The sequence below is a fragment of the Chitinophaga pinensis genome (genome assembly GCF_007896845.1).
GTDB lineage: Bacteria > Bacteroidota > Bacteroidia > Chitinophagales > Chitinophagaceae > Chitinophaga > Chitinophaga pinensis_C.
Window position 1 is genome coordinate 173,014 of record NZ_VOHS01000003.1, and the last position, 115,343, is coordinate 288,356.

Genomic DNA, 115,343 nt, shown 5'->3' on the forward strand with positions numbered 1-115,343 from the left:
TCGCAGAGGTTACAGCAGAAAAACTGGCTAACACACCTCTGGTTGACATCAATCAGGCCCTGCAGGGACAAGCCGCCGGTGTATTTGTTGGGGGCGCTTCGGGGCAGCCGGGTGCCATACAAAACGTACGCATCCGCGGTGTTGGCTCCATCAGTGCCAGTGCTGCTCCCCTGTACGTAATCGACGGAATCATTGTAGATGGCCGTGATGTGAATAATAGCGGTAACCTTGCTCTGCAATCCAATGACCTCCTCGCTAACCTGAACCCTAACGATGTTGAAAGCATCAACATCCTGAAAGATGCAGCAGCAACAGCCATGTATGGTTCAAGAGGCGCCAACGGTGTGATCGTTATTAACACCAAAAAAGGAAAAGCCGGTGTGACCACCTTCGGCGCCCGTGCACAATACGGCTCATCAAAACCTAGTTTCGGTAAATCCTCATTGCTGACGCCTGAACAGAGCTACGCATACAATCGCGACGTACTGGCATTAAATGATTTTACACCGGCTGAAATTGATGCAGAGTTTCCAGCATCATTACTGGCAACAGGTTTTAACTGGCGTGACGCAGGCTTCCGTACCGCTAAAATGCAGGACTATGGTATCTCTGCCTCCGGTGGTAACGAGAAAACGAAATTGTACATTTCTGCTGGTTATAATGATCAGGAAGGAACATTGATTAACTCTGGTCTGAAACGATATACTGTCATTTCAAATGTATCGCAGAAAGTAAACGACAGACTGGATATTGCCATGAACCTCAATCTTTCTCAGGGTGATGCCAGCAGCGCCATGGGTGGTAACTATTATGCAAGCCCCCTGCTGGGCGCATACTTTGTATCTCCCTTCCAGCGTCCCTATAAAGAAGATGGCTCCCTGTATACCGGCCTCGAATCTGATTTCAATGCCGCCAGCGGTGATAACTTTCTTTACTCCGTTTACAGAAATGATAAAAAGCTGTCCAACTTCCGCGGCCTCGGCGGCGCCACTGTCTCCTATCGCATATTCGATTGGCTGAAAATACAGGAACGGGTGAACCTCGATATGGTCAATACAGAAGCTAATCTGTTCTATGATCCCACTACCGGTGATGGCTATAACGCCGCTGATCCTTTGAAAAGCGGCAGCGTATACAACCAGAATGTAAAGGTTTCTACAGTGACCAATCAGTTTTCATTGAGTGGTAATTTCAATATCGGAGAAGAACATCAGCTGGATTATCTCGCATTGACAGAATACAACCGCTTTAAATCAAGATCCTTCAGTGCAGAAGGTATTGGTATCATCGGTAGTCAATTAAAAGTACTTGATATTACTGCTACACCTCAATCAGTAGGTGGTAACGCTACAGAATATACGTTCCTTTCTTATATGGGACAGTTGAATTATTCCTTCAGACAAAAATATAACCTGAGCCTTGGTTTCAGAACAGATGGTTCTTCTCGTTTTGGTGTCAATACCCGCTACGGCACATTCTTCTCAGTAGGTGCCTCATGGCGCCTGATCGAAGAAGAATTCCTGAAATCACAGGACGTGTTTTCTGATATGAAATTACGCTTCAGTTACGGCCAGACAGGGAATGCTGATTTCGGTACAATTGACAACTTCGTAGCCCGTGCATTGTATGATTATGGAACAGCCTACAACGGTGCACCGGGTAATGCACCGAATACAATCGGTAATGTCGATCTTACATGGGAGAAAAATAAATCCTTCAATATCGGTCTGGATCTGGCATTGCTGAAAGGCGCCATCACAGCAACGATAGATGTATATAAACGTAAAACAGATGGTTTGCTGCTCAACACACCGGTATCATCTACCAGTGGTTTACCTCTCAGATGACTAACATCGGCTCATTGGAAAATAAAGGTATTGAAGCATTAATCTCTTCTAAAAATATTGATGATAAAGGTGGTTTCAGCTGGAGTACAGAACTCAATATCGGTATGAACAGAAATAAAATCACATCCCTGTTCATGGGCCGTGATGTAGCCGGATCAAACAGTACACAGTTACATAGAGTCGGACAACCTGTACAAAGCTGGTACCTGAATGAATGGGCAGGTGTAGATCCTGAAAATGGAGATCCGTTATGGTATACCGCCGACGGAAAAACAACTAATAATATCAACCTCGCAGAAAGAAGAATTGTAGGCAATAGTCAGCCTAAATTTACAGGTGGACTTACCAATACTTTTCAATATAAAGGCATAGGCTTGTCTGTATTCTTCTATGCAGTAACAGGTAATAAGATCCTTAACAGAACAAGGATACTGGGAGATGCTGACGGCGCCTATTTCGGATATGGATATGATAAACTGACAGCAGAGAATTACTGGCGCAAACCGGGTGATATTGCAGACAGACCAAAGCCTGTTCCGGGTGGAAATAAAAATGCCAACTCTGCCTTGTCAACACGCTATCTGGAAAATGGATCTTTCCTTCGTCTCAGAAATATCAACCTGAGTTATAGTCTGCCGGCAAAATGGGTCAGAGCAGCAAAATTCACCAGTGTAAAACTCTATGCACAGGCAGCCAATCTTGCTACATGGACCAGCTACACAGGATGGGATCCTGAGCAGGATATCAATGCAATGGAATTCTTCAGATATCCGCCTTCAAAGAGTATCACATTTGGAGCAAACATTAACTTCTAATTCTGCTAACTGATAAGCTATGAAACAATTATTCTTCCCGATATTAATGGCAGTGCTGCTTGTTATCAATCAGGGCTGTAAAAAGGAACTGGACCTTTATCCTGCAGATAAATTACCAACCGGAGATGCACTGAAAACAATGCAAGGTGTCAATGCTGCTGTAAATGGTATGTATGAAGGATTAAAAGTAACAGAATACTATGGCAGAAACTATCTGGTAATACCAGAAATCGCTGCTGATAACGTATACCTCTCCTTCAATAACAGTAACCGTTTTCTCTCAAGCTGGCGTTTAAGCTGGCTGGTGGCCGATGTTGATGTAACGGGTGTCTGGAATAGAGTATATGCCGTTATTCTGCGTGCAAATAATATCATCAACAGTGTGCCTCTGTTGGAAGATGGAACAGCAGCAGAAAAAAACAACGCACTTGGTCAGGCGTTATTTGTAAGAGCACTTGGACATTTTGATCTGTTGCGGGTATTTTCAACGCCCTATGCTGTCGGAGGAGGTGCTACATTAGGTGTACCATTGATCACAAAATTTGAAGTGGGTTCACCGAAAAGAAATACCGTTGATGAAGTCTATAAACAGATCATTGCTGACCTTACTGCTGCAAAAGATTTGCTCCCCAAAAACAGGAGTACAGTTTATAACGCGAACGCCTACGCCGCTGCTGCTTTGCTTGCAAGAGTACAACTGTATAAAGGAGATGATGCAGCTGCTATCACTGCTGCTACTGAAGTGATCAATGCAGGCTATAGTATTACTCCTGCAAGTACTCTGGCCAACTTTTACAATACACCGGGTACTTCCGAAGATATCTTTACGGTAAGAGTGCTCAGCACCGAAACTTTAGGCTCCGATAACCTTGGCCGTATTTATCTGAAGCCCGGTTATGGAGATATAAGAGTATCTCCCGACCTGAAAAATGTATTGGAAGCAAACGATGCCAGAAATGTATTTGTATCTGAATTCAGTGGCAGCCCTTCTGAATTCCAGAATAATAAGTTCACCGGTCAGGATGGGATATCTGGTCTGTATAGTATCAAAGTGCTGCGCATTTCCGAGCTATACCTGATCCGTGCAGAAGCATATGCTAAGTCAGGTAATTATGCCTTAGCACTGGCAGATGTCAATGAAATCCGTGCACACCGTAATTTGCCGGCATTGGAAAATGTGCCTGATGCGAACGTACTGCCCGCCGTTTTGAAAGAGAAACGCGTGGAGTTTATGTTTGAAGGTCACCGTTACTTTGACCTCCTGCGTAATAAGCTGAGCATTGTTCGCACTACCTGTAACAATCCGGCGCAACTGAATACACCAAGATGTACCATTGAAGCAAATTCACCTACCGCGATATTCCCGATACCACAACGTGAGATTGATGTGAATTTGAATATCGAACAGAATCCCGGTTATAAAAAGTAGTCGTGGTCAACCAGTAAATAAAAAAAGCGTCTGCCGTATGGCGGACGCTTTTTATTGATCAGGAGTTGATATTACTGTAATACTTCCTGCAGTTTTGACTCCAGCTCAGGGCCTCTGAGGCCGATTGCGAGGACTTTACCCTGCGGGTCGAGCAACATGTTGGAAGGGATGGAATTAATGCCGTATAAAGGTACTACCTGCGAATCCCAGAACTTCAGATCGCTTACATGTGTCCATGTCAGACCGTCTGCCTGAATCGCTTCTTCCCATTTACCCTTTGTTTTGTCGAGTGATACACCCAACACGGTGAAGTTTTTACCTTTAAATTTATTGTAAGCCAATACAACGTTAGGGTTTTCCATACGGCATGGTTTACACCAGCTGGCCCAGAAATCAACAAGTACGTATTTGCCTTTGAAAGAACTGAGACTAACAGGTTTTCCTGACGGATCAGGAAGTGTGAAATCCGGCGCTGCCTGCCCTACTTTTACAGTAGACATGTTTGCTTCTTCTCCGGTTTCTTCTGCCTGTTGTGTGCCTTGTTTCAGTTTATTGGCAAAGCTTACGATCAGTGTATTCTCAGGAAAATGCTTTTTAATCTCTTCAACTGTTTTAGGATCTTCCAGCAGTACCTGCGGACCAGCAATGCTCATCGCAAATGCGGCAACAGCCGGAGACTTTGTTTCGGTAGCTGATTTAATGAGGAACTTTTTGAAGTCTTCCTGTTTAGCCTGAAAAGCAGCCACTCTTGGTTGCAATAAGCTATCCGGTGTTTTCAGCTGATGCAGACTGTCAAGTGCATTCACTTCAGCAGAAAGTGCCTGATCTTTTGAACTGGCTTCGTTCAGCAGTTGCTGAATTTCTACAGTTGCTTCAGAGTTTTCGATCTTCAGCTGATCCAGATGATTGAAGTCACCGGTGATACTCATTGTACCGGCATCCAGACCTAATGGAATCAGACGGTTTGTTTCTCCAAAACGGATACGGTATAATGCCTGCTCAGGCAACATGCCTTTCAGCGTGAATTTTCCGCTGGCGTCTTTGATAACCGCAGTATCCACCACTTTTACTTCTTCCGTAGTCAGCTCTTCCAGATAAATGGTACCTAAAGGAGCATTGTCTATATGTGCGTTGATTGTAAAATCGCCTTTCTCTGTTTGTTGTGAACAGCTGGCCAGAAATAACCCGGTTGCTGCCCATAAAGCAAGTTTCTTCATATTCTTCAGTTATAATTATTTCAGTTTTTCAGCAAGTAATTGGTTGGTCAGTTTAGGATCTGCCTTGCCTTTGGAGAGTTTCATCACTTCTCCGACAAAGAGCGCCATCAGACCTTTTTTTCCTTTACGGAATTCCGCCACTTTATCCGGATATTTTGCCAGTACTTCATCAATGATCGGCGCTATGCTGCCGGCATTGTTATCCTGTAAGAGGTTCAGTCTTGTCGCTATATCCAGTGGTTTTTCTGCGGTATTTTGCAGCAGCTCAGGGAAGATGCGGGAAGAAGCAATAGAAAAGCTCACCTTTCCGTCTTCCACCAGTTGTATCAGACCTGCCAATGCCTCTGGTGACAGCGCGAAATCGCTGATAGCTGCATTTTGCTCGTTGAGGGTAGATTTTACCGGACCTAAAAGCCAGTTGGCTACTGCTTTGTGCTTTGGAATAACAGCCACTACCTGCTCATAATAATCAGCCGTCGCTTTATCGTCACACAATACACGTGCGTCATAATCAGGCAGCCCATACTGGCTGACATAACGCTCCACCATTGCCTCCGGCAATTCAGGTAAGGCCTTTAACAACTGATCCAGATAGTCGTCAGTCAGATGGAATGGCGCAAGGTCTGGTTCAGGGAAGTAGCGATAATCATTCGCTTCTTCTTTTGAACGCAGAGAGAAGGAAGTACCGTTACCGGCATCAAAGCTTCTGGTTTCCTGCAGAATGGTGCCGCCTTCTTCCACGATGGAGATCTGGCGTTTTATTTCACCCTCTACCGCACGTTTTACGTTACGGATAGAGTTCAGGTTTTTTACTTCGACTTTTGTACCCAGTTTGGTGGCTCCTTTCAGACGGATGGAGATGTTGGCATCGCAGCGCATACTGCCTTCTTCCATGTTGCCATCACAAACGTCCAGCCAGCGTACAAGTCTGCGCAGGGTCGTCAGGAAGGAATATACTTCATCACTGCTATGCAGCGCCGGTTCGGTCACGATCTCTACCAGCGGAACCCCTGCACGGTTATAATCCACCATGGTAAAGGATGGATCCTGATCGTGCATAGACTTGCCGGCATCTTCTTCGAGGTGAATACGGTTCAGCTGAATATCCCGCTGACCACCGGCCACGGGAATAGCAACAATACCGCCATCACAGATGGGAGCCGTGTGCTGAGATATCTGGTAACCTTTCGGAAGGTCCGGATAGAAATAGTTCTTACGGGCAAAGTAATTTTCCCTTTCAATCCTGCTGCCGCAGGCCAGACCAAGGCGAATGGCATATTCCACCGCTTTACGGTTCAATTTTGGAAGGGTACCCGGATGGCCCAGTGTGATCGGGCTGATATGGGTATTGGGAGCGCCCCCGAAAGCTGCACTGTCTCCACAAAATAATTTACTTTCTGTCAGTAGCTGGGCATGTACTTCAAGGCCGATAACTACTTCATATTTGTCTGAATCGATGGCTGCGCTCATGATAATCTTCTGCTAGTAGCACAAATATATACAATGAAGGGTAGAAAGGTAGTACAGATTGATCTGTAGCCCGCAGCCGGAAGGGAGAAATATGACTAAAGCTTTGCCGGACAAGGCTTCGGTGAGATTTTTTCTGAACGGACTACTCATCAGGATCAAAAGGATGACCGGTCGGACGAGGGAATTCTGTTAATCTTCTTGGAATTTAACAAAATTTTAGTATTCTTGTACCACAGAACCATTCAACCTATATTCTGTCTTATCTGATACTCATTTCACAGTCATATTTTCATTTTTTACTATTACAAATTATTCTGTACTCCTCCATTGACCTATATACTGTCGCCGCACTAGCTGTTTAAATTGCCATATCTGGACTTAATACATTATCCGCATACACCAGCATTTAACCTGTATTCTGCCGTAGCTGTACGGATGTGACGTGTCAGCCATGGCAGCTGAGGCATTTTCAGTACCTTTCAGGGTATATGAATACCCAGGAGATCTATAACGTACAACAGGCCTTTTTTGAATCAGGTAAAACTCTGTCATATAAATTCCGCAGACAGCAGCTCCGTTTGCTGAAAACCGCTGTTAAAAAGCGGGAAAAGGATATTCTGGCGGCTTTACAGGCCGATCTGCATAAACATCCGGTAGAAGCATATAGCAGCGAAATAGGCACCTTATATGTCGAAATACGCCATATGCTCAGCAACCTGAAGGAATGGATGCGCCCTGAAAGGGTCAGCAGCCCTTTTACCATGTATCCCAGCAAAAGCCGGATCCATCGGGCACCATTGGGACTCGTTTTCATCATCGCTCCCTGGAACTATCCTTTTCAGCTGATAATAGCTCCGCTGATAGGCGCTATTGCCGGCGGGAACTGCGCTATTGTCAAACCCTCCGAACTGACACCCCACACCTCAGCTGTTATCGCAGCATTGATAAAAGAAACCTTTGATCCGGCCTATATCACCACTCTGGAAGGAGACGGCAGTACCGTTATTCCTGACATGATGCGACATCGGTTTGATCATGTGTTTTTTACAGGAGGGTCGGGCATCGGACGTAGAATCATGGAAATGGCAACGCCACACCTGACACCGGTTACACTGGAACTGGGTGGTAAATCCCCCTGTATAGTGGATGAAAAAGCCAATATACAGGTAGCCGCAAAGCGGATTGTATGGGGGAAATTCTGGAATGCCGGACAAACCTGTATCGCTCCGGATTATATCCTCGTTCACACAAAGGTGAAAGATGAACTGATCGCCGCCATGAAAAAGGCGATTGTCCGTTTTTTTGGTGAACAACCGGCAGACAGTCCCGATTACGCAAGGATCATCAGTCAAAAACGTCTCAACACATTACAGACATATCTCACACAGGGAACTGTCATCCACGGTGGAGCGACAGATGAAAGTAAGCGCTTCATGGCTCCTACCCTGCTGGATAATGTATCGTGGGATAGTCCGGTCATGCAGGAGGAAATATTTGGTCCGATTCTGCCGGTCATCAGCTATACCACATTGGAGGAAGCCATACGCTTAGTCAGACAACAACCTTACCCACTTTCACTTTATCTGTTCACCCGCAGCGCAGCAACGGAGAAACTGATCACAGAACAGTTGCGTTTCGGTGGAGCCTGCATCAACAATACACTGGGCCATTTTACCAACCCGGAACTGCCTTTCGGGGGTGTGGGCAATAGCGGTATGGGACAGTATCACGGAAAATACAGCTTCGATACCTTTACCCATCCGAAGAGCATCATGAAAACGGGCACCTGGATTGATATTGCCATGAAATATCCCCCTTTCAGAAATAAGCTATGGTTGGTAAAGAGATTACTGAAGTGATGTTATTTTGATATGGGATAATTAGGGTATATGAGTGTTGTTTGACTGTTAAGTGTCTGAAAGATAATGCCTTGAGTTTTTCAGTTATCTCAAACCCCACTCGAACAAGCGACGAACTAGCGGCGAATCTGCGACGAATAAGCGACGGTATGGCGACATATATGCGTCAAAATAGTACCAGATCTTCTATTTGACCGCATAAAAAAGAGCTTCAAAACTGAAGCTCTTTCGTTTTTTACACAGACAGATCATTACAGATCTACTTTATTTAATTTCTTTGGCACTTTTACTTCCAATGTCTTTGACTGACCGTTTCTCTTCACTTTCGCAGAGAAAGATCCCTTCTCTTTATTTGTACGATAAGCATTTGCCACATCGCGGGTAGAGCTGATCTCACTGCCGGCAACATCGGTAACAATATCATTGACTTTGAAACCGGCCTTTTCTGCTGCGGAGCCGGGAGCTACGCTCAATACCACTGCTCCTTTGCCATCTTCTGTATCCTGTACAGAAAGACCCAGTTTTACGTCATTGTTATCGTGGAAACCACGGAAATCACGATTGAAACCCGGACCCGGGAAACCTTGACCGGGGCCGCCATCTCCGAAATTAAAACTGCCACGTGGCATACTACGGAAGTTCCTGTTATTACGAGGGAACAGCTCCAGTGTACCTTCTCCTTTTCTTTCATCCAACGTAACAGTCGCGGTATTTTCTTTTTATCGCGTAAATAAGTGATGGTTACTTTATCGCCGGGATCATGTGCACCGATCTTCTCAAACAGCTCTTTAGGCTCATTGATCTTGTCAGCATCCACTTTGGTGATTACATCACCAGCCAGTAAACCCGCTTTCTCCGCAGGTGTACCCTTGGCTACTTCTCTCACAGTTACACCAACGGCTTCTTTCTTTTCTGTAAATACGCCTAATACAGCTTTACCCGGTTTGATAGCCATGGCATCATCATCACCATCGTCATCCTCATTGAATAACTGAATGCCGCCACCACCCGGAGGCATGGCGAAATTGAAAGTGTTCCCATCTACAGGACGGATGCGACGTCTGTATACAGATATATCGCCGTCTTTATAAGCATCCATTTTCTCCCCGTCAACCAAAACATTGCCATCCTTGATTTCAATGGTTACTTTCCCATCCTTATTGGTGTTTCGTTTAATAACGATCTCATCATACTCTCCCAGCTTATCGCCGCTTTTATCCTGCGCGATAGTAGCAGAGCTGAAAGCAAAGCAGGTAATGCTTGCCAAAGTAAGGGTCTGCAATAGCTTGCTCATAATCTGTTTATTTTTTATTGTAAGTGTGGTATTAACAGGGACAAATTTAGGGGGGCAGTATATAAACAAAAAGTTAAAATAGACGAACCCGGGCGCTGCAATACGCATGTGCCTGTAATTAACATTACATTTGGAAAAACCCATGCCTCCCCATGAAAAAAAAGCCCGCTTTCAAGTTAGACATTGCATCACCCTGCAGCGAATCATGGAATGAAATGATACCTGTGGAAGGAGGCCGTTTTTGTGATAACTGTACAAAAACGATTGTGGATTTCAGCACGTGGACCGATAAGGAAATCGTACAATATGTACGTAATAATCAATCGACCTGCGGACGTTTTCACAACAGTCAGCTGAACAGGGATCTGTTACATCTTGAAAAAGAAAGGGCTAATTCTTTTATACCTGCATTGCTGGTAAGTACCGCACTGGCAACAGGTATTGCGTCGAATGCAGCTGCAGGTACAAAGACGGAATTGTCCACACCACTATCAGAACAGGTGGATACAATACCTGCACGTACACTTATTGATACACCGCTTGTAGCAGAGGATTCTATGCCTGCGGCGATAGCTGAGAAAGTAACTCTGAATACTAAATTGTTTCCCCGGGGATGGTCATATGCCCGAAAGCCAATATTGACTGAGTTATTAGAGATGGAACGGGAAAGAGATAAGTCAGCACGGACTGACTACAACACCCGATTGGGCAAAAAGCGTATGCTCGAATTGGGAATTATGGTAGACCCGGTTCCACAGAGAAAAGAGCAGCATATAGCATCGATGCGAATGGGCGTATTCACTACTGCATCTATTGACACTGAAAAGTATCCGCAGGAAGATATATATGATATAATGGGAACAAATGTCTCCGGTCGGAAAGACGCGCCTTCGTTATTTAATAGCGTGAAATATGATGGAAAAATATGGCCGCCAAAGAATGAAATAGATGAACAAATTAAAGTTGAATTGAAACCCTTGGATATGCCGGCATTTAAGCCATTACCCAGTTCTTCGGATAAGCAAGATCATTAAGTATACATTTGTCTGATTCTCTTTCAGCAGAATAAAGTTTCCTGAGAAAAAGACGATAATAATATAAACTAAAAGGGTCTGTTCACAGTGTAGTGAACAGACCCTTTTATATAAGTAGAAAAATAATTACAGCATTGACTTCACCTGTGTAATCACCTGCTCCAGCTGACCAGCTTCCTGTCCGCCGGCAGTTGCGAAGGACTTCTGTCCGCCGCCGCCACCTTTGATAATGGGAGCGATCTTTTCCTTAATGATCTTTGGTGCTTCCAGTCCTTTTTCAGCAACCAGATTGTCAGAGATCATCAGTGCCACATTCGCTTTACCGCCAATATTTGCAGCCAGCACGAATACATGGTTATCGATCTGTGTCTTCAGGGTAAAGCACAGTTGTTTCAGCGCTTCAGCATTGTTTACATCTACGATCTTACCAAGGAAGTTGATACCATGTACATTTTCAACTTCAGCCTGCAGACCTGCAGACAGCTGACGCACTTTTTCCAGTTCCAGTGCTTCCACACGTTTTTCCAGACCTGCTTTCTCGGTGATCAGATTATCTACAACAGCTACGATATCTTTTGGATGCTTTAAAGCTGTTTTGATGTCTTTTAGTTGTTGCAGTTGTGCATTGACAAATGCCAGTGCATTACTGCCGGTAACTGCTTCAATACGACGTACACCTGCTGCTACCGCACCTTCAGAAGTGAATTTGAAGATACCCAGTTCCCCGGTAGCGCCTACGTGTGTACCACCACACAGCTCTACAGAATAGCCCGGATCCATCACCACAACGCGTACCACATCACCATATTTCTCGCCAAACAGTGCCATCGCACCCAGTTTCAGGGCTTCATCCTTTGGCAGTTCTTTGATTACTACAGGGATGTTAGCACGGATCTTTTCGTTGACAATCTCTTCGATCTGTGCCAGTTCTTCGTCTGTTACCTTGGCAAAGTGGGAGAAGTCAAAACGCAGATACTCGGGATTTACGAGGGAACCTTTCTGTGCTACGTGTGTACCCAGTACCTGACGCAGTGCTGCGTGCAGCAGGTGCGTAGCAGAGTGGTTCATGGTAGTACTGAGCCTGTTGCTGCGGTTAATGACTGCTTTAGCAGTAGTGGTGATATTAGCAGGCAGTTTATCTACAAAGTGAACGATCAGGTTGTTTTCCTTTTTGGTATCAGTTACCTGAACGGTTTCGCTGCCGAAGGTCAGTGTACCTGTATCGCCTACCTGTCCGCCACTTTCTGCATAGAAAGGCGTCTGTGACAATACCAGCTGGTATTGCTCCTTACCTTTTGCCTTAATCTTACGGTATTTGGCAACAGAAGTTGCTGTTTCAGACAGTTCGTAACCTACAAATACGGATTCTGCATTTTCATTCAGCACGGTCCAGTCACCCATATCCAGTTCAGTAGCTGCACGGGAACGGTCTTTTTGTTCTTTCATGGCTGCCTCAAAACCTTTCTCATCTACGCTGAAATTGTTTTCTGCTGCGATAAGGCTGGTCAGGTCGTATGGGAAACCGTAAGTGTCATATAATTCGAAGGCAGTTCTGCCGTCCACAGATTTCTCTTTGGCAGAGCCCATAAAATCTTCAATCCTGCGGATACCGCTATCCAAAGTACGGAGGAAGTTGTTTTCTTCTTCGAATACTACCTTCTGTACGAAATCAACCTGTTGGAGGAGTTCCGGGAATACGTTGGCAAACTGTTGTGCCAGTACAGGTACCAGATCCTGCAACAATGGTTTTTTCCAGTTCAGGAAGGAGAAATAATACCTTACTGCACGACGCAGGATACGGCGGATCACATAACCAGCCCCTGTGTTGGACGGCAGCTGACCGTCTGCAATCGCAAAGGAGATGGCACGGATGTGGTCGGCAATTACGCGGAAAGCCACATCCTGTTTGCTGTCAGTACAGCCATATTTAAGTCCGGTCAGTTTTTCGGTATGTTCGATCGTACCGGAGAATACATCTGTATCGTAGTTGGAGGTCTTACCCTGAATTACCCTTACCAGCCGTTCGAAGCCCATACCGGTATCCACGTGTTTAGCGGGGAGCGATTCCAGACTACGGTCTTTCAGGCGGTTGAACTGCATGAATACGTTGTTCCAGATCTCGATCACCTGCGGATCGTCTGCATTAACGAGGGTTTTACCGTCTACCAGCGCTCTTTCGCTATCAGGACGACAGTCTACATGTATCTCAGAACAAGGACCACAAGGACCGGTATCACCCATTTCCCAGAAGTTATCTTTCTTGTTGCCCATGAGGATGCGGTCTTCTGGAACATGCTTTTTCCAGAATTCGAATGCTTCAAGGTCTTTTTCCAGATTTTCTTTTGCATCTCCCTCAAAAACAGTCACATAAAGACGGTCTTTTGGCAACTTATATACTTCTGTAAGTAGTTCCCAGCTCCAGTCGATGGCTTCTTTTTGAAGTAATCGCCAAAGCTCCAGTTACCCAGCATTTCGAACATGGTATGGTGGTAGGTGTCGATACCCACTTCCTCCAGGTCATTGTGTTTACCGCTTACGCGCAGACATTTCTGGGTATCCGCCACCCTTTTCCAGGCCGGCGCCCTATTGCCCAGAAAGTAGTCCTTAAACTGGTTCATACCCGCGTTTGTGAACAACAGGGTAGGATCGTTTTTTACTACAATAGGAGCAGAAGGCACGATATGGTGGCCTTTGGACGCAAAAAAGTCCAGGAATTGCTGACGAATCTCGGGAGCTGTCATAAGTATTTGAAATAATTGGTATGTATATTAATTTTGTGTCACCTAAATGGCTTTAATTTGTATTTTAAGCCAACTAGCGGTATTTAGAAAATTGACATTCAAAAGATTGCCCTTTTAGTCTAATTCCCTTAGGTTTGCACACCTTGCCGTATTTGCGGAAAGGATTGCAAAAATATTGAAAAAGTCTATATCCCCTCTCATCCATATCTGTATAACCCTATTAAAAGTAATCCAGGGACTTCCATTGGGAATGTAGGTTCTGCTTAAATGCTTAAGGCCGGTACATGAAGAAGGTTAAATACTTTTATAATACACAAACGCTCAAATATGAGAAACTCGTAGTATCCCTGCGGGTGAAACTGTTGAGGATACTGGGATTTGTTTCTGCTGCCATCGTCACTGGCTTCATCTTCCTGTCCGTATCCTACCGTGTACTGGATTCTCCGAAGGAGAAACGGTTACGCCGTGAGCTGGAGGTAATGAATGAAAAGTATGAGGCCATGGAAGATCGTATGAACGAGGTTAAATCCCAGTTGGGAGAACTGGAACATCGTGACAACGAGATCTATCGCGTTATTTTCGAAGCCTCTCCTATTCCGGATAGTACCCGTGCAGGCAGTGCGGAGAAGGAAGAAGAGCTGACCCAGTTACAATCGTTCTCCAGCAGTGAGATCATTGCCAGTACAGGCGCATTGCTGCAGGAACTGTTACATCGTATTTCGATTCAGGCTAAATCTTACGAAAAGATTGACGACCTGGTAAAGAATAAACAGAAAATGCTGGCCTCCATCCCTGCTATTCAGCCGGTGGCCAACAAAGACCTTAAACGTATCGCATCCGGGTTTGGTTATCGTATCGACCCTATTTACAAAACAGTAAAATATCACTCCGGACTCGACTTTGCAGCTCCTGCAGGTACACCTATCTATGCTACAGGTGATGGTGTTGTAGAAGATGCCAGCCTCAGTGACGTAGGTTATGGTAACCACGTTACCATCAATCACGGTTATGGTTATAAGACCCTGTACGGGCACATGCTGAAGATGAAAGTGAGCACCGGGATGACCGTAAAACGTGGAGATGTCGTAGGATGGGTAGGTAGTACAGGTAAATCGACCGGTCCGCACTGCCATTATGAGGTAGTGAAGAACGGAGAGAAAGTTGACCCGGTATACTTCTTCTTTAATGATCTGTCTCCCGAAGAGTTTGACCGAATGCTGAAGATCGCCCGTTCAGGCAACCAGTCATTCGACTAACTTGTTAATGCTGAACTCTCAAAGGGGAGAATTTTGTAATTTGGTACCATGATGCAACAACTGGACCTTTTTTCTTCACCAGATCCAAAGCCACAAGTGCAAGTGCCAGAACAGGTACAGGAACCCGTCGTTGTCATAAAGCCGGCCCCCGCGCCGCCACCACCGCCAAGACCTTTGCCGGAGGTGGAGATTCCCGTGAAGATACAGGTACAGATGCCATCAGACAATTTGCCACCCGTGCCATTTATTGGCAAAGGGGCGTCTGTTACGGCCACACAGCCTCCACAGAAAAAACGTGGCAGGAAATCATTGAAAGAAGTGGCAGATGACCCGGACCTGATGAGAGCACTGGATGCTATCCCTCTGGATAAGCAATATTACTCAATCAGTGAAGTGGCCACCATGTTCCGCGTAAATACCTCATTGATCCGCTACTGGGAGAATGAGTTTGATATCTTACAGCCTAAAAAGAATAGAAAAGGCGACCGCTTATTCCGCCAGGAAGACATTCAGCACCTGAAACTTATCTATCATTTACTAAGAGAACGAAAGTATACTATCGAAGGTGCTAAACAAAAATTGAAAGAAGACCGTAAACTGGCAGCCCGCAGTTTCGAAATGGTACAAGCTTTGCTAAAGGTAAGAGGTTTTCTGACCGAACTGAAGGAACAATTATAAAAATACATTATGCGATTGAAATCATTATTACTGGTTGGCAGTATGTTACTGTCAACTTTGACATTTGCACAAACCACAGCAAGCAGAGCATCCAACGGTAAAAAGGTGTTAAAAGGTAAAATAGACATGCAAACCCTGATGAATGACAGCGCATTTGCCTGGTTTTATACAGGTGTAAATGGTTATCAGCCAAATGATAACATGCTGAACTACATTAAGGACAATCGCGGTAAATTTAATATAGTAGCGGTTGTCGGTACCTGGGAAGACCAGAGCCGTCAGCTGTTGCCAGCATTATATAAGATCATGATATTGGGTGGTAGCCCTGATGAACAGGTACTGACCTACGGTGCCGATGAAAAAATGCAGACCAGCGCACCACAGGACTATAAAATAAAGAAACTTCCTACTTTTATCCTGTTCCGTGAAGGTAAAGAGATCGGACGCCTGAATGGAGAAGTAGGCGAATCACTGGAAAGCGATATGGCAAGAATACTGCTGAAAGCTAACAGAAAAGATAAAGACTGATACTATAGTCATTAATAGTGAATCCCCGGTTAGACTATACTCATCCTTCGTTAATGCTACGTTTTGAACGTAACATTAACGAAGGATGAGTATAGTCTAACCGGGGATTATTCTATTGTATAAAGCTTGTTTACTTCTCGTGTATCTCCACTTTTGTACTGCTCAGTTTCACATTTCTTCTCTCCATAATACCAATAATAGCAAGGTTGATTTCGTTACGCAGGCCGTTATAAGGTACACCTTCAATTACCTGTGTCAGATAGATCAGCTGAATAACATAAGTATCTTTCGTAAACTCATTCAGGTTCAGTACAAACCCCTCCTGTACCCGCTCATTTGAAATCAATAACTGTCTGATATCATTCAATACCTGCAGAATGCTGTCAGCCGGGGTGTCTCCCGCTATCTCAAGCCGCATAACTGCACGCTGGTGCGTACGCAGTGAAAGGTTATCCAGTACACTATCCACCATTTTCTTATTAGGCACCGTTACATACGTCTTTTCCAGTGTGCGTATACGTGTACTACGTAAACCGATCTTTTCTACATTACCCTGAAAAGAATCCACTTTTACAGCGTCTCCCACCCGGAAAGGTTTATCAAAGAAGATGATGAAGGAACAGATCAGGTTTTCAATACTCTCTTTCGCAGCGAGGGCAAGGGCCGCAGCACCGATACCAAGACCGGCAATGATCTTGTTCACCAGTAAGGCGCCAAAGAGGATACGAATGAAAGCGATAGCGCCAAAGATGAAAACGATCGCTTTAAAGAAGTCCCGGAAGAATACTATGAACTGATTGTCAGTGATATCATGAGAAAGATCGGCGCTTTTGCTGATCATGAGTGATATGAAGTCAATCACACGCAGGATGATCCATATGATAGACACGGTCAGCGCCAGTTCCATCAGCGTATTGAGCACCATTTTCACCGTGAAGCCGTTGTATACAGTTACGTTCAGTTCCGGCGGGAAGTTCAGGTGATCTATCGTCAGCATGAAGGTAACCAGCAAAAGGAAATATTCCAGTGGTACCAGCAGCAGATGAGAAAATTCGTGTTGCCCGATCTCCGGTGCCCAGCGTCTTACCTCCCGGTATAGCAGGGTCGCTACTCCTCTGGAGAGATAGCGCTTGATCATGGAAACAAACAGCAATATAATTGCCAGTACAAAATAATTCTGGATAGGGTTGCCAAGTATTACCTGGTCTAAGAGACTGTTCATAGTTTACGTTTGCATTCTTCTAATGCCGCGAAATTATAGAATCCTGCGGCTTTCCTGATCATCTATTAGTATTACGCCCGGCTGCCGGCCTTTCTCAAAGCTGCCATATTTCCCGTCTATACCCAATGCCATTGCGCCATTCAGGGTAGCCCATTGTAATATTTCTTCCAATGCAATGTTTGAGTAATACTTACGGATGGTCTGAATCTCCTGCCAGATGGATAACTGATGATTGGAGGCCAGACTGTCTGTGCCAAGGGTGATGGTACAACCCTGACTACGCAGGAGGGGGATATCAGGCATCCGTTTTTCTATGTAAAGATTTGCCTGCGGACAAAGACACCAGTACGCATTGGGCGCCTGTTCTCTGGTGAAAGCGATGTCTTTTTCGGTAGTATAGGTATTGTGTACCAGAATGACTGGCAGGTGTTTAAACCATGGGAGCCATGCCGGCAGACTATTCGTTCCAGTGGCCCTGAATGCGGAAGCATCCATATTGAAGTGCTGGTAAAAGTCAAGAAAAGCCCCTGATTTATCCTGATACAGGGTGTTTTCGGCTTCACATTCCTGATTATGAATGCTGACAGGCGTATTATCCGGCGTAGCCGCAAGCAGAGAAAACAAGGTTTCGCTCACTGAATAAGGTGCATGCGGAACGATAGAACAGGAATGGTTTGGACCGTTTATTTCCTTGAACTGCTCCAGTATGCCCAGACTATAGTCATAGCGTTGCTGTGCAAATCCGGGTACAAACCCCATACTTTCTATAAAGGAATGATAATATACAGGACTGTTTTTCTTCAGTGCCAGTGAGGCGGTTCCATTACAGATGTCGCCAACAGCCGAGACCCCACTTTCCCACATGGCTTCTGCTGCTTTTTCCATGGCAGATGTCTGGGCGGAGTTGTCCTGTTGCCCTCTTTTTTCCATTACGCTGGTCAGAAAGGCCGGCAAACCGGTTCCTTCCGGAATAATTCCCCCCATATGGGATAATTCCAGATGGCAGTGAGTATTCACAAAACCCGGGCTCAGAATGCCGTTGAGTTCCCTGACGCCCTCCCCTGCTTCGCGCTCGTGCACGATGTCTTGCACGATTCCTCCGTCTGTCAATATCAATACCATATTCCCGGGCAATAACTGCCGCCCGTTAAATAATGCCGTTCCCTTAAATTTCAGCTGTTCAGACATGTAGTAATTATATTAATTTTGCGGCCAGTCAGAGGAAATGGCAACCGCAAGGTCACCCATACCCTCTCCAACAAAGATAATTATGATAGATAAACTTTATGCGATAAAAGGCCGTTTCGAGCAGGTATCGCTGGCATTAACGAATCCTGAAATTGTTAGTGACAATAAGCAGTTCAGCAAGCTGAGTAAAGAGTACCGTCAGCTGGAAAAGATCGTAAAGGTATATGATGCCTATATGAAGACGCTGGACAATATCGCCTTTAATAAAGAAGTCCTTGACAGTGGAGATGAGGAAATGAGGGAGCTGGCCAAGGAGGAAACAGAAGCACTGCAACAGTTGAAAGACGAGCAGGAAGCTGATATCCGCAATCTGCTGATCCCGAAAGATCCGCAGGATGAGAAAAACGCTATGCTGGAGATCCGTGGTGGTACCGGTGGTGATGAGGCGAGCCTCTTTGCCGGCGATCTGCTGCGTATGTACCTGCGTTATTGTGAAACCAAAGGCTGGAGCACTTCAATTATGAATGAAACGCCCGGTGCTGCAGGTGGATATAAAGAGGTGGTAGTAGAAGTAACCGGTGATGATGTATATGGTACCCTGAAGTTTGAATCGGGTGTACATCGTGTACAGCGCGTACCGGCAACAGAAACGCAGGGGCGTGTACATACTTCTGCAGCAACAGTAGCTATCCTGCCGGAAGCAGAAGAAGTAGACGTAGAAATCAGAGATGCAGACATCAAAATGGATACCTTCCGTTCATCTGGTGCGGGTGGTCAGCACGTAAACAAGACTGAGTCTGCCGTACGTCTGACGCATATTCCAACCGGTGTGGTGGTAGAGTGTCAGGAAGGACGTAGTCAGCACTCCAACAGAGACATTGCGATGAAGATGCTGCGTAGCCGTATCTATGAAGCGGCAGTGCGTAAGCATGAAGAGGCGATTGCATCACAACGTAAGAGCCTTGTATCTACCGGTGACCGTTCTGCCAAGATCAGAACGTACAACTATCCACAGGGTCGTGTAACTGATCACCGTATAGGTATGACTATGTACAATCTGGATGCATTTATGAACGGTGATATTCAGGAAATGGTGCAGGCATTGCAGTTTGCAGAGAACGCAGAGAAAATGAAGATGGGTAGTTAAATAAGCAGTAGCGGAGCGGATATATATCTTATTTCATAATAAATATATGTCTTACATTTGCGCCGCTCATAATATCTAGTTCACTGGTATGCTGCCTGTTTCAAAATCTGGCAGCATATTTGTCTGAGGTATTTCGCTTGAGAACTAAAAGCAAATTAAAAGAACGTTTAAACTAATTAAGATGAAAAGGATAAATCCTATTGTAGCTATTCTCCTGTCTGCTATCACATTATTCGCTTGTAACACAGTGAAACAAATGGATAATACCCAAAAAGGCGCTGCTATCGGTGTAGCTGGTGGTGCTGCGACTGGTGCAATTATCGGTAAAGCTGCCGGTAATACTGCATTAGGTGCAATTATCGGTGCTGCCGTAGGTGGTGGTGCTGGTGTACTGATCGGTAAAAAGATGGATAAACAGGCACAGGAAATCAAAACTGAAGTTCCAAATGCAACTGTTGAGCGTGTAGGTGAAGGTATCAATGTAACTTTTAACTCAGGTGTACTGTTTGGTTTCGATAAATCAGACCTGACTTCACAGGCACAGCAGAACATCAAAGATCTGGCTACCATTCTGAATAAATATCCTGATACTTACGTACGTGTGGAAGGTCACACAGATACTACAGGTACAGATGCTTATAACATGGGTCTTTCTGAAAGACGTGCAAATGCGGTAGCTACTTACCTGAAATCTCAGGGTGTTGCTGCAAGCCGTGTACAGACTTACTGGTATGGTGCAAGACAGCCGGTTGTTCCTAACAACTCTGATGCAAACAAGGCTAAAAACCGTCGTGTGGAATTCTCCATCTTCGCGAATGAGAAGATGAAATCTGACGCACAGAAAGAATCAGGAAAATAATAGTATTCCACTGATCAACTGATACAACTGGTGCCTCCGTGATAACGGGGGCACTTTTTTTTGTGGCTATTGGCACGATTTTCCCGTCGGTATGCATGTATATGGCCGCAAATAATAAAACCATCTTTACCGCGCTGGCAGCCAATCTGCTGATTGCTGTCATCAAATTTATTTCCGGTGCGGCAACCAGTAGTTCCGCCATGATATCAGAAGGTGTACATTCTGTGGTGGATACTACCAATCAGCTGTTATTGCTGTTCGGCATCCGGCGTAGTAAACGTTCTCCTGATGAAAGACGTCCTTTCGGTTATGGAAAGGAGATCTACTTCTGGTCGTTTATTGTATCTATACTCATCTTTGGTATTGGAGGCTGTATTTCCTTCTATCAGGGAGTGATCCACATCCAGCATCCTCCTCCCCTTGAAGATCCGACATGGAACTATATTGTACTGGCATTTTCATTCGTATTTGAAGGTACTTCTTTGGTGGTGGCTATCAGGGAATTTGATAAGGTAAGAGGTGATTTGTCGTGGTGGACAGCGATCCACCGTAGTAAAGACCCGGCGAGTTTTATTGTGTTATTTGAAGATGGAGCTGCTGTAATCGGACTTTCAGTCGTAGCGCTGATGGTATATCTGGGGCATCATTACAACAATCCGTACCTCGATGGTGTAGCGTCATTGATTGTGGGGATTATTCTTAGTATTGTATCAGTACTGCTGGCAAGAGAAAGTCGTAGTTTGCTGATGGGTGAAGGCATTGCGCCTGCCACGCAACAGCATATAAAAAGTCTGGTAGAAAGCGATCCGGCAATTGTTAAGGTGCAGCATATCTTTTCTACTTATCAGTCGCCGGAGGATGTGATGTTATTATTGATGGTCACTTTCAAAGCGGAGCTGGAAACGGAAGATATCAATGAGGCCATCATACGTATCAGGAAAGAGATCATGTCGGCTTATCCGCCTATACACTTCATCATTGTACAGCCGGAGCCGCAGAAAGCAGCTACTTAAGCCACCATTTCCTGACCAGGTTAAATGCAATAATACCTGCAATAGCGCCTACTATATCAGCAGCGACATCACTCATATCAAAGCTGCGGTGAACCGCAAAGTATTTCTGGATGTATTCAATTGCGAGACCATAGAAAGCCGCAGAGATCGCGATGATCGTCAGTGTGAATTTTGATATGATCCTCTTTTGGAGGTATACGCCAATACACAGAAAGAATACAGTTCCTCCAAATAACCCGATGTGTACGATCTTGTCCAGATGAATCTTCTCAAAGAAGGGATTGGACGGAAGATCGTCTCCCGGAAGCGTACACAGATATAGTACCAGTAATATCCAGACTGTTGCTGGCAGGTAATATCGGAAAAGTCTCATTGCTGGCACCATGACAAAGTTTAGTCTGTAAAGTTATAAGGTTATAAAGTTGTTACCAACCTTATAACCTTAAACTTTGCAGGGTTATACCCTTTTTAACCTTTTATTAAAATATCGTGTGGAGAGCGAATGAATTATTCCGCAACCAGTGATGCATAAGCGTCTGCAGTAAGCAGTTTTTCTACATCAGCCGGATTATTAACGGTCATTTTTACCATCCAGCCATCAGTGTATGGATCGGTGTTTACCAGTTCTGGAGAACCTTCCAGCTCTTCATTGACTTCATTGATGGTGCCAGCAACCGGCAGGAACAGGTCAGAAACGGTTTTCACAGCTTCTACTGTACCGAATACGTCTTCGGCTTCGAGGGCTTTACCTACGGTTGGAATGTCTACAAATACGATATCACCTAATTCACGTTGTGCGAATTCAGTAATACCGATAGTTGCTGTATTACCTTCCAATAATACCCATTCATGGTCTTTGGTGTAACGCAGGTTTGATGGAAAATTCATGGCAAGTTTGATTTTAAGCGGTAAAATTAATGAAATTCCGATTGAATATTTACCCTAGAAGAAAAGGAACTTATGTATCAGTCTTATCTTCATAGGAACATCTGTTAGCGGACGATTATTCGCGTCCGTTTTGAGTGCGGCGATCTTATCGATCACATCGAGTCCTTTCACTACCTGTCCGAAAACAGTATAGCTCTGGTCCAGTTGAGGTGTGCCGCCATATTGCTTATAGTATTCCCTTTGATCGACAGGTATTTTACGACCACCAAGGCGGGTCTTTTCGAGATTATCGAGTTGTTCGTCTGTCCATTTTTTTCCCTGCACAATATAGAACTGACAGCCGGAACTGGCTTTGGCCGGGTTATCATCACGTGCTGCAGCAAGGGCGCCTTTTGCATGAAAGAGGTCCAGCTGAAACTCTGCCGGAACGGTATAGTTAACATCTCCGTTGCCCAGCTGTGCACCCGGTTGTGCATGTCTGGAATCAGGGTCTCCACCTTGTATCATGAAGGTACTGATCACCCGGTGGAAAAGTGTGCTATCATAAAAGTGAGCCTTTACCAGTTTGATGAAATTGTCTCTGTGTAATGGTGTCTGATCATATAGTTTGATGATCATGGTACCATAGGGTGTAATAACTTTTACTTTCCGGTGTTTAGCCATGGCTGTGCCAAATGATAATAACAATAAAAGCAGTAGTAAATGTTTTTTCATGCAGGTGTTTTATGGATTTTTTCATGAACCAGCCGGTACGTTGCTACCGGTTAACGCAAAAGTTATCTTGTCCGGATGGCAGAAAGTCCTTTCGCTCATAAAAACGTTTTATGTTATGATTATGTTCCCCAATGCCGGGCCGTATATTGACGATCGGCAGGAAAAGGTTGTCTGATGGGGTAATGTGCTGTAATGGCCGGGTCCCTTTAAAGGAGGAGCGCTGTTTAGCGCCCCTCAAGATCGTCAAAGTATGCAATAATATGCTCCTGTAAAAACCTTTCCTGTTCAAGCATATTCATTTTAGGAACAGGCTGTACTTCCTTGAAATGAGGCCAGCCGTCTTTATCGCGGCCTTCTACTTCAAAATAGCCACTCTGGCTCAACAGTGTACAGGTAGCCACGTGCATAAGATCCTGTTTCTGTTCCTTGGTGAATTTCTTTTTTACATTATTCAGCTCCTGGATACCTATTAAAAAGAGGATCGCCTCCATATTGGGTTTCTTTCCGAAACGTTCTGTAAGCATATCCTCCACCCGTTTCCATTGCTGCGCGAATTCTTCCTGCATCTTTCTAAATATTTAATTATGAGCTCCGTATGGAGAAGTTACATCAGCAAATGTACGTTATAAAAAAAGATGATATAAATATGCTCAGGCTTTATTAATTTGGTCGCATGAGTTAGTGAGACTTATGAATGACCATTTTCTGATATAGGCACACCCGGAAAAACCTGAGTATCCTGATAATCATAGACGTAATTCGTAATTTGTCATTTATAATGTTATTATTAACAGCATTTTAACGGGCAAAAACTGCGCGTGGCGCGGGCTTTTACCCGCGGAATGTTTACTTTAGCAAACTTGTAAATCATATATAAGCATGGAGAATACATCGTATGATATCCGTCAATTGAACGAAAAGATCCATCAGGCCAGCGCATTCGTGGACCTGCTGAACCTGGAGCTGAGTAAGGTGATCGTTGGTCAGCGTTACATGGTAGAAAGATTGCTTATCGGCTTGCTGGCAGGTGGTCACGTATTGCTGGAAGGTGTGCCCGGTCTGGCGAAAACATTATCCATCAAATCCCTGTCCTCTGCTATCAACGCAAAATTCAGCCGTATTCAGTTCACACCGGACCTCCTGCCGGCTGACGTGATAGGTACTATGTTATTTAATCAGCAGAAGAATGAGTTCGTGGTACGCCGTGGTCCTATCTTCGCCAACTTTATTCTGGCGGATGAGATTAACCGTGCCCCGGCAAAGGTGCAGAGTGCTCTGCTGGAAGCGATGCAGGAAAGACAGATCACCATCGGTGACACCACTTTCAAACTGGATGATCCGTTTCTGGTACTGGCTACACAGAACCCGATCGAACAGGAAGGTACCTATATGCTGCCGGAAGCACAGGTAGACCGTTTCATGCTGAAAGTGACCATCGGTTATCCGACAAAAGAAGAAGAACGTCATATCATCCGTCAGAACCTGAATCCACAGGCTTCCGTACAGATCAATCCGGTAGTACAGCCTGCCGATATTCTGGCTGCCCGTAAACTGGTGCGTGAAGTGTACATGGATGAAAAGATAGAACGTTATATCATCGATATCGTTTTTGCTACCCGTAACCCGGAAGAATATAAACTGCAGAAGCTGAAACCACTGATCTCTTATGGTGGTTCTCCAAGGGCAAGTATCAACCTGGCACTGGCTGCTAAAGCATATGCATTTACCAAACGCAGAGGATATGTAATTCCTGAAGACGTTCGCAGCATCTGTTTTGATGTAATGCGTCACCGTGTCGGTCTTACCTATGAAGCAGAAGCAGAGAATGTAACAAGTGAAAATATCCTCAGTGAAATTCTGAATGCGGTAGAAGTACCTTGATCTTTATAGCTAAAGTCGGGAGTAGTAATCATTATTCATTTTAATCATTACCGGTGGATACTGCAGAAATATTAAAAAGGGTAAGGAGGCTGGAAATAAAGACCAGAGGCCTTTCCAATCACATCTTCTCAGGTGAATACCATAGTGCCTTCAAAGGTCGTGGTATGTCGTTCAGTGAAGTAAGGGAATACCAGTTCGGAGATGATATCCGGTCTATCGACTGGAATGTGACTGCGCGTTTCAATCACCCGTTCGTAAAGGTATTTGAAGAAGAACGTGAACTGACATTGATGCTGATGGTGGATGTGAGCGAAAGCTCCATCTTTGGAACCTCCAAACAGAACAAACGGAACATGATCACTGAATTATGTGCCGTACTGGCGTTTTCTGCTATCAACAACAACGATAAGGTAGGTGTGATCTTTTTTAGCGACGGTGTAGAAAAATACATTCCACCTAAAAAAGGAAAGTCGCATATTCTGTTTATCATCCGTGAACTGATCTCTTTCGAACCTAAACGTAAAGGCACGAATATTAAAGAAACATTGCGCTTCTTTAACAACGCGACCAAAAAGAGAAGCATCGTATTCCTCATGAGTGACTTCCTGACCGGTAGTTATCAGGATGCGCTGAACATTGCTTCAAAGAGACATGACATGGTGGGTATACATGTATACGACCAACGTGATAAGGAACTGCCTTCCGTAGGACTGATCCAGATGAATGACCTCGAAACAGGGGAACGTCAGTGGGTCGATTCTTCAGATAAACAGGTACAGCAGTATTACACCCATCAGTTCAACCAGCATGTGCAATATTGCCGTAACTCTTTCAAGAAGAGCGGCGCAGATCTTATCAGTATCCGTACCGATGAAGATTATGTAAAAGCCCTGCAGAACTTTTTCGTAAACAGGTGATAGTCTAAAGCTGAGCAAGTATTAACATGGCTAAACTGATTATAGTTAAACGTCTTATTTTATTTTTTCTGCTTGGGTTTATCCTGGCGCCATTTGCTTCTTTCGCACAGCAGGGTGAAGTAAAAGCGACAGTCGATACAGAGAGCATCCGTCTGGGAGAACAGGTGCAACTGCGTCTTTCGGCAACCATGCCTCCACAGGGCATGGATATCGTGTTTCCGCAGATACCTGATTCATTCGGACATTTTGAAGTAGTACGCCGCTCCCCGCTGGATACTACAGCACAGGGCAACACAAAGTTGCTGGGACAAACCATCGTACTGACCAGTTTTGATTCAGGCAGATGGGATATTCCGGCACTGCGTTTTGATATTGTCAATGGTGGTAACATCACTGATTCTGCATTTACAGGTCCGCTGTTTATTGATGTCAATACAGTGAGCGTTGATACAACAAAAGCCTTCAAACCTATTAAAGGACTGCGTTCAGTAGCCTGGAGTTTCTGGGATTACTGGTTATATTTTGCCATTGGCATATCCGCAGCACTGATAGGTATCGGCTTATTTGTATACTTCCGTAACCGACCTAAGAAAGCAGTACCTGTACCGACAGCTCCTGTCGTTCCGCCTTATGAAATAGCACTGCAACAACTGCAGCAGCTGAAGGCAGAAAAGGTATGGCAACAGGGAGATATCAAACAATATTATACCCGTCTTACAGATATTCTGCGAGCTTATTTTGAGCAACAGTTTAACATTCCTGCACTTGAGCAAACAACAGAAGAACTGTTACAGCATATCAAACCTGTTACTATTCTGAATCAGCAACGTGATAAATTACGTAGTCTGCTGAGTGTGGCTGACCTTGCGAAATTTGCAAAACTGATGCCTTCTCCGGAAGAGCATGAAAGTGCAATGCAGCAGGCACAGGAGATTGTTGAGTGGACGAAACCGGCAGTAGAGAAAGCCGCAATTGCAGAAAACAGGAAAGAAGAAATAAAGCAGCCTGCGAAGTAGGTCGCTCCTTGAAAAGAGAAATTATTATCAGTAAATGGATTTTTCGATCTGGAAAAATATTGAATTCGCCCATCCCGCCTTCTTCGGATTGCTGGTGTTGATACCGGTAATGATCTACTGGTATATTGCCCGGCAGCAACGCAGACAGGTTGCGATGGAGATGTCTTCCCTGCAGGGATTGAAAGGCTTGCCCGTATCCTGGAAGGTGAAATTGCGCCCCTTATTGCTGGTATTGCGTCTGGTAGCTTTTACCGCACTGGTGACAGCGCTGGCCAGACCGCAGACAAGCAATACTTCTGAAAGCATCGATAGTGAAGGTATCGATATCGTACTGGCGATAGATATTTCTGGTAGTATGCTGGCGCAGGACTTACAACCTGACAGACTGGAAGCCGCCAAAAGAGTGGCGATGAACTTTGTAGACAGCCGTATCAGTGACCGTATTGGTCTGGTGATCTTCTCTGGTGAGAGCTTTACACAATGCCCTATTACGACTGACCACGGTGTACTGAAAAATCAGATCGCACAGGTGAAAAGTGGTATGTTGCAGGACGGTACAGCGATTGGTATGGGACTGGCTACATCTGTTGACCGTTTACGTACCAGCAAAGCGAAAAGTAAAGTGATCATCCTCCTCACGGATGGTGTGAACAATATTGGTCTGATAGACCCGCTTACAGCACTGGAAATTGCGAAGGCATTTAAGATCCGCGTATATACTATCGGTGTAGGTACTGTTGGTAAAGCACCATTTCCGATGACCATGCCGGATGGTTCTATTCAGATGCAGATGCAGGATGTACAGTTGGATGAGCCTTTAATGAAAAAGATCTCTGTGGAAACAGGTGGTAAATATTTCAGGGCTACGAGCAACAAAGAACTGGAAAACATTTATGGCGAGATCGACAAACTGGAGAAAACAAAGGTAGAGATCACCTCTTACAAACGTTTTGCAGAACATTTCTTCGCATTGGCAATGCTGGCGCTGGCATGTATGCTGCTGGAAGTGGTGTTGAGATATACCGTCTTCAGAAGTCTGCCATAAGACAATCAGGAGCCAGAGAATCAGGGCTCAGGCATTGAAATGCAGCGGAGATCGGAAAAAATCGGTCAATAATATTTTGTTTTAAAAATAGAGAAGGGTGTCTCAGTTTCTTACTGAGACACCCTTCTCTATTTTTAAAATCTGATCATGATCATTAAACAGGCAATAAGCAGGAGGCCGGGCAATTTGCCAATAATTGCTAATTCTTAATTCGTAATTCCTAATTAAACTACCTTTATACCCTAAATAATTACGAGAAGCATTGCAGGCAACTATTTACAGATCGACCGGTAGCTGGTATACAGCGAAAACAACCGAAGGAGAAGTGTTCCAGGCACGTATCAAAGGGGTATTGAAAATCGATGAAGATATTACCTCCACCAACCCTATCGCTGTAGGCGATGTGGTAGAGATCGTACGGGAAGACGGGGACGCTACTGCGAATAACGCAATGATCACAGACATTAACAAGCGACATAATTATATCGTGCGGAGCTCTCCGCATAAGAAAAACCAGAAGCATATTGTGGCGGCCAATATGGATCAGGCAATGCTGATCTGTACGGTAAAGGAGCCACGTACTTCAAATGGGTTTATGGACAGGTTTCTCGTAACAGCGGCAGCTTATCATATTCCCGTGATTCTGGTCTTCAACAAGAGGGATATCTATAAAGAAAAAGATCTGGACAAGTTCGCCGAACTACAGGCTTTATATGAAGATATCGGTTATAAGGTATTGCTGGTATCTGCTGAAACAACCGACGGTATTGATCTCCTGAAAGCGGAGATGAAAGACAAGACAACCCTGATGTCTGGTCATTCAGGGGTAGGTAAATCATCTTTGATCAACCGTTTGTTGCCCGGACTGGATCTTCGCACAAAAGCGGTGAGTGGATGGAGTGGTAAAGGGTTGCATACAACTACTTATGCTGAAATGTATGATCTGCCGGATGGAGGCAAACTGATCGATACACCGGGTGTACGTGAATTTGGTATAGTGGATATCACCAAACCCGAATTATCGCATTATTTTCTGGAAATGCAGCCTTATCTGCAGGAATGCCAGTTTAATAACTGTCTGCATATCAATGAACCCGGATGTGCCGTAAAAGCTGCCGTAAATGAGGGAGAAATCGATGTGGAGCGTTATGTCAGCTATGCCAGCATTCTGGAAAGCATACAGGAAGACCAATACTGATCTGCAAATGGCTGCAGACCGGTATTAGCCTTTTCCAAACAGGCTTTCGTTCCGAATGCCTGCCTATGTCAAATTATATATTTCAGTTATTTGTATAAGTGCTTGCTGCTGTCAACGACGTTTCTTTTTCTTTGGAGCGCTCATTTCGTCCAGCAGTTTTTCTGCACCCCAGTTCTTGCGGGGCGTAGGGCAACCTGTCTTACGGGTACGACAGGCGGACAGTCCGATGAGGGACAGCACCAGTACAAAGAGTACTAATCTTTTCATAGGGTAGCTTATTTATCAGAATACTCTTCCGTTCATCTGTTTGATAGATGATCTGTTCTGTTTTCCGTTTTTGGCAGAATAGTAGTTGTTGTTGGGGCAACCGGTACGCTCAGTTTTGCAGCCGATGGCAAAAATGCCGCATACCGCCATCAGGAATAATAGCTTTTTCATAGGGTAAGGTGTTAATAAATGCAAGATAATTAAAATATGTCACTTGCTGCCGGCATCCTCTTTGAACCAGCCGGAGTACATGAGATAATTGTTGGCAATGCGGTCTATTTCACCACTGATCAGGGACTGGCTGATATCTTTCACCTTTTTGGCAGGTACGCCGGCATAAATGGATCCCGGCTCTACTTTAGTACCTTCCAGTACTACTGCTCCTGCCGCAATGATGGTATTACTGCCAATGTGCGCATTATCCATCACGATAGCACCCATGCCTATCAATACATTATCTTCAACAGTGCAGCCATGCACGATAGCATTATGTCCGATAGAGACATTATTGCCGATAATTGCTTTTGTTTTTTCATAGGTGCAATGTATCACAGCGCCATCCTGCACATTTACTTTATTACCCATCCTGATGCTGTTAACATCTCCACGGAGTACTGCATTAAACCAGACGCTGCATTGGTCGCCCATTACGACATCGCCTACGATAGTCGCATTTGGCGCAATAAAACAGTCGTTTCCCATTGTAGGCAGTATTCCTTTAACCGGTAAGATGACAGGCATATAGTAAATTTTAACGCAAAAGTAAATAAAATCGTATAGCGTATTTTTGTGTCAGCATGAATAACAGACAACTATTTTTACGCCATGTGGCTCAGCTATCTGATGCCCCTATGGCACTCGAGATAACAAAGGCCTCCGGCATGTATATGTGGGATGCGGATGGTAAAAAGATCATGGATCTGATCGCAGGTATCAGCGTGTGTAATGTGGGACACTCCCACCCTGCCGTTGTAAATGCCATAAAGGAACAGGCAGAACAGTATATGCACCTGCTGGTATATGGAGAACTGATCCAGACCCCGCAGGTTGGTTTCGCTACCCTGCTGACCCAACATCTGCCGTCCTCACTCAACAGTGTCTATTTTACCAATTCCGGAGCAGAAGCCGTAGAAGGCGCCATGAAACTGGCTAAACGCTATACCGGCAGAACGCAGATCCTGGCTTTTGAAAAAAGCTACCATGGTTCCACACAGGGGGCTATGAGTATTATGGGAGATGAAACGTGGAGAAATGCCTACCGGCCATTATTACCTGATATACAACATCTTCAATATAATACATGGGAAGCGCTGGACCAGATCACCGACCGTACTGCCTGTATCATACTGGAAACCGTACAGGCAGAAGCCGGCGTACGAGTACCACAAAAAGAATGGTTACAGGCCATCCGGGAGAAATGTACCGCTACCGGCACCTTGATGGTACTGGACGAAATACAGTGCGGATTGGGAAGAAATGGCAGCCTCTGGGCATTCGAACAGGCCGGCGTAGTACCCGATATTTTATTGCTTGGGAAAGCGCTGGGTGGTGGTATGCCTATGGGCGCATTTATAGCAGATAGAGAAATCATGTGGAGTTTTACCAATAAGCCGGTACTTGGACATATGACCACCTTTGGCGGTCACCCTGTTATCTGTGCAGCTGGTATGGCAGGATTCAAGGTATTGCTCGAAGAAAATCTCATCGAAAAGGTAAAGGCAAAAGGACAATTGTTCCATCAATATCTGAAGCATCCCGCGATTAAAGATATCCGCTCTCTCGGATTGATGATGGCAGTTGAATTCGAGAGCTTTACCATGAATAAGAAAGTCATTGATCTGTGTATAGAGAAAGGTTTGCTGACTGACTGGTTCCTCTTTGCGCCGGAATGTCTGCGTATCGCGCCTCCATTGATTATCAGTGAGGAAGAGATCCGGCAGGCTTGTGATATTATACTTGCAGCGCTGGAGGAAGCAACCAGGGGATAAATAACGGATAAAGGATATTGAAAAGGTCATCGGTGTTGCTGATGGCCTTTTTTGCGTGTTGGAGGAGTGGTTTTGGCAGGGAGGGGATTTTTCCTGTTTCTGATCGGGGTAGTGGGCCATATGTGGCTGAGAGACTAACTTTATAAAGTTCGATAACCTATACACTATAAACAAGCCCTCATGAACATACTAAACGCACTATTGCCCACAGGATTAAGTGAAATAATTATCGCATTCGGTTTTATGATACTCTTCTTCGTTCTGGGTGTATTATTAACCAGACGGATATTCAGGATCAACGACATCGTTGCACATCTCAAAAGCATCAATGAAAAGCTGGATGCTAATCATCAATCTACTAACAGACGTGATTTATGAGCTGGGTCAAAGGGCACTTCCGCAGAAACGGCACTTTCGTTCCCGGTCACGTTCGCCGGGGCCGCTACAAGAATGGTAGTGGTGGCTGTAGTACAATCATTTTAGCTGTTATATTCCTATACCTTTTATCTCATTGTATTTGAGATGCTTATCCATTTCCATCGCAAGCCGGCAGTATAAACGCTGCCGGCTATATTTTATCTCCTCCCTCCTGTCCTGACCCATAAAAGAAAAATATATTTTGTCGTCTCCCCAAAATATGTAACTTTGATTCACAAAGTACTTTAAGTATGACAGAACAGCAACACCTGCAAACATTAAGTGATATCAAACGAATCATGGAGCGCAGCAGCCGCTTTTTATCCTTAAGCGGATTGAGTGGTGTTTTTGCTGGTGCTTCCGCACTTGCAGGTGCCGGTACTGCGCTGGTCCTTTTCCGCGCATACTATGACAGATGGGAAGTCAGAGGTCATTATGATGATGGTGATTTCTCGCTACTCAGGCTGCAGCTGATCATTTTAGGCTTTGTGGTAATGTTCCTGGCTGCTGCCGGCGGACTCTATTTCACCTGGAGACGCGCCAAAAAGAATAACCTGCCGGTGTACGATGCCACTTCCCGGAAAGTACTCATTAATGGTATGATTCCTATGGCCGCTGGTGGTGCTTTTATAGTGGGGCTTATGTATAACGGACTGGATGTACTCATAGCGCCTTCCTGTCTGGTGTTTTACGGTATGGCCGTATTGAATGCCAGTAAGTATACAGTATCCGATACGAAATATTTAGGTATCGCAGAAATAGCCCTGGGAATATTAAATGTTTTCTTTTTGCGCAGAGGGCTTTACTTTTGGGCTGTCGGTTTTGGTGTCATGCATATCTTCTACGGCATTGTAATGTGGTGGAAATATGAGCGGAATACAGCTGAAGAGTGAGCCGGTGCTGTATGGTATCAATTTTTTGAATAAATGATGAACTCGTGATCAATCCCATAGGTAACTTAAATAAGATATTTGACAGCCGTATACGGCTGGGGGTCATGAGCATCCTGATGGTGAATGAGGAAGTGAGCTTTAATGACCTGAAGCAGATGCTGGAATTGACCGATGGTAACCTCGCCTCCCATCTCAGTACACTGGAGGAGAATGGTTTTCTGAAAGTACATAAGGGTTTTGTAGGTCGCAAAACCAATACAACCTATTCTATTACGAAGGCTGGTGAAAAGGCTTTCAAAGGCCACCTGGCCGCGCTCGAAAATATGATCCGTTCTATGGATTGATTTTTTTTGCCTTTATACTTTGAAATACAAAGCACTTTAAAATATAGTTAATATGGAAACAACGAATATGAATGATGGCGCAGGTAGCCGTGATGTATCCTCCCGCCAGCTCCCGGACTCAGGAGAGCCCAGCCCCTCTTTTTTTGAACGTTATGCCTATGGTATTAAAGCCCTGCTCATAGGTATTCTGGTCCTGCTACTGCTGATACCTGCTAATATGATTATGGGGCTGATATCTGAAAGAGAACAACGTCAGTTTGAAGCCAAAGGAGAAGTGAGTGGTAAATGGGGAGATGCCCAGACGATCACCGGTCCTGTATTGGTAATACCCTACTACAGCAAACCTAATGTGGTATCTAATGCCATCTTCCTGCCTGAAAAGCTGAAAGTTAATGGTCAGTTGATGCCGGAAATCCGTAGAAGAGGCATCTATGAAGTAGCCGTGTATACTTCCCGCCTCGACATCAGTGGCGCCTTTTCCAAACTCGATCTCAGCGAATTAAATATCCCTCCGGCAGCAGTATTATTGAAAGATGCTTATCTCGCCGTTGGCGTGAATGATATGCGCGGTATCAGTAATCAGGCGGGTGTACAATGGAATGGACAGACCTATTATTTTAACCCGGGTATTGCTGCTGCTGATTTGTTTCCTAACGGAATGCAGGTAAAGGTGCCTTTATCAATGTCTGACAGTGGTATCGTATCTGGCAACTTTGCAGTGAATCTCGAACTGAAAGGCTCCGGTCAGTTGTTCTTCTCTCCTGTGGGAAAAACAACATCAGTAGAAATGAAGTCCAACTGGACTAACCCAAGTTTTGATGGGGCCTTTCTGCCCAATGCGCATAACGTGGACGACAAAGGTTTTACTGCTGCCTGGCAGGTTTCCAACCTGAACCGCAATTTCCCACAAAGCTGGGTTGGTAATAATAGTAACCTCCATTCTGCTGACTTTGGCGTGAAACTGTTCCTGCCTGTCGATACCTATCAGCAATCAACCCGTGCTGTCAAATACGCTATATTAATTATCGGTCTTTCATTCCTTGTTTATTACTTCATTGAGCTCTTACAGCGATATTCCGTTCATCCATTACAATATATATTGATAGGCGTGGCCTTGTGTGTATTCTATACCCTGCTGATCGCCCTTGCTGAACAACTCAATTTTAGCATTGCTTACCTGATAGCTGCTGTTATGACCATCGGACTGGTCTCCTTCTATACGGCGAGCGTATTACGAAGTGTCCGTCTGGCTGCTGGTATCGGAGGAGCCCTTTCTTTGCTCTATGGATTTATCTACGTGATCATCCGTTCTGAAGATCAGGCGCTCTTAATGGGGAGTCTTGGCCTCTTCATAATACTGGCCATTGTGATGTACTTTAGCCGGAGAATTAAATGGGGAGAATTATAAACCAGTAAATCAAGATATTCATGCAAACCGGTCGTTATCTGCAACAACGTATACGAAGTTTTAAATACGCCATTCAGGGAATTATAGCTTTTCTGCGTAGTGAACCTCATGCACGTATTCATGCCATCGCAACAGTGCTGGTGATAGCGGCCGGTTTTTATTACAGATTGTCAGCCAGCCAATGGCTCCCTATACTGATCGTCATCGGCATGGTGTGGATTACCGAGATGTTGAATACTGTTGTTGAAAAGATCATGGACCATTTGTCCCCGGACTATCACCCCCGGGTGAAGTGGATCAAAGATGTTGCTGCGGGGGCGGTACTTGTTGCGGCATTGATCGCAGCTATTACAGGAGCTGTCATTTTTATCCCTATCCTGTATTAAAACAAAAGGGGCTCGTTATTCAACGAGCCCCTGCTTTTTATAGATTAATCCGATTATTAGAAGTCAACTCCCAATCCAAAATACCAGATTGGTTTGCCACGGAAGAATGCTACTGCCGGCCAGCCTGCATCTATTCTCAGGAAATAACCAGCGAGAGATGTACGGGCGCCGAAACCATAACCTCCTACAAATGGTCCGAGGAAACCTTCTTTCACTTTCACCGTTACTGTTCCATCACTTCCTGTATAGTAAGTGTAATTGGCGTCTTTGAAGCTCAGCTTCTCGTTCCAGGCAGTTCCGATGTCGATGAAGCTGGTCACCTGGAAGTTACGGACAACCTGTGAGTTGATCGGTTTGTTCATGAAGGTTGCAAATACCGGGAGACGTAATTCCGTATTGAGTACCATTACGTTATTACCGTTACGGGCATTCTGTTTGTAACCACGCAGTGGTGTTGCCAGTGTCTGATAAGCATAGTTTGCGTTCATATTCACTGGTGTATTTGGATTGATTTTAGGTGTCAGCCAGTTGTCACTACCACCCAGATAATATAACAGCTTACGTGTACCCCATGAGAGGTCAGCGGAGAAGCGGGTAGCCCAGATAAAGTTGCGGTAAATAGAGTGGTAATGTCTTACGTCAATACCCATATTATACGTGAACTTACCTTTACCAGCAGCAGCCCCCTGATCAAATATATCATTCAGGTCACCGTTGATCTGTGCATTCATATCACCATAGATCTTATAACGGGTGCCGTGCCAGATGTTCGTAGCTGGGTTAATGGTATTGTCATACACATATTCCAGACGAAGTAATGCATAGTTGTCAGCATAGTCTTTCATCTTCAGCGTAGTAGCCTCAGATGCTGCCACAACAAACTTGTCATTACGCAGACCTGCCTGTAAACGGATACTTCTTGCCTGATCGAATGGATAACGCACGTCGAACTGGAAGAGGTTTGTTTTCAGTTTGGCCGGGAAATCCAGCACTACAGTACCGTCGGTACCGAGACTGCTGTATTTGTCCACTCTGCGGTAGTAAGTGAATTTATAATCAAAGCGTTTTTTCAGATAAGCACCAGAGATAAAGTACTCAGTACCATCCAGGCTGGAAGGGAATCTGAAACCACCATTGATCTTCACATCTTCCATCAGATCGCTCACACCGATACGGATCAGACCATTTACAGGGTCAGCCAGTCTGATCGGACTTACCGGAGGACCGGTAAATGGCTGGTATCTGTTGATCAGGACTGAGTTATCCAGTTGGAGTATTAAGTAATCTGATGAGAATTTCCATTTATAAGGCAGCAGTTTGGCCTTTTTCAGTACCGGCTCTATCAGCGGGATTTGTAATGCCATTGCTTCTGCGGCAGCTGCGGTATCTGGTGCTTCCTGCGCAAACTCGCTCTGGAAGAAATCACCATGTTTTGCGGTATCTGTCTGGGCCTTCTCATGATAGGTCGGCAGACCAAGACGAATACTATCCTCATGCATCTGACGAGACCTGAAGGTAGTCGGACGGCTGTTGACATTTCTCTTACGCAGTGTTACCGTATCGATTTTCAGTTTCTGGAGGTTTTTGAAACCATACTGCTGAATTACCTGAGATACTTCTGACTGGTCACCTGCCCCTCTGGATTCTTTGATACCATAGGAGTAGTTCGACATCGGGAAAGTATAGGTAGAGTCTTTGGTCAGAGAAACAGCCATTACAGAATCCGGAGCGGTAGCACCATATTCCGCCAGTGCAGAATCAAGATCCGCTTTGTCAGGGTTGTGGAGGATTTCAGAACCTACGAAGAACAGGGAGTCAACTCCGGCTCTCTCAGTTTTGAAGAAACCTGCATAACGGTTACGGATACCGTTTACGTCAGATACAAACGTAAAGTGGGTTGTGTTATACTGTAATGGTGAACGGGCATCACCATATTTCATGTCTGTCAGCTGGGATATCTGCTTGTCCGCACTCTTGTTAAAGTTGTCGATCAGGAAGATGTTATAATGCCCTGCAGGCAGTATAGTGTCGCCTGTTTTCGCAGTTGGTGAAGGCCTGTTAGAAGAGTAGATAATACCACTCTTACCGGGGAACGATACAAAAGATGGATCCAGATCATCATACACATCGTTAGTGATTTGTTCAGCCGTCTTTTTGTTGATGCTGTAAGTGTAGATATCTGTATGTCCATTCTTCACCGCAGACAACAACAGGGAGTTGTCATATTCGAAGAAGTATTTTACATCGATGATCCTGTCAAACCTTGGCAGATCTTCTTTCGTGCTGGTTCTTGTAACCAGATCATAGACCATGAGTTTGGTAACTCCTTCATGTTCATACACGATCGCCAGACGATTACCTTTCTGGTTCCATGCCAGCAGCGGATAGTTAGGGTCCAGCTGGCTGGACTGCATTCTTACCCCGCTGCGCAACAGCACTTTAGGCTTCATGTCGGCAAACTGGATCTGTACTTTATACAGGCCTTTGGAGAATTCAACCACCGCATAGTAGTTGCTCTTCGGGTTAGCCTGGAAACGATAGAAGTCTGATTTGTTCAATTCTCTGGATACAACGGTACGCGCACCACGTGTACTTTGACGACGGCGGCGGTTGTCATCCTGATAACGTTTCGTATTGAATATCATGAAGTCTTTGAGCGCATTTTTAGGTTTCTGGTTCAGTACCTGCTCAAAGCCCTTTTTAAGTGCACGGTTAATACGGGATATATACATCAGATAAGGCACTGCATCCTTACCATATTTACTTTCTACATAATACCAGAACGCATGTCCGGCCAGAGTTGGTTTTTCGTAGGCCAGCTGGTAAAAGTCTTTATATCTGCCGGATTGAATGGCATCTTTCAGCTCATCATCCAGTTGGGTGTTCCAGTTTTCAGCCGCATATGCAATAAATCCATCTGTGAACCATTTAGGGAAATCGATCAGGATCGTATTACCCGCAAACTCTCCGATATCTTCTCCAAACAGCAGGTTTTCAAGCATCACACGGGCAATACCTTCACGTATCTGACGGTAGAGGTGTTGGTGGTCGCCATCAAAGTAGACGATCAGCTTGTTGCCCACCAGCTTGGTAATCCCCCCGGTATTCTGCCATTCAACGCCAATGCCTATATTCGACTGCTTCATTTCTCCGAAGCTGTTGTATACCACAATATTCACGCGCTGACGAAAGGTAAATTCCATGAACTGCTCCAGCTGCGGTAATTCCTTTTCTGCCACCTGTGCCACATATTTCCCCAGCTCAAGACCGTTTTGGCTGAAGTACGTATTAAAATGACGGGTTTGATAATAACGCCATTTGAAATTCTTATGCTGTATGCGGTTCTGCCCAAATTCCACGGTATTGGTCTGTGCCTGAGATAGATACGGGCCAAGTAATAGGGTACCGGTAATTATTAATAACCTGGTAATAAGTCGGTTCATACAGAAAGTATTGATAATATTGCGTTCTGAATTAAAAATAGCAAAAATCGGCAACAATGATGGAAATACAACATTTCACCTTTAATCCGTTTCAGGAAAATACCTATTTACTCATTAACGAAAAAAAGGAATGTATAATTATAGATCCGGGCTGTTATTTTGAAGAAGAAAGGAAACAATTACTGAGTTATATCGAAAAAGAGGGGCTTAAAGTTACACGCCTGCTCAATACGCATTGCCATATTGACCATATTTTCGGCAATAAGCTGGTGGCTGATACATATGGCGTAGGACTGGAAATGCACCCCCTGGACAAAATTGTACTGGACCGCTCTCCTGAAATAGGGAAAATGTATAATATCCCATTTGACCCCTCCCCTGAGCCGGTTCGCTTCCTCGAAGATGGTGAAAAGATAACTTTCGGAGATGACGAACTGGAGGTCCTGCTGACACCCGGTCATTCACCAGGCAGTGTATGCTTTTATTCCGCTACCGGAAAATTTATGATTGGTGGAGATGTACTGTTCTTCCAGAGCATCGGTCGTACCGATCTTCCCGGAGGCAGTCATCAAACCTTATTAAACAGCATACATGAGAAATTGTTCGTATTACCCGATGAAGTAAGGGTATATCCGGGACATGGACAGTCCACAACCATCGGATACGAAAAGCAGCATAACCCCTTCCTGCAATAGGGAAATCAGATTTTTGCTATGTATTTGCCAATGAACGGGAGCCTGGAAAACTCTTTCTTCTCCATTTTTAGCAGGAACCAGATATACGCGCAGAAGAAAACTGTCGCCACGGTAAGCGATAATGGACTCAGCGCATAGATGTCACGGGGAGAGAACAGGGTCCTGTTCAACAGGTCATATACATAGAAAGTGCCTACCGCGCCTAAAATGTAGGTGAGTATACGCGGAAGGTGATAAGGCACCGGGTAATATTTTTGTCCGAGTACATAACAAATGGCCATCTGCACAAAATAACAGGCCATCGTAGCCAGTGCAGCCCCCAAATACCCCATGACAGGAATCCACCACCAGTTCAGCAGAAATGCCAGTACCGCCGTGACGATTGTGATCATCGCCCCGGTTTTGGTCCGGTCAGTCAGTTTAAACCAGATGGTCAGGTTGTAGTAAATACCAAGGAACATATTGGCCAGCAGAAGGATAGGCACGATCTTCATGCCGGGATAGTATTCCGGTTTACGAAGGAATATTTTCCAGACGTTCAGGTATAGCCCTACAAACAGGAACATCATGCAAAGCAGTACCACAAACAACTTCATGATACGGGCATACATTTTCTGCGGATCCTTGCCCTCAGCTTGTTTGAAGAAAAACGGCTCCGCCCCTAACTTAAATGCCTGTATGAACATAGTGATCAGGATCGCCAGTTTGTAGTTAGCTGCATAGATCCCGATCAGCTCTTTTTTGTCGTTCAGGTCGTTTCCCGGCAGGAATTCGGGCAGGAACCACGCCCTGTCAAAGGTCTCATTCACCATACCCGCCATGCCGAAGAAGATCAGCGGAACGGAATAATTCAGCATCTGCCGCCACAAGACTTTGTCAAATTTCCAGCTGATGCGCATCAGTTGTGGCAGGAATAATAAAAAGGTAACCCCGCTTCCCAGCATATTACTCAGATACACATACCCCAGCTGATTACCACCGGGACGTATCTCCGGCAGCCATGTATGACCTGCTGCATACAGTTTTGGGATTACTACGAGGAATATGACGTTAAACGCAATAGTGGTAATAATACCCGTCAGACGTATAAAAGCATAGCGTACCGGTCTGTTTTCCATACGCAGTTGCGCAAAAGGAATCGCAGTCAGGGCATCAAATGCCATGATCAGCACCAAAGAGGTATAAAATCCCGGATGCCCGCCAAGTCCGCCCAGTTCGCCGATATATGAATTGATAATCGATCCCCTGAACAGTAACAATATGATGGTAAAGCTGATGGTCGAAAATAACAGGGAGATTGTTGAGGTGCTCAGAACGGATTGGCTGTTTTCCTTTTTAGCAAAACGGAAGAAGGCCGTTTCCATCCCATAAGTGAGTATAATATTCATGAAAGGCACATAGGCATATACTGTAGACATCTCCCCATAGGAAGCCTGTGTCATCAGCTCCAGATAGAGGGGGGTAAGGAAGTAGTTAAGCAGCTTACTCGCAATGTTACTAAAGCCGTAATAGATCGTTTGTCCTGCCAGTGATTTTATACTCAATGCCCTGAAATTTTTCCAAAATTAACTATTCCAGCCCTTTCCGGCGCTGCTGTTTTTTCTCGGATAGCTGTTTTTTAAGCTGGATTCTTTTCTCCCGCACCGCTTTAGACGGTCTGGTAGGTACCCGCTTTTTAGGCTTGATGAGTGCTTTACTCACCAGTTCGTTCATTTTTTTTATGACCAGTTGTTTGTTTCCCAGCTGGGTACGCTCTTCTTGTGAGCGGACCTGCAACAGGCCTTCTGCATTGATGCGGTGGGCCAGTTTTTCCTGTACCAGTGTCTTTTGTTCCTGGGTTAACAATACTGACGCGGCGACCTCGAAATATCCCTCTACCATGGTCTCCACTTTGTTTACATTTTGTCCGCCTTTACCCCCGCTTCTGGCTGTGCGGAAGGTGATTTCAGCGGAAAGATCTAAGCTCATTAATTAACGTTTCTTTATAATTGATTGTCGTAATTTAATAAAGGTAAATGATTTTATTTGCCGCCCACCCTTAATCCTGTGCTATATGGCTCTTTTTACACCCATTCAATTACGCGTTCTGAAAACAAGCTGGATACCAGCACTCCTGATATGGTCGATCACAGCCTTTTGTATGTTGAATAACATTGTCCGTCAGGACAATTTTGAATATATCAGATATGGTGGATTCGCATTAATGACGGTATTGCCCCTCTTTATTACAGCAGTATGGGAAATGTTGATAAAGAAGGAATGGAAGCATGCGGCTATAATAGCAATGGCGGTAATGTTAACTGCCGCAATACAGGTAGGTTTGAGTAAGTTACTGATGCAAAGGACTGATCTCGATATGAGATTTCTTCTGGAGAAGATTAACACCTTCGCTGTACTGCTGCTCATCTTTATTACCCGGTTTTATCTTGCAGGTATGAGCGATAAACTGAATGCTGCACTGGTGGGAGCCCTGATCTATTTTCTGATGCCTAAAGATGGTATACCATTAAACAGTCTGCAGCTGGCCCGTGATCTGCCGGTGTTGTCGCTGTTCTCCTCCTATACTAAAATAGCACTCGCACTGCCTGTCGGATATTGTTGTTTCATCTGCTACTATGTGATTGTCTTCCTGATAGAAAACAGTTATAAAAGGCAGTTCTACAGCATGTTATTGCAGTCAAAAGTACAGACGCTTGCAAAATGGGAATATTTCTTCCTGTTCCTGTCTATGTGTTTTGTCTATATAGGAGCAATCGGTGTATTGGATACCAATATTTATCAGTTTTTCGAAGAAGGTCCGCAGCCACTGCCAGTGGCGGGATATATGCTCTTTTCTACACTGGGGATGATCCTCCTGTTATACGCAGTGGCCGGATTGATGCGCAATGTCGTTACCAGCCGGGCATTGACCGTCGGAAAATATTCCTTCTGGACCTTGCTGTTACATTATGTACCGGTAATCAATATCGGTGCCGTAAGCTGGTTGTTCTTTGCAAAAGAAACAGCTGCCACCGCATCTGAGCACGCAAACACTTATATGCAACAGGACAGAACATCAGCACAGCATATTATGATTGCCGCAGGCATTCTGGTTACAGTTTTTAACATCTATATGCTGCTGACACAACCCACAGGATTGCGACTGCCTGTTATCGGTCTTATCGGTGCATTATATCTGGCCAAGATTATCGGCTATGCCCGTTTGCGTACCGGTAAAGCCGCTGTAGGACTGGTAATGTCTCTGAATGTAATTACCGTATTATTTGCGAATAGCGGCCACCTGATACTGATCATGGCATTGCTTTACCTCTATTACTATCTGTTACTGGAGCTTTTCTGTCCCAAACTGGAAATGGAAGATACCATGAAGATCCAGGAGCCGGAAACCGGCGATATTTTCACTCATACCGCATAATTCTTTAATTTCCCGGCGCAATAAATTGATCTGTTACACATATGCGTGCAGTTATACAACGCGTGTCCCGGGCATCCGTGACCGTAGACGGGAATATTACAGGTAATATCAATACCGGGCTGCTGGTATTATTGGGTATTGAAGATGCCGATAATACAGAAGATATTATCTGGCTGAGTAATAAAATCGTGAACCTCCGTATTTTTAACGACGAAGAAGGTGTAATGAACCGTTCGGTGAAAGAAGTGGACGGAGATGTCTTGCTTGTCAGCCAGTTCACTCTGCATGCTGCCACCAAAAAAGGAAACCGCCCCTCCTATATCCGCGCCAGCAAACCGGATATTGCAGTACCCCTGTATGAACAGATGATCAGTCAGTTAGAACAGGATCTGGGGAAAAAGGTCCCTACCGGCATTTTTGGTGCAGATATGAAGGTAGATCTGTTGAACGACGGTCCCGTTACTATCATTATTGACACAAAAGCAAAAGAATAATCAGCAATATGACTATCAAAGAAGCACAGGAACAGATTGACGGCTGGATCAGGACCGTCGGTGTCCGCTATTTCAGCGAACTGACCAATATGGCTATTCTGACCGAAGAAGTAGGGGAAGTTGCCCGTATTATGGCCCGCCAATATGGGGAGCAGTCCAGTAAAGAATCTGATAAAAAGAAAGAACTGGCCGATGAACTGGCCGACGTAATGTGGGTGCTACTTTGCATTGCCAATCAGACAGGCGTGGATATGACTGCTGCACTGGAGAAGAATTTTGAGAAAAAGAACATCCGTGACGCCAACCGGCACAAGAACAATGAGAAGCTGCAATAAGGCAGGTTTTTTGTTAAAGCAATCATATGAAGATCCCGTCTATAGTAATAACCTACTGGCAGATCCTGAAACAGACTGTCAATGACTTTATGGATGATAAGGTGCTCAAGCTCAGTGCAGCATTATCCTATTACACTATCTTTTCCATTGCGCCGATGCTCATTGTGATCATCACCTTGTGTGACGTATTTCTGGGGAAAGAAGCCATTGAAGGCAGTGTGTACGGGCAGATCAATGATATGGTGGGTAATGAGGCCGCCCTGCAGATACAGCAGATGATCAAGAATGCGGCGCTTTCCGGAGATTCCACGGTGGCTACTGTAATCGGGATCGTGACCCTGATCATTGGTGCTACCAGTGTATTTGGCGAAATTCAGGACTCTATCAACTTCATCTGGCAGCTGAAAGCCAAGCCCAAGAATGGCCTGTTGAAAATGCTGCTCAACCGTCTGTTGTCTTTCTCCATGGTGGTCAGCCTCGGATTCATTCTGATGGTATCTCTGGCGATGAACGGTATCATAGAACTGTTCAGCCGACAGCTGGCGATCCTGTTCCCACAGGTGACCATGGTATTGGTATACATTATCAATCTGGCATTGACCTTCCTGATCATCAGTTTCCTCTTTGCGATTATCTTCAAAGTGCTGCCTGACGCAAAAGTGAGGTGGAAGCATGTGATCGTGGGTGCTGTCACCACCGCTATCCTCTTTATGATCGGGAAATTCGCGATCGGCATGTATCTGGGATCGAGTAAGGTCGGGACTGCCTATGGGGCGGCCGGGTCTATCGTCATTATCCTCCTTTGGGTGTACTATTCGGCCATAATCCTGTATTTTGGGGCGGAATTTACGCAGGTGTACGTCCAGCATTTCGGCGGAAAGATCAGACCCAATGAATATGCCGTGTATGTGAAGGAAGTGCCCGTAGAGACGGACGAATTGCCGGTAACAGCCCCTGTGACCAATGAAAAAGGTAAATAACAGGCTCCTTTAATTCCGAAAACCCTTATTATATTTGCGCCACTATGGCTACAGATCAGAACAAATTCCAGGCGATTATCTCGCATTGTAAAGAATACGGCTTCGTATTCCAGTCCAGTGAAATATATGACGGCTTAAGTGCAGTCTATGACTATGGCCAGAACGGAGCACAGTTGAAAAAGAATATCCGTGACTATTGGTGGAAAAGCATGACCCAGATGCATGAGAATATCGTGGGGATCGATGCTGCCATCTTTATGCATCCAACTACCTGGAAGGCATCTGGTCACGTTGATAATTTCAGCGATCCGATGATCGATAATAAAGACAGTAAAAAACGCTATCGTGTAGACCACCTGATTGAAGGTCATGCAGAAAACCTCTCTGAAGAAGCAGGTAAAGCATTACTGGAACAGATGGATAATCTGTTGAAAGAGAATGACTTCGCAGGTCTGAAGAAGCTGATAGAAGATAATAAAATTGCTTGTTCTGTAAGTAAAACCGTAAACTGGACAGACGTGCGTCAGTTTAATCTGATGTTCTCTACTCAGTTGGGTAGTGTAACCGATGAAGCGAGTGAAATTTACCTGCGTCCGGAAACAGCTCAGGGTATCTTCGTGAACTTCCTGAATGTGCAGAAAACCGGTCGTATGAAAATACCTTTTGGTATCGCACAAACAGGTAAAGCTTTCCGTAATGAGATCGTAGCCCGTCAGTTTATCTTCCGTATGCGTGAATTTGAGCAGATGGAAATGCAATTCTTCATCCGCCCTGGCACGCAGAAAGAATGGTATGCTTACTGGAAGGAAGAGCGTCTGAAATGGCACCTTAGTCTGGGCGTATCTCCTGAAAGCTACCGTTACCACGATCACGTAAAGCTGGCGCATTATGCGGATGCAGCTGTTGATATCGAGTATGAATTCCCGATCGGTTTCAAAGAAGTAGAGGGCATTCACTCCCGCACAGACTTTGACCTGAAAAGCCATCAGGAATACAGCAAGAAAAAAATACAATACTTCGATACAGAAATTAACCAGAACTACATCCCTTATGTGATAGAAACCTCTATCGGTCTGGATCGTATGTTCCTGTTGACTATCTGTGCCGCATACGAAGAGCAGGATCTCACTAAAGATGGTAAAGAAGATAGCCGTGTGGTGTTGAAATTCCCTGCTAAACTGGCTCCTGTCCAGCTGGCAATTTTCCCGCTGACCAAAAAGGATGGTTTGCCGGAAATCGCAAAAGAACTGATGGACAGCTGTAAATCAGCTTTCTATTGCTTCTATGAAGAGAAAGATGCCATCGGTAGGCGTTACCGTCGTCAGGATGCTATCGGTACCCCATTCTGTGTAACGATCGATCACCAGACTAAAGAAGATGGTACTGTTACTATCCGCTATCGTGATAACATGGAGCAGGAAAGAATCCCGATGGATAAGGTGAAAGAGCTCGTGCTGAACAAGATCAACGAATAGAAAATAAGTATAAATTATAGAAAGGCCGCATCCCCGGATGCGGCCTTTCTTATTGTAGTATATCTTTTAGCCATATAACTCCTGGTGAATGTCATGTTTGTCATAACCCAGTGCCAGTATACGGTGTTTGGCCTCATCTATCATGTTTTTCCAGCCACACAGGAAGAAATGCGCCGGCTGATGCTGTGCCAGCTCCTCATAAATAAGATGTACATAGCCTTTCCTGCCGGTCCATTTGTCGTCATCTCTGGAAAGTGTAGGCGTGTAATGGAAATCCGTCAATTCTCTCTCTAAGTCCCACATTTCTGCCGCATAAAGCAGATCACACTGCTGCCGGCATCCATAAATAAGATGAATAGGCGGATGGGGCAGGTCATGCGCCTTTATATACTGCGCCATAGCCCTGAAGGGAGCAATACCGGTGCCTGTACAGATAAAAAACAGGTCCTTATCCAGCTGCTCGGGTAATACAAAGTGTCCCAGCGGCCCTTTTAATATTAACTCACTCCCCTCCTTGATATGGTTGAAGAGGTAATTCGTGCCTGCCCCTCCTTCCAGTAATACAATTACCAGTTCGATGGTATTGGTACCATCCGGTGGGGAGGCAATGGAGTAGCTGCGCCAGCGTTTGTTCTTTTGTTCGTGTATGGGAAGATCGAGGGTGACAAACTGCCCGGCTTTGAAGCTGAAGTGCTCCAGCTCGGGGATCTGTATCCAGAACCTGCGTGTGTTATGGGTTTCCTGTACGATACGGGTCACCAGTCCCTTATGCCATTGGTCCGCCATTTGTGTGGAATTTATTTATACTAAATATAACCAATTTAGTCCGTAAGCGGCTGGCCCTATAAGGTATACCATTTATGGACTGATAACAGTAATTCCGTATCTTTGCAACCCTCATGAATATACAGGCTGTTTTACAACTGTACCAGCGAGACTCCCGCCTGCAACAGCTGGTGAAAGGGATACATTTGTCCGATCCACAATATTTTCAATTAACAGGATTAACCGGAAGTGCCACCACATTTGTAGCTGCGGGAGCTTGGGAAATGGCGAATTCCGTTAATCATCTTTTCATTCTCAATGATAGAGAAGAGGCCGCCTATTTTCATAATGACCTGGAGTCAATCACCCAGGGGCTGGACATCTTCTACTTTCCGGACTCTTTTAAAAAGGCCGGCTTCTTCAACGAGATCAACAGTAGTCATAGTATGCTGCGCACGGAGGCGCTGATGAAGTTCTCCGGCAATGCCGTACACAAAAAGGTATTAGTCACCTACCCCGAAGCACTCTGGGAAAAGGTAGCTGCTTCTGTTGCTTATACGGGCAACATGGTACAGCTGAAAGTTGGCGACGTACTGAAGGTAGATGACCTGCTGAATAAACTCGTTACCTGGGGCTTTGAGTTCACTGACTTTGTGTATGAGCCGGGACAATATGCCCTGCGTGGAGGTATCCTCGATATCTACTCGTTTGGTAATGAAAAGCCGTACCGTATTGAATTGTTTGGAGAAGATATCGACTCCATCCGTCTGTTTGATCCGGAAAGCCAATTGAGCGAACGTAAGCTGAATCAGGTGACGCTGATCGCCAATATGGATACACAGGGGCTGAAACACGAGAAAGCTTCCCTGCTGGACTTCCTGCCTGAAAATACCATCGTCTGGATGAAAGACCCCGGCTATGTACAGGAAGTGATCCTTCAGCTGGAAGAAAGACTGGATGCCTTCCTGCAGACAGGCCAACAGGTGAAGGTGGGTGATGACGATACAATCGCACTGGCAGAAGCTGACTTTGTAAAGGCACATACGATGATGCAGGATCTGCTGCGCAGACACTGTATCGTATTTGGCAATCGCCAGTGGTGGGCAGATACCAATCGTTCTTTCACACCACTGAACTTTGAAACGCAGGAACAACCTGTCTTTAACAGACAGTTTGAAATGTTGATCAAAGATCTCGATGCACACAACAAAAACAAATACACACTTTTCATCTTCGCAGAAAATGCCCGTCAGCTGGAAAGGTTGCGTAGCATCTTTGAAGATCTGAAAGCTGATTTTACTTTCTTCCCGATCCCCTCTCCTGTCAGCCATGGCTTTATCGATCATTCTCTGAAACTGGTGTGTTATACTGACCACCAGATCTTCCAGCGTTATCATAAATACAAGGTTAAACAGGCCTACAACAAGAACAAAGCGATTACAATGAAAACCCTGCGTGAACTGCAGGCAGGCGATTTCGTAACGCATATCGATCATGGTGTAGGTGTGTATAGTGGTTTACAGAAGATTGAAGTCGGTGGTAAAATGCAGGAAGCTATCCGTATTATCTACAAGAACAATGACCTCTTGTATGTAAACATCAACTCCCTGCATAAGATCAGCAAGTATTCCGGCAAAGAAGGTGTTGAACCCCGTGTAAATAAACTGGGTAGTGATGCATGGGATAAGCTGAAAGAAAAAGCAAAAACACAGGTTAAGGATATTGCGAAAGATCTGATCCAGTTGTATGCTGCGCGTAAGGCCCAGACAGGGTTCCCTCACTCGCCGGATACCTATCTGCAAACAGAGCTGGAAGCATCTTTCCTGTACGAAGATACACCTGATCAGAGCAAAGCAACTGCTGACGTAAAACGTGATATGCAGTCGCCCGCTCCAATGGATCGCCTCGTGTGTGGTGATGTTGGTTTTGGTAAAACAGAAATTGCAGTACGTGCCGCATTTAAGTCTATCGTTGATGGGAAACAGGCTGCTGTACTGGTGCCTACTACAATCCTTGCATTCCAGCACTATAAGACTTTCTCAGAACGTCTGAAAGATTTCCCCTGCACAGTCGATTATCTGAACCGTTTCAAATCGGCGAAAGAAAAGAAGGAAACATTGCAAAGACTGGCCGAAGGAAAGATCGATATTATCATCGGTACGCATGCCCTGCTGAGTAAGGATGTGAAGTTTAAAGACCTCGGCGTAATGGTGGTCGATGAAGAACAGAAATTCGGTGTAGCTGCAAAAGAAAAACTGAAGCAGCTGAAGATAAACGTAGATACATTGACGCTAACTGCAACACCTATACCGAGAACCTTGCAGTTCTCATTAATGGGTGCAAGAGACCTGTCAGTGATCAACACTCCTCCGCCTAACAGACAGCCGATAGAAACAGAAGTACACGTCTTTGATCATGATCTGATCCGTGATGCGATTTACTACGAAACAGAGCGTGGTGGACAGGTATACTTTGTATACAACCGTGTGAAAGGTTTAGGTGAAATGAGCAGTCTGATCAAAGGTCTGTGTCCTGATCTTTCTATTGCTACTGCGCATGGTCAGATGGAAGGTCATCAGCTGGAAGAAGTGATCCTCGACTTTATCGATCGCAAATATGATGTACTGGTGTGTACTAATATCGTAGAAAGCGGTGTGGATATTCCGAATGCCAATACGATCATCATCAACAATGCGCATCACTTTGGATTGAGTGATCTGCATCAGCTACGTGGACGTGTAGGACGTAGTAATAAAAAAGCATTCTGTTATCTGCTGGCTCCTCCTATCAGTACATTGCCCGGCGATAGCCGCAAGCGTCTGCAGACACTGGAACAACATAGTGAGCTGGGTAGTGGATTCCAGATTGCAATGCGTGACCTTGATATCCGTGGAGCAGGTAATCTCTTAGGGGGTGAACAAAGCGGATTCATGGCAGAGATAGGCTTTGATATGTATCAGAAGATCCTTGATGAAGCGATCCGTGAGTTGAAGCAGAATGAATTCCGTGATCTCTTTAAAGATCAGCTGGAAGAGAAGAAAGACTTCGTCAGTGACTGTACCATCGATACTGATCTGGAGATATTGATTCCTGACAGTTATGTGGAAAGTATACAGGAGCGTCTGAACCTTTATCAGGAGCTTGATAATATCACGCTTGAAAGTAAACTACAGGCATTTGAAGTAGAAATGCAGGACCGTTTCGGACCGGTACCAGAGCCGGTAAAAGACTTGTTCTGTATGATTCGTTGTCGTTGGATGGCGATCAAATTAGGATTCGAAAAAATGATGCTGAAAGAGGAAAAATTGCGTTGTTATTTCATCAACAATCCTGATTCTCCTTACTTCGAATCACCGACTTTCAATCATATTCTTACTTATCTGCAAACGAGAGTGAACAATGCAAAGCTCAGACAGGTAGGAAAGAACTTTATGCTGGTGGCAGATAAGATAGCGACGATGAGTGACCTGCACGATTTTCTGAAGAATATGGAAGAAGCAAGAAATGAGAAATAACGCCGCATTGGTCTATAAAAAAAGGATGGCTCTTCACTACTGAAGAGCCATCCTTTTTTATATTATTTATCCTGATGTTACCTTACAATTGTCACCGTTCCCCTCCTGTTAAATATTTGTCCTCTGTAATCCGTTCCCTGTATCATCCATACATAGGTGCCTGCCGGCATCTGCTGCCCTTTATAGGTACCATCCCAGCCCGTAGAAAGCGATTGCGTGCGGAATACCTCCTGTCCCCATCTGTTCCACACACAGAAGAAATCCAGTGTTGCAACACCCGGAGAAATGGCTCTGAAAATATCGTTTAAGCCATCATTATTCGGAGAGAATGCAGTAGGGACATAAAAGTCCGGACCGGCATATACCTTAATGTGTATCGTATCCATATCAATACAGCCCTGCGGCGATGTGACTGTCAGATAATATGTCTGATCATTATTCAATATAGCCGTCGGATTGGCGGTATAAGGATCTGTGAGGCCATTATCAGGTGCCCAGCTGAATTGCAGGTTATTACCGCTGGTAATGGCTTGTAGCTGTAAGGGTTGTCCACGGGCAATGAGTGTATCATTTCCCAGATCCAGTTTGATATCAGATACGGTTACGGGTATGTAGGCCGTATCCGAGAAGCAGCCTTTGGTACTGAGCACATGTAAAGAGGCTTCATATTCTCCTCCCTCCGGATAGATATAATCGATATTTTGTACTGTCTGCTTTTGTCCGTTACCCATATCCCAATACCACTGCGCCAGCGGAATAGCAGGTGTTAGATCTGTTCCCGTAAATGCAACAGGTTCTCCGATGCACACGCTTTCACCTGCAGCGGCAATCTCTGGCGTCGTATATACGTTGACAGTTTTGGAGATCTCTGCACCACAACCTTCAGAACTGGTCACCTGCAATTTTATGGTGTATGTGCCTGTATTATCATAGCTGAATACGGGTGTCTGTGTTGTCGCAATAGTACCGTTGCCCATATCCCATACCCATTGACGCAATGTGCCCACGTCCAGTTTTGTCTGGTCTGTGATATTAACAATGCGGCCTGTACAAAGGGAATCGTAAGAGAAATCAGGGATAGGATAGCTGCCAATGGTAATATCTTGTTTCATCGTATCAGATACACAGCCGCTGTTATCTTCTATGAGCAGTTTCACCTGATACTTACCCGGTTTGGCGTATTGATGTGGTGGAGGATCGGGTACAGAAGCGGTAGTGCCATCTCCGAAATCCCAGCGCCAGCGCGTGATACTGCCAAATGATTTCGAGTTGTCTGCAAAGACAATGGCGGAACCATCACAGAAAAGTTGGTTGCTGTTAAATTCCAGCTGGGGACGTAATGCAGCACAGAACTGTTGTTTGTTGGACGCTCCGCCGGTGGCAGCACCAAAGCCCCAGAATACCATCGGATCACCGCCAAACACTTCTGCTACGAGATCTTTCTGTATACTTAAACGCAGAGAATCATCCATGCTCACTTCCAGTTGTTTGGATGCCGCATCCCATTTAATATGAAAGATGTGCCAGTTACAGTCCTCAATGTTATCGTTGTTTGCCAGCGCTGTAACAGGGCCTGCAAGATTATTGGCGCTGCTGTGTGAAATGTCTCCGTTGATCTGGATAGATACGTGATCGTAGTAAGGATCGCCATCATCCATATTCTGCCAGGTATCTATAATAACGCCGAGAGAAGGTCTGATATTCTGAAAGCCTATGCCCTGACCTGTGGCCCCAAGGTTTGTTCCCTGCGTTTGCAGAATAAAACCGATCCCATCTGCACCGTTTTCATCTTTACAACCCAGGTTTACATCAAAATAATAATCAAAGGAATTATTCAGGCTGATCTTATTCTTATTCCATACTGTACCGCTCGAAGTACCCTGATCTTCTGTAAGCACATAACAATTACATGTCCGTTGTGTCGCTGCCCCATTCAATATATATGGGGTCTGTAGTTGAGCATGTACCGGTGTATGGGATAAAAAAAGAAGCCAGCACAATCCTGCAATAAGCAACAATGCTCTGGTCATAGGCTAATACTGTGTCAGTAAAATAAAAAAAATAATCAGTGTAACATATCCCCGACTTACACGTTACAGGCAGATACTCCATATATCTTTAATCATAAAGTGTTGAGCACTGGTATACTGGGAAAATATTTTTTTACCCCTTTATGGAATCGGGATATTTTATCGCATCATATAGGCAAACAACGGAAACTAATATTCATTTTAACATCAAATCACAACAGTATGAAAAAGGTAATGTTTTTACTGGCAGGAATACTCGTAGCAACTTTCAGTCAGGCACAGCAGACAGACAACAGGCCTCCTGTTAAGAAAATTGAAGTAACAGGCTCCGCAGAGATCGAAATCACTCCCGATGAGATATACCTCGATATCTCCCTGCGCGAGTTCAAAAATAAAACAACTAAAGTAGACATGAATACACTGGAACTCCAGTTACAGAAAGCAGTAAAAGAAGCTGGTATCCCTGCCGGTGATCTGACTATTGCCAATGTATTTGGTACTAACTATGACCAGTGGTGGACTAAAAAAAAGAAAGATCCTGATTTCATGGCGCGTAAACAATACCGTCTTAAACTGAGCAACCTTGATAAAGTAAACAGCATTCTGGGTGGTGTAGATGATGAAGGTATTGAAAGCGTAAACATCAGCAGCTATACACACAGTAAAATGGAAGATTACCGCAAACAGGTAAAAACCAAAGCTTTACAGGCTGCTAAAGCAAAAGCTACCTATATGCTGGAAGCAATCGGTGACAACATCGGTGGTGTATTGGAAGTACAGGAAATCAACACTGACAACTATGCAGATGTTCAGCCAGTGGCTTTCTCTAATGCCCGTTTAATGGCAGCTGATGCAGTGGCAGATCCTGCTGCTTTCAAGAAAATAAAAGTACGTGCAGAAGTAAGAGCGGTGTTCTTCATCAAATAATTACTGTCGCATAAATAGAAAAAGGGAGCATGCTTGACAGCTGCTCCCTTTATTTTTGTTACATATCCATCTATATCAGCTATCCCACCATATTTTGTCGGTGAGTTTTGCTTTTTGTAAATCCTGTGGATTGGCACTGATCTCATTCAAAGGATACAGGAACCTGCGGGGCAGACTTGTAACCGTATTATTAGGGATCATTTTCAATGCCGGATAACCCGTACGTCTCCAGTCTGTATAATTTTCTACAGAGAGGAAATTAGCGGTCGCTTTTTCTTCAATAATCAGTTGCAGAGCGTTATTCGCAGTCAGTACCCCCCTTTTAGATAAGAAAGTCTTTGCGGCTGCGCTGTTGGTATCAACGCCGAGTTTAAGGATATTACCAGCTACAGCCTGTCTGAATGCCGGTTGAGCAGCGTCATAACCTGAAGTGATATAGTTGGCTTCTGCTTTCAGAAATAATGCTTCTGCTGCATTTAATATATAGACCTTTGATCCGATAGCACCATAGAAGTTACCGGCCACAGAAAAGTCCTGTAATGCACCGGCGCCGGTACCAATCACATTGCCATTGTATTTACCGGTATTCTCAGCTTTACTCACCAGATATGGCAGACGGGGATCTGCATATTTCGTCAGGGAGTCTACATAATGTGATGACAATACTAATGTAGAGGTGTTATAAAAATGCAGATACCACGCGTTAGATGAAGTGGAGGAACCATTGTAACTGAATGCACAGTCATCCTCATTACTGCTCATACCGTTGCTGAGTGCCGTCAGTGCAAGATTAGCCTGTGTTTTTGCGTCATATCCCGGTGCTTTTGTAAGGTGCATATAATACCGCGCTTTCAACGTATACGCCATCTTTATCCACTTGCTCATATCACCGGCATAGTAATAATCATCTGTGCCGGGTGTGCTGCCTGCATCTGATTGCAATTGTGTGATGGCTTCGTCAAGTAATGATTGTATGCTCTTGTAAACATCTTCCTGTTTATCGTAAGCCGGTGTGGTATTGCCTGTGCCGGCAAAAGCGGTTGAATTGGGAATATCTCCCCACAGATCAGTTGCAGTGCCTAATGTATAGGCTTTTAATACTTTGGCGATGCCCGCGTATTTAAGATTACCATTGGCACTGGCCTGCTTATCCAATATAGTAACGTTGTTCAGCACAACAACATAGAATGAATTCCAGAAGTCGTCGAAATTCGAACTGGTCACCATGTAATTGGCTGTATTGGGCATCGGCTGATTAGGCACACAGTTCTGCATCCACTGATTTACCAGTGTGGCGGCATTCCCTGCGGCTATATATTGGGAGACACCTGCTTCGAGTGGTGCCAGTAAAAGCGATTCTGACACATCAGAAGGCACGTTTGGATTCTGGTTGACATCAAGGTACTTGCTGCAGGCAGACAGTGTTATACCCGCCAGCAATGCTATAATTGTGAATGGTCTTTTCATGTTGCGTAGTTTACTAGAACGTGAATTTTAATGTGCAGTCAAATGAACGGGCTGTCGGCGCGGAGAAAGTATAGACGCCCAATCCGCCATTACCGGCGCCCCATGAGTTTACCTCGGGGTCTCCACCGGTAAATGTTTTGTCTTTATGTATCCACAGATTCCGGCCTGTCAGTACGATAGAAGCATCTTTGAATGGAATGCGTCCTGTAGCGCCTTTTCTGAAAGTATAGGAAAGGCTCACGTTACGTAGTTTGATATAGGATGCATTCTGAATAAATGCTTCTGTAATACCACTGATCTGCTGGAAATACGCCTGTCCTGTCACTACCTGTTTATTAGGCGCATTGTTTGCATCACTGACGCCAGGTACGACTCTGTCCTCCCGCTTTTCTGTTTGTTTTGAGCTACCATAATAGAGCCCATATCCATCATCTGAGTTCAGTATATCACCGCCTTGTTTGGTGTCGAAAAAGAAGCTTAAATTGAATTGTTTGTAGCGGAACTGATTGGTGATACCTCCTATCCAGTCAGGAGTGATATTTCCTACTACGTCAAATTCGCCGGAGGCGTAAGGTAATCCCGCTTCATTGATGCGTAACTGCCCATCTGCTGTACGGGCATATTTCGTACCGAAGATCAATCCCCATGGCTCTCCTTTTTTGGCATAAATACTGCCGATACTCGTCTGATCCAGATCAGGACTGATTTCTTCTACTTGCTGTTTCAGTTTTGTGTAGTTGATGGTAACATCCCAGCTGAAGTCTTTGGTAACAACAGGTGTTAAATTCAATAATACTTCTACACCTTTGGTAGACATCTTCGCAGAGTTGATCGTTGTGCTGGCATAACCTGTAGAATTGGCCAGTGAGATGTTTTCAACAATACCCTGCGTCATACGTCTGTTAAAGTAAGAGGCTTCCAACCCGATCCTGCTTTTAAACATTTTCATTTCCAGTCCCAGTTCATACTCTTTCTGCAATTCGTTTTTCAGATTCGGGTTGCCTAGTGAAGAACTGATCAGGAAACCATTCTGGCCGTTATAAGGGAAAGTGAGATTGCTGCTGACGTCTCCATAAATGGTAGCCTGATAGTATGGAGTAGTGGTGGCATATGTTTTCACGTTGTCATTACCCACAGATGCGAAAGAGGCTCTTATTTTACCAAAATTGATCACTTCTTTCAGTTTGTCTTTGAATAATTCTGAAAAGATGAATCCACCTGCTACAGAGCCATAGGGGTAATATCTGTTTTCGGAAGATAATACAGAGCTACCATCATATCTTCCTGTCAGAGACAATACCAGCATGCGGTTGTAATCCACTTCTGCCTGCGCATAGAAGCCTGTTTTTCTTCTCAGATATTCTGTGCCGGTATAAGTGATGGAAGAAGCACTGGCCATGTTATAATAGCCCGGTTTTGCCAACCCCAGACCTAATGCTGTCATGAAGTCGCCGTGTTCTGAATAGACATTGTTACCTAACAGGAGACTGACATTTGTGTTGTTGAATTGTTGTCTCAGCTGAACAATGAAATCATGGTTAAACTGCCGGAAGTTTTTGTTGTTGTAATACGTCAATCCTGTCGCGTAAGTAATATCATTTGTATTGACGTGATAGGTCTGCTGATCGGTGTAGATATCTGCGCCGGCACGTTCAGTGACGGATAGCCATTCAAACGGTGTATATACAAAAGTAAATACCGGCAGGAATCTGTTGACAACAGTTGTATTCAATATATTGTCCAATACCCAGTAAGGATTATTACGGCTGTAACGATAGAGACGCTGTGAGCCATCTGGATTCAGTGCCGGTTTCAGATCATAAGATACAGGTGCTGTGAAGATCGTCCATAGTGGAGATTCCAGCCCGTATCCTTCCGGTACTTTTTTGTTGTTGGCGGTACTGTATGTCAACTGAAAAGTAGCGTTTAATTTATCTATGATCTGTGTGTTGTATTTGGTGAATACACTGTGACGTTTGTACGAAGTAACCGGAATAGTTCCCTTCTGATCAAAGTAGGAATAAGACATGAAATAATTGGATGTAGCACCACCACCTGATACACTGACTGTACTATTGGAAGTTACGCCTGTCCGGAAGAATTCTTCCAATGGGTTGTGTGGTTTTATTTTTTGTCCGTTCACCGTTAAGGTATCCATGCGCGGTCCCCATGAGGTACTGCTTTTCATGGTTTCTCCGTCATAGAATACGCCTTTATCGCCCTGTGCATAGAGGTATTGGCGATCAGGGAAAATGGTTCTTTCAAAAGATAAACCGGATGATAATGTCACCACTGGTTTGCGACCGGCAGCTCCTTTTTTGGTAGTAACCAGTACGACGCCGCGTGCACCGGCCGAACCGTATAAAGCGGTAGCGGCAGCACCTTTTAATACGTTAATACTTTCAATGGTAGCAGGGTCAATATCGGCCAGTCTGTTAGTACCTGAACCACCGTTATAGGTACCACCACTTTCGTCATTATTGATAGGTACACCATCCATAACAAACAATGCCTGATTTTCTCCTGAAATGGAGGTAATACCGCGGATGACTATACGTGCAGAACTACCCGGCATACCAGATGAGCTGGTGATCTGTACCCCTGCTACTTTTCCGGTTAGTGAGTTTAACACATTTGGTTCTTTTGCGCGTAATATTTCGTCACTTTTTACTTCCTGTGCACTGAATGTAAGATTCCTTTTTTCCTTCTTTACACCCAATGCGGTCACCACTACTTCATTCAGATCACTGGCGTTTTCTGTCAGTGTAATGTTGAAGTGTTGTTCACCACTGATAGGAATCTCCTTTAGGTTATATCCGACAGCGCGGATAATAAGTATTGCATTGGGGGATACTTCCAGTTTAAACGAGCCATCCTGCGCAGTAGTTGTCCCTTTTGAAGTGCCTTTGATGATGACGGAGGCGAAGCTGATCGGCTGCTTTTTTTCATCGGTCACCGTTCCATCTATTCCCCTTGTTTGTGCTATTGCTGAGGAATAGATCAGCAGTCCCGCAAGCAACGCCAGCAGGTGAAATACGTTTCTTTTCATACAACGAGATTAGATATTGGTTTTTGTGATTTCCCCTCTAAATAACTGATCCCGTCATCTGCGCAAATGACTTAAAATGACATGTACCCAAATGTAATATTGGAAGGGGGCTAACCTTTTTATGATTCTTGACTATCTATAGACGGATATTAACCAAAAAAAAGTCCCGCCTTGAAAGGCGGGACACGATGGAAAAAGATTTCAAAAAAACGATGATCAATTAATATTTACTTTAAACTTTCCGTCCGTTAATGGCTTTTCTGATTCACCATTGTTTAAAATGCCGTCGAATGTGCCTTCGGCATACTTACTATTTATGCTTGTAATTTTTATTGTCGCTGTTTTGCTTTCGTAGGTATCAGAACCAGATAAAGAAGAAGTGAAAATAACACTTGCCTTTTCAGTATTGGTATAAGTGCCTGTTTTCAGTGAATCAGGGAAGATCACAGTCATAATGATAGCACTGTTCAGATTACTGGTCAGTCCTTGTATCATTAACACCTTTTTACCTACCACAGTAGTGTCAAACACTTCACCGTATGCGGTATTAGCTGAGTAGGAAGCACCATCAAATTTGAATTCACAGGAACCAGATGCCAGTACAGCCTTATCTTTCTGGCAGGATGCGAAAGTGATAAGGCAAAGGCACAGGAATCCCAGCAGGGAATAGAGTTTCATAGGATAGGTAGTTTCTTCAGGTATAGTGATAAATAGGAGTGCAAATTAGCTACTTTCTAATAAATTAAATAAATTATTTATAAGTTTTTTAACAGGTATGATGCAATAAAATGAGAACTGGCTGGGAATGAGAGAGAAACAAAGCGGCGAAGAAATGGGTATAAAAAGTAAAAGCCCCGGTCTGCATTGACCAGGGCTTTTGTATTGTGAGTAAATACTTCAAATTTTATGCGTCAATCTTTGCATACTTCGCATGCGATTCGATGAATTCCCTTCTTGGTGGAACTTCATCTCCCATCAGCATACTGAATACGCGATCAGCTTCTGCCGCACTTTCAATCGTTACCTGTTTCAGGGTACGGTTGTCCGGGTTCATGGTAGTTTCCCACAGCTGTTCTGCGTTCATCTCACCAAGACCTTTATAACGCTGGATGGTTACGCTGTCTTCTTTACCGCCTGCGATCTTCGCGATTGCTGCTTTACGATCTTCTTCTGTCCATGCGTAGATCTGCTCCTTGCTCTTTTTAACAAGGTACAGTGGTGGTTGTGCGATGTACACATAACCCTGTTCAACCATTGCCTTCATATAACGGAAGATAAAGGTCAGGATCAGTGTTGCAATGTGACTACCATCCACGTCAGCATCCGTCATGATGATCAGCTTGTGATAGCGCAGTTTAGAGAGGTTGAGGGCTTTATCATCTTCTTCAGTACCGATGGTTACACCGAGTGCAGTAAAGATGTTTTTGATTTCCTCATTCTCGTATATCTTATGCTCCATGGCTTTCTCCACGTTCAGGATTTTACCTCTGAGTGGCAGGATCGCCTGGAAGCTACGGTTACGTCCCTGTTTAGCCGTACCACCTGCGGAGTCACCCTCTACCAGGTACAGTTCACATTTTTCAGGATCATTTTCAGAGCAGTCAGCCAGTTTACCGGGTAAGCCGCTTCCGCTCAGTACACTCTTACGTTGTACCATCTGGCGTGCCTTACGCGCGGCTTCACGCGCCTGTGCTGCCAGTACTACTTTATTGATAATGATCTTCGCCTCGCGTGGATGTTCTTCCAGATAAGCATCCAATACGGCTGCTACGGAGCTGTCCACAACCCCCATTACATCGGAGTTACCAAGTTTGGTCTTGGTCTGGCCTTCGAACTGTGGTTCTGGTACTTTTACGCTGATGATGGCGCTCAGACCTTCACGGAAGTCATCACCTGTTACTTCGATCTTGGTTTTTTCGAACATTTTGTTCTTATCACCATAGCTCTTGAAGATACGGGTAATAGCACGGCGGAAGCCTGCTACGTGTGTACCACCTTCGATCGTGTTGATGTTATTAACGTAGGAGAAGATATTCTCACTGAAAGAGTCGTTATAGATCACTGCTACTTCAACTGCCACGTTGCTGCTTGCATCGTGTGCTTCGATGAAGATAGGATCAGGCAGCAGACCATTACGACGGCCGTTACGATCCAGCATCTGTACGAATTCGATGATACCGCCTTCGCTGTAGAAAGTTTCAGTGATTGAATTACCTGCTTCGTCCTTTTCACGGTCGTCAGTCAGGGTGATTTTGATCTTACGGTTCAGATAAGCCAGTTCACGCAGACGGCCGGCAAGGATCTCACGATTGTAGATGGTTTCCTTGAAGATCTCGTTGTCTGGTTTAAAATGAACGGTCGTACCGGTTGATTCAGAGACACCGATCTCGCGAACCGCGTATTGCGGTACACCACGCTGGTATTCCTGCTCGAATAATTTTCCTTCGCGGCGAACGGTTACATGGAGTTTGTCACTGAGTGCGTTTACGCAGCTCACACCCACCCCGTGCAGACCACCGGATACTTTATATGTGTTTTTATCAAATTTACCACCAGCGTGTAACACTGTCATTACTACCTCCAGTGCGGAACGTCCTTCTTTAGGGTGCATGCCGGTTGGGATACCACGACCGTCATCTGTTACCAGTATGGAGTTATCTTCACAGATAGTTACACTGATATTTTTACAGTAACCGGCAAGGGCTTCATCGATGGAGTTGTCCACCACCTCATATACGAGGTGATGCAGCCCTTTGACACCAATGTCGCCGATATACATGGCCGGGCGCTTGCGCACCGCTTCCAGGCCTTCCAATACCTGTATGCTACCCGCATCATAGCCATTGCTGGCAGGGGTAGGTGCTTGCACTAATTCTTCGCTCATATTTGGGTGTAAAATGTGTTTAGATTTGAATCCTCGTGAATTGTGCAAAAATACGAAAAATGAGGCTTATTTCCATATTTAACACATGGTTTTTGAATCGTTGATATCCACATTTTGGCATCTTAAATCAGATAGGGGAATTTTCTCCCAGTGCAGTCTCTTTAATTCCCGTAAACAAGGTCTTCCAGACCAGATTAAAGAAGGACTTTGTAATATCCCTTTCATACCGGGGGTGCGCCAGGCGGGTTTCTCCCTTGTCCGGGTTGGCGTCTTTGATCACCAGTGCGTTGGCCAGAAAGCTCATCAGCCCCTTCTTTTTAAATTCGTGGGAACCGTCTTTTTTCTTTAAAATATTCACTTTCAGATTGCTGTAAAGGAATTTTACCTGTCCGGAAGCCCTTCTTTCATTGCCGGACATGCTGAAGGTAAGTTCCTGAATCTGGCAGGACTTGATTTCCACCATTCCCAAAGGTTTCAGCACAGGATTCAGTTCCCTGCCGTCCATGTCTTTCAGTTGCCCGGATACACCGAATGCACCGCTGCTGTCTTTCATAGAAAAGTCAAAATGCGCCCTCAGTTTGCCACTATTCATCAAAATGGCATTAATATCCGCAGTGATATGCGCATTTTTAGCCACCATGCTATCTATATTGGTGATATTCCGGAAGGTACCATGGACATGTTTGAAACTGAGTCTGCCGGCTTCTTCTGATTTAGGACTAATCTCCGTATAGGTCAGTTCAGTCTTCTTCCCGATCATTGTATCTATATATATAGGTACAGCCAGTCTTTTGAACAACTGGTTGGGGTATCCTCCCAGTTTGTTACCCGGACCGTCCGGTAGCTTCCTGTTATGATAAATATCCAGGTCGGCACTGCCAATGGTGAGTTTATTAGCCCATATTACCTGATTCTCCAACAGCATCCGTGGTTGTAATTGCGCCAGTTCGATATTGTTGAGTTTTACATCAAAGCGGTCACGTTGTGTTTTAGCCCTGATGTCGAATGCTGCTCTGGCATAGCGTGGTTCTACGGCAAACTGTCCGATCCTTAATGTCTGTTCCTCAGCACTATATACAACATCCTTTACATGCATCCAGTAGAGGCTATCCGGGGTGCGGTAGCGGTATTCTTTCAACCCGAACTCATAATTCCGGGCATACAGGAAACGCGTAGGATCTTCCAGAGCCATGGAGTCGATCAGGAAATCCTTTACCTGAATGCGCAGGTCTTCCAGATGCGTCATGACCAGTCCGCTGTCAGGCTTTATGACTGTGTATTTCAGATTAGTATGATCAAAGCGGAGATCACCCAGATAAAGCGACTTTATCTTAGAGGAGATGTTCTGATAGGCATTTTTAGGTGCAGATGTGTCCTTATTGGTAGTATTATACTCCATCAGGACGATCGGATTTTCAAAAACCAGTGATCCTGCGCTGAGTTCTTTTTTCATAAAATAGCGCCATACCCGGAAATAGCTCAGGGATATTCTGTCAGCGGTAAAACTGTAGATCAGCTTCGGCGCTTTTTGTTCCTGTTGTAGACGTTTATATACGTCCGGATCTCTGATCAGGCTTACTTTTTCGAGGCTGAGGCTACCTGTGATGGGGTTCAGGTTCATGTTTGCATAACGCAATGTATACAGACTGTCAGACATGTCCATGATGTATGACCGGAGCTGCCACTGAATCTGTCTGTTCCAGCGGTGTCCGATGTACCATGCGGCCCCCAGTATCAGTGCTATCAGCAACACGAAACTAAGAAGGATCTTTACCCATATATTCTTGAAAAAGGATCTTTTCTGCATTATATACAATATAAACGAAATTCATACCATTGTCCCTATACCGGGTAGTAGAAAATAGAAAGCGAGTGTGTTTTTTCTACTGCAAATAAAAAATATTGATGTTCATCAATAAATCATAAGTGGTTGTATTGTATTTGTTTATATTAATTGAGGCATCATTTTGAAGGGGTTGCTATTGTAACCTGAATGTCAAAACGTTTTTGAATAAATTTTGAATGCCTATTTTTGTGACGGATTTAACAAATGCAAGGCGTGAAAGAGGTACAGGATATATTAGCATTGGCTATCAGGCAGCCCGCGATGAGCGATCAGCTGCAGTTGGCAGAAAACGACGCCGTAGCGGTGCCGGACTGCCTCGACTTTACATTGCAACGGTTTACGTATGATCGTCCGTTGCCGGTAGAAGATATTGCCATGGTGGTATATCAACCTGCCAAGCGTGGTCAGACTGCTGCCATAGAGTTACGCTATTGCGTTGCTGGTAATAAATATTGCCAGAATCCGGGTTGTACGGATCAGGTATGTGCCGGTGGACATAAGGACAACTGTGTACAGAAGTCGCCGTCTATTGATATGATCACTGTAAGGTTCCAGCCTTCTTTCATACAATCTTTACAAAAAGGGTCTACCAACTCTACCCTTTTTGACATGCAGTCCCGCAAACCTTTTGTGAAGACGATTCAACCGAGCACTAAGTCCAAAGAGGTGCTGGAACAGATGGTACATCATAATTATGATGGTGCCCTGAAGAATATCTTCCTGCAAAGTAAGGCGCTGGAACTGTTACTGTTCAGCTCTGATCAGTTTGTACAGAATGATACGGATGACCGTTATGGTTGCCGTTTTCTGACACAGCTGGAAGACCGTGAAAAAATCGAAAAAGCAAGAGATATCTTACTGGAACAGCTGGATGCACCGATCACCATCCGTGATCTGGCCCGTCGTGTTGCGATGAACGAATGTTACCTGAAGAAAGGTTTCAAGGCGATGTACGGCACTACGATCTATGACTATTTCCAGAAAGAGCGTATGGAAAAGGCGAAAAGTCTGCTATATGAAAGAGGAATGTCTGTTTCTGAGGTGGCGATCCTGATGGGGTATTCCTGTATTTCGCATTTCTCCACTGCTTTTAAAAAGCACACTGGTCTGAAGCCATGTGAGCTTCTGCTGAGATAATAAGCATGCACAAAATATAATTGGAAGCCTGATCGGAAACGATCGGGCTTTTTTATTTTATATGATTGACATACAGTTTGTTGTGTTAAAGGTGGGCTGGTGGCGAATTGAGTGTCGCGTTTCTTTTCCCGATTTGATCATTACTTTTCCCGAATACAAAAACACTCCCCGGAATATTGGTGTTTCTTTGTATCACGATCGGCAGATATCTATCCCGATCTTCCTTATAAGCTTCCTTATCAGATTTGACCATGGAGAGAGCTTACTGGGCAAAAAAAGAGTAAAGCCATCGATTTTTGCACCTCATCAAACCAATTTTGACCTTTTGGAAAAGTGCATTTTTGTTCAGTAAGTTTTCTACCGTAATTACATAAAGCCGTCTCGTCTCACGAGACGGTTTTTGTTTTTGGACAGGGGTGTTATATATGTGCCCTTTCTTCTTACCACCATACATTTCCGGGGTGGAAAATTTTGTTTACCGATATTTACTCAGATGCCGTTTATATAATGCTTATCCTACGTTCATCCTACGTTCATGAACGTAGGATGAACGTAGGATAAGTATTATATAACAAATATCAGAACGGGGACAAGACAAAGATAAAGGTTAGTTGTGCTATCCGGATGCGTGGAAAGAGCGGAACGCAGATGGTGATCTATTGTACAGTCTGTAGAAAAAAATACGTAAGGATGGGTTTGGTTAACAAGAATTTATACTAAATTGAGTACTGTCTGAATTTCAGTCGTTCCGTCAGATAGTCTTTTAGTATGACATTCTGTGCTGCAAGGTGACAGGATGGGATACTGACACATCATAAAAAAAGAAAACCCCGCCCAAAAGAGCAGGGTCTGTCCTATTTATCCCTATACCTATGAAATACAAATTAATGTGGTTAATTATTCTGCAACGGTGCCACCTTCGTTCACTAACACAGATTTCTCTGTACCGTTGTCCTGAATATTAACCTTATAATATGCAGCTACGTCGGATCTTTCAATTTTCGAACCGTCCTTAATAGTGGCGGTAGGATATTTAGATCTCAGCGTAGAGGCCACCGCTTCAGGTAACCTGTCTGCTGCATAAGAACTACGGGTTGCTATCCACTTACCATCAGCATCATATTCGGCCGCAGTCTTTACATCTTCTTTAGTAAAGTTTGCTACCCAATGTCCGCTGTAGTTCTTTGCCCACTTCGCTTCTGTGCCTGAAAAGTTCTGCTGGAAAGCATCCTTAACAACAACAGGAGCTACTATCTCTTTTTTCGCAACTACCTTCTTTGTTTTTTTTGCTGATTTCTTTTGTGCAAAAGTTGTGCCGGAAGATATGAGTGCCACACAAATTATTAATACTAACTTTTTCATAAATAATCAGATATGGTTTTTCAATTGGGTTGAGTTTTTCAACTTATTCTTCCGTCGTAATTACCAAAACAATGCCAAAAAGTAATCAACGAACTAATGCCCGGTAAAAATACAAAAAAAAACCACAATTAAAAGCAAAACCATCTTTTTCGTGACACGGTCTCTTCAAGGCTGCTGTAAAATCCGTAACTTTGCAGAATTTTAATCAACATATTTTTAATAACGTCAAAGGGCGGAGAATTGTTTTATGGCCAGCAAATATCAGGAATATAATCAGCTGAATTTACCGCAGATAGAGAAGGATATATTGGCGCACTGGGAAGAAATCCAGGCATTCGAGAAAAGCGTATCCATTCGCGAAGGCGCCACTCCTTTCGTATTTTATGAAGGTCCGCCTAGTGCGAACGGTATGCCTGGTATTCACCACGTGATTTCCCGTACCCTGAAAGATCTGGTTTGCCGTTACAAAACAATGAACGGTTTTCAGGTAAAACGTAAAGGAGGCTGGGATACACACGGTTTACCTGTGGAACTGGGTGTAGAAAAAATGCTCGGTATTACCAAGGAAGCGATCGGTAAAACAATTTCCATTGAGGACTATAATAAGGCCTGCCGCACAGAAGTATTAAAATTCAAAGATAAATGGGATGACCTGACCCGTAAGATGGGATATTGGGTTGACCTGAAATCTCCTTACATCACTTTCGACAACAATTATATTGAAAGTCTGTGGTGGTGTCTGAGCGAACTGTATAAGAAGAATCTGTTATATAAGAGCGTTAGTATCCAGCCTTATTCTCCGGCTGCAGGTACTGGTCTGAGTTCACATGAACTGAACATGCCGGGTTGCTACAAAGAAGTAAAAGATACTACTGTAGTAGCTATGTTTAAAGCGATCGAAGCTGACAACTCTGCATTTCTGTTTGAAGCAGCAAGAAAAATTGCTGCGGATGCTGAAGTGTTCTTCATGGCATGGACCACTACCCCATGGACACTCCCATCCAATCTGGGTCTGACCGTAGGTGCTAACATTGAATATACCCTCGTACGCACTTTTAACCCATATACTCATCTGCCACAGTTTGTGGTAATGGCGAAAGATCTGCTGGGTAAATATTTCAAACAGGAAGGTGAAGACGGCGATTTTGCTGCTTATAACGAAGGTGATAAGATCATCCCATGGCAGATACTGTCTGTGTTCAAAGGAAGTCAGCTGGAAAATATCCGCTATGAGCAGTTGCTGCCATATGTCCAGCCAGAGTCTGGTGATCCGTTCCGTGTACTGTTGGGCGATTTCGTGACAACAGAAGATGGTACAGGTATCGTACATACTGCTCCTGCTTTTGGTGCGGATGACTATCGTGTAGGACAGAAATATGACATCGGTATATTGACTCTGGTAGATCGTCAGGGTAAGTTTCTGGATGAAGTAGGTGAATTTGGTGGTCGTTATGTAAAGAATTATAAGAGCGATCCGGAGTATAAAGACGTAGATGTTGATATCTCTGTAAAACTGAAGAAAGAGAACCGTGCTTTCAAAGTAGAGAAATACGAACATACTTATCCTCATTGCTGGCGTACAGATAAACCGGTATTATACTACCCGTTGGATGCCTGGTTCATCCGTACGACTGCTGCGAAGGAGAAAATGGTGGAACTGAACAAGACCATCAACTGGAAACCAGCTACTACTGGTACAGGCCGTTTTGGTAACTGGCTGGAGAACATGGTAGATTGGAACCTGAGCCGTAGCCGTTTCTGGGGTACGCCGCTGCCGGTGTGGAGGACAGTTGCTGTGAAGGAAGATAGTCCGGAAGGAGCTGTACAGAAATGTCTGGGTGCTAAGAATGAATTATTGGGTGCACTGCTGTTTGTGAAGAAAGATGAATTTAAGGCAGATGTATTGAATGCGGATAGTGAGCTGAACAAACGTATCACAGCTCATAATGCACAGTACGTTGGTAAGAGCAAGGAAGAACAGGAGCTGTACACTATTAATATAGAGAAGGTTCAGGCAAAAATTCAGAAAGAGGAGATCACGCTGGTTGATGTAGCATTGGCTAATTTTTACCTGACAGATCTGGTAAGTGGTTATTGCGTAGCGATCACTGAAGAAACATTAGCAGATATCGATCTGCATAAACCAATGGTGGACAATCTGATCTTCGATCATGAAGGTCAGTTGATGTATCGTGAGCCGGATCTGGTGGATGTTTGGTTTGACAGTGGTGCGATGCCTTATGCACAGTGGCACTATCCATTTGACAACAAAGAGGAATTTGCGAAGAGCTTCCCGGCTGATTTCATCGCGGAAGGTGTTGACCAGACACGTGGTTGGTTCTATACCCTGCATGCGCTTGGAACGATGCTGTTTGACAATGTAGCCTACAAAACGGTTGTATCGAATGGTCTTGTGCTTGACAAGAATGGTGTTAAGATGAGTAAGAGACTGGGTAATATTGTGGATCCGTTCGCTACATTGGAACAATTTGGGGCGGACGCAACACGCTGGTACCTTGTCACCAACGCGTCTCCGTGGGATAGCATGAAATTTGATATTGATGGGATTCGTGAGGTACAACGTAAATTGTTCTCCACCCTGTACAACACGTACAATTTCTTTGCGATGTATGCGAACCTGGACAAATTCACGTTCAGCGAAGCATATGTTCCACTGGAAGAACGCCCGGAGATAGACCGCTGGATTATATCCCTGCTGAATACGCTGGTGAAAGACGTAACAGGTTATTTTGATGATTACGAGCCTACCCAGGCGGGAAGGGCGATACAGTCCTTCGTTGATGAGCATCTGAGCAACTGGTATGTGCGTCTGTGCCGTCGCCGTTTCTGGAAAGGTGAGTACGCTCAGGACAAGATTTCTGCTTATCAGACCTTGTACGAGTGTCTTGAAACATTGGCCCGTTTGATGGCGCCGGTGTCACCGTTCTTTGCAGATTGGTTATTTGGCAACCTGAACAAGGTAAGTGGTCGCCATGCAGAAGCATCTGTTCATCATATGCTTTTCCCTTCAGCGGTGTCAACAGCGATTGATGCGGATCTTGAAGAAAGGATGCAGCTTGCGCAGGATATTTCCTCGCTTGTGCTGTCACTTAGAAAGAAGGTAAATATTAAGGTACGTCAGCCGTTACAGAAGATACTGATACCAGTACAAAACCTCCATATTAAAGAACAGATTGAAAAAATTCAAGATCTGATAAAAAGTGAGGTGAATGTGAAAGGTATTGACTATCTTACGGAAACGGAAGGTTTTATCAAGAAAAAGATCAAGCCAAACTATAAATCCCTGGGTGGTAAAATGGGGGCAAAGATGAAGGCTGTTGCAGCCGCTATCAGTGCATTCTCAGCTGCCGATATTGCATCCCTCGAACGTAACGGAGAATTTATCCTTCAGGTTGAAGATGAACAACTGCCTATACAGTTATCTGACGTAGAGATCATCTCAGAAGATATTCCCGGTTGGACCGTAGCTAATAAGGGCGCACTTACAGTGGCGCTCGATATTACTATTACACCAGAGCTGCTGGATGAGGGCAATGCCCGTGAATTAGTCAACCGTATTCAGAAGATCAGGAAGGATAATGACTTCGAACTGACTGACAGAATACAGGTAAAAGTGGCAGTAATCGACAGCTTGAAATCGGCGATTATTAACTATAATGACTATATTTGCACGGAAATTTTGGCAGATAGTTTGGAATTAGTGCCGGAATTACAGGATGGAATTGAAATAGAAGTAAATGATTTGACATTCAACGTATTAGTTAACAAAAAAAGCTAATCCCCATGGCAACAAGCAAGAAAGTTGCTAGTAAAAAGACCCAGAAAGCGGTAGCACCGGCTAAAAAAGCAGCGGCAAAACAGGTTACTCCTGTAAAGAAATCCGCAGCAGTCAAGCCAGCGACGAAGAAGGCAGCAGCACCTGCAAAGCCAGCTGCAAAAACTTCGGCGCCAAAAGTTGCCACCAAACAGGTCAAGCCAACTACAACTCAGAAAGTTGTTGCCAAAAAATCAGCAGTTACCCAGACGGCTTCGTCAAGTAAATCTGTAGTAAAGAAAGCACCCGTAGCAGCACCGGCGGTGCCTCAAACCGAAGTAAAGAAAGCGACGGCTCCTGCTAAGCCCGAAGCTTCCGCGAAAGTGCCTGATACAAAGAAAGTTGTGACGCCAAGCGTTACTGCAGATAAAGAAAAACTAATTTCCAAGCCAGAAGAAAAAGAAGTAATAATGCCAGTAAATAAAAAAGACGATAAAGAAAAAGTAGTTGCAAAGGACGCCAAGAAACCAGCGGACAAAGTACAGAAAGCAGAAAAAGCAGCACCAGCAGTAAAAGCTGAAAAGCCAGCTGACCGTACTGAGAAAGTTGAGAAAAAAGGTGCTTCTAAAGCGGCTACATTAGTAACCTACCAACCAGAGTTTACTAAATCTGTTCTCGATCAGCCAGAACAGCCGTCCGGTCCTGTTTACCGCTATAGTGATACAGATCTGCAGGAATTTAAAGACCTGATCCTGAAAAAGCTGGAAGCTGCTAAAAAGGAACTGGTATATCTGCAGGGCCTGATCACTCGTAAAGATGAAGCAGGTACTGATGATACCGAAAACAAATACATGAGCATGGAAGATGGTTCCGGTTCTCAGGAAAGAGAACAGCTGAACCAGATGGCAAGCCGCCAGATCCAGTTCATCGATCACCTCGAGAAAGCCCTCGTGCGTATCGAAAACAAAACTTACGGTATCTGCCGCGTAACCGGTAAGCTGATCGATAAAGCCAGACTGCGTGCTGTACCGCATGCTACGCTGAGTATCGAAGCGAAACTGGCGAAAAGCAAATAAGGAATTACGTATCCGGTTATAGGAAAAAATCCTGATCTAAAATCCGTTAAGCACAGTACTGGCATCGCCGGGAAGTGGTAGCGGAGGGAAGATCAGGATTTTTGTTTGGGAGAGGTATGTGGATAGGTTATCCATTTTTTGCGTTCCAGATTTCCTTCCAGCGCGCAAACTCTGACGGTCTCACCCAATACCGCGCAAAATTGCCTTCATGTAATGACAATAATTCTGTTTCTACTGTTTCGATAAATCTGGATCGATCATTTTCAGGAAGCGTGGCCGCTTTACTATCAATGACTGCTGTTGCTTCTTTTTGCGACATAGCCCCTGTGATGATTTGAGCGATGAGGGGACGAATTACATCACGATATTGTAGCCGAAATGGATCTGGTTCTCCCAATGATTGTTTAAGTGCCGCATATCTGAGTGCGGACCGTTCATATGCCCACATAAACACATCTTTCAGTAAGTCAACACAATTTAATTCATAGACTCCCAGCATTCCCTGTATGTAGAGATCATTTGGCACATCTACAAATGCCAGTGGCGCAAGATTGTGACGGGTCAAAGGAATGTTTGCAGCCAAACGAGCTACCCTCTTGTTGACATCATCAAAAGGTTGCAGATAAGGCAACTGCACCATGATGAAAAAGGCCTGCTCAAATGGGTCATTAATATCGGTAGCCTTTTGTAGCATTATTTCAAACATTTCCTCAATTTGCTGCGGAATGCCAAGAGGCGTAAATACTGAACTGGTAATCCCCACTCCAAATGTACGCAGTCTGCCAGATGCTGTTGGGTCAGCCAACAGGTTATTTGATAATAATGCATGTAAGTTGGTAAGTGAGTATCTGTTAAAGCCAATTTCATCAGCACTTTGTACTATAAATTCAATAGCATCTTTGTGGTTGAGGATCATTTGTGTCTCTGCTGCAGTTTTATTATCCGCTGACTGTCCCTGTGAAAGTAATCTCTGTGTGTCGAGCAGACTATAGGTATTGCCTTCCAGTCTACTGGAATTCCAGGATAAATCTATTAATAAACGCTGCAGAATTTCCTTTGCGTAAGTTCCCGCGGGCTGGCTCAAACTCGTTGTTTTACCTAATTCCGCCAGTTGTATTTTCTCTTCCTCTGAAAGATAACTGTCAATATTAGGACGGTATTGCGTCAAAAATTCAAAATTGTATCCTACTGGTTGTCGATCGGTAACGAATTGCGTGACATTATACCTGATCTGCATACCTGAACTGGAGAGTGGAACGGGAATTCCTGGTGTTATAATCTTATTGGGAGTATCAAGATAATATTTCGTATATCTGGTCAGGCCAGAAGTCTTAACAATTCCCTGCTGTTGCAACTTTTCAAGACGCCGTTGTAAAGCCCTTTTTCCGATTTTTATTGTGGAGGCTTTTTGGATTTCTTCTAATGATGCGCCATCTTTAAAACTGCTAAGCGCTTTCTTAATTGCTTCCAGTTCTTCATTGATCTTACTCTTCGTACTCATCTGTCATTATAATTATGGTATAAGAACCTTATTACTCCATTAAATTACGGTATAATAAAACCATTATACCATAATTTACTATTAAAAATGGTATAAAGACTTGCTTATACCATTTTTTACCATAAAAAAAAGCGTCCCCTCTTTTCAGAAGGAACGCCAGTGTAAATAAACAGGGGCTTCAAGGAGAAGTTCTTTATGAGACCTCTTGTTTTTTGCGTTTAGTAATCTGCCTGGCCGCCAGGTAAACTAACCCTACGGACGCGAGTCCGATAAGGCTTCCCACACCAATCCTTTTTGCCTGTTTCTTGCTGATCGCCGGTAAGCGTAGCTTGAACTTCTCAGGACTGGCCTGGGCTATCTGCAACAACGGTTCCATCCATGGGCCGGGAATAATTTTATCTGCAATTTTCTCTGCGTCGGGGTTTACTGCATCAAATGCAACGCCAATTCCTGCTTCTTTCAGCAATTGACTACCATCAGATCCACTGCCTACATATATAATATTCTGTGGAGTGACGTGGTATTTGTCTGCAATATAGGTTAATATATTGCTCTTGCAATACACCGGCGCCTGAGTTGGCAGATTTTTATCTGTACAAAGGAAGTATTCAGGAATGGTCACCTCCCCTGTTGCCACGCTATTGAAGAGATGTAATTTATTGGCAAACACGAAGTCCATTCCCAGTTTGTTTTTAACATGACGGGCCACACATTCGAAGCCGTCAGTGATAATACCACAGGTATAACCTCTTTTCTTCAGTTCACGTACCACCACTTTAATGTCGGGTACCAGCGATACTTCATCCGCAACTTCCAATAACTCCGCCAGATTCCTGTCCTGAAACAGGTTGGCTGTGTGTTCGATGATACTTACCGGATCGGAGAAATGTCCTCTGATTTGTTTAAGCGTATTTTCAAAACCGAATTCTGTGGCGGCTGCCATCAGGTAGTCTTCACGGAAAATGGTCTCGTCGAGATTGAAGATGACCATCTTGTGGAGTTTGTCAATAGATTCCAGAATGGAATATTCCATCTGTTCCCGGATCATATTGATATTACCCAGTGTTTCAAGGTTTTCTTGTGGGATGTTTTCAGCCTTACGCAGAATGGTGCGGGATACTTCTCTGGACATTTTGCTGAGCTGTTCCCAGGTCTGCATGGCGTTTTCCACCCGACCAATATTGGCTTCAGTAATGCGGGCGCCCTGTAAATGGAGGTCAATCAGTAATCCGATATCTACACCATAGTCGTTTTCAAACTGAACCTGTGATAATAATGATTTTCTGGCCGCGATCATGCCGCTAAGCGGTTGGTGGAAATTGGCCAGCTCAGGAAAAAGAATACTAAGCAATGGTTTGGCTACCAGTTGTGTGACCCTGCCTGCCTGTCGCTCAAAATAGGATTTTACAAAATCAGCTTTCCCCTCAATAATGGGATCGGTCAGTAGTTCCACTATATTGTCCGGATAGGTAAGGATATCACCATCTACATACATGACAATATCATTCTTGGCGGCCATCATACCCTCCCGCATGGAAATCCCTTTGCCCCGCTGACTGCTGGTAATGACGCGCACTTTCTCTTTCAATGCTTCCTCAACTGAATTGTCGTTGGAATTATCATCTACCACAATGATCTCAATTTTTCTTGTCGTCTTTTTGATGGTTTTGATTACCTGACGTAATGTAGCCCCTTCATTCAGAACCGGAATGATAATAGAAATCATAGGTGAATGCTTGTTTAATGTGAATAATCAGCCGTTGATAAAAATATCATCAGGCCATACATGGACATAGGGCCAATGGGTCACAAAAATAGTACCATAGCAGACCCTACGGCCAGCCAGAGAATCAGGGATTGATGGACGGGGGATTGAAATGTGGCGGAGAAGGGCTTAAAAGGATATATTATTGAATGATTAATTATCATAAAAGGAAACAGGGCATTTTCAAACGAAAATGCCCTGTTTCCTTTTATGTACAGTCTCCTGATTTATTTGAATTCCTGCATCTCTACCAGTTTGCGATAGATGCCATCCTGTGAGATCAGCTCGTCATGCGTTCCTCGTTCTTTTATTTCCCCCTGATCCATTACGATGATTTCATTCGCATGCTGGATAGTGGATAAACGGTGTGCAATCACAATAGTGGTACGGTTTTCCATCAGTTTATCCAATGCATCCTGTACCAGTTTTTCTGATTCTGTATCCAGTGCTGAAGTAGCCTCATCCAGAATGAGTATCGGTGGATTCTTAAAGATCGCACGGGCGATGGTAAGACGCTGACGCTGACCACCACTGAGTTTCATACCACGGTCACCGATTGGCGTATCATAGCCGTTTTCCAGCTGTACAATGAATTCATGTGCATTGGCAATTTTGGCCGCCCGGATCACCTCTTCCCTGTCTGGATTATCCTGTCCGAAGGCAATATTGTTAAATACGGAATCATTGAAGAGGATAGCCTCCTGAGATACCATACCTGTCAGGGCACGGAGATCATGCATTTTCACATCACGGATATCTTTCCCGTCAACGAGGATCGCCCCGGAAGTGACATCATGGAAGCGCGGGATCAGATCGGCCATAGTCGATTTACCCGCACCACTCTTCCCTACCAGCGCGATCATACGACCTTTATCGATGGTCAGCTGTACATTTTTCAATACAGGCTTTTCATTATAGGCAAAAGTGACATCCCTGAATTCGATATTATTTTCGAAGCCGGCCAGCGTTTCCGCATTGGCTTTGTCTGTAATCGGATTGGGTGCATCCAGTATACGCAGCACTCTCTCCCCTGCAGCCAGACCTTTAGGCATTGCTGTAAAGGCACTACCAATAGATTTTGCAGGCGCGAGGATCTGGAAGTAGAATCCCAGATAAGCGATAAAACCGGAAGCTGTCAGTGAAGGATCTCCTGCCAGGATCAAACGACCACCATACAACATGATGACGATCACGATCAGAACCCCCAGGGTTTCAGATACCGGAGACGCAGCTTCACGCTGGTCCGACATCGCCTTGATAGTACGGGCAAAAGCTCTGTTGTCATTATCAAACTTCTTTCCGATGAACCGCTCAGCGTTAAATGCCTTGATAATACGGATGCCAGACAGTGATTCTTCCGTGATATTCAGGAGTTTACCTAATAACCCATGACTGAGGACCGACTGTTTTTTCAGTTTTTTGGAAATAGAACTGAGCACCAGACCAGATACCGGGAAAAAGACAAGGGTAAAGAAGGTCAGCTCTTTCGAGATATAAAATAAGGTAATGAAGGTCGTAATGATCACAAATGGATCACGTAATACCGTCTGCATGGAGGTTACTACGGAGTTTTCCACTTCCACCACATCGGAGCTGATTACGGAAAGCAGGTCTCCCTTACGTTCGTTCTGGAAGAAGGAAAGGGACTGCGTGCTGTACTGATGGAACACTTTTTCACGCATCTTACGTACCATGGTGACACGTACACGGGTCAGTACACGCTGACTCAGGTACCCAAAGAAGTTTTTGAGCGTAATAGCGACGAAGAGGATACCACAGACATATACAAGTATGGCAAACTTGTTGCCGTTGTAATGTACCAGTAACTCGTTATAATAGAAGTAGAATACCTGCTTAAAGTAAGCGAAGGAAAATGAAAAATCCGGGAGTATTGTCACCACTTCCTGCTTACCGGTGGAAAAGAGTGTATCCATCAGTGGAATCAACAGGGTGAAGTTTACGAGACTGAAAAGCGTATATAGGAAAATGTATACAACATATTCCGGAACGTAGTGGTGATAGGGCTTCGACAAACTCAGCAACCTGAAAAAAGTCTTCATCTTACGATTATTTATCTTATCTGTTTTGCTTTTCCGGGAGCAGGAACCGATTTTATATCTGTCAGCACATGCCCGTTTCCTTATCTTTGCCGGAGAAGATTGAATTAAGGGTGCAAGTTAATACAATCTCAAATCTTTAAACATTATGCAGGAAAGCAAAAGACAGAAACAAATAGGACAGCTATTACAAAAGGAACTGAGTGAAATATTTCAGCGGATGGGATTCAACGTGGTGGATGGAGGGATGATCTCCATCTCTTCCGTAAAGTTGACCCCGGATCTGCTGGAGGCAAGAGTATATCTGAGCATGTTCAAAATAGCTGATTCCCATGAAATGGTGAACCGGATCAAGGAAAGAATGGGTGAAATCAAGAAAGACCTTGGTAACCGTGTGGGCAAACAATTACGCCGTATACCTGAACTCTCACTGTTCCTCGATGATACACTGGAATACATCTTCAAAATGGAAGAGCTGTTCAAAAAGATCAAAGAAGACGACGCAGGGAGGGAAAACAAATAAAATAGCTTCACTTTGATCTGGCAGTTCGCATCCCGTTATTTCAGGGCTAAAAAAAGTACCAATGCCATCAATATCATTGCCTGGGTAAGTGTTTCGGCTATTGCGGTAGGTGCAGGCGCGCTGATTGTGATTCTCAGCGTTTTCAACGGATTTGAAGGGCTGGTAAAATCCTTATACTCTACTTTCTATCCTTCTGTAAAAATCAGTGCAGTAAGTGGAAAAAGTATTACCCTCACGCCGGCGCAATTAAAAAAGATTGCCGGTGTGAAAGGTGTTGCCTATATGACAGAGGTGATAGAGGAAAAGGCGGTATTGCGTTACGGACAGGGAGATCAGACAATAGCCATCCTCAAGGGCGTAGACAGTAATTACAATAAAGTGGCTGCTGTCGATAAAAGTATGTCCCGTGGCAAGTTTGATACCGGTAACGAGCACGATGGTTATACGGCTGTGCTGGGCATCGAACTGGAAATGGCCCTGGGCGTGGATGTGGAAAGAGATCTGACGCCTGTCAGCGTATATCTGCCCCGCCGGAACGTCAGTAGTGTCACTACCCCGGAAGATGCACTCGGAAGTGGTATTCTGTACCCGGCCGGCTCTTTCGCCATTCAGCAGGAGTTCAACAGCAAATATGTTATTACCAATATAGCGTTCATGCGTGGACTGCTTGGGATGAATGAAGATGAAATGTCGGCGCTGGAGGTAAAAGGTAGTCCGGGACTGGATGACAAAGTACTGAAGCGCAGATTGCAGGATGTTCTGGGGGCTGACTATAATCTTCAGACCCGCTATGAGCAGAATCAGGCTTTGTACGCTATTATGCAGACGGAAAAATGGGCTGTATATGTGATCATGAGTTTTATCCTTGTGATTGCGGCGTTTAATATGATCGGTAGTCTGTATATGCTGGTGATGGAAAAACAAAAGGATATCACGATCCTGAAAGCGATGGGCGCCCGTCCACAGCTGATCACCCGTATCTTCCTCGCAGAGGGTATGATCATAGCAGCTATCGGTACCGCTATTGGTTTTGGTATCAGTATCGGGTTCTGTCTGTTACAGCAGCATTTCGGGTTGATCAGGTTAGAGGAAGACTCTTTTCTGGTGAATGCCTATCCGGTTAGTATGCATATTTCCGACTTTATGCTGGTAAGTGTGACCATTATTATTATCGGTGGAGCAGCCAGCTGGTATCCGGCCAGAAGAGCCGGGAAACAGGGGATCGAATTAAAAGCAACCTGATTATCAGTATGATATAATTAATGTAAAGGGCCTCTGTATGACGGAGGCTTTTTTATGCATGATGATAAATACAAGAGGCGGTCACCATAAGGGACCGCCTCTTGTATTTTATTCGAAGTTTTTGTGGTGTTATGCAGACCACATCGATCTATCATTTGTAATTGCCAGATTCTTACAGACTAGTAATCACCCAGTTCTGCTGGTTCTGGTAACTGCTCCAGCGCTTTAGCCAGTTGCTCATCGCTTGGCGCAATACCGTGCCATTCGTGGTGACCTTCCATGAAGTCAACACCTTTACCCATTACCGTTTTCATCAGAATCACGATTGGCTGGCCCTTACCGGTCAGGCTAACAGCCTTATCCAGAGTAGCTACCACTTCATCCATGTTGTTACCATCCATGTGCAATACTTTCCAACCGAAAGCAGCAAATTTAGGTTCGAGGTCGCCCAGACCGCCTACCTGCTCAACAGTACCATCGATCTGCTGACCATTCCAGTCAACAGTTACGATCAGGTTGTCAACTTTATGGTGAGGAGCGAACATGATCGCTTCCCAGTTCTGACCTTCTTCCAGTTCACCATCACCATGGAGGGAGAATACCAGACGATCATCATTATTTAATTTCTTGGAGAGTGCAGCACCGATAGCTACGCTCATACCCTGACCGAGGGAACCTGAAGCAACCCTGATACCTGGAAGGTGTTCGTGGGTGGTTGGGTGACCCTGAAGGCGGGAATTGAGTTTGCGGAAAGTGGCCAGTTCTGACTTGTCAAAATAGCCTGCATGGGCTAAAGTGCTGTAGAATACTGGAGAAATGTGCCCGTTGGAGAGGAAAAACAGATCCTGATCTAAACCATCCATTTCAAAAGGCTGCGGCTTATGCTGCATCACTTTGAAGTAGAGCGCAGTAAAGAAATCTGCACATCCTAAAGAACCGCCTGGATGACCGCTTTGGCAGCCATGCACCATACGAACTATATCCCGTCTTATTTGTGTTGCTATGTCTTTCAACTGAGGCATGATAATTGCAAATTTTGAGATTGCTAAATTAATAGAATTTAGATAGAATCTGGCATATTTAGTCTCTAAGCTAATAGTTTTTAGTGACTAAGACTCAATTCTTTTTAATTTCCTATTTTTGTGATACACATTTGATTGAAATTAATATCTTTGTAATAATCAAGCCCCTCCCAACATGGAGAATGTTTTAATTGCGACTGTCCTGAGTTTTGTTATAACCTATTTTGCAATCCCCGTACTAATCAGGGTTGCAGAGTTGAAACATCTTTATGACGAACCGGACGAACGGAAATCTCACAAGGCACGTATACCAACTTTAGGGGGTATAGGTTTCTTCTCTGGATTTGTGATGGCATCTGCGGTATGTGTACCAGCTTTTGCCGATTCTCCATTTCAGTACATGGTCGCTGCTTTTATAGTTATTTTTATGGTTGGAATGAAAGACGATATCGTTGGTCTTTCCCCACTAAAGAAACTTATTGGCCAGTTAATGGCTTCTTTTGCTGTTATATACCTCGGTAATTTACAGATCAACAGCATGTATGGTATCATGGGTATTGAAGCCCTGCCTCCTTACATCAGCCTGATGCTCACCTATTTCACCTTTCTGGTAATCATCAATGCATTCAACCTGATAGACGGTATCGACGGTCTGGCAGGTAGTATCGGTATGCTGGTTTCCGGTGTGATGGGTACCTACTTCCTGTATACAGGCGAATTGCTGTATGCGGTAATGGGTTTTGCAATGTCAGGTGGTCTGGCAGCGTTCCTGATCTACAACATCTCTCCTGCCCGTATCTTCATGGGCGATACCGGTTCACTGATGGTGGGACTGGTGAATGCGATCCTTGTGATCAAGTTTATTGATGTTGCAGGCAATCCTGCAGGAAAACTCCCCGTAAACTCAGTACCTATTGTGGCAATTGCTATTCTGGTAATGCCGCTGTTCGATACATTACGTGTTTTTGCGATCCGTATGATGCATGGAAGGTCTCCTTTTTCGGCTGACCGTAACCACATCCACCACTATTTTCTCGAACTGGGCCTGACCCACAGACAGACAACCGTGGTAATGGTATCTATCAACGCCGGCTACATCGTACTGGCATTTGCACTGCAAAATATCGGATCTGCTTACCTGTTAAGCGTGATTCTGGGTTCCGCCCTGTTGCTGACTGGTGTTCTCTACCAGATGAAGAAAAGAAAGGAAGCGATGTTGCGTGCACTGGCAGTTTCTGCTATCAGTGACGCAGCAAACGAAGCACAGGCTGCTATTAACCATCCAAAGATTTTGCGCGTAAGTACAAAGGGTATCCTTCAGGACAAATAATTTCAGGCCCGGTCATCCTGTACCGGGACCTTCCCCTCCGTTCCCCCTTTCCAAATTCAGATAAATCCTGTAGGTTTGCAGGCACTTAATTATTTTTTGCTATGCAAGATGATCTAACGTTAATAATAGAAGATGCCACCGCAACCATGCGTAAGGCTATCGGCCACCTGGAATCGGAACTCACCAAGATCAGGGCCGGTAAAGCCAATCCGCAGATACTGGACGGAATTACGGTAGACTACTATGGTTCACCTACTCCCCTCGCGCAGGTAGCTAACATCACCGTGGCAGATGCCCGTACCCTGACAGTTCAGCCATGGGAAAAAAATATGCTCCAGCCAATTGAAAGGGCTATCATCGCCTCTAACATCGGTATTAACCCACAGAATGACGGTATCATTATCCGTATGTTCCTGCCACCACTGACAGAAGAGAGAAGGAAGGAATTTGTTAAACGTGCATTGAATGAAGGTGAGCAGGCAAAAATTGCGATCAGAAATATCCGCAGAGATGCGATCGAAGGTATCAAGAAACTGCAGAAAGATGGTTTAAGTGAGGATACTGCAAAAGATGCAGAAGCTGATGTACAGAACCTGACCAACAAACATATTGAACTGGTAGATAAACACACCGCTCAGAAAGAGAAGGAAATCATGGTTATCTAACAGCACTTCTTATATATAAGAACTTTGGCAAAACGCTGACCCATCGGATCAGCGTTTTGCTTTATTGACAGTATATACACTGGCCAGAATGATAAAAAGACAAACTACCTGCAACCATGAGATCTGTTCTCCCGCCACCAGTCCCCAGCCAATAGCTACTACCGGCAAGGCATAAGTTACCATCGAAGCAAACATAGCCCCTGCTTTATTGATCAGTATATAGAATAATACGGAAGCCACACCACTACCCAGAATACCCAATGTGACACTGGCTGCCAGAGAGCTCCATGGAATAGAAGGCCCTGAGAGAATGCCGAAGAAACCACTAAAAAGCAGTACAGGCAAAGCGAAAACCGCGCAGAAGAAAAGCGCAATAGATCCGAGTTGCAGGGAGCTGTATCCTTTCAGGTGATGGTGTACCAGAGCAATATTCAACCCATAACAGATGGTAGCTACCACGATCCAGAGGCCATAATACCAATAGCCGGCATCCACCCCTTTCACGACAAACAGCATGACTACACCCAATAATCCCACACAGATACCCAGCAACTGCTTTTTTACAATGGGTGCACGAAACAGGAAGAACCCTGCCAGCAGAGACATCAACGGCACAAGGCTGTTGAGTATACCCGCCAACGCACTGTCTATACGTGTTTCTGCAATACAGAACAGATATGCGGGTAACAGGTTACCCAGCACCCCAGACAGGATGATCATAGGTATTTTGTTCAACGGCGTCTGACGGATGAATTTTATAAAGAAAGGCAGCAAGGCAATACCGGCGCTGAGCAGGCGTAAGCTGGCTACCTGATATGGTGAAAGGGCCTGCAGACCGATTTTCATCAGTATGAAGGAACTGCCCCAGGTGAGTGATAAAAGAAGGAAAATACTCCAGTGAATGGCACGGTTGTTCACAATTGGTTGATTTAAGGGTGCAAGGTCCGAATATTTTGCTACACGGATAAGTAGAATTTCGTGCTACCGCAACACTTCGGATTGTATTTTGTTACAAATACATGAACTAACCCTTTCAGCATGAGTAAGATCAGATTATCAGATATTAGTACGACCCCTCCCGAGGGAATGGATAAGGAAGCTATCAAGTTAATGACCAAAGAATTTGTCAAGGAACTGGATGAATTACAAAACTTGCTATATGCAGAACATAAGCACTCGGTGCTGATCGTATTACAGGGAATGGATGCCAGCGGTAAAGATGGTCTGATACGTAAGGTACTGGGAAATATGAATCCGCAGGGTGTTAACGTGAAGTCTTTCAAAGGGCCAACTGATGAAGAGAAAGACCACGACTTCCTATGGCGTATTCACCGGCACGTTCCGGCAAAAGGAATGATACAGGTGTTTAACCGTTCTCATTATGAAGATATTCTTATACAGCGCGTACACAAATGGATAGATGATAAAACTGCTGAAAAAAGGATGCAGGCGATCAATAATTTTGAGCGTTTACTAAGCGAAGACAACAACACAACCATTCTTAAATTCTATCTGCATATTTCACAGGAAGAACAGTCGAAAAGATTGCAGGAAAGATTGGAAGATCCCCGTAAAATGTGGAAGTACAACAAGAGCGATTCTGTAGAGGCCAAACTCTGGAAAGAATACAAAAAGATGTACGAAGATGCTTTTGAACATTGCAATGAAGTGAAATGGAATATTGTACCGGCTGATAAAAACTGGTACAAAGAATACGTGGTGGCACAAACGTTGAGGGATACACTGCGTTCGTTTGAAATGCAGTATCCTAACCTGGAGCAGTAAATATCATGTGAATGAATGTTATAACTTATAATAGTTATCTTAGCAACTGATTGTCTTCACCCTTAAAAAATAGTTGTATATGTCTTTCTTCAAAGAGTTTAAAGAGTTTGCCACCCGTGGTAATGTAATGGACCTGGCTGTCGGTGTGATCATTGGTGGTGCATTCCAGAAGATCGTTACTTCACTGGTAGACAATATCTTCATGCCGATATTGGGTATAGTAACTGGTGGTATCAATTTCAAAGACAAGTTCTACTTGCTGAATACGAGTAAGGGCACTGATTTTCCTTCATTAGAGAAAGCGAAGGAAGCAGGCGCGCCGGTATTTGCCTATGGCGCATTTATACAGAGCATCATCGATTTCGTACTGATCGCCTTCTGTATATTCCTGCTCGTGAAGTTCATGAATAGTATGCGTAAGAAGAAAGAAGAAGCTCCAGCAGCCCCACCAGCACCAACTAATGAAGAAAAACTGCTCATGGAAATCCGTGATGCACTGAAGAATAAATAAACTTATCATAGCAGCCGGATTGTGAAACCCGCATCCGGCTGTTCTTCCAACTCCGAAAGAAATTCTCTTTTAGTTTCCTATTTTTGCGGCCGCGTTCGATTGACGCGGCATGTTCGTAACGCCCATATAACGGCAATCATATTATCCATAGCATTAAACAACTTTTTAAACTGATGAGAAAATCCGTCCTGACTATTATTTGCTTTTTGGTATGCTTCCAGGTGCTGCACGCACAAAGCGACTGGATGAAAACATCCAGAGAAGAAGCCAGCGGAAAAATCAAGAAAGACGCCAACGATACGGTGCCAGCCGTGTGGAAAAAAGGTGGCATCTTCAACCTGAACATTAATCAGGGAAGCCTTACCAACTGGGCTGCGGGTGGTGATAAATTCTCCTTCTCCGTCGCATCCAATCTGAATGCTTATGCATTTTACAAGAAAGGAAAGAACAACTGGGATAATGTACTGGACCTCGCGTATGGTTACGTAAATACGACCAGCCTTGGCGGCCGTAAAAGTGATGACCGTATCGGTATCACCACAAAATATGGCTACGAGATCGGTAAGAACCTATATCTGAGTGCCCTGTTGGACCTCCGTACACAGTTTACCGATGGTTATCTGTATTCCAGTGTGGACTCAGTTAAACCTACATTGGTGTCCCGCTTCTTCTCCCCTGCATATGTATTGTTGTCTCCGGGTCTTGACTACAAACCAAGCGACCAGCTGTCCGTATTCTTCTCTCCTGTTACCGCGCGTTATGTAGTGGTGATGGATGATCATCTGGCTGCACAGGGTGCATTCGGAGTAGATACCGGCAGACATGTAAAGAGTGAGCTGGGTGCTTATCTGACTGTCAACTGGGTAAAGACGCTTGCGAAAAATATAGTATATAAGACAAGGATGGATCTGTACTCCAATTACAAGAATAATCCGAAGAATGTCGATCTGTTCTGGACCAATAGCCTGAATCTTCAGGTGAATAAATACATCTCAGCAAACATATCTCTGGATATGATCTATGATGATGATGTGCGTGTATTCGAAAATCCCAAAACAGGCGTTTTAGGGCCGCGATTGCAGGTCAAGCAGGTGATCGGGGTCGGATTCACCGCCAAATTCTGATGAGCGGGAATTTTTGTTATTTTTGATGGCTTTCACTTGATAATACTGTTGCCCGTTTGGTGCCGGAATACAAGTGAAAGCCATACATAACATTATGAATGACAACTCCTACAAGATAAAATTACCCCAGTTTGAGGGGCCGTTTGACCTGCTGCTTTTCTTTATCGAGAGGGACGAGCTGGACATTTATAATATCCCCATCACTACTATTACCAACGATTTTCTTGATTATATCCATCACCTCGAATCGCTCAATATTGAGTTGGCCAGCGAATTTATCCTCTTCGTATCAACCCTGATGCGTATCAAGGCTAAAATGCTGCTGCCCCGTAAAGAGTTGGATGAACAGGGTATAGAAATAGATCCCCGTCAGGAGCTGATTGATAAGATATTGGAATACAAGCGTTTCAAGCAGGCTGCCGCCGAACTCGCAGAACGCGAGGCAGAACGTATGCTGCAGATCAAACGTGGAAATATAAAGAAAGAACTTGCCAGCATCGGAGAAGAGACCAGCGAGGGGACGGAAATACAGACCCTGACCCTGTTCAAGCTGACCCAGACCTTCGAAAAGGTGATGCAAAGAATAAAACAGCGGGAAAACAAGCCTCAGCACGTTGTATACAAATATGAATACACCATGGAGGAATCCCGTGAATATATGATAGACCTCGCCGCCAAAGAAAAGACGCTCGCTTTTGAGAAGATCTTTGACCTTTGCCGCGACAGAGTACACGCCATCTTCCTGTTTCTCGGTATGCTGGAACTGGTGCAGATGAAATATCTGGGAATTATGGTGGGAGAAGGCAGGAATAACTTTATTATTGACTACATTGAGCCTGAGGACCGGGAAGTAGAAGTCGCCGGTACATTTGAATGAGTGATAAACGTGCACATATAGAAATAGTGTCTTTACCAAGGTACGCACAGGCGGATCCGAAATTTGTCGTGTCCGGATTATGCGAATTGGGAGACGGGTTCTTTTCCAGTAATGGCATTCCCCACAGACATGATTTCTATACCGTTTACTGGATCAAAAAAGGGCAACTCATTAATACCATCGACACCGTCACACATGCGGTAAAGAAGAACACCCTGTTCTTCCTGGCACCCGGACAGGTACACAAGATGGAATTCAGCGATAAGATAGAAGGGTATATGATCGCCTTTCAGGATGCGTTTATGTGTCTGAAAGATCAGGCAGCCACCCTGATGGGGATCAACTCCTCCCTCTTCTTCAATAATCAGTTCAGCAGCGTCATTACCCTCAGTCCGGAGCAGGAAAAAGACTTCGAGATGGTGGTTCATATGATGATGAAGGAAGTACAACAACAGGAAGCAGACTATGAGACCGCTTTTCATGGGCTCCTGCGATATTTTCTGGTATTGGCCTCCCGTATCAAAGGTAGCAGTATGCTGGCAGCTCCTGAACAACATGCTACGCATAACAGCTCACTGTTCCTGCAATTCAAAAACCTGATCGAAGAGCAGTATATCACCCTGAAAAATGTTTCTGATTATGCTGAAATCCTGCATATCAAACCGGTTTTATTAAACGAGATCAGTAAACAGTTGTCGGGCATTACCGCCGGAGAACACATCCGGAACCGGGTTATTCTGGAAGCACAGCGTTATTTATATAATACAGACCTCTCTGCAAAAGAGATCGCTTATAAACTGGGTTTTGAAGATCCCCACTACTTCAGCCGCTTTTTTAAGAAATATACCAACCAGACCCCCTCTGAGTTCAAAGAAGCTTCCCGCGCAAGTATCTGATAATTAGTGTTTTTTGTAATCGGCAAAAAAAGTACACCGATTAAGTCATTTTATCCATTCCTAACATTTGTTGCAACATGTAATTTTGTATTGTCTTAATGAAACGGATATAACAAACAAAAGAACGGGCAGACATAAAGAAGAGAAAGGATGAAGTGAAGTAACAGCGAATTTGTTCATCAGCCGGTAATAAGACAAAACGAATTAACAAAGCAAGACTTAAAAAAACACTAAACTTAAAAAAACACTTAAAGTTATGGCAATCTGGAAAATCGACGCATCTCACAGCGATGTAGAATTTAAGGTAAAACACCTGATGATCTCTAGCGTAACTGGATACTTTGGTAAATATGAAGGAACTGCAGAAAGCAGCAGCGATGATTTCACTGATGCAAAGATCACTTTTGAAGCAGATGTAAACAGCATCAGCACCAAAAACGAACAGCGTGATCAGCACTTACAAGCAGAAGATTTCTTCCACGCTGCACAGTATCCGAAGCTTAGCTTTGTATCTACCGGTGTGAAGAAAGTGGACGATGAGAATTATAAAGTAACTGGTGACCTGACTATGCGCGGTGTTACCAAACCAGTAGAACTGGCTGTAGAATTCAGCGGTATTGTGAAAGATCCATATGGTCAGACAAAAGCTGGTTTCGATATTAAAGGTAAAATCAACAGAAAGGATTTCGGCGTTTCATTCCATGCTGTAACTGATAATGGCGGTCTGGTGCTGGGTGATGAAGTGAAATTACAGGCAAGTGTACAGCTGGTGAAACAGGCTTAATCGGATATAGACTGGCAAGTGCCATTGCAATAATGAAACGATGCTAATCAGTCTGGAATAAAGAATTCAGGATAGGGGAAACAGTGGCGGCAATGGACAGTAGAAAGATGTTTTTTTGAGGATGATTGCCAGCAATAGTGTGAGCCGGATGAAGTGATTCATCCGGCTTTTTGTTGTATATATGCTTGTAGAGAAAAATCTACGTGTGGCAAGGTCTTTGGAAACAAAAAAGAATAGTAATTTCAGGAAGATTAACCACTTAGGTCATTCACATATTCATTCATCTAATCAAACGTATTTATCATGAAAAGAACTGCATCCGCTAACTGGAAAGGTACCGGTAAAGATGGAAAAGGTACAGTAAGTTCACAGTCAGGTGTACTGGACAATACAGCATATTCCTACAAAAGCCGTTTTGAAGACGGTACCGGCACTAATCCTGAAGAGCTGATAGCAGCTGCGCATTCAGGTTGCTTTACCATGAAGCTCAGCTTCCTGCTTTCCGGCGCTGGTTTTACCCCTGAAAATATTGATACCAAAGCGACTATTACACTGGAGAATGGCGCTATCACCAGCAGTCACCTCGAGTTGAAAGCAACTGTTCCTGGTCTGGATAATGCCAGGTTCCTTGAGCTGGCAGAAGAGGCAAGAACAAACTGCCCTATCTCCAAACTGTTGAATACAGAGATCACACTCGACGCTCAACTGGCTTAATTAATAAGCAAAAGTCATTAATAAAAGAGCCGTGCTGTTATACACTGCACGGCTCTTTTTTATCAGCATAAATAGTCCACTCTTTTCAACAAGCTATCCATTTCCCGGCCTTTATTTAATGAGGATATTTGTATTGTAAAGGAGACAAGATATATGGACAAGATCATTCACAGAGCAGATTCACGCAGCTTCTCAAACCACGGCTGGTTACAGAGTTATCATACCTTCAGCTTCGCAGGTTATTACAATCCTGAACGCATTCATTTCGGTGCATTACGTGTACTCAATGACGATATAGTAAAAGGTGGAATGGGTTTCGGTACTCACCCGCACGATAATATGGAAATCGTTTCCATTCCTTTAAGCGGATCGCTTGAACACCGTGATAATACAGGCAGACATGAGATCATTCGTAGCAATGAAGTACAGATCATGAGTGCAGGTAGCGGTATCGCACACTCTGAATTCAATGCTTCTAAAACAGATCCGGTAAACTTCCTGCAGATATGGGTATTCCCTAAACTGCGGAACATTACGCCGCGTTATCAGCAGAAAGCATTTGATGTAGCTGAAAGACAGAATAAATTACAGGTAGTTGTTTCTCCTGAAGCAGACAGCGACGCATTGCTGATTAATCAGGACGCATGGTTTTCATTGGGACATTTTGATGAGGGACAAAGTGTGGAGATTACACCAAAAATGGCACAGCAAGGCAGTTATCTTTTTGTGCTTGACGGAGAGGTAGAAGTGGCAGGAGAAGTGCTGAAAGCACGTGATGCGATTGGCTTGAGCAATTACGATAGTGCTACTATAAAGACACTTAAAGCGGCAAACTTTTTGTTGATTGATGTTCCTATGAGTTAATTACCATTACCCAAAAACATAACGATATGAGTACTGCAACTACGAACATCGGTCTTGAAAAGAAAACATCCAAAGAACTTGCAGAGAAACTGAATATACTGCTGGCTACTTACCAGTTGTTTTATATGAACGTACGTGGATTTCACTGGAACATACGTGGTGACAAGTTCTTCACCCTGCATGTGAAATTTGAAGAGTTATATACAGATTCGTTGACGAAGATCGACGAAATCGCGGAAAGGATCCTGACATTGGGATTCACTCCTACGCATGCTTTCTCTGACTATATAGAACAATCTGTTATTGCAGAAGTGAAACATGAAAGCAAAGATGTGGCGTGTGTACAACATGTGTTGTCCGGCCTGCAATCATTAATAGAGATCGAACGTGAAGTATCTGCGCTGAGCGATGAGGTGGGTGATGACGGTACAAACGATCTGATCACTACTTATATCCGTGAGCAGGAGAAGATAGTCTGGATGTACAACGCTTATCTGAGATAGAACGCATGCAGCTATAGACAGTGACGTGATAAAAACACAAAAGCCGAAGATAACTTCGGCTTTTGTGTTTCTGTGTAGCGAGGAGAGGATTCGAACCTCTGACCTTCGGGTTATGAGCCCGACGAGCTACCACTGCTCTACCTCACAATGAGGGTGCAAATATAGGTATTATTTTCTAATGACAAAATCTTTATTATATAATTTATCTGCCATCGACCCCTGAAAACTCACTTAAAGTAGATGTATTGTACGCTGGTAGCGGTATACAAGCTGAAATAGCTGTTTTTATTATATAATATCCTGCTGATGTCCCATTGCCTGCAAAAAGTATAAGCAGTTAACAGTCAGTTAGGCTATTGTATTTCGAAGAAAATCTGATGAAAATATGATAGGTCAGATATGCCTGAAAATGGCTCGTATGGCGGATTATAGGCAGGTGTTTATTTCCTGCTGCCTATGTGAAAAAAGGTTTGTACCTTAGAAATATGTAACGGACGAATATTGTATTGCTTAATTATTTCACGTTAAAATCAATACACATGGAAGTTTCCGCACAAACCTCAGACATCGAACAGATCAGTAACTGGAGAGACGAAGTGATTGCTACCAGGGAGTCTATCCGGTCTATGCGTAGTCAGTTAGAGCAACTTGCCCGTCACAAAACTGATGACGAATCCCTGGCACAGATCGAGCATTTTCAGAACCAGTTTATTTGTCAGGAAGAAAAAGCAGATGAATTGCGACATGATCTGAAGCAATCTTCAAAGAAAATCTCCAATAACGGTCAGCCAGCCATATTACATGATGACCGCCCGGTTGATGATTATGATGTACTGCATGACCGCATGAATACATTCAGGAAATTGTATAACGAATTACAGGATGAATTTGAGAAATTCAGGTCTTTCTCGTGATCCTGTCATCAGGTAGTTATAGCTCTATCACTACCTCTGCACTCGCCGCGTAACCGGTGCAGGTGAGGACGAAGCCCTGTTCTACCTCTTTGTCCGTTAATACTTCATTCAGGGCCATCCACACTTTACCTTTTGTACAACGGGCCGTGCAGGATCCGCAAACACCTCCTTTACAGCTGTAAGGTATCGCTATGCCTTGCTCAAGTGCTGCCGCCAGTATATTATGATTGCCGGGTACGGAAAGCTGATGCATTCCCCCACGAAAATGTATTGTTACATCTTTCAGGGACGCATCATCTGGTACGCCTATTCTTGCCAGTTGCGGGGCCGTATTAACGACAAAATTCTCCTTATGCAGCTGTTCCTCTTCAAAGCCCATAAAAGTGAGCGTTAAGAGCGCCATACGCATATATTCAGGTGGTCCGCATACAAAGAATTGGGCATCCTGTTTATTATAACGTAACTGTTGCTGTACTAATGGCTCCAGCGAAAGGTTGCCCAGCCGGCGTATAATATGATCAGGCGGTTCGCTGCTGTATAGATGTATGATATGCAGCTGTTCAGGAAACTGTGTCGCAAGCGTCTGTAGCTGTTGATGGAAGATCGTCCGCTGTTCTGAACGATTGCTGTATACTAATTTGACATGCGCAGTGGGCTCATGATACAGCACATCTTTCAGTATTGCATACAAAGGCGTAATACCACTACCGGCGCCCAACAGAAAGATATCTCTGGGAATCTTGCTGCGGGAGGATAATGTAAAACGTCCGGAAGGTAAAAGAGCCGTGATCTTATCGCCGGCTTTCCAGTTGCGCAGGATATGACGGGAGATTTCTCCGTTCTGTTTTTCACGGACTGTCACCGAAGGATAAGGGTCTATACCGGGTGTGGAACTGAAGGAATAAGACCTTCTGTATTCCGTACCATGCAGGTATATCAGAAATGTAATGAATTGCCCCGGCAGATAGTGCAATGGCTGTCCGTCAACAGTTTCCAGTCTGTAAGTAAATGTATCCGCTGTTTCTGCTATGACCTCCCTGATGCGGAGGTGTATATACAATTCATCCATATTATAAAAATAAGAAAGCCACCTGTATGAGCAATGTCATAACCGGTGGCTTTCTTGTTATTTTGCTGTTTCAGCCTTTTTATCAGGCAGTAACAGTGATCTTTTCTTTCAGCATAGCACGTGCGGCAGCAGCGATGCCAGTCGCATCATAGCCACATTCGCGGTGCAGTTCTTCTGGTTTACCATGTTCAACGATACGGTCAGGAATACCCAGCAGACGTACATCCGCTTTATATCCGTGTGCTGCCATGAATTCCAGTACGGCGCTACCAAAGCCACCTGTTACAGCAGCGTCTTCTACAGTGATGATCTTGTCAAACTGACTGAATATTTCGTGCAGCATCGCTTCATCCAGTGGTTTTACAAAACGCATATCGTAGTGCGCTGGTTGCAGACCGTCTGTCAGCAGTTCCTTGCAGGCTTCAGTTACAAAATTACCGGGATGACCGAGGGAAAGGATCGCAATATCTTTACCGTTACGCACTTTACGGCCGGTACCAACTTTGATCTCTTTGAATGGCTGTTTCCAGTCAGGCATAACACCTTGTCCTCTTGGATAACGAATCACAAAAGGATATTCCTGAGCAGGCAGCTGGGAAGTATACATCAGGTTGCGCAGTTCCTCTTCGTTCATTGGAGAACTGATGATTACGTTTGGTACGCAACGCATGAAAGCGATATCATAAGCGCCATGGTGTGTAGGTCCATCCTCTCCTACCAGACCGGCACGGTCCAGACAGAAGGTAACCGGCAGTTTCTGGATAGCCACATCATGTAAAGCCTGATCATAGGCACGCTGCATGAAGGAAGAGTAGATGTTACAGAATACGCGCATACCCTGCGTTGCCAGACCGGCAGAAAGGGTAACGGCATGTTGCTCACAGATACCAACGTCGAAGGCGCGATCCGGCATTTTTTCCATCATGAATTTCAGCGAAGAACCGGAAGGCATCGCGGGAGTGATACCCATGATGTGCTTGTTTTGTTCTGCCAGTTCGATGATCGTATGACCAAATACGTCCTGATATTTCGGCGGCTGTGGTTTATCCACCGGTTTTTTAAAGATTTCGCCGGTGATCTTATCAAAGAGTCCCGGAGCGTGCCAGGTGGTCTGGTCTTTCTCCGCCAGTGCATAGCCCTTACCTTTGGTGGTAACGATATGCAGCAGTTTTGGCCCGGGAATGTCTTTCAGGTCCTGCAGGGTATCTACCAGTTTCACGATATTATGACCATCGATCGGGCCGAAATAACGGAGTTTCAGTGATTCAAACAGGTTGCTGGAGCTGGAAACAACACCTTTCAGACCTGCTTCCAGTTTGGAAGCCATGTCGCGGGTGAAGCGTTTACCAACCGGGAGTTTACCCAGCAGGTTCCATACATCGTCGCGCAGTTTATTATAAGTAGGAGAAGTCGTAATGTCGGTCAGGTATTCTTTCAGGGCACCTACATTCGGGTCAATAGACATACAGTTGTCATTGAGAATGATCAGCACATTAGCATTGGCCACACCTGCATGATTGAGTGCCTCAAATGCCATACCTGCTGTCATGGCGCCATCACCGATTACAGCGATATGCTGACGATCGGTTTCCCCTTTATATTTGGAAGCCATCGCCATACCCAGAGCCGCTGAGATGGAGGTAGAGGAGTGACCCACACCAAAGGTGTCGTACTCGCTTTCGTCCCTTTTCGGGAAACCACTGATACCGTGATATTTTCTGTTGGTATGGAAAACGTCTCTTCTGCCGGTCAGGATCTTGTGACCATATGCCTGGTGACCTACGTCCCATACCAGCTGGTCATAAGGGGTGTTAAAAACATAGTGTAGTGCGACAGACAGCTCCACCACTCCGAGGCTTGCTGCAAAGTGGCCACCGTGCACACTGACAACATCAATAATGAACTGGCGGAGTTCTTCACTTACTTCGTGCAGTTGCTCTTTACTGAGATTCCGCAGATCAGCAGGGGTTTCGATCTTGCCCAAAAGAGGGCCCGGCGTAATATTCATACTTCTTGATGCAGGATTTAAGTAAGCAAAAGTACAAATTCTGTGCTAATGTACAGTGATTCCATACATCAGCACATTTCGACATTCTGCAATGCAAGGTCCCCACTCATAACATTTAGCCCCGGACGGGCTAAGCACATCGGTATTTTTGAAATGTAGCAGTAGTTTACTAATTTTCAGATAGATGTTTAAACGAATATCAAGATATTGGTGGTGTCAGATCCTTGGCTGGACGGCTTATTCAGTAGTTAATCTGTTTTTTGCCTATTCCTTTGCCGGTTCATTCGGATCTTACTTCCTGGTAAACCTGCTGGTCATTATGTTTTTTGGCATGCTGGCCACACATCTGCTGCGAAGCATCATCAAGCGTCTGAACTGGTTCCAGTATAGCTTTGAGAGCCAGATGCTGCTTTTTTTCGCATTGACGGTGAGTTCCGGGGTGATAATTTATGTAGGGAATACCATTGCTGGTAATCTTTACAGGTATTCGTGGCAACAAAGAGAGCTGACAGACCAGACAACACTGACCTTTTTGTTACCGATCTTCCTGATTACCTCCATCTGGTGGCTGATTTACTTTGTATGGCATTATATAGAACGCAGCAGGAACAGTCAGGTAGACAAACTGAAACTGGAAAGTACGGTGAAGGAGCTGGAACTGAAAACGATCAAATCCCAGCTGAATCCACATTTTATATTCAATGCGTTGAACAGTATCAGGGCACTCGTAGATGAGAATCCACAGAGGGCCAGAACGGCCATTACGGAACTTTCTAACATCCTGAGAAGTTCCATGCAGGTGGAAAAAGCAGAAACTGTGAATCTGGAAAACGAGTTGGATATAGTAAAAGATTACCTTGCACTGGAGAATATCAGATTTGAAGAACGCCTGCGGGTGCAATATGATATTGATCCTGAAACACTCGAGTTGCCTATTCCCCCTATGATGCTGCAGACCCTGGTAGAAAACGCCATTAAACATGGTATTTCCCGGACAGTCAGTGGCGGAACAGTGATAATAGGGTCTCATGTAAGGGACACGCACCACGAAATTACTATTGAAAATACGGGACAGATCGGAGGAGCTGCAACCACCGGACATGGTTTTGGACTCCAGAGTACCAGACAGCGGTTGAGCCTGTTGTACGGAAATAAGGCATCATTTAACATTTATAATAAAAATGAGGAAACGGTGGAAGCCATAGTGCTTATGCCGTTGTTCTGATTATTGTATTTCGCGCCAAGTTTAAAAGTAGTTGCTCATGAAAAAAGCATTGATAATCGATGACGAACGCCTGGCCAGAAGCGAGCTGAAGAAATTACTGGCTGACCACCCTGAGATAGTCATTGTGGGAGAAGCCGTAAATGCAAAGGACGGACTGGAAAAAATTGAAACGCTGCATCCTGACCTGCTTTTCCTGGATATACAAATGCCGGATAAGACGGGCTTTGATTTGCTGGCCGAATTGGAAAAAGCACCACAGGTGATCTTTACCACCGCTTATGATGAGCATGCGCTGAAAGCATTTGAGTATAATGCGCTGGATTACCTGCTGAAACCTGTTGAGCCGAAAAGGCTGGCAGACGCTATTCACAAACTGCATCAACAGGAAGAAAAGGAAAGACAGGCAGAAGCCGGTACGATCCGGACGATCCTTTCTGAGAATGATCAGGTATTTGTAAAGGACGGCGACCGCTGCTGGTTTGTAAAACTGCAGGAAATACGCCTTTTTGAGAGCGTAGGTAACTATGCAAGGGTGTATTTTGAAGGTAATAAACCATTGATCCTGAAGTCATTGAATGCGTTGGAAGAGCGTTTGGACGAACGTACGTTCTTCAGAGCTAACAGAAAGCACATCGTGAATCTGCGGATGATAGAGAAAATAGATACCTATTTCAATGGTGGCCTGCTACTGGAAATGCGTGGTGGAGAGAAAATAGAGGTGAGTCGCAGACAGGCGGTTAAGTTCAAGGAAATGATGAGTCTCTAAAGCCAGATAAGCTTAAAAAGCGAAACGCTGATTACCGTATTCTCTACGATGATCAGCGTTTCGCTTTTTAAAAAAATTTATTATTTCAACACAGGAGCAGCTGCGTGCACTGCGTCGGCCATTTCTTTGATGAGTGAAGTTTCCTTCTCAATAGCATTACCTACTACGATGATATCGGCACCTGCTTTACAGTTCAGGTAAGCCTTTTCTGCATCACGGATACCCCCGCCAACGATAATCGGAGCTGATACCTGACTGGCTACACGGGAAATCATACTTTCCGTGATCGGCTTCCGGGCACCGCTGCCGGCGTCCATAAATACTACTTTCATGCCCAGCATTTCGCCTGCCATAGCTGTACACATGGCAATGTCGTCTTTATCTGAAGGAATGGGAGTGGTATTACTAATGTAAGATACAGTAGTCGGCGCGCCGCCGTCAATTAAGACATAACCGGTAGAAATAACCTCCAGGCCGCTCTTTTTAACAGCAGGAGCAGATAGTACATGTTGCCCTATCAGCAATTCGGGGTTACGTCCTGATATAACAGACAGGTAAAGCAATGCGTCGGCATAACGGGAGACCTGAGAGGGGCTGCCAGGAAATAACACTACAGGAATATCACAGAGTGTTTTGAACTGTTGTACGCATTCATCGAGGTGGTTGGTGATCACAAGACTACCGCCAAGGAATATATAATCCACCTTAGCTGCTGTACATTTCGCCGCAAGGTCTGCTATGTCAGCAGGAGTTACCTTATCCGGATCAATCAGTACTGCGAACGACTTTATGCCCTTCGCTTTCCTATCGATAAAAGAATTGTATATTTTATTGTGCATTAAAATAGCATTGTTCCGGTTGTCGCAAATGTATAAATTTTTCGGTAATAAGCCACATTGTTAAATGAATATGCATATTATTCATTTTCTATTCGACCAAATTCCCATCCAGTAAGGGTTCTGTCCGTTTATAGAGCAATCTTCAGGCCATATATTCGTTCTAAAGAAATGGAAATAAAAAGATTAAAACACTATCATATCAAATAAAAATATACTTTTTTAACCTTCCGGTCAAGTACTTAAATGAGCGGATCCCCGATGTCACGGAAACTGGTAAGACGATAATTCTACATACAATCTACATACAAAAAGACTCTTTGGTGGACAGGCCCATCAATAAGTTCTGAGCGGTTTGTTAACGAATTTAGCAAAAAAGTATGAATAAGCGGAAATCAATACTGTTAAGGGATTGAGGCATTGTGAGATTGCTGCCTTTGTTAATGATTTGTTATTGTGGCTTTAAAATTTCAAAGAAAAATAACATGCCCTTACATTTGTATTCAAATAGGGTTTTCATAGGATAGTAACAAATTGAGGGCGCCTTTCCAGGTGCCCTTACTATTTTTACTCAGTGCCGTTCTCACGGTTTTTGTTCCTTAAATGTTAATTTCTCCCGTTATCTACCCGTTTTAGCATACACACGATCGGTTTTTTCACACAGTTTTACAGTTGGCTTTATTATTTCATCAACGTGTACCCTTGTCATGCTTTCAGGGTCATTTTAGTTTTATTTATATATATCCGTAAAAAGTCTTGTTTCGGATTTTTAACAATCCTTTATGTTTTTTACCAGCTTTGCAAAAATGCCGTTGGTAAATTGAAGAATTTCAAATATTTATGGTCACATCTATCTTGCAATAAATATTTATTATATTTGTTATTGTATTAATTTTATTATGGTTACTGTCCTATGAAGAACCAATTATTTCCTACAGGCGTGAATCATCATGCAATGTAAAATGACTCTCGAAAGCAATGGTTTATCCATTGCTTTTGTTTTTTGACCCCTTATCCCTCCCTTCCGCCGGACAATTAGTTTGGGATTTATAATTTGGATTTTGTATTTTTAGTCTTACAAATTTTTTACACTATGAAGAAGCTGTTGTTCCTGCTGTTGGTTTCCGTTGCCTCAGCAGCATCAGCAAGCGCAAATAGCGAAAAATGGAAGGACGAGGATAAAACCAAAGCCGGTAAAGAGAAAGAGAAGGAGAAAGACAAAGAGAAAGAAGGCGATAAGACCGGAAATAAGAATGCTAATTGCGACGAGAAGACGGTAACTGTAACCAAAGTAACCCGCCCGGCCAGGGTGGAAGAATACGTGTGGATGTTACCTAAGGATCAGGATGGTGATAAAATGTATGAGGAGGAGCTCAAAAAAGGTATCCTTGATCTGTATAAATGGTACCTGCAGAACGAATCCCGGATCAATAACAATGAATTGTCCAAACTGACCGGCAATGAGCTGGCCTTTCCTTTCAAAGTCGATCCGAAAACCTTGCAGCAGTATTTTCAGTTCGTAAAGAATAATTTTCCGGGTTTAAGTGAGGATGACCTCTCCGACGGTTCCTCCACTACTGTTAAAAAACCTGTTGCCAACCGTAAAAAATACGCACCTGTCAGCCGTAGAGATGATATGGAGAGTCAGATGACACTCCCTGTTAATAAATAAAAAGTTTGCCTTGCCATAATGCATTTGGAGTTTAATTACAATAAGGAGGAGGTATTGAATGCATTACGCTATCATTTTTTGCAGCTGGGAGAAATAAAAGTATTCCGCAACACACTCTTCATCCTTTTGGCCTTTACACTGGCCGGATTTGCTTTCAAAATCGTCACAATAGGCGCCCTGATAGGGATTGTCTCCATGGTGGTACTCATCATTATGGTGTTCTGGTTCCTGTTGCCCGTATCCATCTATAATAAGGCCGCTACCTTTAAAGATGATATCCACCTGAAATATTCAGAAGAAGGTATCACCATCTCCACCCGTAATAGCGAACAACAACGCCTGCTCTCATGGAACACTTTTACCCGGGTCGTAGAAGCAAAAAACTTCTTCTTCCTCTATCGTGGTAAAAAGAACTTCTTCCTCGTACCTACCAGCGCATTTAAATCCGCTGACGCACATGAGGAATTCAGCCGTCTGGCAAATGATCATATCAATTAACTTTTACTGTTAAACATACCCCTCATAACAGAGACCCGGATACCTGTGTCCGGAAATGCCGCTATGTCAACAAATAAGCCCCTATATACCCCTTAATATCTCCCGCTGATCTTACGCCTTCCCTCCTGTTGTTCAATTCCGGAAACCGGGTTTTATCTCAGGTGGACTATTAATATGGTCTGACTATACTCTGACTATACTCATCCTACGTTAATGCTACCTTATAAACGTAGCACTAACGTAGGATGAGTATAGTCAGAGTATAGTCAGAGCTTCCTGTATACATGGAAAAAGCCCCGGCTTGTGGCCGGGGCTCAGGATTTATGAGGATAGTTGTGTTCCTTAGTGTATATCCCACCAGCTTTTACGGTTTTTAGTATCACCTCCGATTGCATCTGCTGCTTTCTGGTAAGATGCCGCATTTTGTGTACGCTCACCTAATGGATAGGTCAGACGGGATGGCACATACGGTACGTTCTGGTCCAGAGAACCGGAATAGGGTGCTATAAACAATGAATCCCCATTCGGTTTTTTAAAGTCAAGACGCAGGCGCTCAAACCATGCCTGAAATCCCTGTGGATACAATGCCAGCCATTTCTGGGTGCCGATCACATTTTTCCAGTCACCGGCATTATATGGAACAGATGCCACATATTCATCTACACCTGTTGTTATATCCCAGTACTCCATAGATGCACGGATACCTTTTTCATAAAGTGCAGGTGCCGCTTCTCCTACGTTCCAGGTTCTGGCCGCAGCTTCTGACAGTATAAATGCTACTTCCGGATATGTCATCAGGATACCCGGCATTGTAGCTGAATAAATTCTGGTACCCGGATAAGAATAATTGTCCGGAGACAGTCTGCCAGGATCATTGGCGCTTCTGCCATACTCAAGACCGTTGATCAGACCTGATCCTTTTGCTGGTCTTGCATATATTGGCAGACGAGGGTCATTAGTGCTCTTCATGTAGTTCACTAATGTGGTACTCACAAAGAAGTCAAGTACCTCCCTTTCTGAATCGTTCAACGGAAATTTGTTAGGAGCTGTGGACAGATATGCAAATTCTGCGTTATCTGCATTACTCTGCATAGCTGCTGCATAATTAGCCTCAATGATCGTTTTTGCCCTATCCGGCGCTACATCTGCAATACGGATCGCCAGTCGCAACATCAGTGAATGCGCCAGTGTTTTCCATTTTGTCACATCGCCATTATAAATCACATCACCTCCATCAAAAGTAGGTTGGGACGGATCAAGTGCAGTAATCTGTTTATTCAGTGTATCAATCAGAGAAGTGTAAATAGCCTGTTGATTGTCATAGGCAGGTGTAATATTATCACCTTCTTTTAATGCCTGTGAATAAGGAATATTTACATATGAATCTGTCAATACCTGATACAACCACACTTTAAGAATACCCGCAATGGCATTCTGGTTCTTAGCAGCTGGGTTATTACCCCGCTGGTTATTGATAGTTATTATTCTATCAAGACTGTGTAAGGATACATACAGCGAATTCCAGAAAGCTGTGTTGTTATTTTCATCAATCGCATACTGGCTGTCATTCACTCTTGAATTGGCAGACCAGTACTGTGCATAGTGGCTACCAATGTATCCATTCTGCAAAGTGCTATACATATAATCCATCGCATTTTTCTCAGCGCTGGTCAGCAGATACGCCGGCTCTGATTCTGTGGGTTTGGTCGGATCATGGTTGATCTCATCGAGGTCTTTACATCCTGCCATCATCACAAAGATGAATAATACCGGCCATGCGTATATTAAGAATCTTTTCAACATTGAACTCAGTTTTAGAATGATACATTCAGGTTAATACCATAAGAACGCAGTGATGGTAATGCACCACCTTCAATCCCCTGTATATTGGAGGAGGAGTTGATAATGTTCGAAGGGTCTACGTTTGGAGCGTTGGATTTGATCAGCCAAAGGTTACGTCCGTAGAGAGACAGTCTTGCTGACTGCGCACCTACTTTTTTAAACCATCCTTCCGGCAGATTATACCCCAGTTTTGCTTCACGCAGATAGATGTAGCTCGCATCATACAGATTTGCTCTGCTCAGGTTTTTACCTTCATTATTCTGGAAATAAGTAGCTGCATCCAGCACTACATCATTTGGTTTACCATCTTCAGTTACTCCATCCGCAATGATACCTTTCTCTCTTATACCATTTGCAGCAGTGATATCCAGTAAACCGGAACCTTTACCATACATATTGGTGTAGGAGAAGAAGTCGCCTCCATGCTGAAAGTCAACCAGTGCAGACAGATAGATACCTTTATAGGTAAAGCTGTTTGTCACACCGCCTACGAAGTCAGGATATGCGTTACCGATAGGAACAGGGTTGTCAGTAATTTTATACAGACCATCAGGCCCTACAATCTTACGTCCCTGTGCATCGTATACATAATCAGTTCCGAGCAGGGTACCCATTGGTTTGCCTACATAAGCTGCTACAGAGACTTTAGTAGTTCTGCGGTCTGTACCGATCAGCAATACAGGCAGTGAGCTATTGTATTGTGGAATATCCAGATTCAACAGTTTATTACGGTTACGTGCAATGTTGGCATTGATATCCCAGCGGAAGCCATTTTTCAGGCGGATCGGATTCAGATTCAATCCGATTTCCAAACCACGGTTTTGCACAGAACCACCATTTACGATAGTGCTGGTAAAGCCACTTGCAGAAGAAATAGGCAGCGGAATGATCTGATCTTTTGTGATCCTGTCATAGTAAGTAAAATCCAGTCCGATATGATCATCCAGGAATTTCAGGGAGATACCTGTTTCATATTCTCTGGTACGTTCTGGTTTCAGTGTCTGATTATATTTAATAGAAGTCAGCTGTGTAGCCGGAAAGTTACCGAATGGAGGAATGAACTGATAGGTATCATAAATCTGATATGGATCAGTATCACTGCCTACCTGTGCAATACTTGCACGCACCTTACCAAAGCTCAGCCATTTCCAGTCTTTCAGCAGATCTGAGAACACGAAGGAAGCAGATGCTGAAGGGTAGAAATATGGATTGTTTTCACTGGCGAGTGCAGAGCTCCAGTCAGCACGTCCGGTTAATTCGAGGAACAGATAGTTTCTATAACCGAGTGATGCAGTTGCAAAACCGGAGTTGATCTGTTTCTCGTAGAATTCATCAATAGGCTGTGCAGTCTGCAAAGAGTTGTTCAGATTATATACGCCCGGAATAATCAGACCACCTACGGTGCTGCCGCCGGTAGTCGTCCATTTACGGTGCATGATGTTGCCACCTAATACTGCATTCAGTTTAAAGTCTTTACCAAAGTCTTTATTGATATTGGCAGTTAACTGATAGTTCATCTCTCTGGATGTACGTACTCTTTTGATATAACCGCCGATCAGATAATCTTTCGCGCTTCTTTCCTCTTCAAGGGTATTATAATCATCCATGAATACACGACCACTGATAGTCAGCCATTTTGCAGCATCCCAATCAAGTCCGGCATTACCAAATAAACGGTTACGGCTATCAGTTTCATAGTCCATATAACGGTTCCAGTATGGACCATTACTGGAAGCTACAGCAGGGTCATCCCATGATTTACGATTCCACGTGATCTGTGATCCGTCGTCATACTGATATTTTTTCTGACGCTCCATATCCAGTTGACGTTGTCCGTACATGGTGAACTGCAATGTCGGGTTAGGGCCTGTGAAACCAGTACCCGGACGTGCATTTGCTTTTGTCGCACTGTAGTTGATGGAGGCCACACCTTTCAATCCTTTTGCTACATCATATCCCCCGTTGAATGAGAAATTATTACGGCGCATTTCTGCGTTTGGCAGGATAAAGTTTTGCGTCATATTACCATAAGACAATCTGAAATAACCTTTATCATTGTTACCAGCCATGGCAATATTGTTGGTGAGCGTGAACCCCGTTCTGTAGAAATCCCTCACGTTATTAGGATTCGCTGACCATGGCGCCGTTTTACCAAAGTCAGGATTACCTTTGTTCTTGTCCCATGACCAGTAGTGACGTACTTGACGACCATCTAATTTTGGTCCCCATGAAGCGTCATCATAATATCTGACAAGCAGGTCATAACGGCCCAGACCGTTATTGTCATCGTACGTTGCTGCACCTTCATTCAGGAATCCTTCGGGATGCTGGTTGTAGTAGAGTGTATCGAATTTACCACCGGTACCGCCACCATATTCGTTCTGATATTTAGGCAATACAGATACTTTATCTACCTGTGCATTGATGCTGTATGTAACGCCAATACCACCAGATGTTTCAGGGCGTTTTTTAGTAGTGATCAGCATCACACCATTAGCACCACGGCTACCATACAGAGATGTTGCCGCGGCTCCCTTCAGTATAGAAATATTGTCGATATCTTCAGGATTGATATCCTGCAGGGAGCTACCATAATCGTAACCACCACCACCATTGAGCTGGCCGCCCTGATTGGTGTTGTTATTGATAAATGGTGTTCCGTCTACTACAACAAATGCGTTGTTATCACCAAGGATCGATTTTACACCACGGATGGTGATCTTGGTAGAACCACCCATAGAACCCGTATTGCTATTGACTTGCAGACCAGGTACTTTACCTGTCAGTGCATTTACAAAGTTCACTTCTTTCGCTTCCTGTACAGCACTACCATTTACTTCTTCCACTGCATAACCTACAGCGCGTGTATTTTTTTGTATACCGAGTGCAGTCACGACAACTTCTTTCAACTCTTTCTTACCAGATGAGGCAGGAGCAAGATTCACTGCCAGTGGCTCTTTTGAGTCAAGCGGGATAGATTGTTCTGCGAATGTCGGAGCAGAAATTTTGATGGTATCTTTCAGAGAAGCCTTTATTGTAAAGCTGCCATCGGGCCCTGCTGCCACTCCCTGTTTTGTACTGAGGTTGACAACCTGCGCACCGGGAACCGGTGAGCCGCCTGCTTCTTTCACGCTACCTTTCAGGCTGAACTGACCAGCTTCCTGCTTCAATGTATTGGCATCAGCGGGTAAGATAAGTGCAGTATCGCTCTTTGGTTTTGCAGTAGTGTCTTTAGCTGCAGCAGTACGCGTACTGTCAGTACGGGACGCTGCGGATGAATCCTGCTTAGGCTTGCTGGTATCGGCATTTGGTGTGATCACAGCAGGAGATGCAGTAGCCGGAGCACTTGTATCTTTTGTCTGTTTGCCGGAAGTATCTTTCGCAGCAGAGTTTGGCGTGATCACTACAGGTGATGTAGCAGCCGGTTTTGCAGGCTCTTTTGTCTGCTTGCCAGACGTATCCTTTGCCGAAGACGAAGGTGTAATAACTACCGGACTGGTAGTGGGTTTTACAGTGGTATCTTTCTGTTGAAAGGCTGTAATTGCGGGCTGATATTTTCTTATCTCAGCGCTGGTCTCGTAAAAGGAGTGGTTAACGCTTGTGTTTGCCTTCGTGGGTTTTACGCTACAGAAAAAGGCAAAGCACAGCCACAACCAGTTGAGTACATGGCTTCTCATCTTATATAGTAAGATTTGGTTACAAATTTTTTTGAAGCAGGGGCAGCTGCTTCTATCTATATTGCTATGATAACTTCGATATCTTCTCTGCTAACTATAATACAACGCAACCGCCTTTCACAATGAGCCCGCAGCTGATTTATTTCTGATCTGAAAAGAAACAGCGCTCATTCATCTCGTCAGTTGGCAGTCCATACCCATGCCTGCATTGCGTAGGTATAGCCATCCGGCGTACATTGTACTTGTCTTTTTCTAGTTTGGATGAAATAGAGGATGCAACAGCCATTCATCAATTGTCCCTTCCCTGTATTATACGGCACGACATGCCAGGGCACGGCCTTCCGCTACAAGAGCAATCCCTTCTATTGCGCTGTATATCAAACACCTTGCCAATGGCATACTCTAAAAAGAGTGAGTGGTAATGAGTATTATTAGTTAAAGTAATCTGCGATAAGCTTATCTACAGATTTAATGGTGAGCATTTCATCATTAATAGTGAGTGCATTGGGGTGTGTATCAGTACATACTACTCTCTTGATAATACCGCTTTGTTTGATCTTATTAAAGCCATTTCCGGCAAAAATTCCGTGGGTGGTAATAACAGCTATCTCTGAAGCTCCTGCCTGTAAATAGGCTTCTGCTGCGTTTATAAGCGATCCTCCTGTGCGGATCATATCATCATATATGATAACAAGTTTATCCTGTACATCGGCACTGATAGCAGTGATATGAGTTTCTTCTCCGGAGAGACGTTTTTTAAATACGAATGCTGCTGATACATGAAGATCATTGGCCAGTGACTCCACCCATTTCGCACGGCCGGCATCTGTGCTGGCCAGCACAAAAGGTCTGTCGCCTGCTATTTCAAGTGCTGCTTCCTTTACAAGGTCTTTACCATAAAGATGTACAGGACGTATGCTATTCTCAAAGTAGTAAGTAATGCCATCCACATGCAGGTCCAGCATCAGTATTTTATTCCCCGATGTGGTGGGCGGAAGTGTTGAAAACAGAATCGCTCTGGTTTTTGCCTTCACAATCTCTCCCGATTTTACCGCTCTTTCCATCGTGGAATAACCGAAAAACGGAATGACAATATTAACTGCACAAGCGCCTTCCTGAATACAACCATGAGCAATATCAAAAAGTTCTAATGTTTCCTTATCATCGATTGTACCACCCAGCAATATCACTTCTTTATTTGTGACATTGGAATTGATGCGGTGATAATGTTCTCCATCAGGAAAATCCCGGATATCCAGTTTTCCTTCTTCCCATTCGGGAACAAGTGTCAATAATCTATCTTTCAGATACTGATAACGTTGAGTTGCAAACAAGATCCTGTGAGGCATAATCTTTGAAATAAGGATTAAAGATAATAATATAGTTTTTATATACAGATTATCAGGCCATATGAGGAGGAATTTATTGTCAATTCATAAGGAAGAGACTGTTTATTAGAAATAAAAATCCTAAGTTTATTGCTTGTTCCTACAACTGTGGGACTATATTCTGTCGATCGGGAACTATTTTTTAACTTTTCATTTGCGCTGGGAAAATTAATTTTGAGCGATGCCTAGACGATTTATACAACTTTCCGGTAGCATCGGAGCACTGTTTTTATACCTGTTATTCTTTCTGCAGCACGCCAGCGCGCAGGTCAGGGTATCGGGTATGGTAGCTGAAGCTGATAGCAGAACGGGCGTACCGGGAGTTACCATTATCAATAAAATTTCACGTTCGGGCGTTGTCAGCAACGAAAGCGGCCGTTTCGCCATAGATGCGATGCCAGGTGATACACTGGAATTCTCTATGTTGGGTTATTACAAAAAGATATTACAGTTCCTACTACATCCATGTTCATCAACGTCTACATGACCCGTCAGGTGATCGGACTGACTGAACATAAGGTAATAGGAAAGGATTATAAAAGGGATTCAATTGCCACACGTGAGGAATATGGTAAATATTTTAATTACCATAAACCGGGGGCTGTGGATGTACTCAAAACATTGCCTTCCAATCCGATAACTGCGCTGACTTATCTTGTGCCCAGTAAAACGCGTAAGCGTAAAGAGCACTTTCAGGAGCAGCTGGTATACTGGGAAAAAGAGAAATATATTGACGACAGATATAGCCCTGAGCTGGTAGAAAGAATGACAAAGCTGAGCGGAGATGAACTGGATACTTTTATGCTGCGTTACAGACCGGGTTATCAGTTCTTAAAAGAAGCTACTGACTATGATCTGATGTTGTTCATTAAGGAAAATTTCAAGCATTATCAGTTGGATAAATCGACGCCTCCACCGGCGAAAAAGCCTGACGAAGAATAACAAACAAGCTATTGATTGTATAAATGGAAAGAGGCTGTCCTCCATATGGCGGACAGCCTCTCTTTTTTGAGACGCCGGTCGTTTTTATTCCGGCATCTTCGTTTTTATAGTGTTACGCATCCACTCTTTTTATTTCACCAGCATACCGTTTAATCTCAGTAGCTGTGTTTCCGCCAGCTTGATATTATATCGTGCATTGATCAGGCGGTTGTAAGCATCTTCTAAGCTTTGCTGTGCTTCTTTCATTTCTATCACCGTACTGACGCCTTGTCTGAAGCGTTCCATTGCTACCATCACATTTTCTCTCGCCAGCCCTAAGTTCTCGTCTTCCAGCGTTACTGCCGTTTTATAATATTCATAATCCTTAAAGGCGCTGATCAGAGAAAGATCAACCAGTGTACGGGTATTATCCAGTGCCAGCTGCTGATAATTCACATTCAGTCTCGCCGCATTTACCTGTCTTTTTACATTCAATCCGTTGAAGATGGGAATCGTTGCAGAAAAGCCATAGCTTACCACACCATTCTGGTTATATACCGGACTGAATGAGTTGGTGGCCGCATTCGAATTAACACGAGAGTAGTTATATGCTGAGTTGAAGTTGATAACAGGGAAATAATCACCTTTACTTTCTTTCAGCTGTAGTTGTGATACTGTCAGGTTCTGTTGTGCTACTTTGATACCGGTATTTTTCTCCAGTGCCTGTTGTCTTAATCCACCGTAAGAAAGATCCATATTCAACGGAATCGTATCCATCACATCATATTGCGTATTACCTGCTTCCAGTGCCATCAGCTGATTCAGAGTCGCCTTACTTTGTTCGATCAGGGTTTGCTGACGCAGATAGGAAGCCTTGAGCGCGTTGTAGTCTACCTTCGACTGCAACCAGTCTGTTTTAGGTCCCAGACCTGTCTGGAATTTAGCATCTGACAGCTTTACTCTTTCTTCTGATATAGATAACTGTTCTGAAAGATTACGTAACTGTTGTTTCTGTTGTACAACATTGTAATAACCCGCAATGACATTGGCGACAGTATTGATCACCTGATCTTTTACAGCCAGTTCACCGAGATCGCGCAGCGACTCCAGTTTCTGTCTTGTTGCAAACATTTTCAGACCGTCAAAAAGTGTCCATGCAAGACTCACGTTTGCACTTAAGGTACTGGCACGGATACCGGAGGTATCACGTTTGGTACCATTGGCAAATTCCTGTTTTGTTTGCGTAGCATTCCATACTTTATTCGCGGTTCCGTTCACACGTGGTGCAAAAGCGAGATTAGCATATGCATAATCATTCGCAGTGATGGCTGCATCATTTTTTGCGAGACGGATATCATAGTTGTTCTTCAATGCGACATCTATTGCCTGTTCCGGCGTCAGTATCTGCTGAGCATGTGCAGCAGTACAAAGCAGCAAAGAGAGATATAAAAGTGTTCGTTTCATGTAGTTGCTGATAATTTATGCATGCACAGTGGCTGTCTCCTCTTCTTCTTCATTTTTTCTTTCTGCCACAGGTTTTCTTCTGGACAGGAAAGTATACATCGCCGGAATTACGAATAAGGTAAGGATCAATGAGAATACGATACCACCCACTATCACGATACCCAGCGGGATACGGCTGGTAGCCGCAGCTCCGAGTGACATGGCGATTGGTAGTGCACCAAGGGCCATGGCAAGGCTGGTCATGAGGATAGGACGCAGACGCATCGCAGATGCTTCCACAGCTGCTTTGGCCTTAGACATACCTTCATCGCGTTTGTGGTTGGCAAATTCCACGATCAGGATACCATTCTTTGTAACAAGCCCTATCAGCATAATTACACCGATCTGGGAGAAGATGTTCCAGGTCTGACCAAATATCCACAACGACAGCAAAGCACCTGCGAAAGCCAGCGGTACTGTCAGCATGATGATAAACGGATCGACCCAGCTTTCAAACTGTGCGGCCAATACCAGATAAATCAGTACCAGTGCCAGTATCAGTGCGAACATGGTGTTGGATCCACTCTCTGCATAGTCACGGGATGAACCGGCCAATGCAGATACGTAGTTGTCATTCAGTACGCCCTGCTGTTTCAGTTTGTTATAGATATCATACATCGCATTGATACCATCTCCGATCGTTTTGCCGGGTGCAAGACTCGCGGAAACAGTAGCGGATTTATAACGGTTGAAGTGATAGATGATCGGCGGACTGGTCTCCTCATCGATCGTTACCACGTTGTCAAGCTGAATAGCTTCGCCACGACTGTTACGTACATAGATATTCTGCAGATCAGTTGGTTTATCACGTGCACCACGGAATACCTGTCCCATTACCTGATACTGCTTACCATTACGGATGAAATAACCGTAGCGCAGGTTACTCAGCGCGAGCTGTAATGTTTGTGAAATATCATCAACAGATACACCCAGTTCACTTGCTTTTGCACGGTTGATCTGGATACGGAGTTCTGGTTTGTTGAATTTCAGATCCACGTCAATAGCAGCAAAAGTCGGGTTGTTATTCGCTTCTTCAAGGAACTTAGGCAGTACAGATGAAAGACTGTCAAAGTTGATATGTTGTAATACGAATGACACCGGCAGACCGCCACGACGACCAACCTGTATGGTCTGTTGTTCGATCGCAAATACTTTACCTTCCGGGAAGCGGAACATGTTCTTGTTCACCATGTTTACAATCTCCTTCTGCGAACGATGACGCTCGTTAGGCTCAGTGAGTACAACGTTGGCAAAACCAGAGTTAACAGCGCCTCCGCCAAAGCCCGGAGAGGTCACTGAAATGAGGATCTTCTTCTCAGGGATCGAGTCTACCATGAACTGTGTGAGACGGTTCATATAGGTTTCCATATAGTCAAAAGACGTTCCTTCAGGAGCGCTGATGGACAGACGGAACTGGCTACGGTCTTCAATGGGTGCCAGTTCTGACTGGAGATTCTGAAAGATGAACCAGATCATTGCAAGACACGCCAATACGATCAGTGTTGCCATCCAGCGGATCTTCATAAATGCTTCCAGCGCACGCTCGTAACCAGATTCCATTCCGGTGAAGAATGGTTCTGTTTTCTCGTAGAACCACGAGTGCTTATGTGTTTTACGACCCAGTTTTACGTTGAGTACGGGTGTGAGCGTCAGAGATACGAATGCGGAGATCAATACAGCGCCTGCTACTACGATACCGAATTCCCGGAACAATCGTCCTACGAAACCCTGAAGGAATACGATCGGGAGGAATACGAATGCGAGTGTGATAGAGGTGGCGATTACCGCAAAGAAGATTTCTTCTGAACCTTCTTTGGCCGCTTTCATACGTGGCATGCCGGCTTCAATCTTTTTATAGATATTTTCAGTGACCACAATACCATCATCCACCACAAGCCCGGTAGCCAGTACGATAGCCAGCAATGTCAGGATGTTGATGGTAAACCCGCAGACATACATGATAAAGAATGCGGCGATGAGTGATACAGGTATATCCACTAATGGACGGAAGGCCATGAGCCAGTCACGGAAGAAGAGATAGATAATGATGATTACGAGACCGAGTGCGACGATCAGCGTTTCTTCCACCTCTTCGATGGACTTACGGATGAACTTAGTATTATCGATGGCGATATCAGTAGTGATATCGTCCGGCAGATCCTTCTTTAACTGTTCATAACGTTTATAGAATTCGTCTGTGATCGCTACATAGTTGGAACCTGGCTGTGGCGTGAGCGCTAATGCGATCATCGGTACGCCTGATTCTTTCAGGATGGTTTCTTCGTTTTCAGGTCCGAGTATAGCCTGACCGATATCACGGAAGTGGATCACATTTCCGTTTTCATTTTTGATGATCAGGTTATCAAAATCTTCTTCTGTATTCAGACGACCGAAAGTACGTACGGTCAGTTCGGTTGCGTTACCGGCAATCTTACCCGAAGGCAGTTCCACGTTCTCACGGGAGAGAGCGGCCTGTACATCATTTGGTGTAAGACTATAGGCGGAGAGACGGGCAGGGTCCATCCAGAGGCGCATGGCAAATTTCTTTTCACCAAGGATACGGATGGAGCTGACACCGGGAATGGTCTGCAATCTTTCGAGCAGGACGTTATTAGCATATTCGGTTACCTCGAGTTGATTACGGATGTTACTCTGTACTGTCATAGACAGGATATAATCAGAGTTGGCATCTTCTTTAGATACAACCGGAGGAGCATCGATATCGGGCGGCAGGCTGCGCAGTGCCTGTGATACTTTATCACGCACGTCATTAGCCGCAGCTTCGAGATCAATACTTAGTTCAAATTCAACGGTGATGTTGCTGGAACCCTGGCTGCTGCTGGAGGATATATTTTTGATACCCGCGATACCATTGATGGATTTCTCCAAAGGCTCGGTGATCTGGGTTTCGATAATATCGGAATTGGCGCCGGCGTAGGAGGTGCGCACGTTCACAATAGGCGGGTCAATAGCGGGGAAGTCCCTTACCCCCAGGAAATTGAATCCCACCAGCCCGAATATCACGATAATGATATTCATCACGATAGCAAATACGGGACGTTTAAGAGAGAGTGAAGGAAGGCTCATAATCTATAGCTTTAATTGTCCGGGCCTATTTAACGTCATTGTATTTTAATACCAGTCCTGGTTTGATCTGCATAATACCGCTGGTGATCACTGTGTCACCTACGTTGAGTCCGCTGGTGATCTGTACATTATCCGCATTACGAATGCCTGTTTCTACTATTACAAATTTCGCTTTTCCGCTGTCAGCGATAGCTACTTTTTTATCACGCGTACCAGGTATTACGGCCTGAGTAGGGATCATAATAGCGTCGGGCATATTTTTCAGTGAGATGAGTACCCGGGCAAAGGCGCCTGGCAGTAATTTGCCGGCGTTAGGAACGATCGCCCTGATCTTGATAGTACGGGTTGACAGGTCAATTTTCGGATCGATGGCATAGATGTTACCCTTATACGTTTGGTTATCGCCGGCTACTTTAAAGTCAACCATATCACCCTGACTGATGGCTGTGCGATACTTTTCCGGTACGGAGAAGTCAACTTTCAGGGGATCTATCTGCTGGAGGCTGGTAATTACTGTGGTAGGAGTTACGATAGCGCCGAGGCTGACATTTCTGAGGCCGAGACGACCGGAGAACGGAGCACGGAGTTCAGTTTTCTGTAACTGGGTACGTGTATATTCAATATCGGCACCATAGGCGCTCACCTGATTACGGGTAACGTCTACATCCTGACGGCTGATACCGTTAATTTTAAGGAGATTTTCCTGTCTTTCGAGTGTGGTTTTAGCCAGTTCACGTTGTAATTCCAGTTTCTGCAGCTGTGCTTTCAGGTCTTCATCATAGATTTTCACCAGCAGGGCTCCTTTAGTCACCTGGGTACCTTCTTTAAAGAAGAGGCCTGTAACACGACCGGTAATTTCTGCCTGTACCTGCACTTCTTCATTGCTTTGCAGGGTTCCGCTCGCTTCTATTGTTTCGTTCAGAGAGCTGGTCTTTACAACATAGTAATCTACGAGGAGGTTTTTGGGGCCTCCGCCGCCTTTAGCGTTTGATTTTTCAGGAGCGCTTTCCCCTTTTTTCCCTGGTGCATTCACTCTGTTAATGATAAAACCGACAATGACAGCAGCCACTATCAGGAATAAAACAGTTGTCAGGATCTTCTTATTGCCAGCCATGAGCTTGTATTGGTTTAATATAGACGGGATAAATCCGGGCAAATTTAATAAATGGGATTGCTGCGACGATGGCCGCAGTGTTAATTAAAGTTAATTGTGTTTTATCGGTATATAGATGGCAGATTAGGCTGTTGAGTGGCAATTTGTGATTATTGTGCTGTCAACTGCATATATATAGGTGTGTGTCTGTGCGACAGGGGCGGCTTTTGGGGAGGAAAATGACTTTTACCGGTTTAAATAATAGGGTACGGAATCCTTTATGGTAGGGCGTTTTGGGCGTATACAACTAAAGTATAGGGCGTAAAATTTGCATGCTTTCTTGTCAATTCAATAAAAATTATATTTTTGCACTCAAGTTTTAAACCAAAAACACTTAAAATTATGTCAGACATTGCATCAAGAGTTAAAAAGATCATCATTGACAAATTGGGCGTTGACGAAGCTGAGGTAACTCCTGAAGCCAGCTTTACCAACGACCTGGGCGCTGACTCTTTGGATACGGTAGAACTGATCATGGAATTCGAAAAAGAATTCAACATCTCCATTCCTGACGAACAAGCTGAAACTATTACTACTGTTGGCCAGGCAGTTGCCTACCTGGAAGAACATGTGAAATAATCCTACTTAATCAGATTTGTTTTAATGCAACCAAGACGAGTAGTCGTTACAGGTTTAGGCGCACTTACACCGCTCGGCAATTCCATATCCGACTTCTGGAAGGGATTGACGGACGGTGTATCCGGTGCCGGCCCTATTACACATTTTGATGCTGCCAAGTTCAAGACCCGTTTTGCTTGCGAACTGAAGAACTTTGACGCTACCAATTTTCTGGACAAAAAGGATGCACGCAAGATGGATCCTTTTACTCAGACCGCTGTAATTGCTGCCGACCAGGCAGTACAAGACGCCGGGATTAACCGCAATACTGTCAATATTGACAGAGTTGGGGTGATCTGGGCTTCCGGTATTGGTGGAATGATCAATTTCTGCCAGGAAATGAAAGAATTTGGCCAGGGTGATGGAACTCCCCGTTTCAGTCCTTTCCTGATTCCCCGGTTAATCCTTGATATTGCCGCTGGGCATATCTCCATACGTCACGGCTTCCGAGGTCCTAACTTCTCAGTTGTCTCTGCCTGCGCTTCTGCTACCAATGCTATTATTGAGGCTATGCTGTATATACAGTTTGGTAAGGCTGATGTGATGATCACCGGAGGGTCAGAAAACGTTATTAACGAAGCCTGTATAGGCGGTTTTAACGCGATGAAAGCCCTGTCTGAGAGAAATGATGACCCGGCAACCGCTTCCCGCCCCTTTGATCTTGACAGAGATGGTTTTGTCATGGGGGAAGGCGCTGGCGGACTGGTGTTAGAATCCTATGAACATGCGACGGCAAGAGGAGCCAAAATTTACGCTGAATTGGCCGGAGGCGGCGCTACTGCCGATGCCTATCACCTTACAGCACCACATCCGGAAGGACTTGGCGCAATGAATGTAATGCGGTTGGCTTTAGCAGAAGCGGGAATGCAACCCCATGATATTGATTATATTAATGTGCACGGAACGTCCACACCTCTGGGTGACATTGCGGAAGTAAAAGCTATCCAACAGGTTTTCGGGGAACATGCTTACAATCTGAACATCAGTTCCACGAAATCTATGACCGGGCACCTTTTAGGCGCTGCCGGAGCAATTGAGGCCATCGCTGCTATTATGTCTATAATACATGGTATTGTACCTCCTACCATCAATCATTTCATGAAAGATCCCGAACTGGATCCCAAATTAAATTTTACCTTTAACGTCGCACAACATAGAGAAATCAACGCTGCATTAAGTAATACTTTCGGTTTCGGAGGACATAATGCATCTGTTATTTTCAAAAAATTTGTTGCTTGATTGTGTGAAATTACTGCCAGGATTTTTATACCGATTTGTTCCTAAGAAAAGGAGCCTTTACAAGGACCTTTATAATTTGCTGGGATTTGCCCCGGGCAACTTCTCATTGTATGAAGTGGCGCTAAGCCATCGTTCCAGCAAAGAGAAGTTCCTCGAAAGCAACGAGCGCCTCGAATATCTGGGCGACGCAATCCTTGGCGCCATTATAGGAGACTACCTTTTTAAAAAGTATCCCTACAAAACGGAAGGATACCTGACCGAAATGCGGTCTAAAATCGTTAACCGTCAGCAGCTCAATGATATCGCTATCAAAATGGGCCTGCGCAAACTGACCATCTACGATAAATACAACAGCTTCCTGAAAATCAGCCAGATCTTTGGTAATACACTCGAAGCTCTCGTGGGCGCCGTGTACCTTGATAAAGGTTATAACAGGACAAAACAGTTTGTACACCAACGTCTGATCGTTCCCTACATTGACCTCGAACAGCTGGAAAATGTGGAAATGAACCATAAGAACAAACTGTACGGCTGGGCGAATAAACACGGCAAAACCCTTGAGTTTGACCTGTTGGAAGAACAAATGGATAACGGTCGTCGTATCTTCACTGTCGGTGCTGTCGTAGATGGTGAGCTGATCTGCAGTGGTAAGGCTTTCAATAAGAAAGATGCCAGCCAGATAGCTGCACAACAAGCTATAGAACTACTGGGCCTCGGCGAAAAATAATCACTTGATTATTTTACCGGCTGCCGCAAAATGGTCTTCATTTTAGCTGGTGATGTCTTGCGGGGATCTGACAAATAGATCTCGTGATGTCTGCCATTATAGGCCAATCCTTCCTTTCTGATAAACTCCTCCATTATCGCTAACGTGGCCGGTTCTTCCGAGTAGGGACCCGTATGTAATACCTGTACACTTTTTCCTTCCGCCAGTGCAATCAGTGATACCTGTTGCAGCAATGGCAATTGCTTTTTCACAAAAGCGGCTTTCAGCGCCTGTTGTACGACAGAGTTGACCACATAATCAGGCATGCGTATCAGTAATTGCCAGCACCATTCCGAACGGGGCACATCTAATGGATACCCCTCCTGCTCTACCCACCAGGTGCCTTCCAGTTTACTGACAATAAAATCCTGTGCAGACTGTTTATAGATATTCTTCACACTATAGGCAGCGGTATACAGGGTCTGGGTACTTTCAGCAAATACAGGCCCATCAGGATCTCCTTTGCCGGTGATGCCCAGATAATGACCGGCAGGTACGAATATCAGTGCAGGCTGGACTTTGGCCGTATACAGTTCACGGTGTACTTTGGTAAGATCTGTTTTAGACATAACGCTTGTTTTAGTTTTGCATGGATCATAAACACGTTTATTCTTATGCGTGATAACGCATGATTGATCAGACATTGTAAACTGGTGCACGATACCAATGATCAGCAATAGCCAGTGGCACCATAAGTGTAGCTTCATTCAGTAATGATTTATCGTTACTGATACAAAGTAAAAAAGGGGAAGTGACAGCCTTATGTCAGGAGGGATTACAGATAATGTGCTTTTATTTCGAGGGCCAGTTCCTGCATCTTTTCAGTCAGGGCTACCGGCGTAACGATCTCCGGAATGGCGCCCCATATCAGTAGCCAGCGGCCAAACCAGTCCAGGCAGGGCGCGAGGAAGGTCATTTCTATACATTCGTCATTGATGAGCTGTTCTTCTACCAGCCCATAATAGTATTTCTGGTCGCCAATACGACGGGCATGTATTTTCGGGAAACGTATTTTTACCATGTGTGCCTGTGCCTCGTATTCCCCATACCTGTCCATATATTCTTTGAGCGTAATATGACGGTTCCTGTCATAGCTGTCGGGCAATACAGTGACATTTTTAATACGGTCCATCCGGAAATCCCGGTATCCATGGCGCAGACGGCACCAGGCAATGAGGTGCCAGTATCCACTCATAAACACGATACCAATTGGTTCTACATCTCTTTTGGTGTGAGTTTCATTATGCAGGGCAAAATAGTCCAGCTGCAGAATCAGCTGTTTACCCAGTGCATGTTGTATGTCTGACAGAAAGCGGTTGGGAAACTCCTCTCCTACAGGTGGTCGCCTGCTGACAACCGCGATATTGTCTTCCAGTGATTCAAGGAAATCTTTTTCACTACCTCTCAGTACGGCTTTAATCTTCTGCATGGCATTGCTGAATTCCTTTTTATTGGAATGATCGCTGAGGTTAGCCATGAGTTTTTCTCCTGTGAGCAAGGCAGCAGCCTCTTCCCTGCTGAACATGACAGGGGGCAGATGATAACCTTCTACAAGGTAATAACCGGTACCGGCTTCCGCGCCGACAGGTACGCCTGCTTCCTGCAAGGCCCTGACGTCCCGGTATACAGTACGAAGGCTGATGTTAAAACGTTCGGCTATTTCTGCAGCCTTCACAATTTTCTTGCCCTGTAACTGAATGAGAATGGCGGAGAGACGGTCTATCCTGTTCATATCAGCAGCAAGTTAGAATAAAATTGAAAAAATTTTTCGCAGCGATTAAACTTCGGTTATAATAAGTAGTCTTAGATACAGTAAATATTTGAGGGCAGCACTTTTAGCGATTGATAATTGTGATGACAGACTAATCTAAAATGTTAGCGCCCTGTAAAATATTTGAAAATTTGATGCTACAGTACAGAATATAGGTTAAATGGTAAGCCCCTGCAATTTCTTGCGGGGGCCTTTTTTTTGCCCCTCCTCATACCCTTATTTTTATCAGAAATAATTTGAAATCATTAACTTATGATTAACAGATGGCCGATAGAATCCGCCTATTTTTGGTACAGCAAAATTCAAATGAGTTTTTTTAATGGTTAATTTGGGGAGGGCCTGATTTTTATCAGGCCCCTTTTTTATTTTGTGCACCGTATCATTTTATTTTATAGCTTGTAGTTCAAAGGCAATAGCTTTAAACGAGGTAAATTGGCGGGGTCCGAAAATATCAACCAGGTAACCATAGCGGACCACGAGCTATGGACTGCTTTCAAACAGGGGAATGTACAGGCTTTCAGTGAAATGTACCGGCTTCATGCAGGTACCCTGTACAACTATGGCTATCATCTTGTACCCGATGCAGCCCTTGTAAAAG

At 44.4% G+C, this 115,343-nt stretch carries 96 protein-coding genes, 1 tRNA gene and 2 pseudogenes (2 of these 99 only partly in view); 57 read left to right on the top strand and 42 right to left on the bottom strand.

Features of this window, described 5'->3' with window-relative positions:
• The 3 genes in view from FEF09_RS04175 to FEF09_RS04185 are tightly spaced (at most 19 nt apart) and all read left to right on the top strand, a layout consistent with a single transcriptional unit that may run on beyond the window.
• A protein-coding gene (locus FEF09_RS04175; protein ID WP_146303941.1) for a SusC/RagA family TonB-linked outer membrane protein crosses the window boundary here: on the top strand, positions 1 to 1,847 show its 3' portion. Its footprint begins 358 nt before the window's first position; only the last 1,847 of its 2,205 coding nucleotides appear in the window; its start codon lies off the left edge, out of view; the stop codon is at positions 1,845 to 1,847.
• The gene (locus FEF09_RS04180; RefSeq protein WP_146303942.1) at positions 1,844 to 2,662 is read left to right on the top strand and encodes a hypothetical protein; all 819 of its coding nucleotides are present in this window, start codon (positions 1,844 to 1,846) and stop codon (positions 2,660 to 2,662) included. Before FEF09_RS04175 ends, FEF09_RS04180 begins: the two co-directional genes overlap by 4 nt.
• Positions 2,663 to 2,681: 19 nt before the next feature.
• Positions 2,682 to 4,091 carry a RagB/SusD family nutrient uptake outer membrane protein gene (locus FEF09_RS04185; protein ID WP_146303943.1) on the top strand — a complete coding sequence of 470 codons (1,410 nt, stop codon included), beginning with the start codon at positions 2,682 to 2,684 and terminating at the stop codon, positions 4,089 to 4,091.
• A 71-nt stretch (positions 4,092 to 4,162) separates the two neighbouring features.
• Here FEF09_RS04185 and FEF09_RS04190 read toward each other — a convergent pair whose 3' ends face one another.
• Positions 4,163 to 5,308 (bottom strand): redoxin domain-containing protein, encoded by a 1,146-nt coding sequence (locus FEF09_RS04190; RefSeq protein ID WP_146303944.1) that lies wholly within the window; start codon positions 5,306 to 5,308, stop codon positions 4,163 to 4,165.
• Positions 5,309 to 5,323: 15 nt separating this feature from the next.
• Positions 5,324 to 6,778: an Asp-tRNA(Asn)/Glu-tRNA(Gln) amidotransferase subunit GatB gene (gatB, locus tag FEF09_RS04195; RefSeq protein ID WP_186774187.1), complete on the bottom strand. Its 1,455-nt coding sequence runs from the start codon at positions 6,776 to 6,778 to the stop codon at positions 5,324 to 5,326.
• 488 nt (positions 6,779 to 7,266) lie between these two features.
• Here gatB and FEF09_RS04200 point away from each other — a divergent pair, with 488 nt between their 5' ends.
• Positions 7,267 to 8,637 carry an aldehyde dehydrogenase gene (locus FEF09_RS04200; protein WP_146303946.1) on the top strand — a complete coding sequence of 457 codons (1,371 nt, stop codon included), beginning with the start codon at positions 7,267 to 7,269 and terminating at the stop codon, positions 8,635 to 8,637.
• A gap of 251 nt (positions 8,638 to 8,888) precedes the next feature.
• Here FEF09_RS04200 and FEF09_RS04205 read toward each other — a convergent pair whose 3' ends face one another.
• Both FEF09_RS04205 and FEF09_RS04210 read right to left on the bottom strand, forming a co-directional pair.
• On the bottom strand, positions 8,889 to 9,266 hold the full coding sequence (locus FEF09_RS04205; protein WP_146303947.1) for a PDZ domain-containing protein: 378 nt from the start codon (positions 9,264 to 9,266) through the stop codon (positions 8,889 to 8,891).
• Entirely contained in the window at positions 9,161 to 9,931 is a 771-nt protein-coding gene (locus FEF09_RS04210; RefSeq protein ID WP_186774188.1) for a PDZ domain-containing protein, read from the bottom strand. The genes FEF09_RS04205 and FEF09_RS04210 overlap by 106 nt, the downstream gene beginning before the upstream one ends.
• A gap of 152 nt (positions 9,932 to 10,083) precedes the next feature.
• Here FEF09_RS04210 and FEF09_RS04215 point away from each other — a divergent pair, with 152 nt between their 5' ends.
• Positions 10,084 to 10,965, top strand: a complete 882-nt coding sequence (locus FEF09_RS04215) for a hypothetical protein (RefSeq protein ID WP_146303949.1) — start codon at positions 10,084 to 10,086, stop codon at positions 10,963 to 10,965.
• A gap of 126 nt (positions 10,966 to 11,091) precedes the next feature.
• Here FEF09_RS04215 and alaS read toward each other — a convergent pair.
• Positions 11,092 to 13,706, bottom strand: a pseudogene (gene alaS, locus FEF09_RS04220) (alanine--tRNA ligase).
• 284 nt (positions 13,707 to 13,990) lie between these two features.
• On the opposite strand from alaS, the gene FEF09_RS04225 reads away from it, so the two are divergent.
• From FEF09_RS04225 to FEF09_RS04235, 3 genes are read left to right on the top strand one after another with little or no spacing between them, the layout of a single operon-like run.
• Positions 13,991 to 14,962: a M23 family metallopeptidase gene (locus tag FEF09_RS04225; protein WP_089809936.1), complete on the top strand. Its 972-nt coding sequence runs from the start codon at positions 13,991 to 13,993 to the stop codon at positions 14,960 to 14,962.
• 48 nt (positions 14,963 to 15,010) lie between these two features.
• Entirely contained in the window at positions 15,011 to 15,640 is a 630-nt protein-coding gene (locus FEF09_RS32705) for a MerR family transcriptional regulator (RefSeq protein WP_261387325.1), read from the top strand.
• Between the two features lie 9 nt (positions 15,641 to 15,649).
• Positions 15,650 to 16,168 (top strand): thioredoxin family protein, encoded by a 519-nt coding sequence (locus tag FEF09_RS04235; RefSeq protein ID WP_146303950.1) that lies wholly within the window; start codon positions 15,650 to 15,652, stop codon positions 16,166 to 16,168.
• Between the two features lie 130 nt (positions 16,169 to 16,298).
• Here FEF09_RS04235 and FEF09_RS04240 read toward each other — a convergent pair whose 3' ends face one another.
• Positions 16,299 to 17,390: a mechanosensitive ion channel family protein gene (locus FEF09_RS04240; RefSeq protein ID WP_146303951.1), complete on the bottom strand. Its 1,092-nt coding sequence runs from the start codon at positions 17,388 to 17,390 to the stop codon at positions 16,299 to 16,301.
• Positions 17,391 to 17,423: 33 nt separating this feature from the next.
• Complete coding sequence (locus tag FEF09_RS04245; protein ID WP_146303952.1) at positions 17,424 to 18,578, bottom strand: amidohydrolase family protein; 1,155 nt, start codon at positions 18,576 to 18,578, stop codon at positions 17,424 to 17,426.
• A gap of 82 nt (positions 18,579 to 18,660) precedes the next feature.
• On the opposite strand from FEF09_RS04245, the gene prfA reads away from it, so the two are divergent.
• The 3 genes from prfA to FEF09_RS04260 all read left to right on the top strand — a co-directional run bounded on the left by prfA (position 18,661) and on the right by FEF09_RS04260 (position 21,597).
• Positions 18,661 to 19,725 (top strand): peptide chain release factor 1, encoded by a 1,065-nt coding sequence (gene prfA / locus FEF09_RS04250; RefSeq protein ID WP_146303953.1) that lies wholly within the window; start codon positions 18,661 to 18,663, stop codon positions 19,723 to 19,725.
• Between the two features lie 181 nt (positions 19,726 to 19,906).
• On the top strand, positions 19,907 to 20,584 hold the full coding sequence (locus FEF09_RS04255) for an OmpA family protein (protein ID WP_146303954.1): 678 nt from the start codon (positions 19,907 to 19,909) through the stop codon (positions 20,582 to 20,584).
• 101 nt (positions 20,585 to 20,685) lie between these two features.
• Positions 20,686 to 21,597: a cation diffusion facilitator family transporter gene (locus FEF09_RS04260; RefSeq protein ID WP_261387326.1), complete on the top strand. Its 912-nt coding sequence runs from the start codon at positions 20,686 to 20,688 to the stop codon at positions 21,595 to 21,597.
• Here the strand turns inward: FEF09_RS04260 and FEF09_RS04265 are convergent.
• From FEF09_RS04265 to FEF09_RS04280, 4 genes are all read right to left on the bottom strand, one after another.
• Complete coding sequence (locus FEF09_RS04265; RefSeq protein ID WP_186774189.1) at positions 21,590 to 21,970, bottom strand: VanZ family protein; 381 nt, start codon at positions 21,968 to 21,970, stop codon at positions 21,590 to 21,592. The two genes, FEF09_RS04260 and FEF09_RS04265, sit on opposite strands and share 8 nt — an antisense overlap.
• Positions 21,971 to 22,104: 134 nt before the next feature.
• Entirely contained in the window at positions 22,105 to 22,485 is a 381-nt protein-coding gene (gene gcvH / locus FEF09_RS04270; protein ID WP_146303957.1) for a glycine cleavage system protein GcvH, read from the bottom strand.
• 54 nt (positions 22,486 to 22,539) lie between these two features.
• On the bottom strand, positions 22,540 to 23,199 hold the full coding sequence (locus FEF09_RS04275) for a peptidylprolyl isomerase (RefSeq protein ID WP_146303958.1): 660 nt from the start codon (positions 23,197 to 23,199) through the stop codon (positions 22,540 to 22,542).
• A gap of 224 nt (positions 23,200 to 23,423) precedes the next feature.
• Positions 23,424 to 23,765, bottom strand: coding sequence for a hypothetical protein (locus FEF09_RS04280; RefSeq protein WP_146303959.1), 342 nt, complete (start codon positions 23,763 to 23,765; stop codon positions 23,424 to 23,426).
• Positions 23,766 to 24,078: 313 nt separating this feature from the next.
• Between FEF09_RS04280 and FEF09_RS04285 the strand changes: the two genes are divergently transcribed.
• From FEF09_RS04285 to rsgA, 5 genes are all read left to right on the top strand, one after another.
• Positions 24,079 to 25,080, top strand: a complete 1,002-nt coding sequence (locus tag FEF09_RS04285) for an AAA family ATPase (RefSeq protein WP_146303960.1) — start codon at positions 24,079 to 24,081, stop codon at positions 25,078 to 25,080.
• Positions 25,081 to 25,133: 53 nt separating this feature from the next.
• Positions 25,134 to 25,997 (top strand): DUF58 domain-containing protein, encoded by an 864-nt coding sequence (locus FEF09_RS04290; RefSeq protein WP_146303961.1) that lies wholly within the window; start codon positions 25,134 to 25,136, stop codon positions 25,995 to 25,997.
• Between the two features lie 26 nt (positions 25,998 to 26,023).
• A complete protein-coding gene (locus FEF09_RS04295) occupies positions 26,024 to 27,013 on the top strand; it encodes a hypothetical protein (RefSeq protein WP_146303962.1) in 990 nt (329 codons plus the stop codon).
• Positions 27,014 to 27,047: 34 nt separating this feature from the next.
• The gene (locus tag FEF09_RS04300) at positions 27,048 to 28,058 is read left to right on the top strand and encodes a vWA domain-containing protein (protein WP_146303963.1); all 1,011 of its coding nucleotides are present in this window, start codon (positions 27,048 to 27,050) and stop codon (positions 28,056 to 28,058) included.
• A gap of 262 nt (positions 28,059 to 28,320) precedes the next feature.
• Entirely contained in the window at positions 28,321 to 29,256 is a 936-nt protein-coding gene (gene rsgA / locus FEF09_RS04305; RefSeq protein ID WP_146303964.1) for a ribosome small subunit-dependent GTPase A, read from the top strand.
• A gap of 111 nt (positions 29,257 to 29,367) precedes the next feature.
• Here the strand turns inward: rsgA and FEF09_RS30595 are convergent, their stop codons facing one another.
• The 3 genes from FEF09_RS30595 to FEF09_RS04310 are packed head-to-tail and all read right to left on the bottom strand — an operon-like array spanning position 29,368 to position 30,264.
• Complete coding sequence (locus FEF09_RS30595) at positions 29,368 to 29,523, bottom strand: hypothetical protein (RefSeq protein WP_012788102.1); 156 nt, start codon at positions 29,521 to 29,523, stop codon at positions 29,368 to 29,370.
• Positions 29,524 to 29,538: 15 nt separating this feature from the next.
• Positions 29,539 to 29,694 (bottom strand): hypothetical protein, encoded by a 156-nt coding sequence (locus FEF09_RS30600; RefSeq protein ID WP_177222805.1) that lies wholly within the window; start codon positions 29,692 to 29,694, stop codon positions 29,539 to 29,541.
• A 39-nt stretch (positions 29,695 to 29,733) separates the two neighbouring features.
• Positions 29,734 to 30,264: a gamma carbonic anhydrase family protein gene (locus FEF09_RS04310; RefSeq protein WP_146303965.1), complete on the bottom strand. Its 531-nt coding sequence runs from the start codon at positions 30,262 to 30,264 to the stop codon at positions 29,734 to 29,736.
• 110 nt (positions 30,265 to 30,374) lie between these two features.
• On the opposite strand from FEF09_RS04310, the gene FEF09_RS04315 reads away from it, so the two are divergent.
• From FEF09_RS04315 to FEF09_RS04340, 6 genes are all read left to right on the top strand, one after another.
• On the top strand, positions 30,375 to 31,511 hold the full coding sequence (locus tag FEF09_RS04315) for an aspartate aminotransferase family protein (RefSeq protein WP_261387327.1): 1,137 nt from the start codon (positions 30,375 to 30,377) through the stop codon (positions 31,509 to 31,511).
• A 180-nt stretch (positions 31,512 to 31,691) separates the two neighbouring features.
• Positions 31,692 to 31,889 carry a hypothetical protein gene (locus FEF09_RS04320; RefSeq protein ID WP_146303967.1) on the top strand — a complete coding sequence of 66 codons (198 nt, stop codon included), beginning with the start codon at positions 31,692 to 31,694 and terminating at the stop codon, positions 31,887 to 31,889.
• 290 nt (positions 31,890 to 32,179) lie between these two features.
• Positions 32,180 to 32,821 carry a hypothetical protein gene (locus FEF09_RS04325; protein ID WP_146303968.1) on the top strand — a complete coding sequence of 214 codons (642 nt, stop codon included), beginning with the start codon at positions 32,180 to 32,182 and terminating at the stop codon, positions 32,819 to 32,821.
• Positions 32,822 to 32,865: 44 nt separating this feature from the next.
• Positions 32,866 to 33,165, top strand: a complete 300-nt coding sequence (locus FEF09_RS04330; RefSeq protein ID WP_146303969.1) for a winged helix-turn-helix domain-containing protein — start codon at positions 32,866 to 32,868, stop codon at positions 33,163 to 33,165.
• 52 nt (positions 33,166 to 33,217) lie between these two features.
• Positions 33,218 to 34,573 carry a cell envelope integrity protein CreD gene (gene creD / locus FEF09_RS04335; protein WP_146303970.1) on the top strand — a complete coding sequence of 452 codons (1,356 nt, stop codon included), beginning with the start codon at positions 33,218 to 33,220 and terminating at the stop codon, positions 34,571 to 34,573.
• Positions 34,574 to 34,593: 20 nt separating this feature from the next.
• Positions 34,594 to 34,959: a diacylglycerol kinase family protein gene (locus FEF09_RS04340; protein ID WP_146303971.1), complete on the top strand. Its 366-nt coding sequence runs from the start codon at positions 34,594 to 34,596 to the stop codon at positions 34,957 to 34,959.
• A 56-nt stretch (positions 34,960 to 35,015) separates the two neighbouring features.
• On the opposite strand, the gene FEF09_RS04345 is transcribed toward FEF09_RS04340, so the two are convergent.
• The gene (locus FEF09_RS04345; protein WP_146303972.1) at positions 35,016 to 38,402 is read right to left on the bottom strand and encodes a hypothetical protein; all 3,387 of its coding nucleotides are present in this window, start codon (positions 38,400 to 38,402) and stop codon (positions 35,016 to 35,018) included.
• Positions 38,403 to 38,458: 56 nt separating this feature from the next.
• Between FEF09_RS04345 and FEF09_RS04350 the strand changes: the two genes are divergently transcribed.
• On the top strand, positions 38,459 to 39,097 hold the full coding sequence (locus FEF09_RS04350) for an MBL fold metallo-hydrolase (RefSeq protein WP_146303973.1): 639 nt from the start codon (positions 38,459 to 38,461) through the stop codon (positions 39,095 to 39,097).
• 5 nt (positions 39,098 to 39,102) lie between these two features.
• Here FEF09_RS04350 and FEF09_RS04355 read toward each other — a convergent pair whose 3' ends face one another.
• The gene (locus tag FEF09_RS04355; protein ID WP_146303974.1) at positions 39,103 to 40,641 is read right to left on the bottom strand and encodes a polysaccharide biosynthesis C-terminal domain-containing protein; all 1,539 of its coding nucleotides are present in this window, start codon (positions 40,639 to 40,641) and stop codon (positions 39,103 to 39,105) included.
• A gap of 25 nt (positions 40,642 to 40,666) precedes the next feature.
• Positions 40,667 to 41,047: pseudogene (gene arfB, locus FEF09_RS04360) on the bottom strand (alternative ribosome rescue aminoacyl-tRNA hydrolase ArfB); the annotation flags it as partial.
• Between the two features lie 103 nt (positions 41,048 to 41,150).
• Here arfB and FEF09_RS04365 point away from each other — a divergent pair.
• From FEF09_RS04365 to FEF09_RS04385, 5 genes are read left to right on the top strand one after another with little or no spacing between them, the layout of a single operon-like run.
• The gene (locus tag FEF09_RS04365; RefSeq protein ID WP_146303976.1) at positions 41,151 to 42,512 is read left to right on the top strand and encodes a hypothetical protein; all 1,362 of its coding nucleotides are present in this window, start codon (positions 41,151 to 41,153) and stop codon (positions 42,510 to 42,512) included.
• A gap of 41 nt (positions 42,513 to 42,553) precedes the next feature.
• Positions 42,554 to 43,006, top strand: a complete 453-nt coding sequence (gene dtd, locus FEF09_RS04370; RefSeq protein ID WP_146303977.1) for a D-aminoacyl-tRNA deacylase — start codon at positions 42,554 to 42,556, stop codon at positions 43,004 to 43,006.
• Positions 43,007 to 43,014: 8 nt separating this feature from the next.
• Complete coding sequence (locus tag FEF09_RS04375; protein WP_146303978.1) at positions 43,015 to 43,341, top strand: nucleotide pyrophosphohydrolase; 327 nt, start codon at positions 43,015 to 43,017, stop codon at positions 43,339 to 43,341.
• Positions 43,342 to 43,367: 26 nt separating this feature from the next.
• Positions 43,368 to 44,321 (top strand): YihY/virulence factor BrkB family protein, encoded by a 954-nt coding sequence (locus FEF09_RS04380; protein ID WP_146303979.1) that lies wholly within the window; start codon positions 43,368 to 43,370, stop codon positions 44,319 to 44,321.
• A gap of 44 nt (positions 44,322 to 44,365) precedes the next feature.
• Positions 44,366 to 45,796, top strand: a complete 1,431-nt coding sequence (locus FEF09_RS04385; RefSeq protein WP_146303980.1) for a glycine--tRNA ligase — start codon at positions 44,366 to 44,368, stop codon at positions 45,794 to 45,796.
• Between the two features lie 66 nt (positions 45,797 to 45,862).
• On the opposite strand, the gene FEF09_RS04390 is transcribed toward FEF09_RS04385, so the two are convergent.
• Positions 45,863 to 46,582, bottom strand: coding sequence for a ferredoxin--NADP reductase (locus FEF09_RS04390; protein WP_146303981.1), 720 nt, complete (start codon positions 46,580 to 46,582; stop codon positions 45,863 to 45,865).
• A 113-nt stretch (positions 46,583 to 46,695) separates the two neighbouring features.
• Here FEF09_RS04390 and mfd point away from each other — a divergent pair, with 113 nt between their 5' ends.
• Complete coding sequence (mfd, locus tag FEF09_RS04395; protein ID WP_146303982.1) at positions 46,696 to 50,076, top strand: transcription-repair coupling factor; 3,381 nt, start codon at positions 46,696 to 46,698, stop codon at positions 50,074 to 50,076.
• 77 nt (positions 50,077 to 50,153) lie between these two features.
• Here the strand turns inward: mfd and FEF09_RS04400 are convergent, their stop codons facing one another.
• Positions 50,154 to 52,106 carry a lectin-like domain-containing protein gene (locus FEF09_RS04400; RefSeq protein ID WP_146303983.1) on the bottom strand — a complete coding sequence of 651 codons (1,953 nt, stop codon included), beginning with the start codon at positions 52,104 to 52,106 and terminating at the stop codon, positions 50,154 to 50,156.
• A gap of 222 nt (positions 52,107 to 52,328) precedes the next feature.
• Between FEF09_RS04400 and FEF09_RS04405 the strand changes: the two genes are divergently transcribed.
• Complete coding sequence (locus tag FEF09_RS04405; RefSeq protein WP_146303984.1) at positions 52,329 to 53,033, top strand: SIMPL domain-containing protein; 705 nt, start codon at positions 52,329 to 52,331, stop codon at positions 53,031 to 53,033.
• A 75-nt stretch (positions 53,034 to 53,108) separates the two neighbouring features.
• On the opposite strand, the gene FEF09_RS04410 is transcribed toward FEF09_RS04405, so the two are convergent.
• The 5 genes from FEF09_RS04410 to FEF09_RS04430 all read right to left on the bottom strand — a co-directional run bounded on the left by FEF09_RS04410 (position 53,109) and on the right by FEF09_RS04430 (position 62,240).
• Positions 53,109 to 54,500: a SusD/RagB family nutrient-binding outer membrane lipoprotein gene (locus FEF09_RS04410; protein ID WP_146303985.1), complete on the bottom strand. Its 1,392-nt coding sequence runs from the start codon at positions 54,498 to 54,500 to the stop codon at positions 53,109 to 53,111.
• Between the two features lie 13 nt (positions 54,501 to 54,513).
• Positions 54,514 to 57,549: a SusC/RagA family TonB-linked outer membrane protein gene (locus FEF09_RS04415; RefSeq protein WP_146303986.1), complete on the bottom strand. Its 3,036-nt coding sequence runs from the start codon at positions 57,547 to 57,549 to the stop codon at positions 54,514 to 54,516.
• A gap of 216 nt (positions 57,550 to 57,765) precedes the next feature.
• Positions 57,766 to 58,227 carry a hypothetical protein gene (locus FEF09_RS04420; protein WP_146303987.1) on the bottom strand — a complete coding sequence of 154 codons (462 nt, stop codon included), beginning with the start codon at positions 58,225 to 58,227 and terminating at the stop codon, positions 57,766 to 57,768.
• Positions 58,228 to 58,453: 226 nt separating this feature from the next.
• Positions 58,454 to 60,433, bottom strand: a complete 1,980-nt coding sequence (gene gyrB / locus FEF09_RS04425) for a DNA topoisomerase (ATP-hydrolyzing) subunit B (RefSeq protein WP_146303988.1) — start codon at positions 60,431 to 60,433, stop codon at positions 58,454 to 58,456.
• Positions 60,434 to 60,560: 127 nt separating this feature from the next.
• Positions 60,561 to 62,240, bottom strand: a complete 1,680-nt coding sequence (locus FEF09_RS04430; protein ID WP_146303989.1) for a hypothetical protein — start codon at positions 62,238 to 62,240, stop codon at positions 60,561 to 60,563.
• 252 nt (positions 62,241 to 62,492) lie between these two features.
• On the opposite strand from FEF09_RS04430, the gene FEF09_RS04435 reads away from it, so the two are divergent.
• Positions 62,493 to 63,416 (top strand): helix-turn-helix domain-containing protein, encoded by a 924-nt coding sequence (locus FEF09_RS04435; RefSeq protein WP_186774190.1) that lies wholly within the window; start codon positions 62,493 to 62,495, stop codon positions 63,414 to 63,416.
• A gap of 897 nt (positions 63,417 to 64,313) precedes the next feature.
• Here the strand turns inward: FEF09_RS04435 and FEF09_RS04440 are convergent.
• Positions 64,314 to 64,778: a PepSY-like domain-containing protein gene (locus tag FEF09_RS04440; protein WP_146303990.1), complete on the bottom strand. Its 465-nt coding sequence runs from the start codon at positions 64,776 to 64,778 to the stop codon at positions 64,314 to 64,316.
• Between the two features lie 247 nt (positions 64,779 to 65,025).
• Between FEF09_RS04440 and ileS the strand changes: the two genes are divergently transcribed.
• Together ileS and FEF09_RS04450 are read left to right on the top strand one after the other, a co-directional pair.
• Positions 65,026 to 68,577, top strand: coding sequence for an isoleucine--tRNA ligase (gene ileS, locus FEF09_RS04445; RefSeq protein ID WP_146303991.1), 3,552 nt, complete (start codon positions 65,026 to 65,028; stop codon positions 68,575 to 68,577).
• A gap of 5 nt (positions 68,578 to 68,582) precedes the next feature.
• Positions 68,583 to 69,629 carry a TraR/DksA C4-type zinc finger protein gene (locus tag FEF09_RS04450; protein ID WP_146303992.1) on the top strand — a complete coding sequence of 349 codons (1,047 nt, stop codon included), beginning with the start codon at positions 68,583 to 68,585 and terminating at the stop codon, positions 69,627 to 69,629.
• Positions 69,630 to 69,756: 127 nt separating this feature from the next.
• On the opposite strand, the gene FEF09_RS04455 is transcribed toward FEF09_RS04450, so the two are convergent.
• The 3 genes from FEF09_RS04455 to FEF09_RS04465 all read right to left on the bottom strand — a co-directional run bounded on the left by FEF09_RS04455 (position 69,757) and on the right by FEF09_RS04465 (position 74,955).
• The gene (locus tag FEF09_RS04455; protein WP_146303993.1) at positions 69,757 to 71,130 is read right to left on the bottom strand and encodes a Fic family protein; all 1,374 of its coding nucleotides are present in this window, start codon (positions 71,128 to 71,130) and stop codon (positions 69,757 to 69,759) included.
• A gap of 193 nt (positions 71,131 to 71,323) precedes the next feature.
• A complete protein-coding gene (locus tag FEF09_RS04460) occupies positions 71,324 to 72,856 on the bottom strand; it encodes a glycosyltransferase (RefSeq protein WP_146303994.1) in 1,533 nt (510 codons plus the stop codon).
• Positions 72,857 to 73,122: 266 nt separating this feature from the next.
• Positions 73,123 to 74,955 (bottom strand): ABC transporter ATP-binding protein, encoded by a 1,833-nt coding sequence (locus tag FEF09_RS04465; RefSeq protein ID WP_146303995.1) that lies wholly within the window; start codon positions 74,953 to 74,955, stop codon positions 73,123 to 73,125.
• Positions 74,956 to 75,100: 145 nt separating this feature from the next.
• Here FEF09_RS04465 and rbfA point away from each other — a divergent pair, with 145 nt between their 5' ends.
• Both rbfA and FEF09_RS04475 read left to right on the top strand, forming a co-directional pair.
• Positions 75,101 to 75,475, top strand: a complete 375-nt coding sequence (gene rbfA / locus FEF09_RS04470) for a 30S ribosome-binding factor RbfA (protein ID WP_146303996.1) — start codon at positions 75,101 to 75,103, stop codon at positions 75,473 to 75,475.
• A 12-nt stretch (positions 75,476 to 75,487) separates the two neighbouring features.
• A complete protein-coding gene (locus tag FEF09_RS04475) occupies positions 75,488 to 76,717 on the top strand; it encodes an FtsX-like permease family protein (protein ID WP_146303997.1) in 1,230 nt (409 codons plus the stop codon).
• A 179-nt stretch (positions 76,718 to 76,896) separates the two neighbouring features.
• Here the strand turns inward: FEF09_RS04475 and FEF09_RS04480 are convergent, their stop codons facing one another.
• Positions 76,897 to 77,739: a transketolase gene (locus FEF09_RS04480; protein ID WP_146303998.1), complete on the bottom strand. Its 843-nt coding sequence runs from the start codon at positions 77,737 to 77,739 to the stop codon at positions 76,897 to 76,899.
• A gap of 175 nt (positions 77,740 to 77,914) precedes the next feature.
• Here FEF09_RS04480 and FEF09_RS04485 point away from each other — a divergent pair, with 175 nt between their 5' ends.
• Together FEF09_RS04485 and frr are read left to right on the top strand one after the other, a co-directional pair.
• Complete coding sequence (locus tag FEF09_RS04485; protein ID WP_146303999.1) at positions 77,915 to 79,069, top strand: glycosyltransferase family 4 protein; 1,155 nt, start codon at positions 77,915 to 77,917, stop codon at positions 79,067 to 79,069.
• Between the two features lie 101 nt (positions 79,070 to 79,170).
• Positions 79,171 to 79,734, top strand: coding sequence for a ribosome recycling factor (gene frr, locus FEF09_RS04490; RefSeq protein WP_146304000.1), 564 nt, complete (start codon positions 79,171 to 79,173; stop codon positions 79,732 to 79,734).
• Positions 79,735 to 79,782: 48 nt separating this feature from the next.
• Here frr and FEF09_RS04495 read toward each other — a convergent pair whose 3' ends face one another.
• Positions 79,783 to 80,652: a DMT family transporter gene (locus tag FEF09_RS04495; protein WP_146304001.1), complete on the bottom strand. Its 870-nt coding sequence runs from the start codon at positions 80,650 to 80,652 to the stop codon at positions 79,783 to 79,785.
• Positions 80,653 to 80,772: 120 nt separating this feature from the next.
• On the opposite strand from FEF09_RS04495, the gene FEF09_RS04500 reads away from it, so the two are divergent.
• The 9 genes from FEF09_RS04500 (at position 80,773) to FEF09_RS04540 (ending at position 87,792) form a co-directional block, all read left to right on the top strand.
• Positions 80,773 to 81,519, top strand: coding sequence for a PPK2 family polyphosphate kinase (locus tag FEF09_RS04500; protein WP_146304002.1), 747 nt, complete (start codon positions 80,773 to 80,775; stop codon positions 81,517 to 81,519).
• Between the two features lie 79 nt (positions 81,520 to 81,598).
• Positions 81,599 to 82,030, top strand: a complete 432-nt coding sequence (mscL, locus tag FEF09_RS04505) for a large conductance mechanosensitive channel protein MscL (RefSeq protein WP_146304003.1) — start codon at positions 81,599 to 81,601, stop codon at positions 82,028 to 82,030.
• A 245-nt stretch (positions 82,031 to 82,275) separates the two neighbouring features.
• Entirely contained in the window at positions 82,276 to 83,154 is an 879-nt protein-coding gene (locus FEF09_RS04510; protein ID WP_261387328.1) for a DUF3078 domain-containing protein, read from the top strand.
• A gap of 94 nt (positions 83,155 to 83,248) precedes the next feature.
• Positions 83,249 to 84,031 carry a segregation and condensation protein A gene (locus tag FEF09_RS04515; RefSeq protein WP_146304005.1) on the top strand — a complete coding sequence of 261 codons (783 nt, stop codon included), beginning with the start codon at positions 83,249 to 83,251 and terminating at the stop codon, positions 84,029 to 84,031.
• Complete coding sequence (locus FEF09_RS04520) at positions 84,028 to 84,927, top strand: helix-turn-helix domain-containing protein (RefSeq protein ID WP_146304006.1); 900 nt, start codon at positions 84,028 to 84,030, stop codon at positions 84,925 to 84,927. Before FEF09_RS04515 ends, FEF09_RS04520 begins: the two co-directional genes overlap by 4 nt.
• A gap of 256 nt (positions 84,928 to 85,183) precedes the next feature.
• Positions 85,184 to 85,711, top strand: a complete 528-nt coding sequence (locus FEF09_RS04525; protein ID WP_089812366.1) for a YceI family protein — start codon at positions 85,184 to 85,186, stop codon at positions 85,709 to 85,711.
• A 303-nt stretch (positions 85,712 to 86,014) separates the two neighbouring features.
• A complete protein-coding gene (locus FEF09_RS04530) occupies positions 86,015 to 86,425 on the top strand; it encodes an OsmC family protein (RefSeq protein ID WP_146304007.1) in 411 nt (136 codons plus the stop codon).
• Between the two features lie 153 nt (positions 86,426 to 86,578).
• Complete coding sequence (locus FEF09_RS04535; protein ID WP_146304008.1) at positions 86,579 to 87,289, top strand: pirin family protein; 711 nt, start codon at positions 86,579 to 86,581, stop codon at positions 87,287 to 87,289.
• Positions 87,290 to 87,315: 26 nt separating this feature from the next.
• Positions 87,316 to 87,792, top strand: a complete 477-nt coding sequence (locus tag FEF09_RS04540; protein ID WP_146304009.1) for a Dps family protein — start codon at positions 87,316 to 87,318, stop codon at positions 87,790 to 87,792.
• Positions 87,793 to 87,867: 75 nt separating this feature from the next.
• Here the strand turns inward: FEF09_RS04540 and FEF09_RS04545 are convergent.
• A tRNA-Met gene (locus FEF09_RS04545) sits at positions 87,868 to 87,939 on the bottom strand.
• A gap of 392 nt (positions 87,940 to 88,331) precedes the next feature.
• Here FEF09_RS04545 and FEF09_RS04550 point away from each other — a divergent pair.
• A complete protein-coding gene (locus FEF09_RS04550; RefSeq protein ID WP_146304010.1) occupies positions 88,332 to 88,706 on the top strand; it encodes a hypothetical protein in 375 nt (124 codons plus the stop codon).
• Between the two features lie 16 nt (positions 88,707 to 88,722).
• Here FEF09_RS04550 and FEF09_RS04555 read toward each other — a convergent pair whose 3' ends face one another.
• On the bottom strand, positions 88,723 to 89,775 hold the full coding sequence (locus tag FEF09_RS04555) for a ferredoxin--NADP reductase (RefSeq protein WP_146304011.1): 1,053 nt from the start codon (positions 89,773 to 89,775) through the stop codon (positions 88,723 to 88,725).
• 82 nt (positions 89,776 to 89,857) lie between these two features.
• On the bottom strand, positions 89,858 to 91,783 hold the full coding sequence (gene dxs / locus FEF09_RS04560) for a 1-deoxy-D-xylulose-5-phosphate synthase (protein WP_146304012.1): 1,926 nt from the start codon (positions 91,781 to 91,783) through the stop codon (positions 89,858 to 89,860).
• A gap of 184 nt (positions 91,784 to 91,967) precedes the next feature.
• Between dxs and FEF09_RS04565 the strand changes: the two genes are divergently transcribed.
• Positions 91,968 to 93,008: a sensor histidine kinase gene (locus tag FEF09_RS04565; RefSeq protein ID WP_146304013.1), complete on the top strand. Its 1,041-nt coding sequence runs from the start codon at positions 91,968 to 91,970 to the stop codon at positions 93,006 to 93,008.
• A gap of 37 nt (positions 93,009 to 93,045) precedes the next feature.
• The gene (locus FEF09_RS04570; RefSeq protein WP_012788049.1) at positions 93,046 to 93,774 is read left to right on the top strand and encodes a LytR/AlgR family response regulator transcription factor; all 729 of its coding nucleotides are present in this window, start codon (positions 93,046 to 93,048) and stop codon (positions 93,772 to 93,774) included.
• 80 nt (positions 93,775 to 93,854) lie between these two features.
• Here the strand turns inward: FEF09_RS04570 and FEF09_RS04575 are convergent, their stop codons facing one another.
• Complete coding sequence (locus tag FEF09_RS04575) at positions 93,855 to 94,613, bottom strand: geranylgeranylglyceryl/heptaprenylglyceryl phosphate synthase (protein ID WP_146304014.1); 759 nt, start codon at positions 94,611 to 94,613, stop codon at positions 93,855 to 93,857.
• A 1,090-nt stretch (positions 94,614 to 95,703) separates the two neighbouring features.
• Between FEF09_RS04575 and FEF09_RS04580 the strand changes: the two genes are divergently transcribed.
• Positions 95,704 to 96,282: a hypothetical protein gene (locus FEF09_RS04580; RefSeq protein WP_146304015.1), complete on the top strand. Its 579-nt coding sequence runs from the start codon at positions 95,704 to 95,706 to the stop codon at positions 96,280 to 96,282.
• Positions 96,283 to 96,300: 18 nt separating this feature from the next.
• Complete coding sequence (locus FEF09_RS04585; RefSeq protein WP_146304016.1) at positions 96,301 to 96,780, top strand: YcxB family protein; 480 nt, start codon at positions 96,301 to 96,303, stop codon at positions 96,778 to 96,780.
• A 342-nt stretch (positions 96,781 to 97,122) separates the two neighbouring features.
• On the opposite strand, the gene FEF09_RS04590 is transcribed toward FEF09_RS04585, so the two are convergent.
• The 3 genes from FEF09_RS04590 to prs all read right to left on the bottom strand — a co-directional run bounded on the left by FEF09_RS04590 (position 97,123) and on the right by prs (position 103,648).
• Positions 97,123 to 98,583, bottom strand: a complete 1,461-nt coding sequence (locus FEF09_RS04590) for a SusD/RagB family nutrient-binding outer membrane lipoprotein (RefSeq protein ID WP_146304017.1) — start codon at positions 98,581 to 98,583, stop codon at positions 97,123 to 97,125.
• Between the two features lie 11 nt (positions 98,584 to 98,594).
• On the bottom strand, positions 98,595 to 102,299 hold the full coding sequence (locus FEF09_RS04595; RefSeq protein ID WP_146304018.1) for a SusC/RagA family TonB-linked outer membrane protein: 3,705 nt from the start codon (positions 102,297 to 102,299) through the stop codon (positions 98,595 to 98,597).
• A gap of 431 nt (positions 102,300 to 102,730) precedes the next feature.
• Positions 102,731 to 103,648, bottom strand: coding sequence for a ribose-phosphate diphosphokinase (prs, locus tag FEF09_RS04600; RefSeq protein WP_146304019.1), 918 nt, complete (start codon positions 103,646 to 103,648; stop codon positions 102,731 to 102,733).
• Between the two features lie 220 nt (positions 103,649 to 103,868).
• Here prs and FEF09_RS04605 point away from each other — a divergent pair, with 220 nt between their 5' ends.
• Both FEF09_RS04605 and FEF09_RS04610 read left to right on the top strand, forming a co-directional pair.
• A complete protein-coding gene (locus FEF09_RS04605; RefSeq protein ID WP_146304020.1) occupies positions 103,869 to 104,174 on the top strand; it encodes a carboxypeptidase-like regulatory domain-containing protein in 306 nt (101 codons plus the stop codon).
• On the top strand, positions 104,153 to 104,629 hold the full coding sequence (locus FEF09_RS04610) for a hypothetical protein (RefSeq protein WP_146304021.1): 477 nt from the start codon (positions 104,153 to 104,155) through the stop codon (positions 104,627 to 104,629). Before FEF09_RS04605 ends, FEF09_RS04610 begins: the two co-directional genes overlap by 22 nt.
• A 129-nt stretch (positions 104,630 to 104,758) precedes the next feature.
• Here the strand turns inward: FEF09_RS04610 and FEF09_RS04615 are convergent, their stop codons facing one another.
• The 3 genes from FEF09_RS04615 to FEF09_RS04625 are packed head-to-tail and all read right to left on the bottom strand — an operon-like array spanning position 104,759 to position 110,312.
• The gene (locus FEF09_RS04615) at positions 104,759 to 106,072 is read right to left on the bottom strand and encodes a TolC family protein (protein WP_146304022.1); all 1,314 of its coding nucleotides are present in this window, start codon (positions 106,070 to 106,072) and stop codon (positions 104,759 to 104,761) included.
• 15 nt (positions 106,073 to 106,087) lie between these two features.
• Positions 106,088 to 109,198, bottom strand: a complete 3,111-nt coding sequence (locus FEF09_RS04620; protein WP_146304023.1) for an efflux RND transporter permease subunit — start codon at positions 109,196 to 109,198, stop codon at positions 106,088 to 106,090.
• A gap of 25 nt (positions 109,199 to 109,223) precedes the next feature.
• Entirely contained in the window at positions 109,224 to 110,312 is a 1,089-nt protein-coding gene (locus FEF09_RS04625) for an efflux RND transporter periplasmic adaptor subunit (protein ID WP_146304024.1), read from the bottom strand.
• Between the two features lie 381 nt (positions 110,313 to 110,693).
• On the opposite strand from FEF09_RS04625, the gene FEF09_RS04630 reads away from it, so the two are divergent.
• From FEF09_RS04630 to rnc, 3 genes are all read left to right on the top strand, one after another.
• Entirely contained in the window at positions 110,694 to 110,930 is a 237-nt protein-coding gene (locus FEF09_RS04630; protein WP_012788038.1) for an acyl carrier protein, read from the top strand.
• 24 nt (positions 110,931 to 110,954) lie between these two features.
• On the top strand, positions 110,955 to 112,208 hold the full coding sequence (gene fabF / locus FEF09_RS04635; RefSeq protein WP_089812352.1) for a beta-ketoacyl-ACP synthase II: 1,254 nt from the start codon (positions 110,955 to 110,957) through the stop codon (positions 112,206 to 112,208).
• A 76-nt stretch (positions 112,209 to 112,284) separates the two neighbouring features.
• The gene (gene rnc / locus FEF09_RS04640; protein WP_261387329.1) at positions 112,285 to 112,935 is read left to right on the top strand and encodes a ribonuclease III; all 651 of its coding nucleotides are present in this window, start codon (positions 112,285 to 112,287) and stop codon (positions 112,933 to 112,935) included.
• An 8-nt stretch (positions 112,936 to 112,943) separates the two neighbouring features.
• Here rnc and FEF09_RS04645 read toward each other — a convergent pair whose 3' ends face one another.
• Positions 112,944 to 113,543, bottom strand: coding sequence for a GyrI-like domain-containing protein (locus tag FEF09_RS04645; protein WP_146304025.1), 600 nt, complete (start codon positions 113,541 to 113,543; stop codon positions 112,944 to 112,946).
• A 206-nt stretch (positions 113,544 to 113,749) separates the two neighbouring features.
• Positions 113,750 to 114,706, bottom strand: a complete 957-nt coding sequence (locus FEF09_RS04650) for a helix-turn-helix transcriptional regulator (protein ID WP_146304026.1) — start codon at positions 114,704 to 114,706, stop codon at positions 113,750 to 113,752.
• A 471-nt stretch (positions 114,707 to 115,177) separates the two neighbouring features.
• Here FEF09_RS04650 and FEF09_RS04655 point away from each other — a divergent pair, with 471 nt between their 5' ends.
• Positions 115,178 to 115,343: the beginning of an RNA polymerase sigma factor gene (locus FEF09_RS04655; protein ID WP_146304027.1), read on the top strand. The gene runs 383 nt beyond the window's last position; 166 of the gene's 549 nt are visible here — the first part of the coding sequence; its start codon is at positions 115,178 to 115,180; its stop codon lies off the right edge, out of view.

What these genes read in the sequence shown, in the direction of transcription:
- FEF09_RS04180 (WP_146303942.1), top strand. Translation starts at nt 1,844, where the DNA reads ATGACTAACATCGGCTCATTGGAAAATAAAGGTATTGAAGCATTAATC.
- FEF09_RS04185 (WP_146303943.1), top strand. Translation starts at nt 2,682, where the DNA reads ATGAAACAATTATTCTTCCCGATATTAATGGCAGTGCTGCTTGTTATC.
- FEF09_RS04190 (WP_146303944.1), bottom strand. Translation starts at nt 5,308, where the DNA reads ATGAAGAAACTTGCTTTATGGGCAGCAACCGGGTTATTTCTGGCCAGC.
- gatB (WP_186774187.1), bottom strand. Translation starts at nt 6,778, where the DNA reads ATGAGCGCAGCCATCGATTCAGACAAATATGAAGTAGTTATCGGCCTT.
- FEF09_RS04200 (WP_146303946.1), top strand. Translation starts at nt 7,267, where the DNA reads ATGAATACCCAGGAGATCTATAACGTACAACAGGCCTTTTTTGAATCA.
- FEF09_RS04205 (WP_146303947.1), bottom strand. Translation starts at nt 9,266, where the DNA reads ATGCCACGTGGCAGTTTTAATTTCGGAGATGGCGGCCCCGGTCAAGGT.
- FEF09_RS04210 (WP_186774188.1), bottom strand. Translation starts at nt 9,931, where the DNA reads ATGAGCAAGCTATTGCAGACCCTTACTTTGGCAAGCATTACCTGCTTT.
- FEF09_RS04215 (WP_146303949.1), top strand. Translation starts at nt 10,084, where the DNA reads ATGAAAAAAAAGCCCGCTTTCAAGTTAGACATTGCATCACCCTGCAGC.
- FEF09_RS04225 (WP_089809936.1), top strand. Translation starts at nt 13,991, where the DNA reads ATGAAGAAGGTTAAATACTTTTATAATACACAAACGCTCAAATATGAG.
- FEF09_RS32705 (WP_261387325.1), top strand. Translation starts at nt 15,011, where the DNA reads ATGATGCAACAACTGGACCTTTTTTCTTCACCAGATCCAAAGCCACAA.
- FEF09_RS04235 (WP_146303950.1), top strand. Translation starts at nt 15,650, where the DNA reads ATGCGATTGAAATCATTATTACTGGTTGGCAGTATGTTACTGTCAACT.
- FEF09_RS04240 (WP_146303951.1), bottom strand. Translation starts at nt 17,390, where the DNA reads ATGAACAGTCTCTTAGACCAGGTAATACTTGGCAACCCTATCCAGAAT.
- FEF09_RS04245 (WP_146303952.1), bottom strand. Translation starts at nt 18,578, where the DNA reads ATGTCTGAACAGCTGAAATTTAAGGGAACGGCATTATTTAACGGGCGG.
- prfA (WP_146303953.1), top strand. Translation starts at nt 18,661, where the DNA reads ATGATAGATAAACTTTATGCGATAAAAGGCCGTTTCGAGCAGGTATCG.
- FEF09_RS04255 (WP_146303954.1), top strand. Translation starts at nt 19,907, where the DNA reads ATGAAAAGGATAAATCCTATTGTAGCTATTCTCCTGTCTGCTATCACA.
- FEF09_RS04260 (WP_261387326.1), top strand. Translation starts at nt 20,686, where the DNA reads ATGGCCGCAAATAATAAAACCATCTTTACCGCGCTGGCAGCCAATCTG.
- FEF09_RS04265 (WP_186774189.1), bottom strand. Translation starts at nt 21,970, where the DNA reads ATGAGACTTTTCCGATATTACCTGCCAGCAACAGTCTGGATATTACTG.
- gcvH (WP_146303957.1), bottom strand. Translation starts at nt 22,485, where the DNA reads ATGAATTTTCCATCAAACCTGCGTTACACCAAAGACCATGAATGGGTA.
- FEF09_RS04275 (WP_146303958.1), bottom strand. Translation starts at nt 23,199, where the DNA reads ATGAAAAAACATTTACTACTGCTTTTATTGTTATTATCATTTGGCACA.
- FEF09_RS04280 (WP_146303959.1), bottom strand. Translation starts at nt 23,765, where the DNA reads ATGCAGGAAGAATTCGCGCAGCAATGGAAACGGGTGGAGGATATGCTT.
- FEF09_RS04285 (WP_146303960.1), top strand. Translation starts at nt 24,079, where the DNA reads ATGGAGAATACATCGTATGATATCCGTCAATTGAACGAAAAGATCCAT.
- FEF09_RS04295 (WP_146303962.1), top strand. Translation starts at nt 26,024, where the DNA reads ATGGCTAAACTGATTATAGTTAAACGTCTTATTTTATTTTTTCTGCTT.
- FEF09_RS04300 (WP_146303963.1), top strand. Translation starts at nt 27,048, where the DNA reads ATGGATTTTTCGATCTGGAAAAATATTGAATTCGCCCATCCCGCCTTC.
- FEF09_RS30595 (WP_012788102.1), bottom strand. Translation starts at nt 29,523, where the DNA reads ATGAAAAGATTAGTACTCTTTGTACTGGTGCTGTCCCTCATCGGACTG.
- FEF09_RS30600 (WP_177222805.1), bottom strand. Translation starts at nt 29,694, where the DNA reads ATGAAAAAGCTATTATTCCTGATGGCGGTATGCGGCATTTTTGCCATC.
- FEF09_RS04310 (WP_146303965.1), bottom strand. Translation starts at nt 30,264, where the DNA reads ATGCCTGTCATCTTACCGGTTAAAGGAATACTGCCTACAATGGGAAAC.
- FEF09_RS04315 (WP_261387327.1), top strand. Translation starts at nt 30,375, where the DNA reads ATGGCACTCGAGATAACAAAGGCCTCCGGCATGTATATGTGGGATGCG.
- FEF09_RS04320 (WP_146303967.1), top strand. Translation starts at nt 31,692, where the DNA reads ATGAACATACTAAACGCACTATTGCCCACAGGATTAAGTGAAATAATT.
- FEF09_RS04325 (WP_146303968.1), top strand. Translation starts at nt 32,180, where the DNA reads ATGACAGAACAGCAACACCTGCAAACATTAAGTGATATCAAACGAATC.
- creD (WP_146303970.1), top strand. Translation starts at nt 33,218, where the DNA reads ATGGAAACAACGAATATGAATGATGGCGCAGGTAGCCGTGATGTATCC.
- FEF09_RS04340 (WP_146303971.1), top strand. Translation starts at nt 34,594, where the DNA reads ATGCAAACCGGTCGTTATCTGCAACAACGTATACGAAGTTTTAAATAC.
- FEF09_RS04345 (WP_146303972.1), bottom strand. Translation starts at nt 38,402, where the DNA reads ATGAACCGACTTATTACCAGGTTATTAATAATTACCGGTACCCTATTA.
- FEF09_RS04350 (WP_146303973.1), top strand. Translation starts at nt 38,459, where the DNA reads ATGATGGAAATACAACATTTCACCTTTAATCCGTTTCAGGAAAATACC.
- FEF09_RS04365 (WP_146303976.1), top strand. Translation starts at nt 41,151, where the DNA reads ATGGCTCTTTTTACACCCATTCAATTACGCGTTCTGAAAACAAGCTGG.
- dtd (WP_146303977.1), top strand. Translation starts at nt 42,554, where the DNA reads ATGCGTGCAGTTATACAACGCGTGTCCCGGGCATCCGTGACCGTAGAC.
- FEF09_RS04375 (WP_146303978.1), top strand. Translation starts at nt 43,015, where the DNA reads ATGACTATCAAAGAAGCACAGGAACAGATTGACGGCTGGATCAGGACC.
- FEF09_RS04380 (WP_146303979.1), top strand. Translation starts at nt 43,368, where the DNA reads ATGAAGATCCCGTCTATAGTAATAACCTACTGGCAGATCCTGAAACAG.
- FEF09_RS04385 (WP_146303980.1), top strand. Translation starts at nt 44,366, where the DNA reads ATGGCTACAGATCAGAACAAATTCCAGGCGATTATCTCGCATTGTAAA.
- FEF09_RS04390 (WP_146303981.1), bottom strand. Translation starts at nt 46,582, where the DNA reads ATGGCGGACCAATGGCATAAGGGACTGGTGACCCGTATCGTACAGGAA.
- mfd (WP_146303982.1), top strand. Translation starts at nt 46,696, where the DNA reads ATGAATATACAGGCTGTTTTACAACTGTACCAGCGAGACTCCCGCCTG.
- FEF09_RS04400 (WP_146303983.1), bottom strand. Translation starts at nt 52,106, where the DNA reads ATGACCAGAGCATTGTTGCTTATTGCAGGATTGTGCTGGCTTCTTTTT.
- FEF09_RS04405 (WP_146303984.1), top strand. Translation starts at nt 52,329, where the DNA reads ATGAAAAAGGTAATGTTTTTACTGGCAGGAATACTCGTAGCAACTTTC.
- FEF09_RS04410 (WP_146303985.1), bottom strand. Translation starts at nt 54,500, where the DNA reads ATGAAAAGACCATTCACAATTATAGCATTGCTGGCGGGTATAACACTG.
- FEF09_RS04415 (WP_146303986.1), bottom strand. Translation starts at nt 57,549, where the DNA reads ATGAAAAGAAACGTATTTCACCTGCTGGCGTTGCTTGCGGGACTGCTG.
- FEF09_RS04420 (WP_146303987.1), bottom strand. Translation starts at nt 58,227, where the DNA reads ATGAAACTCTATTCCCTGCTGGGATTCCTGTGCCTTTGCCTTATCACT.
- gyrB (WP_146303988.1), bottom strand. Translation starts at nt 60,433, where the DNA reads ATGAGCGAAGAATTAGTGCAAGCACCTACCCCTGCCAGCAATGGCTAT.
- FEF09_RS04430 (WP_146303989.1), bottom strand. Translation starts at nt 62,240, where the DNA reads ATGCAGAAAAGATCCTTTTTCAAGAATATATGGGTAAAGATCCTTCTT.
- FEF09_RS04440 (WP_146303990.1), bottom strand. Translation starts at nt 64,778, where the DNA reads ATGAAAAAGTTAGTATTAATAATTTGTGTGGCACTCATATCTTCCGGC.
- ileS (WP_146303991.1), top strand. Translation starts at nt 65,026, where the DNA reads ATGGCCAGCAAATATCAGGAATATAATCAGCTGAATTTACCGCAGATA.
- FEF09_RS04450 (WP_146303992.1), top strand. Translation starts at nt 68,583, where the DNA reads ATGGCAACAAGCAAGAAAGTTGCTAGTAAAAAGACCCAGAAAGCGGTA.
- FEF09_RS04455 (WP_146303993.1), bottom strand. Translation starts at nt 71,130, where the DNA reads ATGAGTACGAAGAGTAAGATCAATGAAGAACTGGAAGCAATTAAGAAA.
- FEF09_RS04460 (WP_146303994.1), bottom strand. Translation starts at nt 72,856, where the DNA reads ATGATTTCTATTATCATTCCGGTTCTGAATGAAGGGGCTACATTACGT.
- FEF09_RS04465 (WP_146303995.1), bottom strand. Translation starts at nt 74,955, where the DNA reads ATGAAGACTTTTTTCAGGTTGCTGAGTTTGTCGAAGCCCTATCACCAC.
- rbfA (WP_146303996.1), top strand. Translation starts at nt 75,101, where the DNA reads ATGCAGGAAAGCAAAAGACAGAAACAAATAGGACAGCTATTACAAAAG.
- FEF09_RS04480 (WP_146303998.1), bottom strand. Translation starts at nt 77,739, where the DNA reads ATGCCTCAGTTGAAAGACATAGCAACACAAATAAGACGGGATATAGTT.
- FEF09_RS04485 (WP_146303999.1), top strand. Translation starts at nt 77,915, where the DNA reads ATGGAGAATGTTTTAATTGCGACTGTCCTGAGTTTTGTTATAACCTAT.
- frr (WP_146304000.1), top strand. Translation starts at nt 79,171, where the DNA reads ATGCAAGATGATCTAACGTTAATAATAGAAGATGCCACCGCAACCATG.
- FEF09_RS04500 (WP_146304002.1), top strand. Translation starts at nt 80,773, where the DNA reads ATGAGTAAGATCAGATTATCAGATATTAGTACGACCCCTCCCGAGGGA.
- mscL (WP_146304003.1), top strand. Translation starts at nt 81,599, where the DNA reads ATGTCTTTCTTCAAAGAGTTTAAAGAGTTTGCCACCCGTGGTAATGTA.
- FEF09_RS04510 (WP_261387328.1), top strand. Translation starts at nt 82,276, where the DNA reads ATGAAAACATCCAGAGAAGAAGCCAGCGGAAAAATCAAGAAAGACGCC.
- FEF09_RS04515 (WP_146304005.1), top strand. Translation starts at nt 83,249, where the DNA reads ATGAATGACAACTCCTACAAGATAAAATTACCCCAGTTTGAGGGGCCG.
- FEF09_RS04520 (WP_146304006.1), top strand. Translation starts at nt 84,028, where the DNA reads ATGAGTGATAAACGTGCACATATAGAAATAGTGTCTTTACCAAGGTAC.
- FEF09_RS04525 (WP_089812366.1), top strand. Translation starts at nt 85,184, where the DNA reads ATGGCAATCTGGAAAATCGACGCATCTCACAGCGATGTAGAATTTAAG.
- FEF09_RS04530 (WP_146304007.1), top strand. Translation starts at nt 86,015, where the DNA reads ATGAAAAGAACTGCATCCGCTAACTGGAAAGGTACCGGTAAAGATGGA.
- FEF09_RS04535 (WP_146304008.1), top strand. Translation starts at nt 86,579, where the DNA reads ATGGACAAGATCATTCACAGAGCAGATTCACGCAGCTTCTCAAACCAC.
- FEF09_RS04540 (WP_146304009.1), top strand. Translation starts at nt 87,316, where the DNA reads ATGAGTACTGCAACTACGAACATCGGTCTTGAAAAGAAAACATCCAAA.
- FEF09_RS04550 (WP_146304010.1), top strand. Translation starts at nt 88,332, where the DNA reads ATGGAAGTTTCCGCACAAACCTCAGACATCGAACAGATCAGTAACTGG.
- FEF09_RS04555 (WP_146304011.1), bottom strand. Translation starts at nt 89,775, where the DNA reads ATGGATGAATTGTATATACACCTCCGCATCAGGGAGGTCATAGCAGAA.
- dxs (WP_146304012.1), bottom strand. Translation starts at nt 91,783, where the DNA reads ATGAATATTACGCCGGGCCCTCTTTTGGGCAAGATCGAAACCCCTGCT.
- FEF09_RS04565 (WP_146304013.1), top strand. Translation starts at nt 91,968, where the DNA reads ATGTTTAAACGAATATCAAGATATTGGTGGTGTCAGATCCTTGGCTGG.
- FEF09_RS04570 (WP_012788049.1), top strand. Translation starts at nt 93,046, where the DNA reads ATGAAAAAAGCATTGATAATCGATGACGAACGCCTGGCCAGAAGCGAG.
- FEF09_RS04575 (WP_146304014.1), bottom strand. Translation starts at nt 94,613, where the DNA reads ATGCACAATAAAATATACAATTCTTTTATCGATAGGAAAGCGAAGGGC.
- FEF09_RS04580 (WP_146304015.1), top strand. Translation starts at nt 95,704, where the DNA reads ATGAAGAAGCTGTTGTTCCTGCTGTTGGTTTCCGTTGCCTCAGCAGCA.
- FEF09_RS04585 (WP_146304016.1), top strand. Translation starts at nt 96,301, where the DNA reads ATGCATTTGGAGTTTAATTACAATAAGGAGGAGGTATTGAATGCATTA.
- FEF09_RS04590 (WP_146304017.1), bottom strand. Translation starts at nt 98,583, where the DNA reads ATGTTGAAAAGATTCTTAATATACGCATGGCCGGTATTATTCATCTTT.
- FEF09_RS04595 (WP_146304018.1), bottom strand. Translation starts at nt 102,299, where the DNA reads ATGAGAAGCCATGTACTCAACTGGTTGTGGCTGTGCTTTGCCTTTTTC.
- prs (WP_146304019.1), bottom strand. Translation starts at nt 103,648, where the DNA reads ATGCCTCACAGGATCTTGTTTGCAACTCAACGTTATCAGTATCTGAAA.
- FEF09_RS04605 (WP_146304020.1), top strand. Translation starts at nt 103,869, where the DNA reads ATGCCTAGACGATTTATACAACTTTCCGGTAGCATCGGAGCACTGTTT.
- FEF09_RS04610 (WP_146304021.1), top strand. Translation starts at nt 104,153, where the DNA reads ATGTTCATCAACGTCTACATGACCCGTCAGGTGATCGGACTGACTGAA.
- FEF09_RS04615 (WP_146304022.1), bottom strand. Translation starts at nt 106,072, where the DNA reads ATGAAACGAACACTTTTATATCTCTCTTTGCTGCTTTGTACTGCTGCA.
- FEF09_RS04620 (WP_146304023.1), bottom strand. Translation starts at nt 109,198, where the DNA reads ATGAGCCTTCCTTCACTCTCTCTTAAACGTCCCGTATTTGCTATCGTG.
- FEF09_RS04625 (WP_146304024.1), bottom strand. Translation starts at nt 110,312, where the DNA reads ATGGCTGGCAATAAGAAGATCCTGACAACTGTTTTATTCCTGATAGTG.
- FEF09_RS04630 (WP_012788038.1), top strand. Translation starts at nt 110,694, where the DNA reads ATGTCAGACATTGCATCAAGAGTTAAAAAGATCATCATTGACAAATTG.
- fabF (WP_089812352.1), top strand. Translation starts at nt 110,955, where the DNA reads ATGCAACCAAGACGAGTAGTCGTTACAGGTTTAGGCGCACTTACACCG.
- FEF09_RS04645 (WP_146304025.1), bottom strand. Translation starts at nt 113,543, where the DNA reads ATGTCTAAAACAGATCTTACCAAAGTACACCGTGAACTGTATACGGCC.
- FEF09_RS04650 (WP_146304026.1), bottom strand. Translation starts at nt 114,706, where the DNA reads ATGAACAGGATAGACCGTCTCTCCGCCATTCTCATTCAGTTACAGGGC.